Here is a 114,321-nt window from a genome sequence, read left to right as displayed (position 1 = left end):
CTATTACTTCATCAAATTTTAATTGGTTGCGGGGGCCGGATTTGAACCGACGACCTTCGGGTTATGAGCCCGACGAGCTACCAGGCTGCTCCACCCCGCGTCCGTGGATGCGCACTATACTCCGCTCGCGTTTTCATGCAACCTTTTTTTTACTCTGATCACGGATTTGGCATGATTTTGAACAAAAACAAAGCATTGAAGTCTATTTTTTGTACAAAATTTGCATCAGGGAATACTACGGATTTCATTAAAGGCGACGGTTTGTTATCTTCATTAACGCCTTATTTTTTAACCTGAAGAAGAGAACAATGAAAGGACGTTGGGTAAAGTACCTTCTTATGGGCGCGGTTGCGACGATACTGGCCGCCTGCTCCTCCAAACCAACCGATCGCGGACAACAATATAAAGACGGGAAATTTACCCAGCCTTTCTCTCTGGTGAACCAACCAGATGCTGTTGGCGCGCCGATTAACGCCGGTGATTTTGCCGAACAAATTAACCATATCCGCAACGCGTCGCCGCGTCTGTATGGCAACCAGAGTAGCGTTTATAACGCCGTGCAGGAGTGGCTGCGTGCAGGCGGTGATACCCGCAATATGCGCCAGTTCGGCATTGACGCCTGGCAGATGGAAGGTACGGATAATTACGGTAACGTACAGTTTACGGGCTATTACACGCCGGTGATTCAGGCGCGCCATACTCGTCAGGGCGAGTTCCAGTATCCTATTTATCGAATGCCGCCAAAACGTGGGCGTTTGCCGTCTCGCGCGGAGATCTACGCGGGAGCATTGAGCGATAAATACATCCTCGCTTACAGCAACTCTCTGATGGATAACTTCATTATGGATGTGCAGGGTAGTGGGTATATCGACTTTGGTGATGGCAGTCCGCTTAACTTCTTCAGCTATGCCGGAAAGAATGGTCATGCCTATCGCAGTATTGGCAAGGTGTTGATCGATCGTGGCGAAGTGAAAAAAGAAGATATGTCGATGCAGGCGATTCGTCACTGGGGTGAAACACACAGTGAAGCCGAAGTTCGCGAGCTGCTGGAACAGAACCCGTCTTTCGTCTTCTTTAAACCGCAGTCTTTTGCACCGGTGAAAGGGGCAAGTGCGGTGCCGCTGGTTGGTCGCGCTTCAGTTGCCTCCGATCGTTCCATTATCCCGCCAGGTACAACCTTGCTGGCAGAAGTGCCGCTGCTGGATAATAACGGCAAATTTAACGGTCAGTACGAACTGCGTTTGATGGTGGCGTTAGATGTCGGTGGTGCAATCAAAGGCCAACACTTCGATATCTACCAGGGGATTGGACCGGAAGCCGGACATCGCGCAGGTTGGTACAACCACTATGGACGTGTCTGGGTGCTGAAAACCGCCCCGGGCGCAGGTAACGTCTTTAGCGGCTGATGTGATATTCTGTATGCCGTTTTTACGGATAAGGCAGGGTGAGGGATAATCTCACCTCCTGATTGTTGACTAAGTGCGCGTTGTTCATGCCGGATGCGGCGTGAACGCCTTATCCGGCCTACAAATCATGCAAATTCAATATATTGCAGGAGTTATGTAGGCCTGATAAGCGTAGCGCATCAGGCATTTATGCGTTTAGGGTGAGGGATAACCTCGCCCTTTTTAATTCTGAGGTGCTATGTCTGTTGTAATTAGAGATGCATGGCGTCAGCGTTTTGGTGGCACAGCGCGTCTGTATGGTGAAAAAGCGTTGCAACTGTTCGCTGATGCGCATATTTGTGTGGTGGGTATCGGTGGTGTCGGTTCCTGGGCTGCGGAAGCGCTGGCGCGCACGGGGATTGGCGCAATCACGCTTATTGATATGGATGATGTGTGCGTCACCAATACCAATCGGCAAATTCATGCGCTGCGCGATAACGTCGGGCTGGCAAAAGCGGAAGTGATGGCGGAGCGCATTCGCCAGATTAACCCTGAGTGCCGTGTAACAGTAGTAGATGACTTCGTGACGCCGGATAACGTAGCGCAATACATGAGTGCAGGTTATTCGTATGTAATTGATGCCATTGATAGCGTGCGACCCAAAGCGGCGCTGATTGCTTATTGTCGGCGCAATAAAATTCCGCTAGTCACGACCGGTGGCGCTGGTGGGCAGATTGATCCGACGCAGATTCAGGTTACCGATCTGGCGAAGACGATTCAGGATCCGCTGGCGGCGAAGCTGCGCGAGCGCCTGAAAAGCGATTTCGGCGTGGTGAAAAACAGTAAAGGTAAGCTCGGCGTGGATTGCGTGTTCTCTACCGAAGCACTGGTGTACCCGCAGTCAGACGGCACGGTCTGTGCAATGAAAGCCACGGCGGAAGGGCCAAAGCGGATGGATTGCGCATCTGGATTTGGCGCCGCGACGATGGTAACCGCCACCTTTGGGTTTGTTGCGGTTTCTCATGCGCTAAAGAAGATGATGGCGAAAGCGGCGCGTCAGGGGTAAACATTAGGTCGGATGCGACGTCTGGTGTGTCTTATCCGACCAGAAACTGTGTAGCATCAAGCTTGCTTTGCCGCAGCGAGAATTGCCTCGCTTAACGCATTCAACCCCTGACTGCGAGAGGCGCTAAGTTGCGCACGTAATCCCAGCTCATCAAACAATGCCAGCGGCGACAGTGCTTGTAACTCGGCGGCAGTTTTGCCCTCAACGGCAGTCAGCAATACGGCCAGCAGACCGCGCACAATGCGCCCTTCGCTATCACCAAAGAAATGCATCCTGCCGTTTTCTGCGACGTTAAATCCAAGCCAGACGCGGTTTTCACATCCGGCAATTTCTTTGGCCTGTGCTTTTAATTCGTCTGGCAACGCAGGAAGCTGTTTCCCCAACATAATCAGCTGGCGATATTTGTCTTCCCATTGCGTCAATGGCGCGAAAGTATCGCGTAACGTCTCTACGGTAACGGTTGTGCCGAACGGATGTCCGGCGAGTTGCGGGTTCGTCATTAATCCACCAATAATTCCAGCGCGCGGTCAACGGCATTCACCAGCGCATCCACATCACTCTTTGTATTATATGGCGCAAAAGAGGCGCGCAGAGTGCCGGTTACGCCTAATTCTGCCAACAGCGGTTGAGCACAGTGCTGCCCGGCGCGCAGGGCAATACCATATTCCGCCAGTAGCGTCACCATATCGCTGTGATGAACACCCGCGAAATCAAAGGCCAGCAGGCTGGAGTCCTGACAGCGGAATGAACGAAAGCCTGGACGTTTTGCCAGAGCGTCTTCTGCAAGCGTCGCCAGGCTACGGCTCCAGCTTTCTGCCTGGTCGATATCATAATCGGCCAGCCATTCCAGCGCCGCGCTTAATCCTATGACACCAGCGACATTTGGCGTTCCGGCTTCCAGTTTCCACGGCGCGGATTGAGTAGTGAAGCCGTCAAAACTCACTTCGTGAATCATTTTGCCGCCGCCCAGCCAGGGTGCCATCGCTTCCAGCAGTTCTGGTTTGCCGTAAAGCACGCCGATACCCGTCGGGCCATACAGTTTGTGACCAGAGAAAGCATAGAAATCGATATCCAGTTGCTGAACATCGGCAGGGAAATGCACTGCGCCCTGAGCACCATCAACCATCACCACCATCCCGGCTGAATGAGCAAAGGTAATCGCTCGCGCCAGATCCGGGCAACCGCCAGTGACGTTCGACATCTGGCCCAACGCCAGAATTCGACTACGGGGAGTAATTAACTCCGGCAATAAATCGACATCCGGCGACCGCTGCGCATTAAGCGGCAGTTTCACTACTTTGGCTCCGGTTTGTTGGGCAACCATTAGCCAGGGAACGAGGTTAGCGTGATGCTCTGCCACGCTGACAATAATCTCATCGCCCGGTTGCAGACGCGGACGGGCATAGCATTGTGCCACCATGTTGATGGATTCGGTGGTGCCGCGCGTCCAGACGATAGTTTTATCATCCGGTGCATTTAGCAATTGCGCTACTTTTTCCCGTGCAGCTTCATAACGTGCGGTCAGGCGTTGGGCTTCGGCAAACTGGCTGCGATGGACGTTTCCGGCGCTCAGGCTATAGAACTGCCGGGTTGCTTCAACCACAGCTTCGGGTTTGAGTGCGGTCGCTGCACTATCGAGATAAACGCCCGCATCCTGTAGCGCGGGAAACTGGGCGCGAAATTGCGCGGGATTAAAAACGTTCATGAGACTCCTCGGCTTGATTCGCCGATCGTGACGCAAAATTCACTTTGAAACAAGGTGAGTGCTAACCATCGGAATCGTCTGGATATCCTGTCGAAGCCGCGTCAGTAACATATGCTGAATAGTGTTAGGCGTTAATTTTAGCCTGTTAATCAATATTATTAAGATTTAGTAATCGCTTTAAGGAGAAGAAGATGAAAAAGACTGCCGCCATTATCTCTGCCTGTATGCTGACTTTTGCCCTTAGCGCCTGCTCCGGTTCGAACTATGTGATGCACACCAACGACGGACGTACCATTGTATCTGATGGTAAACCGATGACGGATGATGAAACCGGTATGATTTCTTATAAAGACGCTAATGGCAACAAACAGCAGATCAACCGTACCGACGTGAAAGAGATGGTCGAACTGGATCAGTAATTCGCGATCGCAAGGTAAAAAAAAGCACCGCAATTAGGCGGTGCTACATTAATCACTATGGACAGACAGGGTAAATGTACAGGAAGTGAAAAAAGGTAGCTTTGCTACCATGGTCTGAATCGCAGACCAATTGCAAACACAACAACACAACATCACAACCGTAAGCCAAAAGTTCACCAGAACACGCATTCCGATAAAACTTTTCGTTCCGGCTCAGGAAGTGCCGCCACTATAGGTATTTGCTGGTAGAAGCTCAACGGACAATTTATAATGGCTCAGATTAAAAAAACTAATAGGTTACACAGTGTGATCTAATTGTTAAATTCATTTAACATCAAAGTTTAAAAGCCATGTCTAAACGATTACCACCGCTAAATGCCTTACGAGTTTTTGATGCCGCAGCCCGCCATTTAAGCTTCACGCGTGCAGCAGAAGAGCTTTTTGTGACCCAGGCCGCAGTAAGTCATCAAATCAAGTCCCTTGAGGATTTTTTGGGGCTAAAACTGTTCCGCCGCCGTAATCGTTCACTTCTATTGACCGAGGAAGGGCAAAGCTATTTTCTCGATATCAAAGAGATATTTTCGCAATTAACCGAAGCGACGCGTAAACTCCAAGCCCGTAGCGCCAAAGGGGCATTGACGGTCAGCTTACTCCCCAGTTTTGCCATCCACTGGCTGGTACCGCGACTTTCCAGCTTTAATTCAGCTTATCCGGGAATCGACGTTCGAATCCAGGCGGTCGACCGACAGGAAGATAAACTGGCGGATGATGTCGATGTGGCGATATTTTATGGCCGAGGCAACTGGCCGGGGCTGCGGGTGGAAAAGCTTTACGCCGAATACCTGTTGCCAGTGTGTTCGCCTTTACTATTAACCGGTGAGAAATCCTTGAAGACGCCGGAAGATCTGGCTAAACATACGTTATTACACGATGCATCCCGGCGAGACTGGCAGACATATACCCGCCAGTTGGGGCTGACCCATATTAACGTTCAGCAAGGGCCTATCTTCAGCCATAGCGCCATGGTGCTACAAGCAGCTATTCACGGGCAGGGTGTGGCGCTGGCAAATAACGTGATGGCGCAATCTGAAATCGAGGCCGGACGCCTTGTTTGCCCGTTTAATGACGTATTGGTCAGTAAAAATGCTTTTTATCTGGTATGTCATGACAGCCAGGCAGAACTGGGTAAAATAGCCGCCTTTCGCCAATGGATCCTGGCGAAAGCCGCTGCTGAACAAGAAAAATTCCGCTTTCGTTATGAACAATAATTTATGTAGGGTACGACCATGACCAGCCGTTTTATGCTGATTTTCGCCGCCATTAGCGGCTTCATTTTTGTCGCTCTGGGGGCTTTTGGTGCGCATGTTTTAAGTAAAACCATGGGTGCCGTTGAAATGGGCTGGATCCAGACCGGCCTCGAATACCAGGCATTTCATACGCTGGCAATTTTAGGTCTGGCGGTGGCAATGCAACGTCGCATCAGTATCTGGTTTTACTGGAGTAGCGTCTTTCTGGCGCTAGGTACGGTGCTGTTCAGCGGCAGCCTTTATTGCCTGGCGCTGTCTCATCTGCGTTTGTGGGCGTTTGTCACTCCGGTCGGCGGTGTGAGTTTTCTCGCGGGCTGGGCGTTAATGTTAGTTGGTGCTATCCGTTTAAAGCGCAAGGGCGTAAGTCATGAATAAAGTTGTATTGTTGTGCCGTCCGGGCTTTGAAAAAGAGTGCGCCGCAGAAATTACCGATAAAGCCGGGCAGCGGGAAATATTCGGTTTTGCCCGTGTAAAAGAGAATGCGGGTTATGTGATTTATGAATGTTATCAAGCGGAAGATGGCGATAAGTTAATCCGTGAACTGCCATTTAGTTCATTAATTTTTGCCCGCCAGTGGTTTGTGGTGGGAGAACTGCTCCAGCATTTGCCGCAGGAAGACCGCATTACGCCAATAGTTGGCATGTTGCAGGGTGTGGTAGAGAAGGGCGGCGAACTTCGCGTTGAAGTCGCGGACACCAACGAAAGTAAAGAGTTACTGAAATTCTGCCGCAAATTTACTGTGCCGTTACGGGCTGCCTTGCGTGATGCGGGCGTCCTGGCGAGCTATGAAACGCCGAAGCGTCCGGTTGTGCATGTGTTCTTTATCGCACCAGGCTGCTGTTATACCGGCTACTCCTACAGCAATAATAACTCGCCGTTCTATATGGGCATTCCGCGCCTGAAGTTTCCGGCAGATGCGCCAAGTCGTTCCACGCTCAAGCTGGAAGAGGCATTTCATGTGTTTATTCCTGCGGATGAATGGGATGAACGCCTGGCGAACGGGATGTGGGCGGTGGATTTGGGCGCTTGCCCGGGCGGCTGGACCTACCAACTGGTGAAGCGCAACATGTGGGTTTATTCCGTCGACAACGGCCCGATGGCGCAAAGTCTGATGGATACCGGACAAGTAACGTGGCTGCGGGAAGATGGTTTTAAATTCCGCCCGACACGTAGCAATATCTCGTGGATGGTGTGTGACATGGTGGAAAAACCGGCGAAGGTCGCGGCTTTGATGGCGCAGTGGCTGGTTAATGGCTGGTGTCGTGAAACTATCTTCAACCTTAAATTGCCGATGAAAAAACGCTACGAAGAAGTATCACACAATCTGGCGTACATTCAGGCACAGCTTGATGAACATGGCATTAACGCCCAGATTCAGGCGCGTCAGTTGTATCACGATCGCGAAGAAGTGACGGTGCATGTCCGTCGCATCTGGGCTGCGGTAGGTGGTCGTCGCGACGAGCGATAACAGGCAAGGCCGGGGCGTCGTCTCCGGCCTGCTACCCTTTCCGTCAGGCTGTTACCAAAGAAGTTGCAACCTGGCGCTCATCAGAAATAATGTGCGTTACCTCATCCAGATGCCCGATGCGGGCTTCCCCTGAACGATTAAATTTACTTTTATCAATCAATAACAACGATTGCGCGGCACGTTTTAATAGCATCGATTTGTAATCAGCGTTGATGGCATTGGAGTCCCACAGTGCGCCGCTGCTATCGATCCCTTCACAAGAAAAAATAAACAGATCGATTTCCAGCGATTTAAGTTGGGAAATCAGCGAGGGATTGACGTAACAGCCATATTTGCGCTCAAGTGTGCCGCCGGAACTGATCAGTTGAATGCGTTCGCGTTTACCGAGTTCATGGCAAATCGGATGGCTATTGGTGAAGACCTGGATGTTGATGTCAGGCAACTGGCGTGCCAGATACCAGCAAGTTGAACTGGCGTCTAAGGCTATCACCATCCCTTCTTCAATCCACGTGAGCGCCTCGCGCGCGATATCTGCTTTATGCGCATAATGGCTTTTCAGCCGGATGTGAAAGGGATCGCCACTGTCTTGATTTTGACGGTGGATATATTTAGCGCGTCCATGATTGCGCAGAATTTTACCCTGCGTCTGTAATTCATTGAGATCGCGACGAATGGTTTCTTTACTGACCTTTAGCTGTTCAGAGAGAGCTTCCGTGGTCAGGCTGGTATGGTTCAGCAGCAGGTTGACTATCGCTTGCTGGCGTGCCGCTTTCATATTTTTCACCCCATCATTCGATAACCGCCCGCGTCATGCGGGCGTACCGGTATGAGATTACGGTGTTACCCCTTTTTTTAAAAGAATATTCCCGTACTTCGCTCGTTCGCCTGTGATAACGATCGCAAAGGCTTTTTGCGCCCGTTCATAAAACGCAAAACGATTGATGCGGATGATGTCAGGACACGGGGCTTGTAGTGAAAGCGCATTACGGTAACGTCGTTCTACTTCAGGATCGAGAGTGTCACCTTCTACCGCCGCCATCATCACCAGCGGCGGTGCATAACTGTCCAGTTCAAATAACGGGATAATCGCCTGGAGCAAGTCGCTCACCAACAGGCCATCAGCGCGGATCACCTGCGGTCCCATCGAATGGGCGGGAAAGTGAGCATCGGAAAAAATAATTTCATCTCCATGTCCCATCTCTGCCAGCACTTTCAATAGTTCGGGAGAAATTAACGGCGAAATTGTTTTCAGCATTTCACACTTCCTCTATAAATTCAGGTTCAGTTTGCGGGTAGAAATAACGGTACTGATAATGAATCTGCGCGCGGGCTTCTTCCGGGCTGTTAAATTCCCCTACGCCATACCAACCGAACAGCGCAGCTCCTGCGACGGTCGTTTCGGCGTCGTCGAGAACTTTTACCGGAATATCAAGCATATTGGCTTTAATCTGATTCCACAATGTGTTGCGACTTCCTCCGCCGACTAACAATAATTCAGAGGCTTTAAAGTGCCCGATTTTTTCCAGCATCTGTAGATTGCGCTGTAATTGCGCGGTTAACCCTTCCAGCGCCGCGCGATAGAAATGCCCCCGCGTGGTATTAAGCGTCACTCCTTGCCAGCCAGCGTTCTGACACGACAATAAATCACACTGCATTTTCACACCATCCGCGCCAGGCGCGATCAGACGAGCCTCTTCAATCAACATTTGCCAGGGAGTTTCAGCCGTCCAGAACAGTTCTCTCACCCATTCCAGCACGCCGGATGCCAGCCATTGCATACCTGGGTTATACAACCCTACCTGGCTATCCGGTTCGCAGGTGGAACCGACGTACTGACTTAACAGCGAAGTATCAACCTGGGCGCTGCGGACCATCAAAATTTCCCATGTACCGGAAGAGAGCACGGGTTCATTTTGTTCGGCACCAGCGCCAAAAAGGGCGAACTGGGTATCGTGACCTGCGGAAATCACCGGTATGCCAATGGGTAAGCCGAGCATTGCTGCTACGCCGTTCTGTAGCGTACCAATCTGTTCACCCGCTTCCACCAGACGAGGGAAGAGTCGGCGTGGAATACCGGTGGCTTGTAAAATTTGCGGACTGAAACCGCGTTGCTGGATATCCAGCATCTGGCTGGTTCCGGCCATCGTGATATCAGTAGTGAATTCGCCGGTTAAACGGTGGTTAATCAGCGACGAAATAAAGAGCCAGGCGTGCGCGCGTTCCAGCAGTTGTGGATGATTTTCTTTCAACCACACCAACTTATATAACGTATTGAAACTAAAGGCTCCGACGCCAGAAATAGCCTGCAACCGCTGTGCGGAGATCAACCGTTCAATATTGTCCATTACCGCTGCTGTTCGCGGACATTTCCAGCTAATGATCGGATAGAGCAGATTGCCTTGTTTATCTACCAGAGCGCCATCCACACCAAAGGTGGTGACGGCGATACCGCGGATGTGGCATTCAGTTAGTTCACTATTGATTTGCCTACAGCAATCAGCAAAGCGTTGCAAAATGGCGTCTAAAGACCACTGGTGCCAGGTGTTGTTTTCCATCGCGATATCGCTGGCATTAGGCGTTGAGGCGCGGGCAATAATTTTTCCCTGCCGATTAACCGCGATGGCCCTGACATTGGTCGCGCCACAGTCGAGTACCAGGATAACTTCTTGTTTCATAATCGCTCCTGCAATATAGCCGGATAACATTGCTTATCCGGCTAACCACTCTTGCTTGTTCAGGCCCGGTAGCCGGAGTGACCGGGCATAACATCAGGGAGTAATGTATTAACGCTTATACAACGGGCCGTAGTTCTGGCATGCACGGTAATCCTGGCCTTCAATATCCATACCGTGCGCGGCCCAGGTAGAAGGACGATACACTTTGCTCTCTTCAACGTTGTGCATACACACCGGGATACGCAGCATGGAGGCGAGAGTGATAAAGTCTGCGCCAACGTGGCCGATGGTCAGAACCCCGTGGTTAGCGCCCCAGTTCGCCATTACCGAATACACATCCGTAAACGGCCCTTTACCAGTGAGGCGCGGTGCAAACCAGGTGGTTGGCCAGGTTGAGTTGGTGCGTTTGTTGAGGATGTCATGCACATCCTTCGGTAATTCCACGCTCCAGCCTTCCGCGATTTGCAGTACCGGTCCCAGGCCTTTGATGATGTTGACACGAGTCATGGTGAACGGGACGCCGCCTTCGGTAAGGAAGCGGGAAGAGTAACCGCCGCCACGGAAGTATTCGTGGATCGCCGGGCACCATTCGGTAGCGGCGAGGCAAGCGTCAGCCTCTTGCTGAGAGATTTCCCAGTGTGGCTTCATCGTCGGGTTACCTTCGCTGTCGCGTTGTTTACAGGAACCGTCCAGCGCAGCAGAGCCGGAGTTGATCAAATGGATGATGCCGTGTTCTGCCAGTCCGTCCAGTTTATGCCCTGTTACACGCTCAATTGCATCTGGTGACCAGTAGGTACGCACATCGGCAAATACCTGAGCGGTGCCGGTGAGCTGGTGGCCCATTAACATTGCCACGCCGTTAAGACTGTCGTTTTCAGTCGCCACGACAAAGGGTTCGCGTACGCCATTCCAGTCAAATGAACTGTTGAGGATCGCTTCGGCGGTGTCACCATTGGGATATTGATCGGTCCAGTGGCGTTGCCCCTGGAAGCCCGCAGCGATGGCGTTGTAGCCAAGTGATTCTTCCACGCGACCGATATCGGCCAGTTTGCTATTGCCTTGCATCATGTCGCGGATACACATCGCCATCAGTAAACTTTCGCGCAGAACAGCGCGGCTTTGCTCGGCATTACGTTGATACTGTTTGTTATTTTCATCTTCGCCATAGCGGAAGTTTTTATCAGCCCAGGCCAGCGCCATTTCCAGTTCGGCTTCGTCGTAAATCTTCTGATCGATACGGCGGCGCAGTTCGGTCATATCCACCGCCTGGACTTTCATTCCCAGCCAGGATTCAAAGAAGTTGTGGTCAACGATGGAACCGGCGATGCCCATCGAAACACCGCCCAGTGACAGATAGCTTTTACCTTTCATGCTGGCGACTGCCAAACCGGCGCGGGCAAAGCGCAGCAGTTTTTCTTCAACGTCGGCAGGGATCGATGTGTCATCGGCATCCTGAACGTCATGACCGTAAATGGAGAATGCCGGAATGCCTTTCTGACTGTGAGCAGCTAAAGCTGCTGCGAGGTAAACAGCTCCGGGGCGTTCAGTGCCGTTAAAGCCCCAAATGGCTTTCGGGCGGGTTGGGTCCATGTCGATGGTTTCACTGCCATAGCACCAGCAAGGCGTTACCGTAATGGTGAGGCCTACATTCTGACTGCTGAATTTTTCTTCGCAAGCAGCGGCTTCAGCCATACCCGCGATACAGGTATCGGAAATGACACACTCGACAGCAGCTCCGCAGGCATGGCGCAGTTTATCGGTCAGCAGTGCGGCCGTGGCGTTCGCCATATTCATTGTTTGTTCTTCAAGCGACTCACGAACACCCATGCGACGACCGTCGATAACCGGGCGGATGCCAACTTTCGGTAAGCTGATTTTTTTCATTACAGATTCCTCACTTTATTCGGAAAATATGTTCAGTTAGTTGCCGTTTGAGAACGGAAACGGGCAAAGATAAAGATGACCGCGAAGCAGAGTGCGGGGATCAGTTCAGCAGTGGGGATGTTGCCCGCCGCGTCACTGACAAAACCCATGACCGGAGTGACAATACCGCCGCCAATAATGGTCATAACGATGAAGGATGAACCGTATTTGGTGTCCTGGCCGAGATTCTTAATGCCCAGCGAGAAGATTGTTGGGTACTGAATCGACATAAAGGCGCTGCATAAAGTCAGGGCTATTAAGCCCACATGACCGCCAGCGAAGGCTGAGATCAGGCACAGTGCCATAGCGATTAATGCGTAGGCTGCCAGGACTTTGTGTGGTGCGAAGCGACTGATGAGCCAGGTACCGGTGAAACGACCAATAAAGAAGCACACCATGGTTCCGGTTAAATAGTTAGCGGCAAAGCCTGCAGTCATACCTGGAATTTCTTCTACAGCGTAGCGAATCAAATAGCTCCAGCAGGCCGTTTGTGCGCCGACATAGCAGAATTGCGCTAATACCGCCCAGCGCCAGTGACGAATACGCGCCAGACGAGAAAGCGATGCGGAGAACGATCCTTGTTTAGCGTCACTGTGATTATCACTCTGCAATGCCGGGAATTTCGTCAGCATGATCAGCAGGGCGACCAGTAACACGATAGCCACGATGATCATATAAGGTGTCTGTACCGATAATACCAAGCTGTGTTTATACGCACTCAATTGCTCTGGAGACATTTTATCGAGAACGTCTTGCGATTGATGTGGCACGTTAGACAAAATAAGACTTTGCCCAAAGACAACCGCGATAATTGCGCCAAATGAGTTAAATGTTTGCGCAAGATTTAAGCGGAAGTGACCACTGCTTTCCGGCCCTAATACCGTAACAAAAGGGTTTGCGGCAGTTTCCAGACAACCTAATCCGGCTGCAATAATAAATAGGCCAACTAAAAATAAGGTGTAGTTCATTATTTCTGCCGCGGGCCAGAATAATGCAGCGCCCAAGGCATATAAAAATAATCCGGTAATAATCCCTGCTTTATAACTGAGTTTTTTCATCAATATCCCAGCAGGGATTGGGATAATGAAATAACCAAAGTAAAAGGCCGATTGGATCAGGCCAGCCTGGAAATTTGTCAGCGTAAAAGCCTGCTGGAATTGAGGTAATAAAATGTCGTTAAGGTTATTGGCTACCGCCCAAAGAAAAAACAGTGAGCACAGCAGCGCGAATGGAATAATGTAACTTCTGCTTTGCCCTGCATCTTTATCTACCGCACGGTAACTCTGCGTTTGTATTGATGTGTTTCCCATAGCATCCTCTTAGGTTCAGAAGCTTAAGCACGTAATCGGTTATGTTTTCAAAAGTGCAAAACTAGCGAGTTCGGGCTTCATATCAGTGAATATTTGCCTGTCTGAAATGAACTCATGGATTCATTTTCAAATAAAAAACGCTCTGTAATATGACGGCGGTCACACTTATTAGCTGGAAAGTGACTTTATGTGACTACCATCACTTTAATAATCGAAATTTCATGCCCGTTTCAGAAAATAAATCATAAAAAACACAAACCAGATGACCGTATTAATTGTTTGTGCAGAAAACGGGCATTCCTGGCTGGGAGGAGCAGAAAAATGACCGTTTTGATAAATATTTTTAAGAGCGGTCATTTTTAATGGGGTTATAAAAAGAGAACTTGCAGTTATTTACTGTGATTAGTTGAACCAGGTCACAAAATATAAGCTTGTGAATTTCTTTCTGGTTAATCAGGAAGAAGATGGTGGGTAATTAAATGGCTAATTCAATAGTGTGAAAGGAACAACATTATTGCCCTGTTTTGAATCAGAGAGAGGTAGCTAATGGAACGAAATAAACTTGCTCGTCAGATTATTGACACTTGCCTGGAAATGACCCGCCTGGGACTGAACCAGGGGACAGCGGGTAACGTCAGTGTACGTTATCAGGATGGGATGCTGATTACGCCTACAGGTATTCCATATGAAAAACTGACGGAGTCGCATATTGTCTTTATTGATGGCAACGGTAAACATGAGGAAGGAAAGCTCCCCTCAAGCGAATGGCGTTTCCATATGGCGGCCTATCAAAGCAGACCGGATGCCAACGCGGTTGTTCACAATCATGCCATTCATTGCACGGCAGTTTCCATTCTTAACCGACCGATCCCCGCTATTCACTACATGATTGCGGCGGCTGGCGGTAATTCTATTCCTTGCGCGCCTTATGCGACCTTTGGAACACGCGAACTTTCTGAACATGTTGCGCTGGCTCTCAAAAATCGTAAGGCAACTTTGTTACAACATCATGGGCTTATCGCTTGTGAGGTGAATCTGGAAAAAGCGTTATGGCTGGCGCATGAAGTTGAAGTGCTGGCGCAACTTTACCTGACGACCCTGGCGATTACGGACCCGGTGCCAGTGCTGAGCGATGAAGAGATTGCCGTAGTGCTGGAGAAATTCAAAACCTATGGGTTACGGATTGAAGAGTAATTTCGCAAAGCAACAAGGAGAAGTACGATGGCTAACAGAATGATTCTGAACGAAACGGCATGGTTTGGGCGCGGTGCGATTGGTGCTCTTACTGATGAGGTAAAACGCCGTGGTTACAACAAGGCGCTGATCGTGACTGATAAAACGCTGGTGCAATGCGGCGTGGTCGCGAAAGTGACCGATAAGATGGACGCCGCAGGGCTGGCGTGGGCGATTTACGACGGTGTCGTTCCGAATCCGACAATCAGCGTAGTAAAAGAAGGGCTTGGCGTATTTGAGAACAGTGGTGCGGATTATCTAATCGCCATCGGCGGTGGTTCCCCGCAGGATACCTGTAAAGCAATTGGTATCATCAGCAATAACCCTGAGTTTGCCGATGTGCGCAGCCTGGAAGGGCTTTCACCGACCAACAAACCCAGCGTGCCGATTCTGGCGATCCCCACCACGGCAGGCACTGCGGCGGAAGTGACTATTAACTACGTAATCACCGACGAAGAAAAACGTCGTAAGTTTGTTTGCGTTGATCCGCATGATATCCCGCAGGTGGCGTTTATTGATGCTGACATGATGGATGGCATGCCTCCGGCGCTGAAAGCCGCGACGGGTGTCGATGCGCTGACTCATGCCATCGAGGGGTATATTACGCGTGGTGCATGGGCGCTGACCGATGCGCTGCACATTAAAGCCATTGAAATTATCGCCGGTGCGCTGCGAGGATCGGTTGCTGGTGATAAGGATGCCGGAGAAGAAATGGCGCTCGGGCAGTATGTTGCGGGTATGGGCTTCTCGAATGTGGGGTTAGGGTTGGTGCATGGTATGGCGCATCCACTGGGCGCGTTTTATAACACTCCACACGGTGTTGCGAACGCCATCCTGTTACCGCATGTCATGCGCTATAACGCTGACTTTACCGGTGAGAAGTACCGCGATATCGCGCGCGTTATGGGCGTGAAAGTGGAAGGTATGAGCCTGGAAGAGGCGCGTAATGCCGCTGTTGAAGCGGTGTTTGCTCTCAACCGTGATGTCGGTATTCCGCCACATTTGCGTGATGTTGGTGTACGCAAGGAAGACATTCCGGCACTGGCTCAGGCGGCACTGGATGATGTTTGTACCGGTGGCAACCCGCGTGAAGCAACGCTTGAGGATATTGTAGAGCTTTACCATACTGCCTGGTAAATGCGCTGATGTGATAATGCCGGATACGACGTTTGCGGCGTATCCGGCTCGCCGTTACCGTACCAATCGCAATTGCTGTAAATTGCCGTCGATATGCAAATCAGTCTGTAAGCGGGCGATATCACGGCACAGGAACGCCATCTCTTTATGGGCTTCTAATTTCTTGCGCCACTTTTCGGCAACCACTTCCAGATTCTCATAGATCCCTTCCAGACTCTGAAACTCGACCAGCAACTGCGTGGCGCTTTTGGGCCCAATTCCCGCAACGCCTGGCACCTTTGAACTACTGATCCCCGCCAGCCCCCAGTAATCGGGCAATTGCTGCGGTTGAACGCCAAATTCTTTATCGATAAACGGTGCATCCAGCCAGCGTTTCTGGAAGTAATCGCGAATACGTAATGTAGGTGAAAGTAGCTGACAGTAGCCTTTATCTGTCGAAACGATGGTTGCCTGATGCCCCGCCTGGGTCACTTTGACCGCCAGCGTGGCGGCTAAGTCGTCGGCTTCGTTGCCGCTGGCTGACCAGCACGGGACACCGCGTTGCTCAAAGGCTGCACGTAACGCGGGCATCTCGTTGTGCAACTCTTCCGGCATTGGCGGGCGACCCGCTTTATAATCAGGCAGGCGCTGATGACGCCAGCCGCTACTGCGGTTTTCATCATCAAAAACGGCGACGGCGTGGGTCGGCTGGCTGTGCATAATAAGTTGATCAAGGGCGTGCTGACAGGTTTCCACGCAGGGTGAACCCTGCACGGCATGAATGCGACGAATAAGATTCAGTGCATCGACAATAAGCAAATGAACAGCCACGATAACCCCCTTAAAGATCAGGCGATAAGGGTAACATTCGATGCCGGAACAGGCTATGGCTGGATGAGAAAACAGGAAGAGGGCTCGCAAAACGAGATCTGATATTGATGACAACGCCAAATTGCCTGATGCGCTGCGCTTATCATGCCTACAAAAGAATCGCAATCTATTGAATTTGCGCTGTTTTATAGGTCTGATAAGGTGTTTGCGCCGCATCCGACATAAACAACAGGTACATTCTCAACAATGTGAGGCCTCGCAAAACGAGGCCTCTGGAGAGCGATTAATCGCAGGCAACGATCTTCATTGCCAGGCCGCCGCGAGAGGTTTCGCGGTACTTGGCGTTCATGTCTTTACCTGTTTCGTACATGGTTTCGATAACTTTATCGAGGCAGACGCGCGGTTCGCTGGTACGGCGCAGTGCCATACGCGCGGCGTTCACCGCTTTCACTGCCGCAATGGCGTTACGCTCAATGCACGGTACCTGAACCTGTCCAGCAACCGGGTCACACGTCAGGCCGAGGTTATGCTCCATAGCGATTTCCGCCGCGATGCACACCTGCGCCGGGCTTGCGCCTAACAGTTCTGCCAGACCCGCCGCCGCCATTGAGCACGCCACGCCAACTTCACCCTGGCAACCCACTTCGGCACCAGAAATCGACGCGTTCATCTTATAAAGAGAACCAATGGCGCTGGCTACCAGCAGGTAACGAGCCAGTGAGTTAGCGTTCACTTCACGGATAAACTTGTCGTAGTACGCCAGCACTGCCGGGATAATCCCGCATGCACCGTTAGTCGGCGCAGTCACCACACGACCGCCCGCAGCGTTCTCTTCGTTCACTGCCAGTGCGAACATGTTGATCCAGTCAACAACCGCCATCGGGTCAGTGGTGGTTTTATCCTGGCTGACCAGCATCCGGCGCAGTGCCGCGGCACGGCGTGGAACGCGCAGTTTGCCAGGCAGCACGCCTTCGGTGGTGATACCGCGTTCAATACCGCCACGCATCACTTCCCAGACGTTCGCCAGGTGCTGTTCCAGCTCTTCTTTGCTGTGCAGCGCCAGCTCGTTTTTCATCATCAGACCAGAGAGTGACAGCCCGGTTTCCTGGCAATGTTTTTGCAGGTCGGCTGCTGAACTGTAAGGATACGGAACTTCAACCGGTGCGCTATCCTGCTGGCCAAAATGCTCTTCATCAACGATAAAGCCACCGCCGATGGAGTAATACGTCTGGCTGTAAACAACTTTATCGCCCGCCAGCGCGGTAATGCGCATGCCGTTCTCATGCAGAGAAAGGTTATCGGCATGGAAGTTCATGCATTCATCAACCGGAAACTCGACTTCGTGCTGACCGTTTGCCAGCATCAGGCGACCGTGAGTATTCACATCCTGAATAAAACCAGGGATAGAATCGATATCCACGGTATCCGGCAGGTTACCTGCCAGGCCCATAATAATGGCGATATCAGTGTGGTGCCCTTTGCCGGTCAGAGAGAGCGAACCATAGACGTCAACCACCACGCGGGTCACGTCTTTAAGCAGGTTACGGGCAATCAGATCGTCGGTAAATTGTTTACCCGCTTTCATTGGTCCAACGGTATGAGAACTGGAAGGGCCAATGCCGATTTTGAAAATATCGAATACGCTAATCATAGGAAATACATCGCGTTAAAACGGAGGAAGCGCCGCCCGAAAGCGGCGCGAAAGGACTTAGCTGAACAGAGAGTAGAAGATTGCGGAGATTGCAATCAGACCCATCACGACAACGAATACGTTGCTGATGTGACCGCTGTATTTACGCATTGCCGGTACTTTCTGAATGGCGTACATCGGCATCAGGAACAGGATCATCGCGATGATTGGGCCGCCCAGGGTTTCAATCATACCCAGGATGCTCGGGTTCAGGGTGGCAACAATCCAGGTCGTTACCAGCATGAACAGCGCAGTGATACGGTTCAGCTTGTTGATTTCGATAGACTTACCTTTACCACGCAGTGATTTGATCACCATACCGTTGAAGCCTTCACGTGCGCCCAGGTAGTGGCCCAGGAAGGATTTGGTGATAGCGATAATCGCGATAATCGGAGCCATCCACGCGATGATCGGCGCGTTAAAGTGGTTAGCCAGGTAAGACAGAATCGAGATGTTCTGCTCTTTAGCCGCAGCCAGGTCTGCCGGAGTCAGGCTCAGTACACAGCTGAATACGAAGAACATTACGGTCAGCACCATCATGATGTGAGCGAATGCCAGGATCTTCGAGCATTTCTGTTCTGCCATATCGCCGTACTCTTCACGCTTCGCAACGGCGAAAGAAGAGATGATCGGAGAGTGGTTGAACGAGAACACCATTACCGGAATTGCCAGCCACAGGGTCATCCACAGACCGTTTCCGGTTGCCGATGCAGTGTCCAGAGACAGAGTTTCCAGTGCTGCGCCGTTCCACTGCGGGATCAGGTACAGAGCCAGCAGCATCAGTACGCCAACAAACGGGAATACCAGAATACTCATCGCCTTAACGATCATTTGCTCACCGAAGCGAACGATGGTCATCATACCCACGATCAGGATCAGTGACAGAATCGCACGCGGCGGCGGCGTCATACCCAGCTGGTGAGACATGAAGCTTTCAACCGTGTTGGTGATTGCCACGCTGTAAACCAGCAGAATCGGGTAGATAGCGAAGAAGTAGAGCAGGGTAATCAGTTTACCTGCGCCAATACCAAAGTGTTCTTCTACTACCTCGGTGATGTCTTCGCCTGGGTTTTTACCAGACAGCACGAAGCGAGTCAGGCCACGATGCGCAAAGTACGTCATCGGGAACGCAAGGATAGCCATGATGATCAGCGGGATCATACCGCCAACACCGGCGTTGATTGGCAGGAACAGCACGCCCGCGCCGATCGCCGTGCCGTAAAGGCCCAGCATCCACATGGTATCTGTCTTGCGCCAGGCACTGCGAGAGTCTTTCGACGCAATCGTGCTGGTTTGAGTCGTTTCCATCTATTTCTCCTGGAGGAATGCAAATAATTCAGCTTTTAGCCAGTTCAGCCCGGGAAGGTGCCTGGCCGTAAAAATGAAATCTGTCTATCGGCGATGGCTTAATCATTTTCCGCCGTAATAATTTGAGGGCGGAAAGATACACACAAGTTATGTATCTATCAGTGATCTTGATCTCAAATACAATAATCTACTTGGAAGATAGATAATCCCAATGCTTTACTCTGTAAATCAAAAGTAAAAGAGAATTTAAGGGCAATATTTGGCAGATTAACGACATCTGACCTCTTCCGGGGCGCGCAATATATGTAGGTTGAACTGCAAAAATCAATACTTTTAGTTAATGATTGCAAGATTTTCTTTTTTGCGGAGATAAAATGCGGTCTTCAAATGAAGGGAAACGTTTGCGCTACAACGTAAATTGTATGACATATTACAGTTGGTGATATTAATGACATGATGACGTGCTGAAACATTCATATAACAAATGAAATAGATTGATTAGTGAGCGACCAAAAAAGAGAAAAACCCGGCAACAAACGTTACCGGGGAAGGGAGGATTAGGTGCAGATTTCGTAGCAAGGGATGTAGGCAGAGCCTGGTAACTTCATACGATGTTGGGCAACAAACCCCTGAAGCAGGTCGTCCATACGGCGCATGATCTCTTTATCACCGTTGATTTTGTATGGCCCAAACTCTTCAATGGCGCGAATGCCGACTTCTTTTACGTTCCCCGCCACAATGCCAGAAAACGCACGACGCAGGTCGGCAGCCAGCACTTCAACTGGCTGGTCCGGGTAAAGCTTCAGATTAGCCATATTCTCGTGAGACGGCTCAAACGGCATTTGCAAATCTGGCGTAATACGCATTGACCAGTTAAAGCTGTAGGCATCGCCCGTATCGCGACGGTTTTCTTTCACCTGCGCCATCGCTTTTTTCATCTGACGGGCTACTTCTGCAGCGTCATCAATGATGATGCGATAATGGCGGCGCGCGTTTTCTCCCAACGTATGCACGACAAACTCGTCCAGTACGCGGAAGTAATCAGCACTCTCTTTCGGGCCGGTGAGGATCAATGGCAAGACCTGATCTTTGTTGGCCGGATTCATTAAAATTCCCAGCAAATACAGTAGCTCTTCCGCTGTACCCACACCGCCAGGGAAGATAATGATGCCGTGGGCGATACGGACAAACGCTTCCAGACGTTTTTCGATATCCGGCATGATGATCAGTTCGTTAACCAGCGGGTTAGGCGGTTCAGCGGCGATAATTGATGGTTCAGTCATACCAATAAAACGGCTGTCTTTGTAACGCTGTTGGGCGTGTCCAACCGCTGCGCCTTTCATCGGCGCTTCCATCGCGCCTGGACCACAGCCAGTGCAAATATTTAACTCACGCAGCCCCAACTGATTACCAACGCGACGGGCATACAAATACTCGTTTTCGTTGATGGAGTGACCGCCCCAGCACACCACCATATTGGGCGCTTCGCCCACGTGCAGCGCGCGAGCATTGCGCAAGATAGAAAAGACCAGGTTGGTAATATGAACAGAGTTGTCGAGATTCAGATTTGGAAAACGAACGGTGTTATGGATTTGCCCATAGACGAAGAGAATGTCGCGCAGAACGGCAAACAAGTTGGCCTGCAAGGAGCGAATGATACGCCCATCGACAAAAGCTTCTTCCGGGGGATTGATCAGTTCTAACTTAACGCCGCGTTCACGGCGTAGCACGTTAATGTCGAAATTCTCAAAACGGGACAGCAATTCTTTGCTGTTATCGGTGAGGCTACCGGAGTTCAGAACAGCGAGTGAACAGTTGCGAAATAATTGATAGAGGTCGCTGCTGGCGGTGCGTTTAAGCATGTCCACTTCCAACTGCGACAACATATCCATGGAGCCAAGAGGGCTAATATGTGTAATCAAGAAAAACTCCTTATGGGACGATTATCGTCATTCCCTTTGATTACAATAGCCCTGCCTGATGACCTTTCACAACCTTATGCGTGAATCCAGCCCGCAAAATTGAGAAAAATTTTATTGCCGTGCCAGACGGGTTGTCGATGGGACAAAATTACAGTTACTGCGCCATGGGTTAATGTCCAGACCGCCACGACGGGTATAACGTGCGTAAACGCTTAATTTCTCTGGCTGGCAGAAGCGTAACAGGTCATTAAAAATGCGCTCTACGCACTGTTCATGGAACTCGTTATGATGACGGAAAGAAACCAGATAACGCAGCAGTTTTTCCCTGTCAATCTTGCGTCCACGATACTGAATCTGGATAGATCCCCAGTCTGGTTGATGAGTAATCAGGCAGTTTGATTTCAGCAGGTGGCTAACGAGTGTTTCTTCCACCACTTTCTCGCCGCTGATGGCATTCTCAAGATAGTCAGTGGTGAATTCATAGTTATCGATAGCGATATCCTGGTCATCAATGCAGGTGCCATTGAAATGCCCCACCGGCTGACCTTCCAGTTCATCAAGACGATATAACGCCACGCTAACGTTACCCTGGGCGCAAGTGCTTAAGTCGCGCTCCAGCGTCTGGCGCACTTCATCCCAATTGTTAAAGCGTGTCTGGTTAAAGCTGTTGAGATAGAGCTTAAAACTCTTCGACTCAATGAGATTTACGCTGGTGTAATCAAGTTCAACATGACCCACGGCAACCTGCGGCAAACCTTTCGCATTCAGCCAGGAAAGTTCATATAGCGTCCAGATATCCGTACCGTGAAAAGGCAGATTATCTGCTTTCAGGCCCAGCGGATCGCGATTCAAACTACGTGGAACGCCTTGTAGCAGGCTGGCGTCATAGGTATCCCGGTAATCGGTTGATTTTCCAAGAGTCAGGCCCGCAAGTGCCTGATGGTTTGCATAAGAAGACATGTTTCACCGTCATAAACCAGATAAACTAAACGACAAGTGTATCTGGTTTAAGTGAAGAGAGAAATTAGTGGACGAATTGACCGCACAAGCCTTGAGAGATTTTACCACGCGTTACTGTGATGCATGGCACGAACAGCACAATAGTTGGCCGTTAAGCGAGGAGCTGTATGGCGTTCCTTCACCGTGCATTATTTCAACCACTAATGATGCTGTGTTCTGGCAACCGCAGCCGTTTAGCGGTGAGCAAAATGTAAACGCGGTTGAGCGTGCGTTTGATATTGTGATACAACCCGCAATTCATACCTTCTATACGACCCAGTTTGCCGGGGATATGCATGCGCAGTTTGGCGATATCAAACTGACATTACTGCAAACCTGGAGCGAAGATGACTTCCGCCGGGTGCAGGAAAACCTGATTGGACATCTGGTTACCCAGAAACGTCTGAAACTGCCCCCCACGTTATTTATCGCCACACTGGAAGAGGAGCTGGAAGTGATTTCGGTATGTAATCTCTCTGGCGAAGTATGCAAAGAGACGCTGGGGACGCGGAATCGTATGCATTTAGCCTCAAATCTTGCGGAATTCCTTATGCAGCTTAAGCCTCTTCTGTAATCCAAATACCCCGTCTGGTTGTGAGAGATCTCTTACAGACCCTGTAGGAGATCGCCAGGAAGTAAGTGAATACTTAAAAAGATAAGAATCGATATTTCTATTTTAAATCAATGTATTGAAGAAAGATCCTTAACTTTCATATGAAATTTTCCTTAAGGCATTGTCTGTAAGCGCCTTGTAAGACTCAGCGAAAAAGACGATTCTATCTTCGTCGACAGGGAGTCAGACAACGAAGTGAACATCAGGATGATGACACTTCTAAAGGACACGCCAGGATGGTGCTTCAGGGAAAGGCTTCTGGATGAAGCGAAGAGGAAAACGCTGGATGCGTTAAAGGACACCTCCAGGACGGAGAATGAGAACCGGTCAGGATGATTCGGTGGGTCAGGATGGCCAGGGACACTTCAGGATGAAGTATCACATCGGGGTGGTGTGAGCAGGAAGCATTAGTTCAGGATGAACGATTGGTCGCAAGACCACAGGAAAAGTTGTCAAGGATGAGCAGGGAGCAACAAAAGTAGCTGGAATGCTGCGAAACGAACCGGGAGCACTGTTAATACAGTGCTCCCTTTTTTTATTCCTGCTATCCTTCGCGGCAGTTTTTTCTTCTTGAGGTTGTTTTATGACCACTCATGACCGCGTTCGTCTTCAGTTGCAGGCGCTTGAAACATTACTGCGTGAACATCAGCACTGGCGGAGCGATGAACCGCAGCCGCATCAATTCAACAGTACCCAACCTTTCTTTATGGATACGATGGAGCCACTGGAATGGTTGCAATGGGTACTGATCCCGCGAATGCACGATCTCTTAGATAATAATCAGCCATTGCCAGGGGCTTTCGCCGTGGCGCCGTATTATGAAATGGCGCTGGCGACGGACCACCCCCAGCGCGCGCTTATTCTGGCGGAGCTGGAAAAACTGGATGCGCTTTTTGCGGATGATACAAACTGATGCTGGAAATACTCTACCAGGATGAATGGCTGGTTGCGGTTAACAAACCGTCTGGCTGGCTGGTTCACCGCAGCTGGCTGGATCGTGACGAAAAAGTGGTGGTCATGCAAACCGTACGTGACCAGATTGGTCAGCACGTGTTTACCGCGCATCGGCTGGACCGACCGACTTCCGGCGTATTGCTGATGGGATTATCCAGCGAGGCCGGACGGCTGTTAGCGCAACAGTTTGAACAGCACCAAATCCAGAAACGTTACCATGCGATTGTGCGTGGCTGGCTGATGGAAGAAGCGGTGCTGGATTATCCGCTGGTGGAAGAACTGGATAAAATCGCCGATAAGTATGCCCGCGAAGATAAAGGCCCGCAGCCAGCAGTGACGCATTATCGCGGTCTGGCGACGGTTGAAATGCCAGTCGCGACCGGGCGTTACCCGACGACACGCTACGGTCTGGTGGAATTGGAGCCGAAAACCGGACGCAAACATCAGCTTCGTCGCCATCTCGCCCATTTGCGCCATCCGATTATTGGCGACAGCAAACATGGCGATTTGCGCCAGAATCGCAGCGCGGCTGAACATTTTGGCCTCCAGCGGTTAATGTTGCACGCCAGTAAGTTGTCATTGACGCATCCTTTTACTGGCGAGCCGCTGACTATCCACGCCGGTCTGGACGACACCTGGATGCAGGCATTATCACAATTTGGCTGGCGCGGTCTGCTTCCTGAAAATGAAAGGGTTGAGTTCAGCGCGCCATCGGGTCAGGATGATGAGATAAGTTCCTAACCCAGGGAGAAAACGGTATGGCGGAAATTGGTATTTTTGTAGGCACCATGTACGGGAATTCACTGCTAGTGGCCGAAGAAGCGGAAGCGATTCTGACCGCACAGGGCCACAAAGCAACGGTGTTTGAAGACCCAGAATTAAGCGACTGGTTACCCTATCAGGACAAGTATGTTCTGGTAGTTACGTCCACCACCGGGCAGGGCGACCTTCCTGACAGCATTGTGCCGCTCTTTCTGGGCATAAAGGATAACCTCGGTTTCCAGCCGAACCTGCGTTACGGCGTGATTGCGCTCGGCGACAGTAGTTATGTGAATTTCTGCAACGGTGGCAAACAGTTTGATGCTTTGTTACAGGAACAGAGCGCGCAGCGGGTAGGGGAAATGCTGCTGATCGATGCCAGTGAAACCCCGGAACCAGAAACGGAATCCAATCCGTGGGTTGAGCAGTGGGGGACGCTGTTGCCCTGATTTGTTCAGCGATCGGCAAAATACCGTTTTAGCGGTGCTGAATCGAGTCTTTTCAGGCAAATGCCTGTAAAAACTGCTTCTTAGCGCGGATTTTTACTGGCGTTTGCCTGGAGTCAAGCGATCCATTTCATACTCTTCTTTATTTCTCCGATTTAACCCTTCCTTTCTTGTTCTTGTTTTCATTTCCGTGAAGTGGATTCCACCGTCCAGGGCTAATGCCAAAATCGAGCCTCATTGAACGCATTAATGTTGTGTTGTTGCACGGTGAGCCGCTATGGCGCGCTTTTTATACTGCTATTGCCAGATATAAAACACGCGCCGCATTCGGCGAACGACCTATAAAAACGGCAAAAACACCCTACGTCACCTCTGATTTCCTGGCGATGTCGCAGTCCAGAGTGAGCGTGGCTAACGCGAATTTTCAGGAGTGCAACAATGAGTTCTTTAAGTCAGGCTGCGAGCAGTGTGGAAAAACGCACGAATGCTCGTTACTGGATAGTGGTGATGCTGTTTATCGTCACATCTTTCAACTACGGCGATCGCGCTACGCTCTCGATCGCCGGTTCGGAAATGGCCAAAGATATCGGTCTTGATCCAGTGGGTATGGGCTATGTGTTCTCTGCTTTCTCATGGGCTTATGTTATTGGGCAGATCCCTGGCGGCTGGTTGCTGGATCGCTTTGGTTCAAAACGCGTCTACTTCTGGTCAATCTTTATCTGGTCGATGTTTACCTTGCTGCAAGGTTTCGTCGATATCTTTAGTGGATTCGGCATTATCGTTGCCTTGTTTACTCTCCGCTTCCTGGTAGGGCTTGCCGAAGCACCTTCTTTTCCCGGCAACAGCCGAATCGTGGCAGCCTGGTTCCCGGCGCAGGAAAGGGGAACGGCGGTGTCGATTTTTAACTCCGCCCAATACTTCGCAACGGTGATCTTCGCGCCGATTATGGGCTGGCTGACTCATGAAGTGGGTTGGTCACACGTCTTCTTCTTTATGGGCGGTCTGGGCATTGTCATCAGCTTTTTCTGGCTGAAAGTCATCCACGAGCCAAATCAACATCCGGGCGTAAATCAGAAAGAGCTGGAGTACATCGCCGCTGGCGGCGCGCTGATCAATATGGATCAGCAAAACACCAAAGTTAAAGTGCCGTTCAGCGTGAAGTGGGGGCAGATCAAACAGCTGCTCGGTTCGCGGATGATGATCGGTGTTTATATCGGTCAGTATTGTATCAACGCCCTGACTTACTTCTTTATTACCTGGTTCCCGGTTTATCTGGTGCAGGCGCGCGGGATGTCGATTCTGAAAGCGGGCTTTGTGGCTTCCGTTCCTGCTGTTTGCGGTTTTATCGGCGGCGTGCTGGGGGGGATTATTTCCGACTGGCTGATGCGCCGCACGGGTTCACTGAACATTGCGCGTAAAACACCGATCGTGATGGGTATGTTGCTGTCGATGGTGATGGTGTTCTGTAACTACGTCGATGTTGAGTGGATGATCATCGGTTTCATGGCGTTGGCCTTCTTCGGTAAAGGCATCGGGGCGCTGGGTTGGGCGGTAATGGCAGATACTGCGCCGAAAGAGATTAGCGGTCTTTCCGGCGGCCTGTTCAATATGTTCGGTAACATTTCCGGTATCGTCACGCCAATCGCAATTGGTTATATCGTTGGCACGACTGGCTCCTTTAATGGGGCGCTGATTTATGTCGGGGTTCATGCCTTAATCGCGGTGCTGAGCTACCTGGTGCTGGTGGGCGATATTAAGCGTATCGAGCTGAAACCTGTCGCGGGGCAATAAGATGACGACACAATCCAGTCCAGTCATTACTGATATGAAAGTCATTCCGGTCGCCGGACATGACAGCATGTTGCTCAATATTGGTGGTGCACATAACGCATATTTCACCCGCAACATTGTGGTACTCACCGATAATGCCGGACATACCGGCATTGGTGAAGCACCGGGCGGAGAGGTGATTTATCAAACACTTGTCGATGCTATTCCGATAGTTCTGGGCCAGGAAGTCGCGCGACTGAATAAAGTGGTCCAGCAGGTGCATAAAGGTAATCAGGTCGCCGATTTTGATACCTTCGGCAAAGGTGCCTGGACCTTTGAATTGCGCGTTAACGCCGTGGCGGCGCTGGAAGCCGCTTTGCTGGACCTGTTAGGTAAGGCGCTGAATGTTCCGGTCTGTGAACTGCTTGGCCCAGGTAAGCAACGCGATGCTATTACCGTCCTCGGTTATCTGTTTTATATCGGTGATCGGACTAAAACCGATCTTCCTTATCTGGACAGTACACCAGGTAACCATGAGTGGTATCAGTTGCGTCACCAGAAAGCGATGAACAGCGAAGCCGTTGTGCGTCTGGCGGAAGCCTCACAGGATCGCTATGGCTTTAAAGATTTCAAACTCAAAGGCGGCGTATTACCCGGCGAGCAAGAAATCGACACCGTTCGTGCATTGAAGAAACGCTTCCCGGATGCGCGGATTACCGTTGATCCCAACGGTGCCTGGCTACTTGATGAAGCCATTTCTCTATGCAAAGGGCTGAATGATGTTCTTACCTATGCTGAAGATCCATGCGGCGCAGAACAAGGCTTCTCCGGCCGTGAAGTGATGGCGGAGTTTCGGCGGGCGACCGGCTTGCCCGTCGCGACCAACATGATCGCCACCAACTGGCGTGAAATGGGTCATGCGGTGATGCTCAATGCGGTAGATATTCCACTTGCCGATCCGCACTTCTGGACGCTTTCCGGTGCAGTCCGCGTGGCACAGCTTTGCGACGACTGGGGGCTGACCTGGGGCTGTCATTCCAACAACCACTTCGATATCTCTCTGGCGATGTTTACCCATGTGGGCGCGGCGGCACCGGGTAATCCCACCGCTATCGATACCCACTGGATTTGGCAGGAGGGCGATTGTCGCCTGACCAAAAATCCGCTGGAGATTAAAAACGGAAAAATTGCCGTTCCTGATGCGCCCGGCCTGGGCGTGGAACTGGACTGGGAACAGGTACAAAAGGCGCACGAAGCCTATAAACGTCTGCCTGGCGGCGCGCGTAACGACGCGGGTCCGATGCAGTACCTGATCCCCGGCTGGACCTTTGACCGTAAACGTCCCGTTTTCGGCCGTCATTGATTTTGAATAAGGATATAAATATGAATTCTCAATTTACGACGCCTGTTGTTACTGAAATGCAGGTCATCCCGGTGGCGGGTCATGACAGTATGCTGATGAATCTGAGTGGCGCACACGCACCGTTCTTCACGCGTAATATTGTGATCATCAAAGATAATTCTGGTCACACCGGCGTAGGGGAAATTCCCGGCGGCGAGAAAATCCGTAAGACGCTGGAAGATGCGATTCCGCTGGTGGTAGGTAAAACGCTGGGTGAATACAAAAACGTTCTGACGCTGGTGCGTAATACTTTTGCCGATCGTGATTCTGGCGGGCGCGGTTTACAGACTTTTGACCTGCGTACCACTATCCATGTAGTTACCGGGATAGAAGCGGCAATGCTGGATCTGCTTGGGCAACACCTTGGAGTTAACGTGGCATCCTTGCTGGGCGATGGTCAACAGCGTAGCGAAGTCGAAATGCTGGGTTATCTGTTCTTTGTCGGCAATCGCAAAGCCACACCGTTACCGTATCAAAGCCAGCCGGATGACAAATGCGACTGGTATCGTCTTCGTCACGAAGAAGCGATGACGCCGGATGCGGTGGTGCGCCTGGCGGAAGCGGCGTATGAAAAATATGGCTTCAACGATTTCAAACTGAAGGGCGGTGTACTGGCCGGGGAAGATGAAGCCGAATCTATTGTGGCACTGACGCAACGCTTCCCGCAGGCACGTATTACGCTCGATCCTAACGGTGCCTGGTCGCTGAACGAAGCGATTAAAATTGGTAAATACCTGAAAGGTTCGCTGGCTTATGCAGAAGATCCGTGTGGTGCGGAGCAAGGTTTCTCCGGGCGTGAGGTGATGGCAGAGTTCCGTCGCGCGACTGGTCTGCCGACTGCAACCAATATGATCGCCACCGATTGGCGGCAGATGGGCCATACGCTCTCCCTGCAATCTGTTGATATCCCGCTGGCGGACCCGCATTTCTGGACGATGCAGGGTTCGGTACGTGTGGCGCAAATGTGCCATGAATTTGGCCTGACCTGGGGTTCACACTCTAACAACCACTTCGATATTTCCCTGGCGATGTTTACCCATGTTGCCGCAGCTGCACCGGGTAAAATCACCGCGATTGATACGCACTGGATCTGGCAGGAAGGTAATCAGCGCCTGACTAAAGAGCCTTTTGAGATCAAAGGCGGTTTGGTACAAGTGCCGGAAAAACCGGGTCTGGGTGTAGAAATCGATATGGATCAGGTGATGAAAGCCCACGAGCTGTATCAGAAATACGGGCTTGGCGCGCGTGATGATGCGATGGGGATGCAGTACCTGATTCTTGGCTGGACGTTCGATAACAAGCGTCCGTGCATGGTGCGTTAAGACAGAAAACAAAAACCGGCTCTGTCAGGAGCCGGTTTGAGACTGATGCCAAACACAAAATTGCCTGATGCGCTACGCTTATCAGGCACACATGCTTTTTTAATTCATTGAATTTGAATGGTTTCGTAGGCCGGGTAAGGCGTTTTCGCCGCATCCGGCATAAACACAGGCACCTTGTCACCAGTCTGAAATCGGCTTCATAAGAAGCCGATTTTTACTCGATAAAATATTTATTACCCAAGAATTTTACTGGCTTCGCGTGCCACATTATCCATCTCGTCCAACAATTCCAGTAGCTCCGGCTCCAAATCTTCTTCTTTAGTACCGCTTCGTAGCTGTTGTTCGATAAGTTGACAGAGATTCTTCATACGCGGCACACCGCTATAGCCGCAACTGCCATGCAGTTTATGAATCAAATCAACCAGGCCTTCCGGGTTTTCCCCAACCAGTTGTTCCTCAACTTTGTTACGAACTTCTGGCAGGAAATCGAGCAACATTTGCAGCATATCGCGCGCCAGATCGGTTTTGCCAGCGGCCTGGCGTAGCGCCAGTTGCCAGTCCAGAGTCGCATTCTGGTTCACCACAATTTCGTTCACTTCTGGCGTCACAACGCGGGAAGAAATGCCGCTGCCGGGTTTGTAGCGCAGCAGCAAATTATGCAATCGCTCTTCTTCTATCGGTTTCGCCAGATAATCGCTCATCCCCGCGCCAAGTAATTTCTCTTTTTGCCCAGCCATCGCATGTGCAGTCACCGCGATGACTGGCGTTTGTTGCTGGTGCGGAAGCTGGTGGATAAGTTCGCATGCACGAATGCCGTCCATGTCCGGCATTTGAATATCCATTAAGATTAAATCGAACGGCATCTGTTTTGCTCGTTCAACCGCCTGATGTCCGCTATCGCACAACTCCACATGCTGAACCATGTCCTCCAGCAATGCGCCGATAAGTTTCAGGTTGGCGGGATTATCATCAACAGCCATAACCGTCATTACCAGCTTACTTTCGTCGGTGACAGGCAACAGCGTATTTTGTGTTTGATGGCAAAACTCGGTCAGTACAGGTAACAGACGTGTAGGCGTCAGGGGTTTCAGCAGACACGCGCCGATACCATCTTGCTTGAGTTTTTCGGCATTGACCTGTGCATGGCACGGAAGGGCGAGCATCAGAAAATCGGTCATCGACACCGCTTTCGCTAACCGCTCATGTTGCATCGTTAGCGGTTCGCGGAAAGTCACCGCAATCCCTAACAACATCATGTCGTAATGCGCGGGAGGGAGTGCCGAGAAGCTTGGGCTGTAGACCACCTCAAGCGGTGTTTCGCTTAAAATATCCAGCGTGCACTGCGCGGCTGCCGAGTTCGGTTCGACATAAGCCAGGCGTTTGCCTGTGAGGCATTGGGTGGATGGTCCTTCAATAATAATATTCGGGTTCAGATCGAGATTAATATGGAACCAGAAGGTTGAGCCACGATTCGGCTGGCTATGGAACGAGATATCTCCGCCCATCTCATTAACCAGTTTTTGCGTAATTACCAGCCCCAGCCCGGTGCCGCCATGACGGCGTGAAATACTGGCATCTGCCTGCCTGAAAGCCTGGAACAGGCGCGATTGATCGCGTTCAGGAATACCAATACCGGTATCGCGGATCTGCACTTCAATCTGAACTTTGGTATTACTCAGCGCTCGTTTTTCCACCAGAATATCGATGTTGCCATTCTCGGTGAATTTAATCGCATTCCCTACCAGGTTAGTGATGATTTGCTGTAAACGCAGTGGATCGCCTATCACGTTATCTGGGACGTCGCTCTTAATATTGAGCGTCAATTCCAGCCCTTTATCGTGAGAAGAATGCGCCAGAAGAGTAACCACTTCATCCAGCGTGCTGCGCAGCGGGAACGGAATACTTTCCAGAATCAGCTTGCCCGCTTCCAGTTTCGAGAAGTCGAGAACATCATTAATAATTGCCAGCAAATTATTTGCCGAGCGTTCAATCGTGTTCAGGTGATCGCGCTGCGTTGGCGTTAATTCTGTTTTCAGCGTCAGGCGGGTAAAGCCAATAACTCCATTCAGCGGTGTACGCAGCTCATGTGACATGTTCGCCAGAAACTCGGACTTAATACGCGCAGCTTCCTGGGCGCGCTTTTTCGCCAGGTCCAACTCAACGTTCTGAATTTCCATCTGCTCCAGCGTTTCACGCAGATCTGATGTCGCCTGGTCGATATTGTGCTGCATCTCTTCGTGATAAGCCGCCAGAGACATTGCCATCGAGTTAATGCCGTTTTTCAGCATATCCAACTCGCCGAGCATAAATCCTTCCACCCGGCTGTCGAGTTGTCCTCGGCGGATGCGGTCGACAGTATTCACCATGTTGCGAATCGGGCCGGTTACATCGCGCATGAGTCGCCAGCCAAAAATAAGCGCAATACCAATACAGAACAGCATCATCACGCTGGAAATAAAAATCTCTTTATATTGCTGTAAGCGCACCGATTTAAGGTCCAGCTCAAGGGCAATATACCCCAGCATATTCTGACTATTTTTGGCATCGCTAATGGGCGATTCGTCGGGAGAATAACTCTCGGAGATAATCGGCGTACGCAAAATCATAATATCGCCATCACGTGTGACAGTGAGCTGGCGCGGAAATGGCACGTTACTACCGAGCTGCATTGCTGAAGGGTCGAGATGAAAATTGGAGGTGACAAAGAGTCGGTTATTTTCATCGTAAACTGAAATGGCGCGAACAATATCAGAATGGCGACGATGCAAAACGCTTATCAACTGACCGATAGATTCGCGATTTTGCAGGCTCATGCCATATTCAGTAGAAACTGCAAGCGGCTCAATAATGCTGGCACCGGCATCTTCCAGTTGACGCTGCAAGTCGTTATAGCGATGCACGACGAAAAAGATACTGAGCAATAAACCAATAAGGACGGTCGGCGCCAGGATCAGAATCATCATGCGTGCGCGCAGGCTGTAGTTGGTCATGGAGTTCCGTTATGGGACAATTAAGGTCACACTGTTAAATTGAGAAAGTCTCGCCAATGGCGCAATTCTACTCTGCAAAACGACGCGTGACGACGCGTCAGATCATAACCGTTTCAGTCAACGACCTCGACTCTTTTGGTCAGGGCGTGGCACGACATAACGGAAAAGCGTTATTTATCCCCGGGCTATTGCCGCAGGAAGACGCGGAAGTTACTGTTACTGAAGATAAAAAACAGTATTCCCGCGCTAAAGTCGTGCGCAGGCTAAGCGACAGCCCGGAACGCGAAACGCCACGCTGCCCTCATTTTGGCGTATGCGGCGGCTGTCAGCAACAACACGCCAGCATCGAACTACAGCAGCGAAGCAAAAGTGCGGCGCTCGCCCGGTTAATGAAGCACGACGTCTCTGAAGTGATCGCCGATGTTCCCTGGGGGTACCGTCGCCGCGCGCGCTTAAGCCTGAACTATCAGCCGAAAACACAACAATTACAGATGGGATTTCGCAAAGCGGGTTCCAGTGACATTGTCGATGTTAAGCAATGCCCCATTTTAGCGCCCCAACTTGAAGCATTGCTGCCCAAAGTCAGGGCATGCCTGACCAGCTTACAAGCCATGCGCCATCTTGGTCACGTTGAACTGGTGCAGGCAACCAGCGGCACGCTGATGACTTTACGCCATACCGCACCGCTAAGTTCGGCTGATCGTGAAAAACTGGAACGCTTTTCGCATTCTGAAGGCCTGGATCTGTTTCTCGCTCCCGATAGTGAGATACTCGAAACCGTCTCTGGCGAGATGCCCTGGTATGACTCAAATGGGTTGCGTTTAACTTTTAGCCCGCGTGATTTTATTCAGGTCAACGCGGGTGTGAACCAGAAAATGGTGGCTCGCGCGCTGGAGTGGTTGGATGTGCAGGCTGAAGACAGCGTGCTTGATCTGTTCTGCGGTATGGGCAATTTCACACTGCCATTAGCGACACGAGCGGCTAGCGTGGTAGGGGTAGAAGGTGTTGCGGCGCTGGTGGAGAAAGGTCAGGAAAATTCGCGACTTAATGGTTTACAAAATGTGACGTTTTATCATGAAAATCTTGAAGATGATGTCACAAAGCAACCGTGGGCTAAAAACGGCTTTGACAAAGTGTTGCTGGACCCGGCGCGAGCAGGTGCTGCTGGCGTCATGCAGCAAATTATAAAACTGGAACCCATTCGTATAGTTTATGTATCCTGTAACCCTGCGACGCTGGCTCGGGATAGCGAGGCGTTATTAAAAGCAGGATATACCATTGCGCGACTGGCGATGCTGGATATGTTCCCACACACGGGGCATCTGGAATCGATGGTGCTTTTTTCGCGCGTTAAATAGTTACGATTTGCTGATTTCGGCAGGTCAGGTCCCTAAAGGAGAGGACAATGGTTGCGGTAAGAAGTGCACATATCAATAAGGCTGGTGAATTTGATCCGGACAAATGGATCGCAAGTCTGGGGATTGCCAGCCAGAAGTCGTGTGAGTGCTTAGCCGAAACCTGGGCGTATTGTCTGCAGCAGACGCAGGGGCATCCGGATGCCAGTTTGCTGTTGTGGCGTGGTGTCGAGATGGTGGAGATCCTCTCGACATTAAGTATGGACATTGACACGCTGCGGGCGGCGCTACTGTTCCCTCTGGCCGATGCCAACGTAGTCAGCGAAGACGTACTGCGCGAGAGCGTCGGTAAGTCGGTCGTTAATCTTATTCACGGTGTGCGCGATATGGCGGCAATCCGCCAGCTGAAAGCGACGCACACTGATTCTGTTTCCTCCGAACAGGTCGATAACGTTCGCCGGATGTTATTGGCGATGGTCGATGATTTCCGCTGCGTGGTCATCAAACTGGCGGAGCGTATTGCTCATCTGCGCGAAGTAAAAGATGCGCCAGAAGATGAACGCGTACTTGCAGCAAAAGAGTGCACCAATATCTACGCGCCGCTGGCGAACCGTCTCGGGATCGGGCAACTGAAATGGGAACTGGAAGATTACTGCTTCCGTTATCTCCACCCGACTGAATACAAGCGCATCGCCAAATTGCTGCATGAACGCCGTCTCGACCGCGAACACTATATCGAAGAGTTTGTCGGTCATCTGCGCGCTGAGATGAAAGCTGAAGGCGTTAAAGCTGAGGTGTATGGTCGTCCGAAACACATCTACAGCATCTGGCGCAAAATGCAGAAAAAGAACCTCGCCTTCGATGAGCTGTTTGATGTCCGTGCAGTACGTATTGTTGCCGAGCGTTTACAAGACTGCTACGCCGCGCTGGGGATAGTGCACACTCACTATCGCCACTTGCCGGATGAATTTGATGATTACGTCGCAAATCCGAAACCAAACGGCTATCAGTCTATTCATACTGTGGTACTGGGGCCGGGTGGCAAAACCGTTGAGATCCAAATCCGCACTAAACAGATGCATGAAGATGCAGAACTGGGCGTTGCTGCGCACTGGAAATACAAAGAAGGCGCGGCAGCTGGCGGGGCGCGTTCAGGACATGAAGACCGGATTGCCTGGCTGCGTAAACTGATTGCGTGGCAGGAAGAGATGGCCGACTCCGGTGAAATGCTCGACGAAGTACGCAGCCAGGTCTTTGACGACCGGGTATACGTCTTTACGCCGAAAGGTGATGTCGTTGATTTGCCTGCGGGATCAACGCCGCTGGACTTCGCTTACCACATCCACAGTGATGTCGGACACCGCTGCATCGGGGCAAAAATTGGCGGGCGCATTGTGCCGTTCACCTACCAGCTGCAAATGGGCGACCAGATTGAAATTATCACCCAGAAACAGCCCAATCCCAGCCGTGACTGGTTAAACCCAAACCTGGGCTATGTCACAACCAGCCGTGGGCGTTCGAAAATTCATGCCTGGTTCCGTAAACAGGATCGTGACAAAAATATTCTGGCTGGACGACAAATCCTTGATGACGAGCTGGAACATCTGGGGATCAGCCTGAAAGAAGCAGAAAAATACCTGCTGCCGCGTTACAACTTCAATGATGTCGACGAGTTGTTGGCGGCGATTGGGGGCGGGGATATCCGGCTCAATCAGATGGTGAATTTCCTGCAATCGCAATTTAATAAGCCGAGTGCCGAAGAGCAGGACGCCGCCGCGCTGAAGCAGCTTCAGCAAAAAAGCCATGCCCCGCAAAACCGCAGTAAAGATAACGGGCGCGTGGTAGTAGAAGGTGTCGGCAATCTGATGCACCACATCGCGCGCTGCTGTCAGCCGATTCCTGGTGATGAAATTGTTGGTTTCATTACTCAGGGTCGCGGTATTTCTGTGCACCGCGCCGATTGTGAACAACTGGTGGAGCTACGCTCCCATGCGCCAGAACGCATTGTTGATGCAGTATGGGGCGAGAGCTACTCCGCCGGATATTCGCTGGTGGTCCGTGTGCTGGCTAATGATCGTAGTGGGTTGTTGCGTGATATCACGACCATTCTCGCCAACGAGAAGGTGAACGTGCTTGGCGTTGCCAGCCGTAGCGATACCAAACAGCAATTGGCAACCATCGATATGACCATTGAGATTTATAACCTGCAGGTGCTGGGCCGCGTGCTGGGTAAACTCAATCAGGTGCCGGATGTTATCGACGCGCGTCGACTGCACGGGAGTTAGGCCGAAATTTGCTCGTATCTACAATGTAGATTGATATATACTGTATCTACATATGATAGCGGTTTGAGGAAAGGGTTATGATCCACAGTAGCGTAAAGCGTTGGGGAAATTCTCCTGCAGTGCGGATCCCGGCTACGTTAATGCAGGCGCTCAATCTGAATATTGATGATGAAGTGAAGATTGACCTGGTGGATGGCAAATTAATTATTGAGCCAGTGCGTAAAGAGCCCGTATTTACGCTTGCTGAACTGGTCAACGACATCACGCCGGAAAACCTCCACGAGAATATCGACTGGGGGGAGCCGAAAGATAAGGAAGTCTGGTAATGGTAAGCCGATACGTACCCGATATGGGCGATCTGATTTGGGTTGATTTTGACCCGACAAAAGGTAGCGAGCAAGCCGGACATCGTCCGGCTGTTGTCCTGAGTCCGTTCATGTATAACAACAAAACAGGTATGTGTCTGTGTGTTCCTTGTACAACACAATCAAAAGGATATCCGTTCGAAGTTGTTTTATCCGGTCAGGAACGTGATGGCGTAGCGTTAGCTGATCAGGTAAAAAGTATCGCCTGGCGGGCAAGAGGAGCAACGAAGAAAGGAACGGTTACCCCAGAGGAATTACAACTCATTAAAGCCAAAATTAACGTGCTGATTGGGTAAGTGTTACTAACTCACTTCTATTCTGGTCACAGGCTTCCACCTGACAGACCCGCAATTTTCAGGACATTCCAATGAATCAAATCGACCGTTTACTCACTATCATGCAGCGCCTGCGCGATCCGGAAAACGGCTGCCCGTGGGATAAGGAGCAGACATTTGCGTCTATTGCGCCTTATACCCTTGAAGAAACCTACGAAGTGCTGGATGCCATCGCTCGCGAAGACTTTGACGATCTGCGCGGTGAGCTCGGCGATCTGTTGTTCCAGGTGGTGTTTTACGCGCAAATGGCCCAGGAAGAAGGGCGCTTTGACTTTAATGATATTTGTGCTGCGATCAGCGATAAATTAGAGCGTCGCCATCCGCATGTTTTTGCTGACAGTTCTGCCGAAAACAGTAGTGAAGTACTCGCCCGTTGGGAGCAAATCAAAACTGAAGAGCGCGCGCAGAAAGCACAGCATTCGGCGCTGGACGATATTCCTCGCAGTTTGCCGGCTTTAATGCGCGCACAAAAAATCCAGAAACGTTGTGCCAACGTTGGCTTCGACTGGACGACGCTTGGCCCGGTGGTTGATAAAGTCTACGAAGAGATCGACGAGGTGATGTACGAGGCGCGGCAGGCTGTTGTCGACCAGGCTAAACTGGAGGAGGAAATGGGCGACCTGCTGTTTGCCACGGTTAATCTGGCTCGCCATTTAGGGACGAAAGCAGAAATCGCATTGCAAAAAGCGAACGAAAAATTCGAGCGTCGTTTTCGCGAAGTGGAGCGTATTGTTGCCGCGCGTGGACTGGAAATGACAGGTGTTGACCTCGAAACAATGGAAGAAGTCTGGCAACAGGTAAAACGGCAGGAAATTGATCTCTAAGGGAATTACGCGGTCAAGCGCCATTTGTGTCATTTTTTAAATGACAAGCGCTTGATTTGCGTCAAAAACATTTACCCCAAAGGGGCTATTTTCTCACTCCTGATTTCAATGGTGCGCTGGCGAAGAGGAGGGATAATGAAAGTTTGTGGCACAGGTCATGTTCGGGTATACTGCTTTCCCGTCCTGGTTATTCCATCGTCTTTTCAACCTAACTTCTCAGGTTCAGCATGACAACGAACTATATTTTTGTGACCGGCGGGGTCGTATCCTCTCTGGGTAAAGGCATTGCCGCAGCCTCCCTCGCAGCCATTCTTGAAGCCCGTGGCCTCAATGTGACTATCATGAAACTGGATCCGTACATCAACGTCGATCCAGGTACTATGAGCCCAATCCAACACGGGGAAGTGTTCGTTACTGAAGACGGCGCTGAAACCGACCTGGACCTGGGTCACTACGAGCGTTTCATTCGTACCAAAATGAGCCGCCGCAACAACTTCACCACGGGTCGTATCTACTCAGACGTTCTGCGTAAAGAACGCCGCGGTGACTACCTCGGCGCAACCGTACAGGTTATTCCACACATCACTAACGCTATCAAAGAACGCGTTCTTGCAGGTGGCGAAGGCCACGACGTGGTTCTGGTCGAAATCGGCGGTACCGTAGGTGACATCGAATCCCTGCCGTTCCTCGAAGCGATTCGCCAGTTGGCTGTTGAAATTGGCCGTGAGCACACTCTGTTTATGCACCTGACGCTGGTGCCGTACATGGCTGCGTCTGGTGAAGTCAAAACCAAACCGACCCAGCACTCTGTAAAAGAGCTGCTCTCCATCGGTATCCAGCCTGACATCCTGATTTGTCGTTCAGATCGCGCCGTTCCGGCGAACGAACGTGCGAAGATTGCATTGTTCTGTAATGTTCCGGAAAAAGCGGTTATTTCTCTGAAAGACGTCGATTCCATCTATAAAATTCCGGGCCTGTTGAAATCTCAGGGGCTGGACGATTATATTTGTAAACGATTCAGCTTAAACTGCCCGGAAGCGAATCTGTCCGAATGGGAACAGGTTATCTTCGAAGAAGCGAATCCGGTGAGTGAAGTCACCATCGGTATGGTCGGTAAGTACATTGAACTGCCGGACGCTTACAAATCAGTGATTGAAGCACTGAAACACGGCGGGCTGAAAAATCGTGTCAGCGTCAACATCAAACTGATCGATTCACAAGATGTTGAAACGCGCGGTGTTGAAATCCTTAAAGGTCTGGACGCGATCCTCGTACCTGGCGGTTTCGGCTATCGTGGCGTAGAAGGCATGATTACTACCGCGCGCTTTGCGCGTGAGAACAATATTCCTTATCTGGGCATTTGCCTGGGTATGCAGGTGGCGTTAATTGATTACGCTCGCCATGTTGCCAACATGGAGAACGCCAACTCTACGGAATTTGTGCCAGACTGTAAGTACCCGGTTGTGGCGCTGATTACCGAGTGGCGCGATGAAAACGGCAACGTTGAAGTTCGTAGCGAGAAGAGCGATCTCGGTGGCACCATGCGTCTTGGCGCACAGCAGTGCCAGCTGGTTGACAATAGCCTGGTTCGCCAGCTGTACAATGCGCCGACAATTGTTGAGCGTCATCGTCACCGCTACGAAGTCAACAACATGCTGCTGAAACAGATTGAAGATGCAGGTCTGCGCGTTGCGGGCCGTTCCGGGGATGATCAGTTGGTCGAGATCATCGAAGTTCCGAATCACCCGTGGTTCGTGGCTTGTCAGTTCCATCCGGAGTTTACTTCTACTCCACGTGATGGCCACCCGCTGTTTGCTGGCTTTGTAAAAGCCGCCAGCGAGTTCCAGAAACGTCAGGCGAAGTAAGTAAAAAAGTTAGAACGGCAACGCGTACCCTGGGTACGCGTTGTTTGTCTGGAGTTTCAGTTTAACTAGTGACTTGAGGAAAACCTAATGTCCAAAATCGTAAAAATCATCGGTCGTGAAATCATCGACTCCCGTGGTAACCCGACTGTTGAAGCCGAAGTACATCTGGAGGGTGGTTTCGTCGGTATGGCAGCTGCTCCATCAGGTGCTTCTACTGGTTCCCGTGAAGCTCTGGAACTGCGCGATGGCGACAAATCCCGTTTCCTGGGCAAAGGCGTAACCAAAGCTGTTGCTGCGGTTAACGGCCCGATCGCTCAGGCGCTGATTGGCAAAGATGCCAAAGATCAGGCTGGCATTGACAAGATCATGATCGACCTGGACGGCACCGAAAACAAATCTAACTTCGGCGCAAACGCAATCCTGGCTGTGTCTCTGGCTAACGCCAAAGCTGCTGCAGCTGCTAAAGGTATGCCGCTGTACGAGCACATCGCTGAACTGAACGGTACTCCGGGCAAATACTCCATGCCGGTTCCGATGATGAACATCATCAACGGTGGTGAGCACGCTGACAACAACGTTGATATCCAGGAATTCATGATTCAGCCGGTTGGCGCGAAAACTGTGAAAGAAGCCATCCGCATGGGTTCTGAAGTTTTCCATCACCTGGCAAAAGTTCTGAAAGCGAAAGGCATGAACACTGCAGTTGGTGACGAAGGTGGCTATGCGCCGAACCTGGGTTCCAACGCTGAAGCTCTGGCTGTTATCGCTGAAGCTGTTAAAGCTGCTGGCTATGAACTGGGCAAAGACATCACTCTGGCGATGGACTGCGCAGCTTCTGAATTCTACAAAGACGGTAAATACGTTCTGGCTGGCGAAGGCAACAAAGCTTTCACCTCTGAAGAATTCACTCACTTCCTGGAAGAACTGACCAAACAGTACCCGATCGTTTCTATCGAAGACGGTCTGGACGAATCTGACTGGGACGGTTTCGCATACCAGACCAAAGTTCTGGGCGACAAAATCCAGCTGGTTGGTGACGACCTGTTCGTAACCAACACCAAGATCCTGAAAGAAGGTATCGAAAAAGGCATCGCTAACTCCATCCTGATCAAATTCAACCAGATCGGTTCTCTGACCGAAACTCTGGCTGCAATCAAGATGGCGAAAGACGCTGGCTACACTGCAGTAATCTCTCACCGTTCTGGCGAAACTGAAGACGCTACCATCGCTGACCTGGCTGTTGGTACTGCTGCAGGCCAGATCAAAACTGGTTCTATGAGCCGTTCTGACCGTGTTGCTAAATACAACCAGCTGATTCGTATCGAAGAAGCTCTGGGCGAAAAAGCACCGTACAACGGTCGTAAAGAGATCAAAGGCCAGGCATAAGTCTGACTTTATCTGATTTAAAAATGCCAGCCTTCGGGCTGGCATTTTTTATGGTCGAGTTACCAGCGGCCTGAGGAACCACCGCCTCCAGATGAACCACCGCCACCGCTAAATCCGCCACCGCCGCTAAACCCGCCACCACTTGAGCCTCCACCGGAAGAGGATGAAGAAGAACCTTTTCTTGAAGCTCTTTCTTTACCGAGTTTCTTATATTTGGCGCGTAGTTTTTTACTAACGATAAGCCAAAAGATAAGCAGCACTACGATCGCAAAAGGCGTTAACATACCGCAGGCAACGATTAAATTCGTCCATGGTCCTGGCTCTGCAACATAGAGGAATACCATCCCGTAAATTGCGCCAGTGAGTGCTATCCAGGGGAGATTTGACGGATCGGTAAAAACAATAAAATATGAAAGCACCGCCAGTAATATAATTACAGCAAGCGATAATGGAATAGGGGGATTGATACTGTAGTAATTCCCCCTGTTTTCCGGTAATTCACCATTCAGCAGAAGTGCGCCAATATTTTCGCTTGCCAGTGTTAACCCACCCATAAGGTCATCACTTTTGAAAGCAGGGATTAATATATCACGGATAATCTTCGCCGCTTGCAGGTCGGTAACCACCCCTTCCAGCCCGTAGCCCACTTCAATGCGAACTTTACGATCTTCCCAGACGACCAGGATCAGAATACCATCGTCACGCCGCTCATCCCCCAGTTTCCAGCTATCAAAAACGCGAGTTGCATATTGTTCAATGGTATCGTCCCCGGTGGATGGCACAATTAATACGGCGACCTGGGCTCGTGTTTTTTGTGTAATATCCTGCAGCTGCTGTGTCAGTGATTGTTGTTCAGACGAGCTTAACGTACCAGTAATATCGGTCACCTGGTGGCGCAGCTCCGGCACAGCAATTTGCTGGGCAAGCACCGGAAGGCACCACAAAGCGAGTAAAATAAAGATTAAGCGCATTACGATCACCAGCGCCCGGAAGCGCCACCGCCACCAGACGAACCGCCGCCACCGCTGAAATTGTCATTGTCGAAAGACGATGAAGAGGAAGATGACGACGATGATGAAGAATGCCAGGAGGCCGAGTTGCTTCTTTCGTAACGTGACGGTCGGTTGGCACTACGCATTGAATCACGCACCTTTCTGCCGAAAGGTGTGAAAGTGATAGCTACGGTCAGGAATGGTGTGGCGAAACATAATAATGTGGCAAGAACTCCCCAGCTCCCGCTATATCCAGCGATGGGAAGTACAAAAGCCAGTACTATGGCAGCAAAGCAAATCACTCCCAGCGTTTTGACATATCCTCTGGCGGAAATAAAGGTCAGTACTATCGCCCAGACTATCAAAGCCCACCAACCGCTAAAGGGCAAAGGGTGATCGGGCGATGTGTTATTGACTAAATCATTTCCTGATAGTCGGGTTTCAATATCACTGATACCCTGTTGCAAGCCGCCAGTAAGGTCGCCTTTTTTAAACGCTGGAATAATACTGTTGCGAATAATTTGCCCGGACTGTGCATCAGTAAGAATACCCTCAAGCCCGTAACCGATTTCAATATGAACTGTATGATCTTGCCAGGCAACTACCAGTAAAATACCGTCATCACGACCTTTATGGCCGGGCTGCCAACTCTCGAACACACGTGTTGCATATTGCTCGATGGTTTCTTCGCCTGTGGTTTCAACCACCAATACCACAAGCTGCGTCTGTTCTTTTTGCGTCAGGGCTTTAATCTGGCTGGTCAGCGTACTTACTTCCCCTCTGGTTAATGTCCCTGTTAAATCATTCATATATTTAGGTAATTCAGGTACTGGAACTTGCACTGCAAACGCAGATGAACAGACCAGAACAAGAAGTAAGATAAAATTTTTCATATAATTAACTCGCCTAATGAGCATTAGCATTCTGGCTAAAATCTATTGTTGGGGCTTTGCTTACTGCGGCGACATCATCCGGCAAATAATTTTTCTTTGGTGTGTAATCCATGACCTTTGCGGTTAACACTGCGGGAAATTTGCGGATAGTGACATTATATTGTTCAATGGCTTTAATATATCTTCCTCGCGCGACAGCAATTCGATTTTCGCTTCCTTCGAGTTGTACCATTAAATTTTGATAGAGTTCCTGAGCCTTTAATTCTGGATAACGTTCACTAATAATCGTTAACTGCCCGAGAGTGCGAGTTACCTGCGCCTGAGCTTGTTGCCAGGCTTGTAATTTTTGCTCATCTCCCGGAGCTTGCTGAAGATCGCTGCTGGCACGATTAGCTTGACTACGAGCTAACGTAACGGCCTCCAGTACCTCTTTTTCATGGCTGGAATAACCTTTAATGCTGGCGACAAGATTAGGAATAAGATCTGCACGGCGTTGATACTGATTCAATACTTCTGACCAGGAGGCATTGACCTGTTCATCATAGGTTTGAATATCGTTATAACCGCAACCTGATAAATTGAAAATAAATATAAATACGATGAATATTCTAAACATGTTTAAATCCCTTTTATTTAATTCCTTAAAACATAATACGCCGCTTCATTTTATTCTTAATGATCTGATTCACTTTTTACCTTAAACCCGCCTGTAACAGAATGTTAATAAGACATGATTGTTGCGGCAGGATCTGCAATAATTAACAATTATCCACTTCTCAGAGAATGCTATGCAGTACCCGATTAACGAGATGTTCCAGACCCTGCAAGGTGAGGGTTACTTTACCGGCGTCCCCGCCATTTTTATTCGTTTACAGGGATGCCCGGTCGGCTGTGCCTGGTGCGACACCAAACACACATGGGAAAAGCTTGAGGATCGGGAAGTTTCCCTTTTCAGCATTCTGGGGAAAACGAAAGAGAGTGATAAGTGGGGAGCAGCAAGCAGTGAAGACTTGCTCGCAGTCATCGGTCGTCAGGGATACACCGCGCGTCACGTGGTGATTACCGGTGGTGAGCCTTGCATTCATGACTTGCTGCCGCTTACTGACCTGCTCGAAAAGAACGGTTTTAGCTGCCAGATTGAAACCAGCGGCACTCATGAAGTGCGTTGTACGCCGAATACCTGGGTCACCGTGTCGCCAAAACTGAATATGCGTGGCGGTTATGAAGTATTGTCGCAAGCCCTGGAGCGAGCCAACGAAATCAAACACCCAGTTGGACGCGTACGGGATATCGAAGCACTGGATGAATTGCTGGCGACGCTGACCGATGATAAACCGCGAATCATTGCACTTCAGCCAATTAGCCAGAAGGAAGATGCTACGCGTTTGTGCATTGAAACTTGCATTGCGCGTAACTGGCGTTTGTCGATGCAAACACATAAATATTTAAATATTGCCTGATTAAACATTTATAAGCGTTGTAAATGGGTGGGGTTTGTAAAGACTCCCACTCATTTATATTTTTTGTCGCCTCTGAACACTCATCCATTTTGCCCATTCCGGGCTAATCATTGTCATTCTCTACAAATTCTGTGGCGTTAATTTTTCACTGGAGTGAAAATTATTACGTCGGAGTTTGGTAGATTTTAGTTTGTATAGAGTTATTTTATATATTTATCTTTTCAATCAATGGATTAAGTGCTCTTTAACATAATGGATATGTTGTTTGTGTGATCCTGTAAAGTTGGTAGATTGTGACTGGCTTAAAAAATCATTAATTAATAATAGGTTATGTTTAGAGAGTTCCCCGCGCCAGCGGGGATAAACCGGTGTGCTGTGGCGTTCTGTTGCAATGATTCTTGAGTTCCCCGCGCCAGCGGGGATAAACCGAATATCAAGGAAGTCATGAAGACTTCGACTATGAGCTCCCCGCGTCAGCCGGGGATAACCATTCAGGTATGTTCAGGCCGGGCAGTTTCCCGCCCGGTCTCCCTCATTTACGCATTCGACCAGCTCTGGATTGAATCCGCATTCCCCAGCTCACCATGCATCACTTCATACGATTTTTTCAGGATCACATCAGTATGTTTGGTTAAATCTTTGAAAATACCTTTATTCATCGCATCGTAGCGTTTGGCATTGCTCTCAATCGGCATAAAGACATCTTTCACGCGAACCATTTTGTCGACAGCCGTTGCGTAATCTGGATACAGACCAAGCCCTACAGCCGTGTTGATCGCCGCCCCCAGGCTTGCACAACCGTTAATGGCATTACGGCGCGCCGGAAGATTGAATACATCGGCAAAAATCTGCATAAACAGATCGCTGTTCGAACCACCGCCAGTAATGATCACATGCTTCGCAAAGTGATTCATTTCATTACACATATTGTCGTAATTGTTCTTCAGCGTTAGCGCCACGCTTTCCAGTATCGAGCGATATATCCATGCGTAATCCATGCTGGAATCAAAGCCGATCATAATCCCACGCTTGTAGGGTTCCCACGGATTGGTCAGCCAGTCCAACACTGTCATCAGACCATTACAGCCAGGTGGCACACAAGAAGCTTTTTTGTTGAGCAAATCTTCCGGTGAAAGATCTTGTGCTTTGGCATCCTGAATTAACGACTCGCCTAACATGTCGCGCAGCCAGCTCACCGTCCACATGCCTTTTCGGATACCGTAACCTTCATAAAGCAACGTTTGCGGAATAGAAGACATAATCGGCCAGTACGCCAGCGGATCTTTCGGCAGTGCTTTACCGTTCATCATCAATGCGATGTAAGTGCCAAGAGAAATTACTGCCGTTTCATCATCCAGTAACCCGGCTCCCAGAGCTTCTACCGGTTTATCACTGGTGGTACAAACAACCGGCAGTCCTGCCGGGAAATGCGTCGCCAGCGCGGCTTGCGGTGTGATATGCCCAAGAACAGTGCCTGGCATTTGCACATCAAAAAGCATCTGGCGGGGGATATTAAACTTCTCCATTACCGCAGCATCTTCACTCCATGCCCAGCTCTTATAATCCACCGGCCACTGACCAAAATAGTTGGCGATATTATCTTTTAATTCCCCCGTTAAACGGTGCGTCAGATAACCCGAAAAAGAGGTGACATACGCCACGTCAGGATTCGTATGTTCGTAAGGGCGTGTAACGCGTGCATCCTGCCAGCTAATCAACGGAGCAGCAGGCGTGCCATCGGCTTTTAGTAACGCACGGCAGCAACGGATTGATCCCAGGCCGATGCCAACAATATCTTCTTTATTCCCGGCAAACTGGCTCATTAAATCGTGACCGGCAAAACATAATGATGCCCATAAATCGTCGTCAGGATGTTCTGCGGTATCGGCATCCGGCGTGTGCATCGGCTGTAATAAGCCTTTACCTTCGCAAACTACATTACCTTCCAGATCGTACATCACTACTTTTGTGCTCTGACTTCCGCCATCAATCCCTATGATGTATTTCTTCGACATGATTTTTCTCCTGTAATTTTTCTGGCTTACTTGCTGTTAGCCGTTGCGGGGGCGATATCAGCAGTACGAATTTTTTGGAACAGCAAAAAGGTAAAGACGATCACCATGCCGAGGGCCGCCATGCCCATCAGCCACATGTTGCGGTAGGCTTCTGCAGCGGGCAGGGTGTCCTGCCAGTGACCGATAATCGGGTAAACGAAGACTTCCGGCAGGAATCCAATCACCGAACAAATGCCTACCGTGGTACCCATAATGTAAGACGGTGTTCTCGCTTCGCCGGGGCAGGCCCAGTACAGCCCGCGTGAGGCGTAACAGGTGAATCCCAGTAGTAAAATCAGGCCAATCCCCATCGCGACCGATTGCGGGTTAGAGTTGGTAACGAGTAGGGCAGTCAGTGCCAGCAGGCCGATGATGGAAAGGATTTGGATCACGCGGGTAGGGGATTTCACTTTGCTGTAGGTGGTGATGATGCCGCCAAGTGGACCACACAGTGCGCGGAAGATTTTGTTGATCACAATCCCCATGTAGCTCGCCGCCACCAGCGACATGCCGTACATCTCGGTCAGATAGTTGGTGGAGTAACTCAGAATGGCGTAGATGGTGAAGACGCCAAAAATCACCATGCTGCAATACCAGGTGGTGCTGATGCGCAAAACGGCCAGGATGTCGCTAAGCTGGAATGACTGTTTTTCTTCGTTATTGGCACTGCGCAGGTTGTTGTTATCGCTAACAAAAAACCAGCACAGAATCCCCAATAAGATGTAAACCACACTGTAGATAATAATGACCGTTTTCAGGCTGGCGCTGTCATCCGGTGCAAAGCGAGAAAAGACCCACATGGTAAACACCGCCAGCGACATTACACCGACGCCGCGCAGCCCCTCCATCCAGCCCATGATCTTCCCTTGCTCGCTATGATCGCCAAGTAATGAGGCGGCTTTAATCGACACTGACCACAGCATTAAAATAGTGGTTATCGCAAAGGCGACCTGAATACAGAGCATTACCCAGAGTGGTGGATAGGTTGCCATTATCAGGCCCAGCAACCCGGTAATGGTCATCGCGGAAGTAATCATTTTGCGGTGTGAAAATTTATCGGCAATAACGCCGCTGGGGGCATAAAGAATAATGGCCGCAATACCAAATGTACTCATTATTAAACCTATCTCGGTATTGCTGAATCCCATAAATTTCGCCATGGGAATTTGATAAATATAACGTAAATAAGCCAGATCAAAACTTACGCCGCCGCTAAAACTAATTATCGCGAGGGTTATCCAACGGCGATATGAGTTGTGTTGCATATCGTATTCCCATTTGTAATAGACAAAAAAAAGAGAAAAGTAAGCCGCCCTTTCAGGTGGATTACTTTTCTCAGGTCTCTAGTAATTGCGATAAGAAATAACATGGAAAGCAGAGGTGTTGTGTGAGAGTAATCACGCTTCTGCTTTTTAAAACTATTTGATAATACGAACAGCACACTGTGATTACGATCACATTAGCAGTTATGCCCTTATGCTAAAAATTATCTCCAGTTACCAGAGATAATGAGAAAGGTAACTTCCCTCTCGCGGGGGAAGTTACCTTTCTTTTTTTTTGCCTTACGGAAATTGGAGCTAACTATGTCAATCGAATCTCTCAATGCGTTCTCAATGGATTTTTTCTCCCTGAAAGGTAAAACAGCAATTGTTACCGGCGGGAATAGCGGTTTAGGTCAGGCATTTGCAATGGCGTTGGCCAAAGCTGGCGCAAATATTTTTATTCCAAGTTTTGTCAAAGATAACGGTGAAACAAAGGAAATGATTGAAAAACAGGGTGTTGAAGTGGACTTCATGCAGGTGGATATCACCGCAGAAGGCGCACCGCAGAAGATTATCGCTGCCTGCTGTGAGCGCTTCGGTACCGTTGATATTCTGGTTAACAATGCCGGTATTTGTAAGCTGAATAAAGTGCTGGACTTCGGTCGTGCCGACTGGGATCCAATGATTGATGTGAACCTGACCGCCGCATTCGAGTTAAGTTATGAAGCCGCAAAAATTATGATCCCGCAGAAAAGCGGTAAAATCATTAATATCTGTTCATTGTTCTCTTACTTAGGTGGACAATGGTCACCTGCTTATTCTGCCACTAAACATGCTCTTGCCGGATTCACCAAAGCCTATTGCGATGAATTAGGTCAATATAATATTCAGGTGAATGGTATTGCTCCGGGATATTACGCTACCGATATCACTCTGGCGACCCGTAGTAATCCAGAAACTAACCAGCGCGTTCTTGATCATATTCCGGCAAACCGTTGGGGCGATACTCAGGATTTAATGGGCGCAGCCGTATTCCTCGCAAGTCCGGCTTCAAATTATGTCAACGGACATTTATTAGTGGTTGATGGCGGTTATTTAGTGCGCTAATCCATAACGGTGGTTTCTGTTTTCTCTTATTAATGATTATTCCATTTTTATTATCAGGAAGGAATTACTATGTCTTTATCTCGCGCAGCGATTGTCGACCAGCTAAAGGAAATTGTTGGTGCAGATCGCGTAATTACCGATGAAACAGTATTAAAGAAGAACAGTATTGACCGTTTTCGTAAATTTCCGGATATTCATGGCATTTATACTTTGCCGATTCCGGCAGCGGTCGTAAAACTCGGTTCCACAGAACAAGTCTCCCGTGTGTTGAATTTTATGAATGCGCACAAAATTAATGGTGTGCCGCGTACCGGCGCTTCCGCCACCGAGGGGGGACTGGAAACCGTTGTGGAAAACTCGGTGGTGCTCGACGGCTCCGCCATGAATCAAATCATTAATATTGATATTGAGAATATGCAGGCCACGGCGCAATGTGGCGTTCCGCTGGAGGTGCTGGAAAACGCGTTGCGTGAAAAAGGTTACACCACAGGGCATTCTCCGCAATCAAAACCGCTGGCGCAGATGGGCGGCCTGGTAGCAACCCGCAGTATCGGGCAGTTCTCCACACTCTACGGCGCAATCGAAGATATGGTCGTTGGTCTGGAAGCAGTATTGGCTGATGGCACCGTGACACGCATTAAAAACGTGCCACGCCGCGCGGCTGGCCCGGACATTCGTCACATCATCATCGGCAACGAAGGTGCATTGTGCTATATCACTGAAGTAACAGTGAAAATCTTTAAATTCACCCCAGAAAACAACCTCTTCTACGGCTATATCCTGGAAGACATGAAAACCGGCTTCAACATCCTGCGTGAAATCATGGTGGAAGGTTATCGTCCGTCGATCGCTCGTTTGTATGACGCCGAAGATGGCACCCAACACTTCACCCATTTTGCCGACGGAAAATGTGTGCTGATCTTTATGGCTGAAGGTAACCCTCGCATTGCGAAGGCGACGGGCGAAGGGATTGCGGAAATCGTTGCCCGCTCCCCGCAATGCCAGCGTGTAGACAGCAAACTGATTGAAACCTGGTTTAATCACCTGAACTGGGGACCAGATAAAGTGGCTGCCGAACGTGTACAGATCCTCAAAACCGGCAACATGGGCTTTACCACTGAAGTCTCCGGCTGCTGGAGCTGCATCCACGAAATCTACGAAAGCGTTATTAACCGTATTCGTACCGAGTTCCCGCACGCCGACGACATCACCATGCTGGGCGGTCACTCCTCTCATAGCTACCAGAACGGCACCAACATGTACTTCGTCTACGACTACAACGTCGTTGACTGTAAGCCGGAAGAGGAAATCGACAAGTACCACAATCCGCTCAACAAAATCATCTGTGAAGAAACCATTCGCCTCGGCGGTTCGATGGTGCACCACCACGGTATCGGTAAACATCGCGTTCACTGGAGCAAACTGGAACACGGCAGCGCGTGGGCGTTGCTGGAAGGGCTGAAAAAGCAGTTCGATCCTAACGGCATTATGAATACGGGTACTATCTATCCGATTGAAAAATAATGTGTCAGGCAGCGTCCCGTGATGTCGGGGCGTTGCCTTTTCGGCTTCTCAACCGGGAAGCCGTTCTTATTACCGGACAATGAAGGGGTAAAGATGAACACTTCACCGGTGCGAATGGATGATTTACCACTTAACCGTTTTCACTGCCGCATTGCTGCGCTCACTTTCGGTGCGCACCTGACCGACGGTTATGTCCTCGGCGTCATTGGTTACGCCATTATTCAGCTTACTCCAGCCATGCAACTGACGCCGTTTATGGCGGGTATGATTGGCGGCTCGGCGTTACTTGGCCTGTTTATCGGCAGCCTGGTTTTGGGGTGGATCTCCGACCATATTGGGCGACAAAAAATCTTCACCTTCAGTTTTTTGCTGATTACGCTTGCTTCGTTTTTACAATTTTTTGCCACCACGCCAGAGCATCTTATTGGACTGCGCATTTTGATTGGCATTGGTCTGGGAGGCGATTACTCAGTCGGTCACACCTTGCTGGCTGAATTTTCCCCGCGCCGCCATCGCGGTATTTTGCTGGGCGCGTTCAGCGTGGTGTGGACCGTAGGCTATGTGTTGGCAAGTATTGCCGGACATCACTTTATTTCAGAAAGCCCTGAAGCCTGGCGCTGGTTGCTGGCATCGGCAGCTCTGCCCGCGTTGTTGATTACGTTATTACGCTGGGGAACGCCAGAATCGCCACGCTGGCTACTGCGCCAGGGGCGTTTTGCAGAAGCTCACGCTATCGTGCATCGCTATTTTGGTCCCCATGTTTTACTGGGCGATGAAGTGGCAGCGGCGACCCATAAACACATCAAAACTTTGTTCTCTTCGCGCTACTGGCGGCGCACGGCGTTTAACAGCGTCTTCTTTGTCTGCCTCGTAATCCCATGGTTTGTGATTTATACCTGGCTGCCGACCATTGCCCAAACTATTGGTCTGGAAGATGCGCTGACCGCCAGCCTGATGCTTAATGCGTTGTTAATTGTGGGCGCGCTGCTGGGATTAGTTCTGACGCACCTGCTGGCACATCGCAAATTTTTGCTGGGAAGTTTTTTGCTGCTGGCGGCAACGCTGGTAGTAATGGCCTGTTTGCCTTCCGGCAGTTCATTAACGCTGCTGCTTTTTGTTCTCTTCAGCACCACCATTTCGGCGGTCAGTAATCTGGTGGGCATTTTGCCTGCGGAAAGTTTTCCTACTGACATTCGCTCGCTGGGCGTCGGTTTTGCCACTGCCATGAGTCGACTTGGCGCGGCGGTAAGTACGGGTCTGCTGCCGTGGATTCTGGCGCAGTGGGGGATGCAAGTTACCTTATTGATCCTGGCGGCAGTGTTGTTAGTTGGTTTTGTCGTGACCTGGCTATGGGCACCAGAAACTAAAGCCCTCCCGCTGGTGGCGGCGGGAAATGTATGAGGTGCGAATGAACATACTGTTAGCGTTTAAAGCCGAACCGGATGCCGGGATGCTGGCGGAAAAAGAGTGGCTGGCGGCGGCTCAGGGTAATAGCGGACCGGATGTTTCGCTACTGCGAAGTTTACTCGGTGCTGATGAACAGGCCGCTGCCGCGCTGCTGTTGGCGCAGAGAAAAAATGGCACGCCGATGACTTTAACCGCGTTGAGCATGGGGGATGAACGGGCGTTGCACTGGCTGCGCTATCTCATGGCTCTTGGGTTTGAGGAAGCTGTATTGCTGGAGACGGCGGCAGATCTGCGCTTTGCGCCGGAATTTGTCGCTCGCCATATTGCCGAATGGCAGCGTCAGAATCCGCTGGATCTGATAATTACCGGCTGCCAAAGCAGCGAAGGGCAGAATGGGCAAACGCCATTTTTGCTGGCGGAAATGCTGGGCTGGCCCTGTTTCACCCAGGTGGAGCGTTTCACACTCGACGCGCCGTTTATCACCCTCGAACAGCGTACTGAAAATGGGGTGCGCTGTTGTCGTGTCCGCTTGCCTGTGGTGATTGCCGTGCGCCAGTGCGGTGAAGTGGCCTTGCCAGTACCGGGAATGCGCCAGCGTATGGCGGCGGGGAAAGCGGAAATTATCCGCAAAACTGTTGCTGCTGAATCGCCAGCGATGCAGTGTCTGCAACTGGCAAGGCCAGAGCAACGACGCAGAGCGACGCTGATTGATGGGCAAACGGTAGCAGAAAAAGCGCAAAAGCTATGGCAGGACTATTTACGCCAAAGGATGCAGCCATGAATATCGCAATTGTGACAATCAATCAGGAACATGCCGCAATGGCGGGCTGGCTGGCGGTGCAGGATTTCAGCGGCAGCACACTAACGCACTGGCAAATCGAGCCGCAGCCGATGGTCGCGGAACAGGTGCTGGATGCGCTGGTAGAACAGTGGCAGCGAACGCCTGTGGACGTTGTTCTCTTTCCGCCGGGAACGTTTGGTGATGAACTGTCGACCCGGCTGGCCTGGCGTTTACATGGTGCAAGCATCTGCCAGGTGACTTCGTTAGATATTCCAACCGTAAGCGTGCGCAAATCCCACTGGGGAAATGCGCTAACGGCGACGTTGCAAACAGAAAAACGCCCGCTATGCCTTTCGCTGGCACGTCAGGTGGGAGCAGCGAAAAACGCCACGTTGCCCTCTGGTATGCAGCAACTGAACATTGTTCCCGGGGCGCTTCCCGACTGGCTGGTTAGCACAGAGGATCTTAAAAATGTTACCCGCGATCCATTAGCTGAGGCCAGACGGGTGCTGGTAGTGGGGCAGGGCGGCGAGGCAGATAGCCATGACATCGCTACGCTGGCTGAAAAGCTGGGAGCAGAAGTGGGCTACAGTCGGGCGCGAGTGATGAACGGTGGCTTTGAAGCCGAAAAGGTCATTGGCATTTCCGGGCATTTGTTGGCGCCAGATGTTTGCATTGTGGCGGGCGCATCCGGTGCGGCAGCGTTAATGGCGGGCGTACGTAATAGTAAGTTTGTGGTGGCGATTAATCATGACGCCAGCGCGGCGGTATTTTCGCAGGCAGATGTTGGTGTGGTAGATGACTGGAAAGCCGTGCTGGAGGCACTGGTGACAAACATTCACGCAGATTGCCAATAACGTACAGCCGGATGCGGCGTGGACGGGGGCCAGGCTCGGGACTTGTAGGCCTGATAAGACGCGTCAAGCGTCGCATCAGGCGCTGAATGCCGGATTTGGCATACAGCCTACAAATCACACAAATTCAATTCGTTACGATTATCCCGTCAAAGCAATTTTTTCGCTAACGTCCAGACCCCGGTATTCGTGGTGGAAAGCGCCACCACACCCGCGTTAATCGCATTACGCGCATCTTCTTCATCGCACACCAACCCACCAGCAATCAGCGGTTGGCGGATTTTCTCCGTCACCCAGCCCAGCACTTTGGGCATACAGCCTGGCAGGATCTCAATACAATCTGGGTTCGATTGCGCAACCTGCTTATCAATGTTGTGAAACGAAATCGAATCGACAATAAACAGGCGATGAATACAGAAAAAACCTTCCGCTCTTGCCGCTTTCAGCATCGATGCTTTCGTGCTGATAATGCCGTCCGCTTCGGTCACCAGTTTCAGAAACTGAATCACCACTTCTTTGTTCGATGCACCTTCCAGCAAATCGACATGAATAAAGGCATATTTCCCGGCGTTCTTAATCTTTTTAACGATATGGCTGATGGTGCAGATATTGCCGTACAACACGGAAATAAACTGGCATTCAGAATCGATTGCCAGTTGCAGGCTGGCATTATCTTTAACGGCAGCAATCACCGGATTCTGGCGGAGCAGGTGTAAGAGGGACATACATTATCCTTATTATTTATCCAAAGCGGTAGGTGATGCCGAATCCGGAAGGCGGATAGCGCCACTGTTGTAGTGTTTTTTCGTCGCACAGCAAACGGCAGGTTCCGCACTCAAGGCAACCGCGATAATCAACACGCAAGTCCCCTTCCGGCGTGAGCGAAAAAAGACCTGCCGGACAGGCGTTAATCAATCGTTCTGCCGTCTGACGCTCAACGGAGTCAGACGGAACAATGTGCGGCGCATCAGCAACGCGCCAGAGATTACGGGCTACAGACATCGCAGACTCCTGATAACATCGCCCGCCAGATGCCACAGGCCATGACGACGTATATGACGCCAGAGTAACTGGCGCAGCGGCGGAACAGGTTTATCCCCCTGATCCCATAAATCACGGGAAATATCCTGCATTAACGCAGGCCACGCACGGTACCATCCCGGGCGTTGCAAAAGCGCCGGAACATGCTGATAACGTTGTAGAACATCCCACAGCTGACTGCGTTCTATGTTTTGATGATAAAGCGGAAACAGATTTTGCGGCTCGCGGTGCTGGCAGGCGCTTATCAGCGTTTGTGCCGCCGCCTGTGCGCCAGTCAGCGCCATATCCATGCCGCGTACGGAAATTCCGGTATTGACGCAACTGCGTAACGCATCGCCCACCAGTAGCCAGCCGTTACCGGCGTATTGCACCGGCATACTGTGCAGGCCACCTTCTGGCACCAGATGCGCGCCATACTCCAGCGATTCCGTGTTTTTGATAAGCGGGCGCACTGCTGGATGCGTTTTAAAGCGGGCCAGCAGCTCGCTTGCCGGAACACGACTTTGCGTAAGGGAAGAGAGCGGGCAAACAATCCCTAACGAGAGCGTTTGTTGATTAGTATAAAGAAATGCGCCGCCGGGCAAGTCATCACAGATTTCGCCGCTGAACAGCAACGCTGCGCCTTCGTTATTCTCCAGATGAAAACGTTCTTCAATAGCGGATGTTTCCAGCGCCAGCACTTCTTTGATTCCTAACGCCATTGATTCGCCAGCAGGGCGGGTAACTAATCCGTGGCGTTCCGCCAGGAGGCTATTGGCACCTTCTGCCAGGACGACATAACGGGTGCGGAGAATATCGTCACCACAGATAACGCCACACACTCTGCCGTTTTCTTCATACAGCGCATCTACCGTCGCACCAGGGATACACTCGACACCTTCTTTTTCGGCTTCGGCAACCAGCCACGGATCGAATCGCGGGCGTAACACGCTCCATGACTCGCCGTTGGGCAGTAAGCTGGAAAATGTTGTGGCGTCATCTGGTGTTAATAAAGAAAGGCTTTCGTGGGTGATGCGACGCTCAAGGGGCGCGGTCAGATGAAATTGCGGGAGGAGTTCAGCGAGCGCATGGGTATATAAACGCCCGCCGGAAAGGTTTTTACTGCCGGGAATTTCAGCGCGTTCCAGTAACAGAACGGACAAACCTGCCCGCGCGCAACGTAAAGCACAAGCGGTGCCTGCTATACCCGCACCGATGATAATAATGTCGCAGTCATCTTCCATGGTGTGCTCCAGATATCCTGAGCGCAACACCCTAACATAGCGTTACTTAAGGGAAATTGACCGCCGACACACTCTTATCATTCGCCGCGATAGATACAGCCCGCAGTGCAGGTTTCTTTCACCATCACCGCACTTAATAGCGGCACAACGGGTTTAACTTGATCCCAAATCCATTTTGCTAAAACTTCGCTGGTTGGGTTTTCCAGACCGGGTATATCATTGAGGTAATAGTGGTCGAGGCGATCGTAGGTTGGTTTAAACGCCGCTTTCAGTTCAGCGAAATCGATAATCCAGCCCGTATGTGGATCGACTTCCCCTGTGATTTCCAGGCGCACCATAAAAGAATGCCCGTGTAAGCGCCCGCACTTATGTCCCTGTGGGACGTGCGGCAGACGGTGAGCGGCTTCGAAGGTGAAATCTTTAAATAACGTGGTGGACATCATAATTTCTCTACAGGACGATAAAACCGCCGTAGAGTACCGGAAAGCCTGTTTTTTCGCATTACTAAAAACGGGTTTGTTGCGCAAAATGACCGATTTAACTTAATTGCGGTCGATATTTATTTATTTTTCATTGAGTTAATAAATCTATTTTGTTGTTAAAGACTATTGCTAAAACAGGTTAGTCGATTTGGTTATTAGTTATCGCTATCCCGTCTTTAATCCACCCCCTTCGCGCCGTTAACCTTACCTTCTCTTCTGTTTTATGGGCGCTGACAGGGCCGATAAACAGCTTTGCTTACTGGAACATAACGACGCATGACGACACAGGTCCCACCTTCCGCTTTGCTTCCGCTGAACCCGGAGCAACTGGCACGCCTCCAGGCGGCCACGACCGATTTAACGCCCACCCAGCTTGCCTGGGTTTCTGGCTATTTCTGGGGCGTGCTTAACCAGCAGCCTGCTACGCTTGCAGCGACGCCAGCGCCCGCTGCAGAAATGCCGGGTATTACTATTATCTCCGCTTCGCAAACCGGCAATGCGCGTCGGGTCGCCGAAGCGTTACGCGATGATTTATTAGCGGTAAAACTGAACGTTAAGCTGGTGAACGCGGGCGACTATAAATTCAAACAAATCGCCAGCGAAAAACTGCTTATCGTGGTGACGTCAACACAAGGGGAAGGAGAACCGCCGGAAGAAGCCGTCGCGCTGCATAAGTTTCTGTTCTCCAAAAAAGCGCCGAAGCTGGAAAACACCGCGTTTGCCGTGTTTAGCCTTGGCGATAGCTCTTATGAATTTTTCTGCCAGTCCGGGAAAGATTTCGACAGCAAGCTGGCGGAACTGGGCGGTGAACGCCTGCTCGATCGCGTTGATGCGGATGTGGAATACCAGGCCGCTGCCAGCGAGTGGCGCGCCCGCGTGGTTGATGCGCTTAAATCGCGCGCGCCTGTCGCAGCACCTTCACAATCCGTCGCTACTGGCGCGCTAAATGAAATCCACACCAGCCCGTACAGCAAAGACGCGCCGCTGGTGGCTAGCCTTTCGGTTAACCAGAAAATTACCGGGCGTAACTCTGAAAAAGACGTTCGTCATATCGAAATTGACTTAGGCGACTCTGGCCTGCGTTATCAGCCGGGTGACGCGCTGGGTGTCTGGTATCAGAACGATCCGGCACTGGTGAAAGAACTTGTCGAACTGCTGTGGCTGAAAGGCGATGAACCTGTCACCGTTGAGGGCAAAACCCTGCCGTTGAATGAGGCGCTACAGTGGCACTTCGAACTGACCGTCAACACCGCCAATATCGTTGAGAACTACGCTACCTTAACGCGCAGCGAAACGCTGCTGCCGCTGGTGGGCGATAAAGCGAAGTTGCAGCATTACGCCGCGACCACGCCGATTGTCGACATGGTGCGTTTCTCTCCGGCACAACTGGGTGCCGAAGCGCTGATTAATCTGCTGCGCCCGCTGACCCCGCGCCTCTATTCCATCGCCTCCTCGCAGGCGGAAGTCGAGAACGAAGTACACGTCACCGTTGGCGTGGTGCGTTACGACGTGGAAGGCCGCGCCCGTGCCGGTGGTGCTTCTAGTTTCCTCGCGGATCGTGTGGAAGAAGAGGGCGAAGTTCGCGTCTTTATCGAACATAACGACAACTTCCGCCTACCCGCTAACCCGGAAACCCCGGTGATTATGATTGGCCCAGGTACCGGTATTGCGCCGTTCCGCGCCTTTATGCAGCAACGTGCCGCCGACGAAGCGCCGGGTAAAAACTGGCTGTTCTTTGGCAACCCGCACTTTACGGAAGATTTCCTCTACCAGGTGGAATGGCAGCGTTACGTGAAAGAAGGCGTGCTGACGCGCATCGATCTCGCCTGGTCGCGCGATCAAAAAGAAAAAATTTACGTACAAGACAAACTGCGCGAACAGGGCGCGGAGCTGTGGCGCTGGATCAATGACGGTGCCCACATTTATGTCTGCGGCGACGCTAATCGCATGGCGAAAGACGTTGAACAGGCACTTCTGGAAGTGATTGCCGAATTTGGTGGCATGGACACCGAAGCGGCAGATGAATTTTTAAGTGAGCTGCGCGTAGAGCGCCGTTATCAGCGAGATGTCTACTAATGAGCGAAAAACATCCAGGGCCTTTAGTGGTCGAAGGTAAACTGGCAGACGCCGAGCGCATGAAGCTTGAAAGCAACTATCTGCGCGGCACGATTGCTGAAGATTTAAATGACGGCCTGACCGGTGGGTTTAAGGGCGATAACTTCCTGCTGATCCGTTTCCACGGTATGTATCAGCAGGATGACCGTGACATCCGCGCTGAACGTGCTGAGCAGAAGCTGGAACCGCGCCACGCCATGATGCTGCGCTGCCGTTTGCCTGGCGGTGTTATCACCACCAAACAGTGGCAGGCGATCGATAAATTTGCGGTGGAAAACACTGTTTACGGTAGCATCCGCCTGACCAACCGTCAGACGTTCCAGTTCCACGGTATTCTGAAAAAGAACGTCAAACCTGCACACCAGATGCTGCACTCGGTTGGTCTGGATGCGTTAGCCACCGCCAACGACATGAACCGTAACGTGCTGTGCACCTCGAACCCGTTCGAGTCGCAGCTGCATGCGGAAGCCTATGAATGGGCGAAGAAAATCTCTGAACATCTGCTGCCGCGTACTCGCGCTTACGCGGAGATCTGGCTCGATCAGGAAAAAGTCGCCACTACTGATGAAGAGCCGATCCTTGGTCAGACCTACCTGCCGCGTAAGTTTAAAACCACGGTAGTGATCCCGCCGCAGAACGATATCGATCTGCATGCCAACGACATGAACTTCGTGGCGATCGCGGAAAACGGCAAGCTGGTGGGCTTTAACCTGTTGGTGGGCGGTGGGCTTTCCATGGAGCACGGTAACAAGAAAACCTACGCCCGCACGGCGAGCGAGTTTGGCTATCTGCCGCTGGAGCATACGCTGGCGGTGGCGGAAGCCGTCGTGACAACTCAGCGTGACTGGGGTAACCGAACCGATCGTAAAAATGCCAAAACCAAATACACGCTGGAGCGCGTGGGTGTTGAGACGTTTAAAGCGGAAGTGGAACGTCGCGCGGGGATCAAATTTGAACCGATCCGTCCGTATGAGTTTACCGGACGCGGTGATCGTATTGGCTGGGTTAAGGGCATTGATGATAACTGGCATCTGACGCTGTTTATCGAAAATGGTCGCATCCTTGATTATCCTGGGCGTCCGCTGAAAACCGGCTTGCTGGAGATCGCGAAGATCCACAAAGGCGATTTCCGCATTACGGCGAACCAGAATCTGATCATCGCCGGTGTACCGGAAAGTGAGAAAGCGAAGATCGAGAAGATCGCCAAAGAGAGCGGGTTGATGAATGCCGTAACGCCGCAGCGTGAAAACTCAATGGCTTGCGTGTCATTCCCGACTTGCCCGCTGGCGATGGCGGAAGCGGAGCGTTTCCTGCCGTCGTTTATCGATAACATCGATAATTTAATGGCGAAACATGGCATTAGCGATGAGCATATCGTGATGCGTGTAACAGGCTGCCCGAATGGTTGTGGTCGCGCGATGCTGGCGGAAGTGGGTCTGGTGGGTAAAGCGCCGGGTCGCTACAACCTGCATCTTGGCGGCAACCGCATGGGGACACGTATCCCACGGATGTATAAAGAAAACATCTCCGAGCCGGAAATCCTGGCGTCGCTTGATGAACTGATAGGGCGCTGGGCGAAAGAGCGTGAAGCGGGTGAAGGCTTCGGCGACTTTACGGTGCGTGCGGGCATCATTCGCCCGGTGCTCGACCCGGCGCGCGATTTGTGGGATTAACCATCAGCCCGGTCTTGTAGGCCTGATAAGACGCGCCAGCGTCGCATCAGGCAAGTTGGCACCTTTTGCCGGATGCGGCGTAAACGCCTTATCCAGCCTACGGTTGAGCCCGGTTTTGTAGGCCTGATAAGACGCGACAGCGTCGCATAAGGCAAGTTGGCACCTTTGCCGGATGCGGCGTAAACGCCTTATCCGACCTACGGTTGAGCCCGGTCTTGTAGGCCTGATAAGACGCGTCAGCGTCGCATCAGGCAAGGCAAACAGTGAGGAACTTATGTCCAAACTCGATCTAAACACCCTGAACGAACTGCCAAAGGTAGACCGGATTCTGGCGCTGGCCCAAACTAACGCCGAACTGGAAAAACTGGACGCTGAAGGCCGCGTTGCATGGGCGCTGGATAATCTGCCCGGTGAATATGTGCTTTCTTCCAGCTTCGGCATTCAGGCGGCGGTGAGCCTGCATCTGGTGAATCAGATTCACCCGGACATTCCGGTGATCCTCACCGATACCGGTTATCTGTTCCCGGAAACTTACCGCTTTATTGACGAGTTAACGGACAAACTCAAGCTCAACCTGAAAGTGTACCGTGCTACCGAAAGCGCCGCCTGGCAGGAAGCGCGCTACGGTAAACTGTGGGAGCAGGGCGTTGAAGGCATTGAAAAATACAATGATATCAACAAAGTTGAACCGATGAACCGGGCGCTGAAAGAACTGAATGCGCAAACGTGGTTTGCTGGCCTGCGCCGCGAACAATCCGGCAGCCGCGCTAATTTACCGGTGCTGGCAATTCAGCGTGGCGTATTTAAGGTGCTGCCGATTATCGACTGGGATAACCGGATGATATATCAGTACCTGCAAAAACATGGCCTGAAATATCACCCATTATGGGATGAAGGATATTTATCGGTGGGAGATACCCATACAACCCGTAAATGGGAACCTGGCATGGCGGAAGAAGAAACGCGTTTCTTTGGATTAAAAAGGGAATGTGGATTGCACGAAGGGTAAATATCTTCTGAATAAAATAAACGCCTCAGTCAGAAATGACAGGGGCGTTTTTATTTTGCGAGCAGCATTCCTGATTTTAAACGTGAATATAGCAGGAGGAATCAACAGATATAGAATGGCATCGGGTGCTTGAGGCTGTCTGGCGTTAAGCATTCGCGAGGTTCCAGATGGACAAAAGCCCCAGGCGATATTTCTATCAACCTGAGGCCTACGTTCGAACCTAAGCAATTCGGATGTTAGTCTCTTCTTTGCAGGGAGGCAAGACATGCTGACAAAATATGCCCTTGTGGCAATCATCGTACTGTGTTGTACAGTACTGGGATTCACGCTGATGGTAGGCGACTCGTTGTGTGAGTTGAGTATCAGAGAACGTGGTATGGAGTTTAAGGCAGTTCTCGCTTACGAATCGAAGAAGTAGCCACCACGCGGGGGTAAAACCCCGCGTATTGAATTGTTAAAGTTTGGCCTCCTGCACCCCTTTTTTATTCTCTGTTCCAGGTGGCATTGATTTCCTGCAGGCACGGGAGTAATCATTTCAACCCCATCAAGACGCCTTCGCCAGCTCCTTCACCAACGGTAACATTATCCGCATAACATCACGGCAGCGGCGTTCTATTCTTCCAGGAAGTGCCTTATCTATATGCTGTTGATTATCCAGTCTTACGTCATGCCAGCTATTTCCCGCAGGGAATGCGGCTGTTTTTGCTCGTTGTTGATAACCATCCTTATTCCCAAGATTCCAGTTTGTCGCTTCCACCGAAAGTACAGCAATGCCCGCTTTGTCGAATATTTCTGCGTCATTACAACACCCAGTGCCTTTCGGATAGTTTTTATTCAAACCTGGATTTGTGGTGGCGGCAATTCCATGACTGCGGGCAATTGCCAGCGCCCGGTCGCGCGTTAATTTCCTTACTGCTTCAGGTGTTTTTACGCCACTGTTGAAATACAGCTTATCGCCAACAATCAGATTATCGAGGTTAATCACCAATAAAGTATTTTTCTTTTCGGTATCACTCATGCGCTTGAGTAAATTCTCAGCACCTAATTTCCCTTCCTCTTCACCACTGGTGGCAATAAAACGAATCCCATACTCAGTCGGAATATCTTTCAGGCGTTCAGCTAGCTCCAGCATGACACCTAAACCTGCGGCATTATCATCCATTCCTTGTAACGTCAGCCCGCCGAGATTGGCATCTGCATCTGCGTCGCTCTGCGGGGCATAGGTATCCAGATGCGCCATAATGATGATCTGCTGCGGCGCTTTGCCTTCATGAGCGGCAATCACCGTACTTCCCGTCACGTTGTGCCAGTTTTTGCGGTTATCGCGTGCGGTATAAATATATCGGCTATTAAATGTTCGAATATCACTGCGGTAACCCATTTGCTGAAACTGTTGCCGAATATAATCGGCAGATAACATTTCTGCGGGTGTTCCGGTCATTCGTCCCGGAAAGAAAGTGGCAATATGTCGCGCCTGTGTATTGGCAAAATCACCAGGTTTAGGTGATGAGGCGTAAACGGGGAGAATAAAGCATACGCCGAGCGCCAGGGCAGCGGTACGGTGGCGCAATGCGGAAAACATAGTGAGTCCTTAAATACCATGCAAAATTTTTACCGCCATAGTATGAAACTGCCGCTGCGCTAAAACAATTTCAAATCTTCCTAAACGCCCGAAATTCGGTAGCTTAAGCACTTTTTGATATTTGCTTTGCCAAAGCGTTATTCCGTTAAGGAACTACTCATTCCAATTGGTAATTTCATTCGTTCTCCTGCGCTCCCTATAGTCGAAACATCTGATGGCAAGAAAATAGCGGTATTGCAAAGGAACGGTTATGGATCAAAAACGACTTACCCACCTACGACAGCTGGAGGCGGAAAGCATCCACATCATTCGCGAGGTGGCGGCAGAATTCTCAAATCCGGTGATGCTTTACTCCATCGGCAAAGATTCCAGCGTCATGCTGCATCTGGCGCGCAAGGCGTTTTATCCTGGTACGCTGCCGTTCCCACTGCTGCATGTCGATACCGGCTGGAAATTCCGCGAGATGTATGAGTTCCGCGATCGTACGGCGAAAGCTTACGGCTGCGAGTTGCTGGTACATAAAAACCCGGAAGGCGTGGCGATGGGGATTAACCCGTTCGTGCACGGCAGCGCCAAACATACCGACATTATGAAAACCGAAGGTTTGAAACAGGCTCTGAACAAATACGGTTTTGATGCCGCCTTCGGTGGCGCACGTCGCGATGAAGAGAAGTCCCGCGCCAAAGAACGAATCTACTCTTTCCGTGACCGATTTCATCGCTGGGATCCGAAAAACCAGCGTCCGGAGTTGTGGCACAACTATAACGGGCAGATCAACAAAGGCGAAAGCATCCGCGTCTTCCCGCTCTCTAACTGGACCGAGCAGGATATCTGGCAATACATCTGGCTGGAAAATATCGACATTGTTCCGCTGTATCTCGCCGCCGAACGTCCGGTTCTGGAACGCGACGGTATGTTGATGATGATTGATGACAACCGTATCGACCTGCAACCGGGTGAAGTGATTAAAAAACGGATGGTTCGCTTTCGCACGCTGGGCTGCTGGCCGCTGACCGGTGCGGTGGAGTCAAATGCACAAACGCTGCCAGAGATCATCGAAGAGATGCTGGTTTCCACCACCAGTGAACGTCAGGGGCGCGTGATTGACCGCGACCAGGCAGGCTCTATGGAGCTGAAAAAACGTCAGGGGTATTTTTAAGATGAACACCGCACTTGCACAACAAATCGCCAATGAAGGCGGCGTCGAAGCCTGGATGATTGCGCAACAACATAAAAGCCTGCTGCGTTTTCTGACCTGTGGTAGCGTCGATGACGGCAAAAGTACCCTGATTGGTCGCCTGCTGCACGATACCCGCCAAATCTACGAAGATCAGCTCTCATCGCTGCATAACGACAGTAAACGTCACGGCACCCAGGGCGAAAAACTGGATCTGGCGCTGCTGGTGGACGGCCTGCAAGCGGAACGCGAACAGGGCATCACAATCGATGTGGCTTATCGCTATTTCTCCACCGAGAAGCGTAAATTTATTATCGCCGATACCCCTGGGCACGAGCAGTACACCCGCAATATGGCGACTGGCGCGTCAACGTGTGAGCTGGCGATCTTATTGATCGACGCCCGTAAAGGCGTGCTCGATCAAACCCGTCGTCACAGTTTTATCTCCACGCTGTTGGGGATCAAACATCTGGTCGTAGCGATCAACAAAATGGATCTGGTGGATTACAGTGAAGAGACATTCACCCGCATTCGTGAAGACTACCTGACTTTTGCCGAACAATTGCCGGGCAATCTGGATATTCGCTTTGTGCCGCTCTCTGCGCTGGAAGGCGACAATGTAGCTTCGCAAAGTGAAAGAATGCCGTGGTACAGCGGCCCAACATTACTTGAAGTGCTGGAAACCGTGGAGATTCAGCGAGTGGTTGATGCCCAGCCGATGCGCTTCCCGGTTCAGTACGTTAACCGCCCTAATCTCGATTTTCGTGGCTACGCCGGAACGCTGGCTTCCGGCAGCGTGCAAGTCGGGCAACGTGTCAAAGTGCTGCCCTCTGGTGTGGAGTCAAGCATCGCGCGGATCGTCACTTTTGATGGCGATCGCGGAGAAGCTTTTGCTGGAGAAGCGATCACCCTGGTGCTGACGGACGAGATCGATATCAGCCGTGGCGATCTGCTGCTGACAGCAGATGAAGCGTTACTGGCAGTGCAGAGTGCGTCAGTTGATGTGGTATGGATGGCGGAGCAACCGCTTTCCCCTGGGCAGAGTTACGACATCAAAATCGCCGGTAAGAAGACGCGCGCCCGTGTTGATGGTATTCGCTATCAGGTTGATATTAATAACCTTACCCAACGCGAAGTTGAAAACCTGCCACTGAATGGGATCGGCCTCGTGGATCTCACCTTTGACGAGCCGTTGGTGTTAGATCGTTATCAACAAAATCCGGTGACGGGTGGGCTGATTTTTATCGATCGCCTGAGCAACGTGACTGTTGGTGCCGGTATGGTGCATGAGCCGAAAAACGAGGCCGCCGTTGCGCCGTCGGAATTTAGCGCATTCGAGCTGGAGCTGAATGCGTTAGTACGCCGCCACTTCCCGCACTGGGGAGCGCGCGATTTACTGGGAGGTAAATGATGGCGCTGCATGACGAAAACGTCGTCTGGCATAGCCATCCGGTTACTGCACAACAACGCGAGCACCACCACGGTCATCGAGGTGTTGTGCTGTGGTTTACCGGCCTCTCTGGTTCCGGTAAATCAACGGTCGCGGGGGCGCTGGAGGAGGCGTTACATAAACTTGGCGTCAGTACATATTTACTGGATGGCGACAATGTCCGCCACGGTTTATGCAGCGATCTCGGTTTTAGCGATGCCGATCGCAAAGAAAATATCCGTCGGGTCGGTGAGGTGGCGAATTTAATGGTCGAAGCCGGACTTGTGGTGCTGACGGCGTTTATCTCACCACACCGCGCCGAACGGCAGATGGTTCGCGAACGTGTAGGAGAAGGGCGGTTTATCGAAGTGTTTGTCGATACGCCGCTGGCGATTTGTGAGTCTCGCGATCCAAAAGGCTTATATAAAAAAGCACGCGCTGGTGAACTGCGTAACTTTACCGGAATAGATTCCGTTTACGAAGCGCCTGAATCGGCAGAAATTCATCTCAATGGTGAACAATTAGTAACAAATTTGGTTCAGCAATTATTAGATCTACTGAGACAGAACGATATTATCAGATCCTGAGACACCACCGGGTTTTCATGCCCGGTTCGTCAAAGTAACAGGATCTGATATGCGTAATAGCCATAACATTACACTAACAAATAGTGATAGCCTTACCGAGGATGAAGAAACCACATGGTCGCTACCAGGGGCCGTGGTCGGTTTTGTGTCCTGGCTGTGTGCACTGGCGATTCCGATGTTGATTTATGGCTCTAACACGCTGTTTTTCTTTATCTACACCTGGCCTTTCTTTCTGGCGCTGATGCCTGTTGCGGTGGTGGTAGGTATTGCGCTGCATTCCTTGATGGACGGGAAATTACGCTACAGTATTGTTTTCACTTTTATCACCGTTGGCATTATGTTTGGTGCACTGTTTATGTGGTTGTTGGGCTAATCTGTTCTTTCCTGTTCATTCTGTCCATAATTCAAACCGTAACCAATAATGAGATTATGTTCTGCGCGCCCTGGGTATACGTAACAGTGGACAAATGTGGTACATTTGCCCGCGTTGTCGCGGTATCCCCAACAGAGGATGCAGAGTCGTCTTCGGATGCATGGGATGAGGATGCCGTTTTTCAGGGGGCAGGATGGGTAAACTAACGCTGCTGTTGCTGGCTATTCTGGTCTGGCTACAGTATTCGCTGTGGTTCGGTAAGAACGGTATACATGACTATACCCGCGTCAATGATGATGTGGCGGCACAGCAAGCTACAAACGCGAAACTTAAAGCGCGAAACGATCAGCTTTTTGCCGAAATTGACGATCTCAATGGCGGCCAGGAGGCGCTCGAAGAGCGTGCGCGTAATGAACTCAGCATGACCAGGCCGGGCGAAACTTTTTATCGTCTGGTGCCTGACGCGTCGAAGCGCGCGCAGTCTGCGGGGCAAAACAATCGATAAATCAGCCCAGGAATTAACATGGCAACCACTCATTTGGATGTTTGCGCCGTGGTTCCGGCGGCCGGATTTGGCCGCCGAATGCAAACGGAATGTCCTAAGCAATATCTCTCAATCGGTAATAAAACCATTCTTGAACACTCGGTGCATGCGCTGCTGGCGCATCCCCGGGTGACGCGTGTCGTCATTGCAATAAGCCCTGGCGATAACCGCTTTGCTCAACTTCCTCTGGCGAATCATCCGCAAATCACCGTTGTTGCTGGTGGTGAAGAGCGTGCTAATTCCGTGCTGGCTGGTCTGAATGCCGCTGGCGATGCGCAGTGGGTGTTAGTGCATGACGCCGCTCGCCCTTGTCTGCATCAGGATGACCTCGCGCGCCTGTTGGCGTTGAGCGAAACCAGCCGCACGGGAGGGATCCTCGCCGCGCCGGTGCGCGATACGATGAAACGCGCCGAGCCAGGCAAAAATGCTATTGCTCACACCGTTGATCGCAACGGCTTATGGCACGCGCTTACGCCGCAATTTTTCCCTCGTGAGCTGTTACATGACTGCCTGACACGCGCTTTAAATGAAGGCGCTACCATTACTGACGAAGCCTCAGCGCTGGAATACTGCGGTTTTCATCCACAGCTTGTCGAAGGCCGAGCGGATAACATTAAAGTCACGCGCCCGGAAGATTTGGCGCTTGCCGAATTTTACCTCACCCGAACCATCCATCAGGAGAATACATAATGCGAATTGGACACGGTTTTGATGTTCACGCCTTTGGCGGCGAAGGCCCAATTATCATTGGTGGCGTGCGCATCCCTTATGAAAAAGGGCTGCTGGCACATTCTGATGGCGACGTGGCGCTGCACGCGCTGACCGATGCATTACTTGGTGCAGCGGCGCTGGGGGATATCGGCAAGCTATTCCCGGATACCGATCCGGCATTTAAAGGCGCTGACAGCCGCGAGCTGCTACGCGAAGCCTGGCGACGCATTCAGGCGAAGGGCTATACCCTCGGCAACGTCGATGTCACTATCATCGCTCAGGCACCGAAGATGCTGCCGCACATTCCACAAATGCGCGTGTTTATTGCCGAAGATCTCGGCTGCCATATGGATGATGTTAACGTGAAAGCCACTACTACGGAAAAACTCGGATTTACCGGACGTGGGGAAGGGATTGCCTGTGAAGCGGTGGCGCTACTCATTAAGGCAACAAAATGATTGAATTTGATAATCTCACTTACCTCCACGGCAAACCGCAAGGAACCGGGCTGCTGAAAGCTAACCCGGAAGATTTTGTAGTGGTGGAAGATTTAGGCTTTGAGCCTGATGGTGAAGGTGAGCATATCCTGGTGCGGATCCTCAAAAACGGCTGCAATACCCGTTTTGTGGCCGACGCACTGGCGAAATTCCTGAAAATTCATGCTCGCGAAGTCAGTTTCGCCGGGCAGAAAGACAAACACGCCGTTACGGAACAGTGGTTATGCGCTCGGGTACCGGGCAAAGAGATGCCTGATCTAAGTGCGTTTCAACTGGAAGGCTGCCAGGTGCTGGAGTATGCACGCCACAAGCGCAAACTGCGTTTAGGTGCGCTGAAAGGCAACGCTTTTACCCTGGTGCTGCGAGAAGTGAGCAATCGTGATGACGTTGAACAGCGACTGATCGATATTTGCGTGAAAGGTGTACCGAATTACTTTGGCGCGCAACGTTTTGGTATTGGCGGTAGTAACTTGCAGGGTGCGTTGCGCTGGGCGCAAACCAATACTCCGGTGCGCGATCGCAATAAGCGTAGTTTTTGGTTGTCGGCAGCTCGTAGTGCGTTGTTTAATCAGATTGTTGCTGAGCGTCTCAAAAAAGCAGAAGTTAATCAGGTTGTTGACGGTGATGCGCTACAATTAGCCGGGCGCGGCAGCTGGTTTGTTGCCACGAATGAAGAACTGGCGGAATTACAGCGTCGCGTGAACGATAAAGAGCTGTTAATTACCGCTGCAATGCCGGGTAGCGGTGAATGGGGAACCCAGCGTGAGGCGCTGGCATTCGAACAAGCAGCTGTCGCCGAAGAAACGGAATTACAAGCCTTACTGCTGCGCGAAAAAGTTGAGGCGGCGCGCAGAGCGATGCTGTTATATCCGCAACAATTAAGCTGGAACTGGTGGGATGACGTCACCGTCGAAATCCGTTTCTGGCTTCCGGCAGGAAGCTTTGCAACCAGCGTTGTCAGGGAACTTATCAACACAACAGGTGATTATGCGCATATTGCTGAGTAATGATGACGGGGTACATGCACCCGGTATACAAACGCTGGCGAAAGCTCTGCGTGAGTTTGCTGACGTTCAGGTGGTCGCCCCCGATCGTAATCGCAGCGGCGCTTCAAATTCTCTAACGCTGGAATCCTCCCTGCGCACGTTTACCTTTGAAAATGGTGATATCGCCGTGCAAATGGGAACCCCGACCGATTGTGTCTATCTTGGCGTGAATGCTCTGATGCGTCCGCGCCCGGATATTGTGGTTTCGGGTATTAACGCCGGGCCGAATCTGGGTGATGATGTTATTTATTCCGGCACGGTAGCCGCCGCGATGGAAGGCCGTCATTTAGGCTTTCCGGCACTGGCCGTTTCACTTGACGGGCATAAACATTACGACACTGCTGCAGCGGTCACCTGTTCCATTTTGCGTGCACTGTGTAAAGAGCCGCTGCGTACCGGACGTATTCTCAATATCAACGTACCTGATTTACCGCTGGATCAGATTAAAGGTATCCGCGTGACTCGCTGCGGTACACGACATCCGGCAGATCAAGTGATTCCGCAGCAGGATCCGCGCGGTAATACGCTGTACTGGATTGGCCCGCCGGGCGGTAAGTGTGATGCCGGTCCGGGGACCGATTTTGCTGCGGTAGATGAAGGCTACGTCTCCATCACGCCGCTGCATGTGGATTTAACCGCGCACAACGCGCAAGATGTGGTTTCAGACTGGTTAAACAGCGTGGGAGTTGGCACGCAATGGTAAGCAGACGCGTACAAGCACTTCTGGATCAATTACGTGCGCAAGGTATTCAGGATGAGCAGGTGCTTAATGCACTTGCTGCCGTGCCGCGTGAAAAATTCATCGATGAAGCGTTTGAACAAAAAGCCTGGGACAATATCGCATTGCCGATAGGTCAGGGGCAGACAATTTCGCAGCCGTATATGGTGGCGCGAATGACTGAATTACTTGAACTGACGCCGCAGTCGCGAGTGCTGGAGATCGGCACTGGTTCAGGATATCAAACAGCAATTCTGGCACATCTTGTCCAGCATGTATGCTCGGTCGAGCGGATTAAAGGGTTGCAGTGGCAGGCGCGCAGACGTCTGAAAAATCTTGATTTACACAATGTTTCAACCCGTCACGGTGATGGATGGCAAGGTTGGCAAGCACGTGCGCCGTTTGACGCTATCATTGTAACGGCTGCACCGCCCGAAATTCCGACAGCGTTAATGACGCAACTGGACGAAGGCGGCATTCTCGTCTTACCCGTAGGGGAAGAGCACCAGTATTTAAAGCGGGTGCGTCGTCGGGGAGGCGAATTTATTATCGACACCGTGGAGGCTGTGCGCTTTGTTCCCTTAGTAAAGGGGGAGCTGGCTTAGCGCGTGAGGAAAATACCTGGAATTTTCCTGGTTATTTTGCAGCAGGTCAGCGTATCGTGAACATCTTTTCCAGTGTTCAGTAGAGTGCCTTGCACGGTAATTATGTCACTGGTTATTAACCAATTTTTTTCCTGGGGGATAAATGAGCGCGGGAAGCCCAAAATTCACCGTTCGCCGTATTGCGGCTTTGTCACTGGTTTCGCTATGGTTGGCTGGCTGTTCTGACACTTCAAATCCACCGGCACCTGTCAGCTCCGTCAATGGCAATGCACCTGCAAATACCAATTCTGGTATGTTGATTACGCCGCCACCGAAGATGGGGACGACGTCTACAACGCAGCAACCGCAAATTCAGCCGGTACAACAGCCACAAATTCAATCGGCTCAACAGCCGCAAATCCAACCGGTACAGCCTGTTGCCCAGCAACCGGTGCAAATGGAAAACGGACGCATCGTCTATAACCGTCAGTACGGAAATATTCCGAAAGGCAGTTATAGCGGCAGTACTTACACCGTGAAAAAAGGCGACACGCTTTTCTATATCGCCTGGATTACCGGTAACGACTTCCGTGACCTTGCCCAACGCAACAATATTCAGGCGCCTTACGCTCTGAACGTAGGTCAGACCTTACAGGTGGGGAATGCTTCCGGTACGCCAATCACTGGCGGAAATGCCATTACCCAGGCCGACGCAGCAGAGCAAGGAGTTGTGATCAAGCCTGCACAAAATTCCACCGTTGCTGTTGCGTCGCAACCGACAATTACGTATTCTGAATCTTCGGGTGAACAGAGTGCTAACAAAATGTTGCCGAACAACAAGCCAACTGCGACCACGGTCACAGCGCCTGTAACGGTACCAACAGCAAGCACAACCGAGCCAACTGTCAGCAGTACAACAACCAGTACGCCGATCTCCACCTGGCGCTGGCCGACTGAGGGCAAAGTGATTGAAACCTTTGGCGCTTCTGAGGGAGGCAACAAGGGGATTGATATCGCAGGTAGCAAAGGACAGGCAATTATCGCGACCGCAGATGGCCGCGTTGTTTATGCCGGTAATGCGCTGCGCGGCTACGGTAATCTGATTATCATCAAACATAATGATGATTACCTGAGTGCCTACGCCCATAACGACACAATGCTGGTCCGGGAACAACAAGAAGTTAAGGCGGGGCAAAAAATAGCGACCATGGGTAGCACCGGAACCAGTTCAACACGCTTGCATTTTGAAATTCGTTACAAGGGGAAATCCGTAAACCCGCTGCGTTATTTGCCGCAGCGATAAATCGGCGGAACCAGGCTTTTGCTTGAATGTTCCGTCAAGGGATCACGGGTAGGAGCCACCTTATGAGTCAGAATACGCTGAAAGTTCATGATTTAAATGAAGACGCGGAATTTGATGAGAATGGAGTTGAGGTTTTTGACGAAAAGGCCTTAGTTGAAGAGGAACCCAGTGATAACGATTTGGCCGAAGAGGAGCTGTTATCGCAGGGCGCAACACAGCGTGTGCTGGACGCGACTCAGCTTTATCTTGGTGAGATTGGTTATTCGCCACTGTTAACGGCCGAAGAAGAAGTTTATTTTGCGCGTCGCGCACTGCGTGGTGATGTCGCCTCTCGCCGCCGGATGATCGAGAGTAACTTGCGTCTGGTGGTAAAAATTGCCCGCCGTTATGGCAATCGTGGTCTGGCGCTGCTGGACCTTATCGAAGAGGGCAACCTGGGGCTGATCCGCGCGGTTGAGAAGTTTGACCCGGAACGTGGTTTCCGCTTCTCAACTTACGCAACCTGGTGGATTCGCCAGACGATCGAACGGGCCATCATGAACCAAACCCGTACTATTCGTTTGCCGATTCACATCGTAAAGGAGCTGAACGTTTACCTGCGAACCGCACGTGAGTTGTCCCATAAGCTGGACCACGAACCGAGTGCGGAAGAGATCGCAGAGCAACTGGATAAGCCAGTTGATGACGTCAGCCGTATGCTTCGTCTTAACGAGCGCATTACCTCGGTAGACACCCCATTGGGTGGTGATTCCGAAAAAGCGTTGCTGGATATCCTGGCCGATGAAAAAGAGAACGGTCCGGAAGACACCACGCAAGATGACGATATGAAACAAAGTATCGTCAAATGGCTGTTCGAACTGAACGCCAAGCAGCGTGAAGTGCTGGCACGTCGATTCGGTTTGCTGGGGTACGAAGCGGCAACACTGGAAGATGTAGGTCGTGAAATTGGCCTCACCCGTGAACGTGTTCGCCAGATTCAGGTTGAAGGCCTGCGCCGTCTGCGTGAGATTTTGCAGACTCAGGGGCTGAATATCGAAGCGCTGTTCCGCGAATAAGCAAGCATCTGTCAGAAAGGCCAGTCTCATATGAGGCTGGCCTTTTTCTTTTGTATAGGGAGTTGGTGTGTTTTGTCGCCTGGATAAGATGCGACAGCGTTATGTGTTCATCATTTTTCGCACCAGCTGCATAAACAGCTCCTGCTCTTCTCCACTCAAACGCCCCAAAAATTCTTCATCCACGCCGTCACCAATGGGGATCGCCGCTGCAAGTACCTTTTCTCCTTCCGCAGTCAGCCAGACAAAGCGCCGTCGCTTATCGACGGTGTCATGCTCTCGTCTGACCAGGCCACGATTTTCCATTCTTGCCAACATTTCCGCCAGCGTTGCCTTCGTGCTGACAGCTGCTTCTATCAGCGCAACCTGCTCTATACCGGGGTGTTCAGCAATAGCGCGCATCACCGCATACTGCGGTTTGGTCAGATCAGGTAACTCATGCTGCCAGCGAGACGTGTGCTGCTGAAAAAGCTGTCGTAACTGATGGAACGCTTTATTTCGTAACGCCATGTAAACTCCGGGCTAATTCTCTGCCGTTATCATAGCGGTTTTTTAGTGACGAAGAAGATGTTGTTACTTTTCCGCACTTGCCGCTACGTGAATAGAAGGGTATGTTAATAATAACGTTCGTGTACGAACAATTAAGGGAGTAAAAAATGAGACTGATCGTCGGGATGACTGGGGCTACAGGTGCGCCTCTTGGTGTGGCATTACTGCAAGCACTAAAGAAGATGCCCGGTGTTGAAACACATCTTGTGATGTCGAAGTGGGCGAAAACCACCATTGAACTGGAAACGCCCTACAGCGTCCACGATGTCGCGGCCCTGGCAGACTATTGCCATAACCCGGCGGATCAGGCGGCGACTATCTCCTCAGGTTCCTTTCGTACCGATGGCATGATCGTTATTCCGTGCAGCATGAAGACGCTGGCTGGTATTCGTGCTGGCTATGCCGATGGGCTGGTGGGGCGCGCAGCTGATGTTGTTCTCAAAGAAGGGCGCAAGCTGGTGCTGGTGCCGCGTGAAATGCCGCTCAGTACTATCCACCTTGAAAATATGCTCGCGCTTTCCCGTATGGGCGTGGCGATGATACCGCCCATGCCTGCCTTCTATAACCATCCCGAAACGGTAGATGACATTGTCCACCACGTGGTTGCCCGCGTGATGGATCAGTTTGGCCTCGAACATCCTCAAGCCAGGCGCTGGCAAGGATTGCCGCAGTCCGGGAGTTTTTCTCTGGAGAATGAATAATGGCTTTTGATGATTTACGCAGCTTTTTACAGGCACTTGACGACCAGGGGCAATTGCTGAAAATCAGTGAAGAGGTTAACGCTGAGCCAGATCTGGCCGCTGCTGCCAACGCCACCGGGCGTATCGGCGACGGCGCACCCGCGCTGTGGTTTGATAATATTCGTGGTTTTACCGATGCGCGTGTGGCGATGAACACCATCGGGTCCTGGCAGAACCACGCGATTTCCCTCGGCCTACCGCCAAATACGCCGGTCAAAAAGCAGATTGATGAGTTTATCCGCCGCTGGGATAACTTCCCGATTGCCCCGGAGCGCCGCGCCAATCCAGCTTGGGCGCAGAATACCGTTGATGGCGACGAGATCAACCTGTTCGATATCCTGCCGCTGTTTCGTTTAAACGATGGCGATGGCGGTTTCTATCTCGACAAAGCGTGCGTGGTTTCCCGCGATCCGCTCGACCCGGATAACTTCGGCAAGCAGAACGTCGGCATCTACCGCATGGAAGTGAAGGGCAAGCGAAAGCTCGGCCTGCAACCGGTGCCGATGCACGATATCGCCCTGCATCTACATAAAGCAGAAGAGCGCGGTGAAGATCTGCCGATAGCCATCACGCTCGGTAACGATCCGATCATCACGCTGATGGGGGCCACGCCGCTGAAATACGATCAGTCTGAGTATGAAATGGCAGGCGCGCTGCGTGAAAGCCCGTACCCGATCGCCACCGCCCCGCTGACCGGTTTTGATGTGCCGTGGGGTTCAGAAGTGATCCTCGAAGGGGTCATCGAAAGCCGTAAACGCGAAATCGAAGGGCCGTTCGGTGAGTTTACCGGACACTACTCCGGCGGGCGTAACATGACCGTGGTGCGCATCGATAAAGTCTCTTACCGCACCAGGCCGATTTTCGAATCGCTGTACCTCGGCATGCCGTGGACCGAAATCGACTACCTGATGGGGCCAGCCACCTGCGTACCGCTGTATCAACAACTGAAAGCCGAGTTCCCGGAAGTGCAGGCGGTGAACGCCATGTACACCCACGGCCTGCTGGCGATAATCTCCACCAAAAAACGCTACGGCGGCTTTGCCCGCGCGGTGGGCCTGCGTGCGATGACCACGCCGCACGGTCTGGGCTATGTGAAGATGGTGATTATGGTCGATGAAGACGTTGATCCGTTCAATCTGCCGCAGGTGATGTGGGCGCTCTCGTCGAAAGTGAACCCGGCGGGCGACCTGGTGCAGTTGCCAAATATGTCAGTGCTGGAACTCGACCCAGGCTCAAGTCCGGCGGGGATCACCGACAAGCTGATTATCGACGCCACCACGCCTGTCGCCCCGGACAACCGTGGTCACTACAGCCAGCCGGTGGTGGATTTACCGGAAACTAAAGCCTGGGCTGAAAAACTGACCGCTATGCTGGCCGCACGTAAATAAGGAGAAGAAGATGATTTGTCCACGTTGTGCCGATGAACAGATTGAAGTGATGGCGAAATCGCCGGTGAAAGATGTCTGGACGGTCTACCAGTGCCAGCATTGCCTTTATACCTGGCGCGATACCGAACCGCTTCGCCGCACCAGCCGTGAACATTATCCGGAGGCGTTCCGTATGACGCAAAAAGATATTGATGACGCGCCGATGGTACCGAGCATTCCGCCGCTGCTGGCGACAGATAAGCGTTAATAAAAAATGCCGGGTAGAGGATTTACTTTACCCGGCTACGTTATTTAATTTTATAAAACGACAGGCGTCCGCTTTTCGGCGATCCGGTATCAATGTAAATCTGGTTAGCGAACGTCTGAATGTTATCAAACATCATATGTCCAAATATAAAATAGTCAGCGCCGTTGATTTCTTCTAACTCGCCATTAAGCGATTTCTGCACACGATCAACAGGCCAGAGTAATTCGCTTTCCGCTATTTCTTTGCCAAAGAGATATTCATTTCCCGGATAATCTGCATGTGCGATGACATATTTTATTATGTCGTTAGTGATTTCAATAATATGCGGGAGCTGATGGAATTTCAGTAACAGATTTATTGCCTCTTGTTGTTCCGTATCATTTAAATCGAAAAACCAGTCACCGCCGCTGGCTAACCACATATTACCATCACCTGTAGCGAACGCATCAAGCGCCATCGCTTCGTGGTTGCCTTTTACGGTGTTAAACCAGGGCTGGTTTAACAGGCGCAACACATTAAGACTCTCCGGCCCACGATCAATGTTATCGCCGACGGAAATAAGTAAGTCTGTTTCAGTGCAAAATGATAATTGATGTAAACGGGATTGTAATAATTGATAATCCCCATGAATATCACCAACGGCCCATATATGGCGATAGTGATGGGCATTGATTTTTTGATAGCGTGTAGATGGCATGGTTTTACCCTGTAAAATAATATCTACTATTATACAGGGTATTTTTATTTGATTTGTCAGTTGTCGTTAATATTCCCGATAGCAAAAGACTATCGGGAATTATTTTTACACCAAACTTTTCAACCGATAAATCCACTCTAACGCCTGACGCGGGGTGAGTGAATCTGGATCAAGATTTTCCAGAGCTTCGACCGCAGGCGAAGTTTCTTCTGGTACTGATAGCAAAGACATTTGCGTACCATCCACCTGCGTAGCGGCGGCATTCGGTGAAATGCTTTCCAGCTCGCGCAGTTTTTGCCGCGCGCGTTTGATCACCTCTTTCGGCACGCCTGCCAGCGCAGCAACCGCCAGGCCGTAGCTTTTGCTCGCCGCGCCGTCCTGCACGCTGTGCATAAAGGCGATGGTGTCGCCGTGCTCCAGCGCATCGAGGTGCACGTTAGCGACGCCTTCCATTTTCTCCGGTAGTTGAGTCAGCTCGAAGTAGTGGGTGGCAAACAGCGTCAATGCCTTAATCTTATTCGCCAGATTTTCCGCGCACGCCCATGCCAGTGACAGACCATCGTAAGTGGACGTCCCGCGTCCAATCTCATCCATCAACACCAGACTGTACTCGGTGGCGTTATGCAGAATATTAGCGGTTTCGGTCATCTCCACCATAAAGGTTGAACGCCCGGATGCCAGATCGTCCGCCGCGCCCACACGGGTAAAGATACGGTCAATCGGGCCAATCTCGACTTTTTGTGCCGGTACATAGCTGCCGATATAGGCCATCAGCGCAATCAGTGCGGTCTGGCGCATATAGGTACTTTTACCGCCCATGTTCGGACCGGTAATAATCAACATCCGACGCTGTGGCGACAGATTTAGCGGGTTAGCGATAAACGGCTCATTCAGTACCTGTTCAACCACCGGATGGCGGCCTTCGGTAATGCGAATGCCAGGTTTATCAATAAAGGTCGGGCAGGTGTAGTTCAGGGTATAGGCCCGCTCTGCCAGGTTCACCAGCACGTCGAGTTCTGCCAGCGCGCTCGCGCTCTGTTGCAGCGCTTCCAGATGCGGCAACAGCAGGTCGAACAACTCTTCATAAAGCTGTTTTTCCAGTGCTAGTGCTTTGCCTTTTGAAGTGAGGACTTTGTCTTCGTACTCTTTCAGCTCTGGAATAATGTAACGTTCAGCGTTTTTCAGCGTCTGGCGGCGCATATAGTTGATTGGCGCCAGATGGCTTTGCCCACGGCTGATCTGAATGTAATAACCATGAACCGCGTTAAAGCCGACTTTCAGCGTGTCCAGGCCGGTACGTTCACGCTCGCGGATTTCCAGACGCTCCAGATAATCGGTCGCGCCGTCAGCCAGCGCCCGCCACTCATCCAGTTCTTCGTTATAGCCTGGTGCGATAACACCACCGTCGCGTACCAAGACCGGCGGCGTGTCGATGATTGCGCGCTCCAGCAGATCGCGCAGCTCGGCAAACTCGCCCATCTTCTCACGTAGCGCCTGTACCGGTGCACTATCGACAGTTTCTAACTGCGCGCGCAGTTCCGGCAGTTGCTGGAAGGCGTGGCGCATACGAGCCAGATCGCGCGGGCGAGCAGTACGCAACGCCAGGCGTGCCAGAATACGTTCCAGGTCGCCCACCTGACGCAGCACAGGCTGTAACTCAGCGGTGAAATCCTGCAATGCGCCAATAGTTTGCTGGCGCTCAAGCAATACACGGGTGTCGCGCACAGGCATATGAAGCCAGCGTTTCAGCATACGGCTACCCATCGGCGTGACGGTGCAATCAAGCACAGAAGCCAGAGTATTTTCCGCACCGCCCGCCAGGTTCTGGGTAATTTCCAGATTACGGCGCGTCGCGGCATCCATAATGATGCTGTCCTGCTCACGTTCCATGGTGATAGAACGAATATGCGGCAGAGTCGTACGTTGGGTATCTTTCGCATACTGCAACAGGCAACCGGCAGCACAAAGCCCGCGTGGCGCGTTCTCGACGCCGAAACCAATCAGATCACGAGTGCCAAATTGCAGGTTCAACTGCTGGCGCGCGGTGTCGATTTCAAACTCCCACAGCGGGCGACGACGCAGGCCGCGACGACCTTCAATCAGCGACATCTCGGCGAAATCTTCTGCATACAGCAGCTCTGCCGGATTGGTGCGTTGCAGCTCTGCCGCCATCGTTTCGCGGTCAGCCGGTTCGCTCAGACGAAAACGCCCGGAGCTGATATCCAGCGTCGCATAGCCAAAACCTTTGCTGTCCTGCCAGATAGCCGCCAGCAGGTTATCCTGGCGCTCTTGCAACAGGGCTTCATCACTGATAGTCCCCGGCGTGACGATACGGACAACCTTGCGCTCAACCGGCCCTTTGCTGGTTGCAGGATCGCCAATCTGTTCGCATATAGCGACGGACTCGCCCTGATTCACCAGTTTGGCGAGATAGTTTTCCACTGCATGGTAGGGGATACCCGCCATCGGGATCGGCTCGCCCGCAGACGCGCCGCGTTTGGTCAGCGAAATATCCAGCAGCTGCGACGCCCGTTTTGCGTCGTCATAAAATAGCTCGTAAAAGTCACCCATCCGGTAGAACAGCAGGATCTCAGGATGCTGGGCTTTCAGCTTGAGATACTGCTGCATCATAGGCGTATGGGCGTCGAAATTTTCTATTACACTCATGGAATTAGATCCGGTTCCCTGATGTTAAATGTAGTGTGATGGTTTTTATTTTCGTTGTAATCACATAAGGCGCACATGATACCGGAGTTAATCATTTCAGGGGAAGACGCGAAAGGTCAGTTCTTGATGCCGGTTCCGCGAAAAATGCTGCTTTGCAGCTTTTGCGTGATGACTATGAAACAAGATCGCAAAATTACATCGGTTGAAGAAACCTCCTCCTTCAGAGCCATAGTCCCCTTTAAAATTAAGTTGTAATATAAATGCACCTTAAGAGTATGGAGGCAGCATGTCCGGCAAGCGTATCTCTCGTGAAAAACTGACGATTAAAAAAATGATCGATCTTTATCAAGCGAAATGCCCGCAGGCGTCAGCGGAGCCGGAGCATTACGATGCGCTGTTTGCTTACGCGCAAAAACGGCTGGATAAATGTGTGTTTGGCGAAGAGAAACCGGCCTGTAAACAGTGTCCGGTGCACTGTTACCAGCCTGCGAAGCGTGAAGAGATGAAGCAGATTATGCGGTGGGCGGGGCCGAGAATGCTGTGGCGTCATCCGATCTTAACCGTGCGTCATCTGATTGATGATAAACGTCCAGTGCCAGAACTGCCGGAAAAATATCGCCGGAAGAAATAAATTTGCCGGAGGAATTTATTCTCTCCGGCAAATACGGCGCTTACGCTTTGGTCGCAATCAGGATTGCTGATGCCTTGATCAATGCAATAACGCGCGATCCTGTGGTGAGTTTCATTTCATCCTGGCTTTCATTGGTTACCACTGCCACAACTTCAAAACCCGCATCTGTTTTGATATGGACAGTGGCATTCACTGCGCCTTCGGTGATTTTCGAAACGCTGCCAGCAAACTGGTTGCGAGCAGAGAATTTCAGTCCACAGTCTTCCGTTGCCAGCGTTACCCACGGGGCTTTAATCAGGGCAATCGCTTCTTTCCCTTTTGCCAGCCCCAGGGCTTGCTGGCTACTGTGGGTAACAACCGCTACCAGCTTTGCGCCACCTGCCAGCGTCAGTTCTACTTCATCATTCACCGCGCCCATTGCGACTGCGCTAACTGTTCCGGTTAATTGATTTCTTGCTGAAACTGCCATACTGCCTCCTTTCATTGAATGTTGATCGAGTATAACCACATCTGTTAAACCAATGCCGCTTTATCTATCCCCAGCCGCTTCATCCGTGACAGCAGAGTGGTGCGTTTTAACCCCAGACGTTGTGCAGCGCCTTTTGGCCCGGCAACCACGCCATTAGTCTCTTTTAATACGCGGACAATCAGTTGATATTCATCCTCGCCTTCCTGGGCGACGACCGTCGCGGCCGGTGGTGTTTCAGGTTCTGACAGAGGGATATCGGGTAAAGAGAGTTGTAGAACGTTACCTCGTGTCAGCAACACCGCGCGCTCAATGACGTTTTCCAGTTCGCGCACGTTACCTGGCCATTCCATATTGCTCAATGCGCGTAGAGTCTCGGCAGGAATGCTGTCAATATTACGACCCAGGCGGCGGGCAATTTTAAATGTAAAGGCTTTAGCCAGCAGCGGAATATCTTCCGGGCGCTCGCGCAGCGGCGGCAGATGAATCGGGAAGACGTTCAGGCGGTAGTAGAGATCGCTACGGAACTCGCGGTCGGCGACCATTTTTTTCAGATCGCGGTTAGTCGCGGCGATTAAACGCACGTCCGTCTGAATGATTTTATTGCTCCCGAGGCGTTCAAACTCCTGTTCCTGCAATACGCGCAGCAACTTCGGCTGTAACTCCAGCGGCATATCGCCCACTTCATCGAGGAACAGCGAGCTTTTATCCGCCAGTTCAAAACGACCAATGCGCTGAGCGCTGGCACCAGTAAAGGCACCACGCTCATGACCAAACAGGTCACTTTCCAGTAATCCCGCAGGCATGGCGGCGCAGTTCATCTTCACCATTCGCCGACCATTGCGGTTGCTAAGATTGTGGATCGCGCGGGCAATCAGTTCCTTACCCGTCCCCGTTTCACCGAGAATGAGTACGGTACTGTCGCTTTGCGCTACCATCTCAACCTGCTTGAGCACGCTATACATGGCTTCGCTGCGACCAATAATCTCGCCAAATTCGCTATCCACATTATTGAGCTGTTCGGTCAGAGCAAGGTTTTCGTCAACCAGGCGCTCTTTCAGACGGTGGATTTCCTGATAGGCGAGGGCGTTATCCACGGCAATCGCCACACGTTCCGCAATCTGGCGCAGCAAACTCAGGTTAGTGGTGGTAAAGGTTTTCTCTTCGCACTGCGCCAGTTTCAGCACGCCCAGCATGGTGTTGCCAGACATCAACGGTAGCAGGCACAGCGTCTGGATCTGGTTGCCCCAGGTGTCGAACAACATGCGTTCGTAGGGGGCTAAATCGTCTCGCTCGTGGAGATTAAGCAGCAGCATCTCTTTGCTTTTAAATACGCGCTCGGTGAGGGTTCCGGCCTCATCAACTTCACTTTGTTCGTGAGTGGGATGCTGTTTATCGAGATAGTGAGTGGAGTAAACGTTGAGTTTGTTTTTGCGGTGGCTGCGTAAAACGATACTGATATCGTCGATATCGAAGTAGTAGTGGATTTCTTTAGCCACTTCGCTGACCAGCTCGTCCATGTCCAGGCGAGAAAGTACCGCGTTGGTGATGGCAACCAGGATGCGGAAGTTATCCCGTTCCCGGCATAGCAGTTCGTAGTCGACATTGTTGATGACGCGGCTCTGAATTTGCTCGCTGACAACAGAAACAATCTGCGTAAATGTTTGCAGTCGATTGAACTCTTTTTCGCTCCACGGGCGATCGTCATAACGAATAAATTCACAACCGCCAAAAATATGTCCTTCCGCGGCCTGCGGCATCAGGCAATAGTGACCAAATTTGGGGTATAGCCCACTCGTAGCCAGTTGCGGCCAGGTGTCACAAAATTCTTCGTAGCTGCAGTGCAGTGTGTCAGGGCGCGATAAAATGCTGCGCACCGGACCATGTGCCAGAATGGTTTCGTCTTCGTATTTAATGGGATTGTCTTTGTCACGCGACGCGTAATAAGTCGCACGTTGAGTCTGCGCTTGCCACAACACAATAGCTGCGTTGTCGGCGAGCGCAGAACGCTTTACCAGTTGCGAAAGAGCCTCACACAGCGAGGCCAGATCGGGCTGCTGCAATAGTGTCCGAGTGATGTCGAACAACCCTTGTTGCCCGAGATCACTCATCGGTGTATACGACATGTTGTTCTTCCAGGAAAGCACCGCTAAGCGGTGCAAAAGGTAAATGACAAATTCCAGGGGCTAGATTTTTATTAGCATATACGAGGTAGCGGTTCGGCGTGTGGTAGGTCGAGAGTTCGTTTCACGCCATAAAGTCCAGCGAGACGAACACCTTTACGCTCAACCACTTCGCCAATTAATGCTGCATCTTGTCCCAGTGGGTGGGAACGCAGCGCCGCCAGCACTTGCTCTGCCGCGTTACGCTCTACAGCAATCACCAGCTTACCTTCGTTGGCAAAGTTAAGGGCATCAAGACCCAGCAGCTCGCAAACGCCACGCACGGCAGGTTTAACCGGCAGCGCTGCTTCTGAAAGTTCAATACCGCAACCGCAGGCTGCCGCGAACTCATGAACTACCGCGTTCACTCCACCACGGGTAGCATCGCGCAGCGCTTTCACGCCGGGAATGTCGCGCAGCGTCTGAATCAGTGGCGTCAGTACCGCGCAGTCGCTGACCAGTTCGCCGTCCAGCCCCAGCTGCTCGCGCAGGTTAAGGATAGTCGCCCCGTGGTCGCCGAGCGTACCGCTAACCAGCAACACATCGCCTGCGGTTAGCGTCTGTGCTCCCCAGTGAATATTCGCCGGAATTGCGCCCATGCCTGCGGTGTTGATAAACAGTTTATCTGCCGCCCCACGCTGTACCACTTTAGTATCGCCAGTGACGATGGCGATGCCTGCCGCGCGGGCGGTTTCTGCCATGCTGGTAACCACGGCTTTCAGCGTCTCCATCGGCAATCCTTCTTCGAGGATAAATCCACAGGAGAGATAGCGCGGAATAGCGCCGCTGACCGCAACGTCATTGGCCGTGCCGCAAATCGCCAGCTTGCCGATATTACCGCCAGGGAAGAACAGCGGGTCGATGACGTAGCTGTCAGTGGAGAAGGCAAGACGATCGCCTTCTGCCATTAATTGCGCCAGGTCAAGACGTGCCTGATCTTCCTGTTCTGCCAGCCACGGATTGGCAAAGGCTTCCATAAACAGGCTGTTGATTAATTGCTGCATCGCCTGGCCGCCGCTGCCGTGGGCGAGTTGGATATTGTTCACACTTCACTCTCCTGCTGACGATACTGATACCATGCGGCACATGCTCCTTCGGAGGAAACCATAAGTGCGCCGAACGCGGTTTGAGGATTACAGGTGTTACCAAACAGCGGGCATTGATGCGGCTTACATTTGCCGGTCAATACTTCACCACAACGTGCGCGCGGGTCATCGCAAACCTGCTGCGGTGCTGGGCGGAAATGTGCTTCGGCATCGAATCGTTGATAATCCGGCGTCAGGTGCACACCAGACGATTCAATCACGCCTAAGCCGCGCCATTCGCTGTCGCCATTGACGCAGAAGACGTCAGCAATCGCCTGTTGTGCCAGCAAATTACCCGCATCTGGCACCACTCGCCGGTACTGATTCTCTACCTTGCTGTGGGCCGCTATTTTCTGCTCTACCAGCATCACCACGCCTTGCAGTAGATCAAGAGGTTCGAAACCAGCGACCACCAGAGGACGATGAAAATCGCTGGCGATAAAATTATAGGCGTCGGTGCCAATTACCATACTGACGTGGCCCGGCGCGAGGAACGCGTCGATGCCATTGTCCGGCTGTTCCAGCAAACTGCGCAGCGTGGGGATCAGCGTAATGTGCTGGCAGAAGAAGTAAAAATTCTGCACATCGCGGGCTTTTGCCTGTTGCAGAGTGATGGCAGTGGTCGGCATGGTGGTTTCAAACCCTAAGCCGAAGAACACCACTTTACGAGTTGGGTTCTCCTGCGCCAGTTTCAACGCATCCATTGGCGAGTAGACGATGCGCACATCAGCACCGCGTGCTTTTGCCTGCAACAACGACCCCTGTTTCCCCGGTACGCGCATGGCGTCGCCAAAGGTACAGAAGATGACTTCCGGATGGCTGGCAATCTCCACGCAGGTGTCGATTCTGCCCATCGGCAGAACGCACACCGGGCAACCAGGTCCGTGGATAAACTCAACGTTTTCCGGCAGTAACTGGTCGAGGCCGAATTTAAAGATGGCGTGGGTATGACCGCCGCACACTTCCATAATCCGCAGAGGGCGTTCGGCGGTGTATGAAAGATGTGAAGCACGTTCGCGCAGATGCTCAATTAACTGCATCACCTGTTCCGGCGCGCGATATTCATCAACAAAACGCATTATTTTTCCTCGCCATACAACAGCGCACCGACATCCGGCTCAACATCAAACATATTTTGTAAGGCGTCGAGAGTGTCACGCGCTTCGGCTTCATTAATTACGCTCATGGCAAAGCCAACGTGAACCAGTACCCACTGGCCCACGCGTGGCTGACCGTTTTCATCGCAGCTGCCGACTAGCGTTAAATCAACATCGCGCTGAATGCCGCAGACGTCGACTTTCGCCAGGTTGCCGTCAATGGTGCGAATCTGGCCAGGAACGCCTATGCACATCGCTGTGCCTCCAGCCAGTTCAGCCACTGGTCCATCCCTTCGCCGCTGGTGGCGGAAATAAGGATGATTTCAATTTCTGGATTCACTTCGCGGGCGCAGGCGATGCACTTCTCAACGTCAAAGTTGAGATACGGCAGCAAGTCAACTTTGTTGAGCAGCATCAGTGAGGCGGCGGCAAACATATGTGGATATTTCAGCGGTTTGTCTTCACCTTCGGTAACGGAAAGCACCGCCACTTTGTGTTTTTCACCGAGATCGAAGCTGGCCGGGCATACCAGGTTGCCAACGTTTTCGATAAACAGAATACCGTTATCGTCCAGTGGCAGGCGCGGTGCGGCATCAGCGATCATCTGTGCATCGAGATGGCAGCCTTTACCGGTATTCACCTGAATAGCTGGTGTGCCGGTAGCGCGAATGCGGGCTGCATCGTTCACGGTTTGCTGGTCGCCTTCAATCACCGCACACGGAACGCTATCTTTCAGGCGTATTAAAGTTTCCGTCAGCAGGGTGGTTTTACCGGAACCAGGGCTGGAAACCAGGTTGAGTACCAACTGATTGCGGGCAGCAAAGCGCGCGCGGTTGCGTTCAGCCAGACGGTTGTTTTTGTCCAGCACGTCAATTTCGACTTCCAGCATCCGACGCTGGCTCATACCCGGTGCATGAGTGCCAGCTTCGCCGTGACCATAATGCAGGTCGCCTTCTTCGGTCTGGCTCGGGGTAAATTCAGGCGCTTTAATGCCGGTGATTTTCATCTTCGGCCGTGCCGCCGGGGCAAATGGCGCGCTACGAAACGCGGAATGAGGGTTATGTTCATCACCCTCGATATACAGGTTGCCTTCACCGCAACCGCATGTTGTACACATCGCTCACTCCTGGTCTATTTCTATCCGCCGAATCTGTAAACCGTCGTCTGCCACAATGCGCAGCATGTCGCCATGACACTGTGGACAGCGGCGGACGCGCTGGGTCAGTAGCGTTACATACTGCTGGCATGTTTCACACCAGCACTCGGCCTCTTGTTCTTCGAGGTGCAGTTTACAACCTTCTGCCACGCTGCCGCGGCAAACCAGATCAAAACAAAAGGCAAGAGAGCTGGTTTCGACACAAGAAAATGCGCCAATTTTGAGCCAGACCGCAGTTACGCGTTTTGCGCCGTGCTGTATGGCCTGCTGTTCGATCAATTCCAGTGCCCGCTGGCAGAGGGTTATTTCGTGCATATCGCCTCCCATTAACTGTTGCCCGTGACAAGCAATAATTATGCCAGTGTTGATTATCCCTGATGTGAACAATGTCGATGATGTCGAAATGACACGTCGTCATGGCGTCGAAAGTCGGCTGTATTATGAAAAGTATATAAATAACAATGAATTAAAAATTGGCACAAAAAATGCTTAAGGCTGGCATCTCTGTTAAACGGGTAACCTGACAATGACTATTTGGGAAATAAGCGAGAAAGCCGATTACATCGCACAGCGGCATCGTCGCCTACAGGACCAGTGGCATATCTACTGCAATTCGCTGGTTCAGGGGATCACGTTATCAAAAGCGCGTCTGCACCACGCCATGAGTTGCGCGCCAGATAAAGAACTCTGTTTCGTACTTTTTGAACATTTTCGCATTTACGTCACCCTGGCGGATGGTTTTAACAGCCACACCATCGAGTACTACGTCGAAACGAAAGACGGCGAAGACAAGCAGCTGATTGCACAGGCTCAGTTAAGCATTGACGGCATGATTGATGGCAAGGTCAACATCCGCAATCGCGAACAGGTTCTGGAACACTATCTCGAAAAAATCGCTGGTGTTTACGACAACTTATACACCGCCATTGAGAACAATACGCCGGTGAATTTAAGCCAACTGGTAAAGGGACAAAGCTCAGCAGCATGAGCTGAGGCTTTGTCCGGTTTGCAGGCATCATGCCTGTTTGGGGATGGGCGTGTCGATGAGTGTCGAAAATGACATTTCATCGGCATGTTTTCGTCAAAAATGACAATCACCTGAGGAATGCCCGGTGAATCGTTTTGTAATTGCTGACTCCACGCTCTGTATCGGCTGCCACACCTGTGAGGCCGCCTGTTCAGAGACGCATCGCCAGCACGGCCTGCAATCAATGCCGCGCCTGAGAGTGATGCTAAATGAAAAAGAATCTGCGCCGCAGCTCTGTCACCACTGTGAAGATGCGCCCTGTGCGGTGGTCTGCCCGGTTAATGCTATCACTCGTGTTGATGGGGCCGTGCAGCTGAATGAAAGCCTGTGCGTAAGCTGCAAACTGTGCGGCATTGCCTGTCCGTTCGGCGCAATCGAATTTTCCGGCAGCCGTCCGCTGGATATTCCTGCAAATGCCAATACCCCGAAAGCGCCACCGGCACCGCCTGCTCCGGCGCGTGTCAGCACGCTGCTTGACTGGGTGCCAGGTATTCGCGCGATCGCCGTCAAATGTGACCTTTGTAGCTTTGATGAACAAGGTCCGGCCTGCGTGCGGATGTGCCCGACCAAAGCCCTGCACCTGGTGGATAACACCGATATCGCCCGCGTTAGCAAACGTAAGCGTGAGCTGACCTTTAACACGGACTTTGGCGATCTCACCTTGTTTCAGCAGGCTCAAAGTGGAGAGGCTAAATGAGCGCAATTTCCCTGATCAATAGCGGCGTGGCGTGGTTTGCCGCCGCCGCTGTTCTGGCATTTCTCTTTTCTTTTCATAAGGCACTAAGCGGCTGGATTGCCGGAATTGGCGGCGCGGTTGGTAGCCTGTACACCGCAGCGGCAGGTTTCACCGTGCTGACTGGCGCGGTTGGCGTGAGCGGTGCGCTGTCACTGATAAGCTACGATGTGCAAATCTCTCCGCTTAACGCGATTTGGCTGATTACGCTCGGCCTGTGCGGTCTGTTTGTCAACCTCTACAACATTGACTGGCATCGCCACGCGCAGGTGAAGTGCAACGGCTTGCAGATCAATATGTTGATGGCTGCGGCCGTCTGTGCCGTCATCGCCAGCAACCTGGGCATGTTAGTCGTGATGGCAGAAATCATGGCCCTGTGCGCGGTGTTCCTCACCAGCAACAGTAAAGAGGGCAAACTGTGGTTTGCGCTGGGGCGTCTTGGTACTTTGCTGCTGGCGATTGCCTGCTGGCTGGTCTGGCAGCGTTACGGCACGCTGGATCTGCGCCTGCTGGATATGCGTGTGCAGCAACTGCCGCTCGGTTCCGATATCTGGCTGCTCGGTGTGATTGGCTTTGGCCTGTTGGCCGGGATTATTCCTCTGCACGGCTGGGTGCCGCAGGCACATGCTAACGCCTCTGCGCCAGCTGCCGCGCTGTTTTCTACGGTGGTGATGAAAATTGGCCTGCTGGGCATTTTAACCCTGTCGCTGCTGGGTGGTAACGCGCCGCTGTGGTGGGGGATCGCGCTGCTGGTGCTCGGCATGATCACCGCGTTCGTCGGCGGTCTGTATGCGTTGATGGAGCACAACATCCAGCGTCTGCTGGCTTACCACACCCTGGAAAATATCGGCATTATCCTGCTGGGGCTGGGCGCTGGCGTAACGGGTATCGCGCTTGAACAACCGGCGCTGATTGCCCTTGGTCTGGTCGGTGGTCTGTACCATCTGCTTAACCATAGCCTGTTCAAAAGCGTACTGTTCCTCGGGGCCGGGAGCGTCTGGTTCCGTACCGGTCATCGCGATATCGAAAAACTCGGTGGTATTGGCAAGAAAATGCCGGTTATCTCCATCGCTATGTTAGTCGGACTGATGGCAATGGCTGCGCTGCCGCCGCTGAACGGTTTTGCCGGGGAATGGGTTATCTATCAATCCTTCTTCAAACTGAGCAATAGTGGCGCGTTTGTTGCCCGTCTGCTGGGGCCGCTGCTCGCTGTGGGTCTGGCAATTACCGGTGCGCTGGCGGTGATGTGTATGGCGAAAGTCTATGGCGTCACGTTCCTTGGTGCGCCGCGTACCAAAGAAGCCGAAAACGCCACCTGTGCGCCGCTCCTGATGAGCGTCAGCGTGGTGGCACTGGCGATTTGCTGCGTAATTGGCGGTGTTGCTGCGCCGTGGCTGCTGCCGATGCTGTCGGCTGCTGTACCTCTGCCGCTGGAACCCGCCAACACCACCGTTTCTCAACCGATGATCACACTGCTGCTGATTGCCTGCCCGCTGCTGCCATTCATCATCATGGCGATTTGCAAAGGCGACCGTCTGCCGTCACGTTCCCGTGGCGCGGCCTGGGTGTGCGGCTACGACCACGAAAAATCAATGGTGATTACCGCTCACGGTTTTGCCATGCCGGTTAAACAGGCGTTTGCGCCAGTGCTGAAACTGCGCAAATGGCTGAATCCGGTGTCGCTGGTGCCGGGCTGGCAGTGCGAAGGTAGTGCGTTGCTGTTCCGCCGGATGGCGCTGGTTGAACTGGCGGTACTGGTGGTGATTATTGTTTCACGAGGAGCCTGAGAATGAGTGTTTTATATCCGTTAATTCAGGCGCTGGTGTTATTTGCCGTTGCGCCGCTGCTCTCCGGTATAACCCGCGTGGCGCGCGCCCGTCTGCATAACCGTCGCGGGCCGGGCGTGTTGCAGGAGTATCGCGACATTATCAAACTGCTGGGCCGCCAGAGCGTTGGCCCGGATGCCTCCGGCTGGGTGTTCCGCCTGACGCCGTATGTGATGGTGGGTGTCATGCTGACTATCGCTACTGCGCTGCCGGTAGTAACCGTTGGTTCTCCGCTGCCGCAACTGGCTGATTTGATCACCTTACTGTATCTCTTCGCCATCGCGCGTTTCTTCTTTGCCATTTCCGGTCTGGATACCGGTAGCCCGTTTACCGCTATCGGCGCGAGCCGTGAAGCGATGCTTGGCGTGCTGGTCGAACCGATGCTGCTGCTTGGTCTGTGGGTCGCCGCGCAGGTTGCTGGTTCCACCAATATCAGCAACATCACCGACACCGTTTATCACTGGCCGCTGAGCCAGAGCATCCCGCTGGTGCTGGCGCTTTGTGCCTGTGCATTCGCCACTTTTATCGAAATGGGCAAACTGCCGTTCGACCTGGCGGAAGCCGAGCAGGAGTTGCAGGAAGGCCCGCTCTCTGAATACAGCGGTAGCGGTTTTGGCGTAATGAAATGGGGTATCAGCCTGAAACAGCTGGTGGTGTTGCAGATGTTCGTCGGGGTGTTTATTCCGTGGGGACAAATGGAAACCTTCACCGCTGGTGGGCTGCTGCTGGCGCTGGTGATTGCCATCGTCAAACTGGTGGTCGGCGTACTGGTTATCGCGCTATTCGAAAACAGCATGGCCCGTCTGCGTCTTGATATTACTCCGCGCATTACCTGGGCTGGTTTTGGTTTTGCATTTTTAGCGTTCGTCTCCTTGCTGGCGGCGTGATTAAAGAGAGTTTGAGCATGTCTGAAGAAAAATTAGGTCAACATTATCTCGCCGCGCTGAATGAGGCATTTCCGGGCGTCGTGCTGGACCACGCCTGGCAGACCAAAGATCAGCTGACTGTCACCGTGAAGGTGAACTATCTGCCGGAAGTGGTGGAGTTCCTCTACTACAAACAGGGCGGCTGGCTGTCGGTGCTGTTTGGTAACGACGAACGCAAACTGAACGGTCATTACGCCGTTTACTACGTGCTGTCGATGGAGAAAGGCACCAAGTGTTGGGTAACCGTGCGCGTTGAAGTTGACGCCAACAAACCGGAGTATCCGTCCGTGACGCCACGCGTTCCGGCGGCGGTGTGGGGCGAGCGCGAAGTGCGCGATATGTACGGTTTGATTCCGGTTGGTTTGCCGGATGAACGTCGTCTGGTGCTGCCGGATGACTGGCCGGATGAACTCTACCCGCTGCGTAAAGACAGCATGGATTATCGTCAACGTCCGGCACCGACCACCGATGCTGAAACCTACGAGTTCATCAACGAACTGGGCGACAAGAAAAACAATGTCGTGCCGATTGGTCCGCTGCACGTCACTTCTGACGAACCGGGTCACTTCCGTCTGTTCGTCGATGGCGAAAACATTATCGACGCCGACTACCGCCTGTTCTATGTCCATCGCGGCATGGAAAAACTGGCGGAAACCCGCATGGGTTACAACGAAGTGACCTTCCTCTCTGACCGTGTGTGCGGGATCTGCGGCTTCGCCCACAGCACCGCCTACACCACGTCAGTGGAAAACGCGATGGGTATTCAGGTGCCAGAACGCGCGCAGATGATCCGCGCCATTCTGCTGGAGGTGGAACGCCTGCACTCGCACCTGCTGAACCTCGGCCTGGCCTGCCACTTCACTGGCTTTGACTCCGGTTTTATGCAGTTCTTCCGCGTGCGTGAAACCTCAATGAAAATGGCGGAGATCCTTACCGGTGCGCGTAAAACTTACGGCCTGAACCTGATCGGCGGGATTCGTCGCGATCTGCTGAAAGATGACATGATCCAGACCCGTCAACTGGCACAGCAGATGCGTCGTGAAGTGCAGGAGCTGGTGGATGTGCTGCTGAGCACTCCGAACATGGAACAGCGCACCGTTGGCATTGGTCGTCTGGACCCGGAAATTGCCCGCGATTTCAGTAACGTTGGCCCGATGGTCCGCGCCAGCGGTCACGCCCGCGATACCCGTGCCGATCACCCGTTTGTTGGTTATGGCCTGCTGCCAATGGAAGTCCACAGCGAGCAGGGCTGCGACGTTATTTCCCGTCTGAAGGTGCGTATCAACGAAGTCTATACCGCGCTGAACATGATCGACTACGGTCTGGATAACCTACCGGGCGGCCCGCTGATGGTGGAAGGCTTTACCTACATTCCGCACCGTTTCGCGCTGGGCTTTGCCGAAGCGCCGCGCGGCGATGATATCCACTGGAGCATGACCGGTGACAACCAGAAGCTGTACCGCTGGCGCTGCCGTGCCGCGACCTACGCGAACTGGCCGACCCTGCGCTACATGCTGCGTGGCAACACTGTTTCCGATGCGCCGCTGATTATCGGTAGCCTGGACCCTTGCTACTCCTGTACCGACCGCATGACCGTGGTCGATGTGCGTAAGAAGAAGAGCAAAGTGGTGCCGTATAAAGAACTCGAGCGCTACAGCATTGAGCGTAAAAACTCGCCGCTGAAATAAGGAATCGCCATGTTTACCTTTATCAAAAAAGTTATCAAAACCGGCACGGCGACCTCGTCTTATCCGCTGGAGCCGATTGCGGTTGATAAAAACTTCCGTGGTAAGCCAGAGCAGAACCCGCAGCAGTGCATCGGCTGCGCGGCCTGCGTCAATGCCTGCCCGTCAAACGCCTTAACGGTTGAAACTGACCTCGCCACCGGTGAGCTGGCCTGGGAGTTCAATCTTGGCCGCTGCATCTTCTGTGGACGCTGCGAAGAAGTCTGCCCGACGGCGGCGATCAAACTGTCGCAAGAGTACGAACTGGCGGTGTGGAAGAAAGAAGATTTCCTGCAACAGTCCCGCTTCGCGCTGTGCAACTGCCGCGTCTGCAATCGTCCTTTCGCCGTTCAGAAAGAGATCGACTACGCCATTGCGCTGCTTAAGCACAACGGCGACAGCCGCGCGGAAAACCACCGCGAAAGCTTTGAGACTTGCCCGGAATGTAAGCGCCAGAAATGCCTGGTGCCGTCCGACCGTATTGAACTGACTCGCCATATGAAAGAGGCCATCTGATGAGCAATTTATTAGGCCCCCGTGACGCCAACGGCATTCCGGTCCCGATGACGGTGGATGAGTCCATCGCCAGCATGAAGGCGTCGTTACTGAAAAAAATCAAACGTTCTGCCTACGTTTACCGCGTGGACTGCGGCGGCTGCAACGGCTGCGAAATCGAAATTTTCGCCACGCTTTCGCCACTTTTCGATGCAGAACGCTTCGGCATTAAAGTCGTTCCGTCACCGCGTCATGCGGATATTTTACTGTTTACCGGCGCGGTCACCCGTGCAATGCGATCCCCTGCGCTACGTGCGTGGCAGTCCGCGCCGGACCCGAAAATCTGTATCTCCTACGGTGCCTGCGGCAACAGCGGCGGCATTTTCCACGATCTTTACTGCGTGTGGGGCGGTACGGATAAAATCGTCCCGGTGGATGTTTATATCCCTGGCTGCCCGCCAACACCAGCCGCCACGCTGTACGGCTTTGCAATGGCACTCGGCCTGCTGGAGCAGAAAATTCACGCCCGTGGCCCGGGTGAGCAGGATGAACAACCGGCGGAGATCCTGCATGGCGATATGGTGCAGCCGCTGCGTGTGAAAGTGGATCGCGAAGCACGCCGCCTGGCAGGTTACCGTTACGGTCGCCAGATTGCCGATGATTTCCTGACACAGTTAGGGCAGGGTGAAGAGCAGGTTGCACGCTGGCTGGAAGCGGAAAACGATCCGCGTCTGAACGAGATTGTCAGCCATCTGAATCATGTTGTTGAAGAGGCGCGTATCCGATGAGTGAAAAGGTGGTGTTCAGTCAACTGAGCCGTAAATTTATTGATGAGAACGATGCCACGCCCGCAGAGGCGCAGCAGGTGGTCTATTACAGCCTGGCGATTGGTCACCACCTTGGGGTTATCGATTGCCTGGAAGCGGCGCTCACCTGCCCGTGGGATGAATATCTGGCATGGATTGCTACTCTGGAAGCGGGCAGCGAAGCCCGCCGCAAAATGGAAGGCGTGCCGAAATATGGTGAGATCGTCATCGACATTAACCATGTGCCGATGCTGGCCAACGCATTCGATAAAGCCCGGGCAGCGCAAACTTCGCAGCAGAAGGAATGGAGTACAATGCTGTTAAGTATGCTGCACGATATTCATCAGGAAAACGCCATCTATTTGATGGTGAGGAGATTGCGTGACTGACGTTTTACTCTGTGTTGGCAATAGCATGATGGGCGATGATGGCGCAGGTCCGCTGCTGGCGGAAAAGTGCGCCGCCGTGCCGAAAGGTAACTGGGTGGTGATTGACGGCGGTAGCGCACCGGAAAACGACATTGTCGCCATCCGCGAACTGCGCCCGACACGACTGCTGATTGTCGACGCCACTGATATGGGACTAAACCCCGGCGAGATCCGCATCATCGACCCAGATGACATCGCCGAGATGTTTATGATGACTACCCATAACATGCCGCTGAACTATCTTATCGACCAGTTGAAAGAAGACATTGGCGAAGTGATTTTCCTCGGCATCCAGCCGGATATCGTCGGCTTTTACTACCCGATGACCCAACCGATTAAAGATGCGGTTGAAACCGTTTATCAACGACTGGAAGGCTGGGAAGGGAACGGCGGATTTACGCAGTTAGCGGTGGAAGAAGAGTAGTTTTTCAGTAAGGAATCAGGACAGGGATGTTCTTGATGAGGGAATCAGAACTGATAGCAAACGCCAGATTGCCCGATGCGCTGTGCTTATCGGGCCTTCCTGGTTCGTGCGACACGTAGGCCGGATAAGGCGTTCACGCCGCATCCGGCACTGTTACTTACTCTAAATCTTCACCGTTACTGGCAATCACTTTTTTATACCACCAGAACGATTTCTTACGCGTGCGCGCCAGCGTACCGTTGCCTGCGTCGTCACGGTCTACGTAGACAAAACCGTAGCGTTTGCTCATTTCACCCGTTGAGGCGGAAACCAAATCAATACAGCCCCAGGTGGTGTAGCCCATCAGCGGAATGCCGTCTGCAATCGCTTCGCCCATTGCGCGGATATGTTCGCGTAAATAGCTGATGCGATAGTCATCGTTAATCTCACCATTGGCAGCAAATTCATCTTTTGCGCCGAGGCCGTTTTCCACCAGAAACAGCGGCTTCTGATAACGGTCGTACATCATATTCATGGTGATACGCAGACCGAGTGGATCAATACCCCAGCCCCAGTCGCTTACCTGTAGATACGGGTTACGCAGCGATTTCACCACGTTCGCCGCACTGCTGTTGTTGGCGTTCATTTCCGCCGAGGCGCAGCGCGAGGCGTAATAGCTGAAGGAGACAAAATCGACGGTGTTTTTCAGGATCTCATCATCGCCCGGTGCTTTGTCGATGGTTACCCCTTTTTCGCGGAATACGCGGGCAGAGTAAGCCGGATACGCGCCCCGCGCCTGCACATCAATAAAAAACAGGTTTTCCCGGTCTTTCTCCAGCGCCGCCCAGACATCTTCCGGCTTGCAGCTGTAAGGGTAAAAGTTGCCGCCCGCCAGCATACAGCCCACCTGATTTTGCGGGTTAACCTCATGGGCGATTTTGGTGGCTAACGCACTGGCAACCAGCTGGTGGTGCGCGGCCTGATATTTCACCTGATCCTGATTTTCACCTTCTTCAAACACCAGACCCGCGCCGGAAAACGGGCTATGCAACATAATGTTGATTTCATTGAAGGTGAGCCAGTATTTCACCAGGCCATCAAAGGCTTCAAAGCAGGTTCTGGCGTAGCGGCTGAAAAACTCCACCAGCTTGCGGTTACGCCAGGAGCCATATTCGGTGACCAGATGCATCGGCACATCGAAGTGGCACAACGTGACCAGCGGTTCGATGCCGTACTTTTTACACTCTTCAAAGACCGAACGATAAAAAGCAATGCCCTGCTGGTTGGGCGTCAGTTCATCGCCCTGCGGAAAGAGGCGGCTCCAGGCAATCGAAGTACGGAAAACCTTGAATCCCATCTCTGCCATCAGAGCGATATCTTCTTTATAACGATGATAAAAATCCGTCGCCTCATGGCTGGGATAAAACTCGTCATTGCGTAACTGAAAACGTTTTTCCAGCCCCAGTTTTACCGCCATTCGATGCTCGCCGTGTGGGATCATATCGACCGTGGTCAGCCCTTTGCCACCTTTACGGTACGCACCTTCAGACTGGTTGGCGGCAAGCGCGCCGCCCCATAAAAAACCTTCTGGAAATACTGACATTTTCATCCTCAATTAAGACTTACTTCTTTGGCGACGGTTGGTTGTGCGCCCTGATGCTTTCGCGCCTCGGCAGCCGCTTCCTCAACAGGAATATCCTCAAAGCCGAGCAACAGTGTGAGGATAAACGACAGCACAACCGCCAGCGCCATGACGGCGAACACCCAGACGATGCTCATTGGATTCGCCGGATCGAAGAACTGCACGCTGGTAAATAACCCCGGCGCTGCCATTGAGTGGCTGGCAAGCCCCGCCATACCGGCAACCGCCCCGCAAATAAAACCGCTGATAAGACTGGCGATAAGCGGACGTTTCAGGCGGATCGCCACGCCGTATAACGCCGGTTCGGAAATCCCCGCCATAATGGCTGATGCCGCTGCAGCCAGCGCCGTCTGGCGCAGTTCCGGGTTTTTCGTTTTCCACGCCACCGCCAGCGATGAACCGCCCAGCGACAGGTTAGCGCCGATCTCGGACGGCATGACCATCCCTTCTTTGCCGGTTTCGGCAATGGTCTGAATGATGGTTGGCGTAAAGACGCGGTGCATCCCGGTCATTACCAGCAGAGGCCACAGCGCGCCCATAATGGCGACTGAAAGCCAGCCCAGATAACCATGAATGGTGTAAACCAGCGCCGAAATGGCGCTACCGATCCAGATACCAATCGGGCCAATTAGCAGGATTGCCAGCGGTGCGGCAATCAACACAATCAGCATCGGCTTGAGGAAGTTTTTGGTCACCGCCGGTGTAATGCTGTCCACCCAGCGTTCGATATATGACAGGCACCAGGTCATCACCAGCGCCGGGATCACCGTGTAGGTATATTTCACCGCGGTGACCGGAATCAGGGCAAATTCGACATGTTCACCCTGGGCCGCTTTCGCCATCAGTTCAATAAAACTCGGATGTACCAGCACACCCGCGATGGCAATCGCCAGCGACATATTGGTTTTAAATTTGATGGCGGCCGAAGCCGCGACCATCAGCGGCAGGAAGAAGAAAGCACCGTCACCAATCACATTCAGAATGGTTAAGATCGGCGATCCTTTTGTCAGCACGCCGCTCATCTCGAGGATCATCGCCAGCAGTTTGACCATCGATCCGCCGATAATCGCCGGGATCAGCGGTGACATGGTGCCGATCAGCGCATCAAGGATCCCCGCACCAATGCGACGTAGCGTGAGTTTAGGTTTACCCACGGGCTGTGCGGGCTGCATATCTCCCGGCAGCAGACTGACGACTTCCTGAAAGGCTTGCGAAACGGTATTGCCGATAATTACCTGACACTGGTTGTCACTACGTACCACGCCGAGTACGCCGGGGATGGTTTTTAACGTCGGGCTGTCGATAAGCTGGTCATCTTTGATAACAAAGCGCAAACGCGTCATACAGTGCGTGACTGCCGAGATGTTATCAACGCCGCCCAGTGCCGCTATCACCGAGCGTGCCAGCGCCGCATAATTTTTGGCCATCGGATTTTATCCTGTTATCAGTAGGGTAGATGTAGTTGTTATCAGTCGACGGGACGGAAAAATGCCGATGCTGAAACGGAATTAAGAAACCGGTTTCACAAAATCATGAATAGTTGTCAAAAAATAAGCAAGAGAGTTAATTGTTCATTTTTTATATTTGTGAAACCGGTCACCTGAATATTTTTCCCGCCGATTGCGCAAGGACAATCGGCAAACGGTGCAGTACACTGCGTTGATTGCGTGTAAAGGGATGAAAATGATGACGACGATGCTGGAAGTGGCGAAGCGCGCCGGGGTTTCAAAAGCGACCGTTTCCCGCGTGCTTTCAGGTAATGGCTACGTCAGCCAGGAGACTAAAGATCGTGTGTTTCAGGCGGTAGAAGAGAGCGGTTACCGTCCAAACTTGCTGGCGCGCAATCTGTCGGCGAAGAGTACTCAGACGCTGGGGCTGGTAGTGACCAACACGCTTTACCACGGCATTTATTTTAGTGAATTACTGTTTCATGCCGCGCGAATGGCGGAAGAGAAAGGGCGACAGTTGCTATTGGCAGATGGCAAACATAGCGCCGAAGAAGAGCGCCAGGCGATTCAGTATCTGCTGGATCTGCGCTGCGATGCCATCATGATTTACCCGCGTTTTTTAAGCGTGGATGAGATCGATGACATCATTGACGCGCACAGTCAGCCGATAATGGTGCTTAATCGCCGCCTGCGCAAAAACAGCAGCCATAGCGTCTGGTGCGATCATAAACAGACCAGCTTTAACGCCGTGGCAGAGTTGATAAACGCCGGACATCAGGAGATTGCTTTTCTTACCGGCTCGATGGATTCCCCCACCAGCGTTGAACGTCTTGCCGGGTATAAAGACGCGCTGTCGCAGCATGGTATTGCGCTCAATGAAAAACTTATCGCTAACGGTAAATGGACGCCTGCCAGCGGGGCCGAAGGGGTAGAAACGTTGCTCGAACGTGGGGCTAAATTTAGCGCATTAGTTGCCAGTAACGACGATATGGCGATAGGTGCGATGAAAGCGTTACACGAGCGCGGCGTAGCGGTGCCAGAGCAGGTGTCTGTTATCGGATTCGATGATATCGCAATTGCCCCCTACACCGTTCCGGCGCTCTCCAGCGTAAAAATTCCGGTAACAGAGATGATTCAGGAAATTATTGGACGGCTGATTTTTATGCTCGATGGGGGCGCTTACACACCGCCGAAAACCTTCAGCGGAAAACTGATCCGCCGCGACTCACTCATTGCTCTTTCGCGATAAACATTGTCATCACATGTCATCGTCACTAGTGTCGATGACATCGTTTTTCCTGCATTACAGAATTTAATTTCCTTAAATAACAGTAAATTAAAAACTGGCATGATTTGTGAATGTATCGGCGCATTAACTGTCATTGCTGGAGAATTTGATGAACCGTTTCATCATTGCTGACGCGAGTAAATGTATTGGTTGCCGTACTTGTGAAGTGGCGTGCGTGGTTTCTCATCAAGAGAATCAGGACTGTGCATCGCTGACCCCGGAAACTTTTTTACCGCGAATCCATGTCATTAAAGGTGTGAACATTTCCACGGCAACAGTCTGCCGTCAGTGTGAAGATGCACCGTGCGCTAACGTCTGCCCGAATGGTGCTATCAGCCGTGATAAAGGGTTTGTTCATGTGATGCAGGAACGTTGCATTGGTTGCAAAACCTGCGTTGTGGCTTGCCCGTATGGCGCGATGGAAGTGGTGGTACGTCCGGTGATTCGCAACAGCGGTGCGGGGCTGAATGTACGTGCTGACAAAGCCGAAGCCAATAAATGCGACCTGTGCAACCATCGTGAAGACGGCCCGGCGTGTATGGCGGCTTGCCCGACTCATGCGCTGATTTGTGTCGATCGTAATAAACTTGAACAACTGAGCGCAGAAAAACGTCGCCGTACGGCGCTGATGTTCTAAAAATCTTACAGAACTGTTCTGGCATCAAAGGAATTCCCGGAAATATTCGTAGAATACGGAGCGGGCGGTATCGCCGACCTGTGACTGCCGGATGCGACGCTGTCGTGTCCGGCTGGGCGGGTTACGCAATTCATGATGGCGGGAATAACTCAATGGCAAAAAACACATCTTGCGGTGTCCAACTGCGTATTCGTGGCAAAGTGCAGGGCGTCGGTTTTCGTCCGTTTGTCTGGCAGCTGGCACAGCAATTAAATCTTCACGGCGATGTCTGTAATGACGGCGATGGCGTAGAAGTCCGGCTGCTGGAAGACCCGGAAACGTTTCTTGTTCAATTGCATCAGCACTGTCCGCCGCTGGCGCGTATTGATAGCGTCGAGCGTGAGCCGTTTATCTGGTCACAACTGCCCACTGAGTTCACCATCCGCCAGAGCGCGGGCGGCGTCATGAATACGCAAATTGTTCCCGATGCTGCTACTTGCCCTGCCTGTCTTGCCGAAATGAATACCCCATGCGAACGGCGTTATCGTTATCCGTTTATCAACTGTACCCACTGCGGCCCGCGTTTCACCATTATTCGCGCCATGCCTTACGACCGCCCGTTTACTGTGATGGCGGCGTTTCCGCTGTGTCCGGCCTGTGACAAAGAGTACCGTGACCCGCTCGATCGTCGCTTCCACGCCCAGCCGGTGGCCTGCCCGGAGTGTGGCCCGCATCTTGAATGGGTAAGTCATGGTGAACATGAGGAACAAGAGGCGGCATTACAGGCAGCTATCGCACAGTTAAAAATGGGCAACATTGTCGCCATCAAAGGGATTGGCGGATTTCATCTCGCCTGCGATGCACGTAACAGTAACGCGGTGGCGACACTTCGGGCGCGCAAACATCGCCCAGCGAAACCGCTGGCGGTTATGTTGCCAGCGGCAGACGGTTTACCAGACGCTGCCCGCCAGTTGCTCACCACGCCCGCCGCGCCGATTGTGCTGGTGGATAAAAAATACGTTCCTGAGCTTTGTGATGATATCGCCCCTGGCCTTAACGAAGTCGGGGTGATGTTGCCTGCGAATCCGCTCCAGCATTTGCTGTTACAGGAACTGCAATGCCCGCTGGTGATGACCTCCGGCAACCTGAGCGGTAAACCACCGGCTATCAGCAACGAACAGGCGCTGGAGGATTTGCAGGGCATTGCCGACGGATTCTTGATACATAACCGCGACATCGTGCAGCGGATGGATGATTCAGTGGTGCGCGAAAGCGGCGAAATGCTGCGCCGTTCGCGGGGGTATGTGCCGGATGCGCTGGCTTTGCCTCCGGGCTTTAAAAATGTTCCGCCTGTGCTGTGTCTCGGCGCGGATCTGAAAAATACCTTCTGCCTGGTGCGCGGTGAACAAGCGGTGTTGAGTCAGCATCTGGGCGATTTAAGTGACGATGGCATCCAGATGCAGTGGCGCGAAGCGTTACGCCTGATGCAAAACATCTACGATTTTACCCCGCAATACGTTGTGCATGACGCACATCCGGGCTATGTCTCCAGCCAGTGGGCGAGCGAAATGAATCTGTCGACGCAAACGGTGCTGCATCATCATGCCCACGCGGCGGCGTGTCTGGCAGAACATCACTGGCCGCTGGAGGGCGGGGATGTCATTGCTTTGACGCTCGACGGTATCGGTATGGGGGAGAACGGCGCTTTGTGGGGCGGCGAGTGTCTGCGGGTGAACTATCGCGAATGCCAGCACTTGGGCGGCTTGCCTGCAGTGGCGCTTCCGGGGGGCGATTTGGCTGCAAAGCAGCCGTGGCGAAACCTGTTGGCGCAGTGCCTGCGCTTTGTGCCGGAGTGGCAGAATTATCCTGAAACGGCAAGTGTGCAACAGCAAAACTGGAGCGTGCTGGCGCGGGCCATTGAGCGTGGAATTAACGCGCCGCTGGCGTCATCGTGTGGGCGGTTGTTCGATGCCGTAGCGGCGGCACTGGGCTGTGCGCCAGCGACGTTAAGTTATGAAGGTGAAGCGGCTTGTGCTCTGGAGGCTCTCGCAGCTTCGTGCCACGGAGTGACGCATCCGGTGACGATGCCGCTAGTGGATAATCAACTGGATCTCGCCACTTTCTGGCAGCAGTGGCTGAACTGGCAGGCACCGGTTAATCAACGCGCGTGGGCGTTTCATGATGCGCTGGCGCAGGGTTTTGCCGCGTTGATGCGTGAGCAGGCCACGATGCGTGGTATCACTACGCTGGTATTTAGCGGTGGGGTTATTCATAACCGTTTGCTGCGTGCACGTCTGGCGCATTATCTCGCTGATTTCACATTGCTCTTTCCGCAGAGTTTACCGGCGGGTGATGGCGGATTGTCTCTGGGGCAGGGGGTTATTGCTGCGGCTCGTTGGTTAGCGGGTGAAGTCCAGAACGGATAAAACGTGTTGCATTTGGCCACCATTGCCGGATGCGGCGTAAACGCCTTATCCGGCCTACACATGCGTCCCCGTAGGTCGGATAAGACGCGCCAGCGTCGCATCCGACATTTTGGGCACAGTAGCCCGCCTACATCGGCAACGTTTTCAACAATCCAAATGCCTCTTTCATCCGATCCTCACTGACCACAAAGGCGCGAAGCTGGTCTGCATCGTCAACGCCGCGCGCCACCATTCCCTGGCGTTCGGTATTAATCTGCCAGCGTAAATCCTGACGCTGGGTTTCGCCTGCCAGATGCAGCGGTAATTCCGGCGTTTTGATTTTCACCAGCATCGCCGGTAGTTTCAGCGGCGTGTTATTGCCGAGAAGATTTTTTGCCAGCACCATCGCGCTAAGTTGAATCGGCTGGAGGAACGGCAATACCTGACCGTTAATTTCCGCGCAATCGCCCAGCGCATAAATATCGGCATTACTGGTTTGCAGATAACTGTCGACGCAAACGCCGCGATTAATCGTCAGCCCGGCGCGTCGTGCCAGGGCTGTTTCCGGGCGCAGTCCGGTGGCGGCAATTACCGCATCCACTTCGATGCAGCGCTGGCGGTCCAGCGTTGCCAGAATGCCAGAATCCGTTTTTTCCAGCCCCTGCAACTGAGATTTTAACAGCAGATGAACGCCCATCTCCGTCAACCGATGCTGCAAGCGGCTGCTTACTTCCGGCGGCATTAACGACGCCAGAATGCTGGCGGCGTTATCAATCAGCGTGACCGCTTTGCTTGCCCGACAAAAATCCATCGCCAGTTCGCTACCAATCAAACCACCGCCGACAATCAACACGCGTTGGGCATCCTGCAGTTGTGTTTCACAGGCGCGATACTCTTGCTGACTATTTAACGTCAGCATTAACTCACGCCCAGGCACTGGCGGGACAAAGGCGCTGGCACCGGTTGCCAGCACTAACTTGTCGTATTGCCACTGATTATTCTGACTTTTCACCACATGGGCTTCGGCATCGATATCCGTCACCCAGGTGTGCGGAAACAGGCGCAGATTAAACTGCTCGGCAAATTCACCTGCCGTCTGGCGGGTAAGGTCGTCGGCACGTTGCCCCTGGCTGATAACATGGCTGAGGTCAGGTTTGTTGTACTCATCCATGCTGTCGGCGGCAATCAGGGTTAATGGAATAGTAGCGTCCTGTTTGCGGATATTTTTCACCAGTTGGCGGGCGGCGAAGCCCGAACCAATGATCACAATGCCGTAACTCATTTTGCCTCCGATGCCAGTTCGTCGAAGACATCTTTGCCGAGGGAACATTCCGGGCAGAGGAAGTTGTCCGGAACTTCACTCCACGGCGTTCCCGGCGCGACGTCCTGCATTGGCTCGCCTTTTGCCGGATCGTAAATCCACTGGCAGACGCTGCACTGCATCCGTGGGCCGAGGTCAGCCGTCGTGGTGGCAGAGGTTTCTTCTTTAACTACCGTATTCACCGTGATTTGTGGCAGCGGCGCGAGCGCCCACTGACGGGCGATTTCGCGACCGTGTTCACGGCATAATTCCAGTGCATCCTGGTCCGGTCGCCATTTGGCTTTCAGGCTAAGTGACATTTCGAAACCTGCATCCTGCAAGCGCGTGGAAAGACGATCCACCGCACCGCCGCTCCAACCATGAGAGCCGAAAGCACTGGCGCGTTTGTTACGGAAGCGTAATCCGGTCATCTCCTCCACCAGCCCGGCGATTTTCGGCATCATCACGTTATTCATCGTCGAAGTCCCAACCAGTACGCCTTTTGAGCGGAAGACATTGGTCAGGATTTCGTTTTTATCGCTTCGGGCGACGTTGAAAATTTTCACCGCTACGCGCGGGTCGGTTTCCGCAATCCCCTGGGCGATAGCGTCAGCCATCATGCGGGTATTATTCGACATGGTGTCGTAGAAAATGGTGATTCTGTCCTCCTGATAATCCGCCGCCCATTTCAGGTACAGCTCGACAATTTGCGTCGGGTTATCGCGCCATACCACGCCGTGAGAGGTCGCTATCATATCGACTGGTAAGTTAAAGCCCAGGATCTCGGTAATTTTCGGCGTTACCAGGCGGCTGAACGGCGTCAGGATATTGGCGTAGTAACGCTGGCACTGCTCAAAAAGCTCCGACTGATCCACTTCATCGTTGAACAGATGCTCGTCGCAGTAGTGCTGACCGAAAGCATCGTTACTGAACAGCACCGCGTCGCCTGTCAGGTAAGTCATCATACTGTCCGGCCAGTGCAACATTGGCGTTTCGACAAAAATGAGCTGTTTGCCGTTGCCGATGTCCAGCGTGTCGCCTGTTTTCACCACATTAAAATTCCACTCCGGATGATGGTGATGACCATTTATCGAGTCGATAGCGTTGGCAGTACAGTAGATCGGCGTATCGGGAATTTGTGCCATCAGTTCGGTCAGCGCCCCGGCGTGGTCCTCTTCAGCATGGTTAATTACGATGTAATCGATATCCGCCAGATCGATTTCATTACGCAGGTTCTGCACAAATTCGCGGCTGAATTTATGGTCGACGGTGTCGATCAGCACGTTTTTTTCTTCGCGGATGAGGTAGCTGTTGTAGCTGCTGCCGCGCAGCGTTTTATATTCTGTACCGTGAAAATCACGCACTTCCCAGTCACGTTGACCAACCCAATGAATGTTATTTTTCACCACAATAGACATAGCAACCTCAATTTATTCAGCGTGTTCTAAAAAGATGTCTTGTTAATTGCAGATTGCGTGCCAGTTTTTTATCTGATTGTTTTTAATGTATAAATTAATTTATGCTCATTAGTGAGTAGTCAAAATGACTATCAATAAAATGGTCAATATGACAATATCAATAGTCAAATTGACAGTGAGGCAAAGATGAGTTTTTCCGTTGATGTGCTGGCGAATATCGCCATCGAATTGCAGCGTGGGATTGGTCATCAGGATCGTTTTCAGCGCCTGATCACCACGCTGCGTCAGGTGCTAGAGTGCGATGCGTCTGCGTTGCTACGTTACGACTCGCGGCAGTTTATTCCGCTTGCCATCGACGGGCTGGCGAAGGATGTACTCGGTAGACGCTTTGCGCTGGAAGGGCATCCGCGGCTGGAAGCGATTGCCCGCGCTGGGGACGTGGTGCGATTTCCCGCAGACAGCGAATTGCCCGATCCCTATGACGGTTTGATTCCCGGGCAGGAGAGACTGAAGGTTCACGCCTGCGTTGGTCTGCCGTTGTTTGCCGGACAAAACCTGATCGGCGCACTGACGCTTGACGGGATGCAGCCCGATCAGTTCGATGTTTTCAGCGACGAAGAGTTACGGCTGATTGCTGCGCTGGCGGCGGGAGCGTTAAGCAATGCGTTGCTGATTGAACAACTGGAAAGCCAGAATATGCTGCCAGGCGATGCCGCGCCGTTTGAAGCGGTGAAACAGACGCAGATGATCGGTCTGTCGCCAGGTATGACGCAATTGAAAAAAGAGATTGAGATTGTGGCGGCGTCTGATCTCAACGTCCTGATCAGCGGTGAGACGGGAACCGGTAAGGAGCTGGTGGCGAAAGCGATTCATGAAGCCTCGCCAAGGGCGGTGAATCCGCTGGTCTATCTCAACTGTGCCGCACTGCCGGAAAGTGTGGCGGAAAGTGAGTTGTTCGGGCATGTGAAAGGAGCGTTTACTGGCGCTATCAGTAACCGCAGCGGGAAGTTTGAAATGGCGGATAACGGCACGCTGTTTCTGGATGAGATCGGCGAGTTGTCGTTGGCATTGCAGGCCAAGCTGCTGAGGGTGTTGCAGTATGGCGATATTCAGCGCGTTGGCGATGACCGCAGTTTGCGGGTCGATGTGCGCGTGCTGGCTGCGACTAACCGCGACTTACGCGAAGAGGTGCTGGCAGGGCGATTTCGCGCCGACTTGTTTCATCGCCTGAGCGTGTTTCCACTTTCGGTGCCGCCGCTGCGTGAGCGGGGCGATGACGTCATTCTGCTGGCAGGGTATTTCTGTGAGCAGTGTCGTTTGCGGCTGGGGCTTTCCCGCGTGGTATTAAGTGCCGGAGCGCGAAAATTACTGCAACACTATAATTTTCCGGGAAATGTGCGCGAACTGGAACATGCTATTCATCGGGCGGTAGTGCTGGCGAGAGCCACTCGCAGCGGCGATGAAGTGATTCTTGAGGCGCAACATTTTGCTTTTCCTGAGGAGGCGTTGCCGCCGCCAGAAGCGATGACAATGCCCGTTGTTAAGCAAAATCTGCGTGAAGCGACAGAAGCGTTCCAGCGTGAAACCATTCGCCAGGCACTGGCACAAAATCATAACAACTGGGCTGCCTGCGCGCGGATGCTGGAAACCGACGTCGCCAACCTGCATCGGCTGGCGAAACGTCTGGGATTGAAGGATTAAATAATCCCGGCCTGATAGAAATCCTGCAGGTTAATCGCACCGGTGAGTTTGCCGTTTTCATCCACCACCGGTGCGGCGGTGATTTTGCGCTTCATCAGAACTTCTTTGACGTCGATGGCGCGACTTTGTGCCTGTAATGTCGTGCCGCCTGTCGTCATCGCTTCATTAACTGGCGTGGTGAGTGCGCCGCCGCCAACCAGCCAGCGACGTAAATCACCGTCGGTAAAGACGCCTTGTACCTGTTGTTGAGCGTCACATACCGCCACCAGCCCCAGACCGGTGCGGCTGAGTTCCAGCATCGCGTCCATGACACTGGCATTTACCGCCACCTGCGGGATGGCGTCATCACGGCGCATCAGATGATGCACTTTATTCAGCAAGCGAGCGCCCAGTGCCCCAGCTGGGTGGGAGCGGGCAAAATCTTCTTCATTAAATCCGCGTGCCTGCATGACCGCCATCGCCAGCGCATCACCCATCATCAGGGTATTGACGGTGCTGGAGGTCGGAGCAAGGTGCATCGGACAGGCTTCGCGTTCTACGGAGATATCCAGCACCGCTTTCGCCGCGAGTCCCAGCGGTGACGTCGGTTTGCCCGTCATCGCCAGCAGCGCGATAGATTTGTCTTCCAGACGCGGAATAATCAGATCCAGTTCCTTCGCTCCACCGGAGTAAGAGATAAACAGCATCACATCGCGGCTTTCAATCATCCCCAGATCGCCGTGCAGTGCTTCTGCCGGATGGACAAAAAAAGCCGGTGTGCCGGTGCTGGCAAGTGTTGCGGCGATTTTCTTACCAATGTGGCCCGATTTGCCAATTCCCGAAACTACCACTTTGCCTTCGCAGTGCAGGATGATATTGGCGGCGCGAACAAAATCATCGCCCAGACGTTCCGGTAAACGGCTTGCTTCCTGCAACTCCAGCATTAACGTCTGACGTCCCGCGTTCAGTAGTGCTTCACTCATTGCTCTCTCCGGTTAAGGTCCATTTATTTATTCCAGCCAGGGATTGATGGCCGGAATGAGCGCTCATTATCCAGCGCTATGGGAAGGGAAACAACATATGTGAATTTAGTTACAACATGCTTTAAGAAAAAATATGAACTGAAAGAAGAGACTAAAGAGAAATGGAGTGCCGAAAACAGACTACCGCTTCCTTGTGCTGGGCGGGATGCTTTACCATACTTGCCCCTGGTTGAATTTGTTAAATGGACCCCTCATGTTCAAGCATCGTTATGTAACATTGCTTCCCCTTTTTGTGTTACTTGCCGCCTGTAGCAGCAAGCCAAAACCGACTGAGACTGAAACAACCACCGGAACGCCGTCCGGCGGCTTCCTGCTTGAGCCGCAGCACAATGTGATGCAGATGGGCGGAGATTTCGCCAATAACCCCAATGCGCAGCAGTTCATCGAAAAAATGGTGAACAAACATGGTTTCGATCGTCAGCAATTGCAGGAAATTCTCTCTCAGGCGAAACGTCTGGATTCGGTACTGCGGCTGATGGATAACCAGGCACCAACCACATCGGTGAAACCGCCATCTGGTCCGAACGGCGCATGGCTGCGTTATCGCAAAAAATTTATTACGCCGGATAACGTGCAGAACGGCGTGGTTTTCTGGAATCAGTATGAAGATGCGCTGAATCGCGCGTGGCAGGTGTATGGCGTACCGCCGGAAATTATCGTCGGGATTATCGGCGTCGAAACCCGCTGGGGGCGCGTGATGGGGAAAACCCGCATCCTCGATGCGCTGGCAACGCTGTCATTTAACTACCCACGCCGCGCGGAGTATTTCTCTGGCGAGCTGGAAACCTTCCTGCTGATGGCGCGCGATGAGCAGGACGATCCGCTCAATCTGAAAGGTTCCTTTGCCGGGGCGATGGGCTACGGACAGTTTATGCCGTCGTCTTACAAACAATATGCGGTAGATTTCAGCGGCGACGGGCATATCAACCTTTGGGATCCGGTTGATGCGATCGGTAGCGTGGCGAACTATTTCAAAGCGCACGGCTGGGTAAAAGGCGATCAGGTCGCGGTAATGGCAAATGGTCAGGCTCCAGGCTTGCCAAATGGCTTCAAAACCAAGTACAGCATTTCGCAGCTTGCCGCGGCAGGTTTAACGCCACAGCAGTCGCTGGGCAACCATCAACAGGCCAGCCTGCTGCGTTTGGATGTTGGAACAGGTTATCAGTACTGGTACGGTCTGCCGAACTTCTACACCATTACCCGTTATAACCACAGCACACATTACGCAATGGCGGTCTGGCAGTTAGGACAAGCCGTGGCGTTGGCGCGCGTACAGTAACTATCTGCAAGAGGGAGGTTAAACTTCCCTCTGCTTTCTTACTGTTTATTCGAATGACGTAATTGCCTGATTTTTTTTGACAGCGATATCGCATATCCCAGACAGACAACGCCTAACGCGGCCTGACCGAAGTCGAAAGGTTCAAGATAGCCAGAAGATAAAATCTTACATATCACTGAAACCAGTGCGCTGATGCCACCAATGATGACCCACATACGCATTTGCGTGGTCTGTTTAAGCACGTTTTGGGGGGGTTATCCGTTTTCTTTGTTGTCATTATTTTTCTCTCCTTGTGAATACCTGGCAATATGAACGCTGCATGGTAGCGTTTTTCTTTACCGGTTGGCCGCAACAGTCTTATTTCGGAATGCGACTCGTAAAATGAATCGCTGGTCCCCATCTTCTGCGGGAAAGTGCTATCTTGTCCGGCATAAATTTTTGACTGACAGAGGTTGTGATGACTGACAGTGAACTGATGCAGTTAAGCGAGCAGGTAGGGCTGGCGCTGAAATCCCGTGGCGCAACCGTAACAACCGCTGAATCCTGTACTGGCGGTTGGGTAGCGAAAGTGATTACCGATATTGCCGGCAGTTCCGCCTGGTTTGAACGCGGATTTGTCACCTACAGTAACGAAGCCAAAGCGCAGATGATCGGCGTACGCGAAGAGACGCTGGCGCAGCATGGCGCGGTGAGTGAACCTGTTGTGGTGGAAATGGCGATAGGCGCACTGAAAGCGGCTCGTGCTGATTATGCGGTTGCTATCAGTGGCATCGCCGGACCGGATGGCGGCAGCGAAGAGAAGCCTGTCGGCACCGTCTGGTTTGCTTTTGCCACAGCCCGCGGCGAAGGCATTACCCGCCGGGAATGCTTTAGCGGCGACCGCGATGCCGTGCGTCGTAAGGCGACGGCTTATGCCTTAAATACGCTGCGGCAACAATTTCTACAAAATACTTGATACTGTATGACTATACAGTATAATTGCTTCAACAGAACATATTGACTATCCGGTATTACCCGGCATGACAGGAGTAAAAATGGCTATCGACGAAAACAAACAGAAAGCGTTGGCGGCAGCACTGGGCCAGATTGAGAAACAATTTGGTAAAGGCTCCATCATGCGCCTGGGTGAAGACCGTTCCATGGATGTGGAAACCATCTCTACCGGTTCGCTTTCACTGGATATCGCGCTTGGGGCAGGTGGTCTGCCGATGGGCCGTATCGTCGAAATCTACGGACCGGAATCTTCCGGTAAAACCACGCTGACGCTGCAGGTGATCGCCGCAGCGCAGCGTGAAGGTAAAACCTGTGCGTTTATCGATGCTGAACACGCGCTGGACCCAGTCTATGCACGTAAATTGGGTGTCGATATCGACAACCTGCTGTGCTCCCAGCCGGACACCGGCGAGCAGGCACTGGAAATCTGTGACGCTCTGGCGCGTTCTGGCGCAGTAGACGTTATCGTCGTTGACTCCGTGGCGGCACTGACGCCGAAAGCGGAAATCGAAGGCGAAATCGGCGACTCTCACATGGGCCTTGCAGCACGTATGATGAGCCAGGCGATGCGTAAGCTGGCGGGTAACCTGAAGCAGTCCAACACGCTGCTGATCTTCATCAACCAGATCCGTATGAAAATTGGTGTGATGTTCGGTAACCCGGAAACCACTACCGGTGGTAACGCGCTGAAATTCTACGCCTCTGTTCGTCTCGACATCCGTCGTATCGGTGCGGTGAAAGAGGGCGAAAACGTAGTGGGTAGCGAAACCCGCGTGAAAGTGGTGAAGAACAAAATTGCAGCGCCGTTTAAACAGGCCGAATTCCAGATCCTCTACGGTGAAGGCATCAACTTCTACGGCGAGTTGGTTGACCTGGGCGTGAAAGAGAAGCTGATCGAGAAAGCAGGCGCGTGGTACAGCTACAAAGGTGAGAAGATCGGTCAGGGTAAAGCGAATGCGACTGCCTGGCTGAAAGATAACCCGGAAACCGCGAAAGAGATCGAGAAGAAAGTACGTGAGCTGCTGCTGAGCAACCCGAACTCAACGCCGGATTTCTCTGTAGATGACAGCGAAGGCGTAGCAGAAACTAACGAAGATTTTTAATCGTCTTGTTTGATACTCAAGGGGCGCATCTGCGACTCTGAGACGGATGACAAACGCAAAATTGCCTGATGCGCTACGCTTATCAGGCCTACATGTTCTCTGCAATGTATTGAAGTTGCACGGTTTGTAGGACGGATAAGGCGCTCACGCCGCATCCGGCATGAACAACGCCACTTTGTCAGCAAAACCTGGGTCGCATCTGCGGCCCTTTTGCTTTTTAAGTTTTAAGGATATGCCATGACAGACTCAACATCCCGTCGCCCGGCATATGCTCGTCTGTTGGATCGAGCGGTACGCATTCTGGCGGTGCGCGATCACAGTGAGCAAGAACTGCGACGTAAACTCGCGGCACCGATTATGGGTAAAAATGGCCCGGAAGAGATTGATGCCACGGCAGAAGATTACGCGCGCGTTATTGCCTGGTGCCATGAACATGGCTATCTCGATGACAGCCGATTTGTTGCGCGCTTTATTGCCAGCCGTAGCCGCAAAGGTTATGGACCTGCGCGTATTCGTCAGGAACTGAATCAGAAAGGTATTTCCCGCGAAGCGACAGAAAAAGCGATGCGTGAATGTGACATTGACTGGTGCGCACTGGCACGCGATCAGGCGACGCGAAAATATGGCGAACCTTTGCCAACTGTCTTTTCAGAAAAAGTTAAGATCCAGCGTTTTCTGCTCTATCGTGGCTATCTGATGGAAGATATCCAGGAGATTTGGCGAAATTTTGCCGACTGAACGCATACGGTATTTTACTTCCCAGTCAAGAAAACTTATCTTATTCCCACTTTTCAGTTACCAGCCCGGCGGTTAAGACACGCTGTAGCTGGTGGCGATATTTCGTTAGCTTGATTTCAGGATAATTATGAGCAAGAGCACCGCTGAGATCCGTCAGGCGTTTCTCGACTTTTTCCATAGTAAGGGACATCAGGTAGTTGCCAGCAGCTCCCTGGTACCCCATAACGACCCAACTTTGTTGTTTACCAACGCCGGGATGAACCAGTTCAAGGATGTCTTCCTTGGGCTCGACAAGCGTAATTATTCCCGCGCTACCACTTCCCAACGCTGCGTGCGTGCGGGTGGTAAACACAACGACCTGGAAAACGTCGGTTACACCGCGCGTCACCATACCTTCTTCGAAATGCTGGGCAACTTCAGCTTCGGCGACTATTTCAAACACGATGCCATTCAGTTTGCATGGGAACTGCTGACCAGCGAAAAATGGTTTGCCCTGCCGAAAGAGCGTCTGTGGGTTACCGTCTATGAAAGCGACGACGAAGCCTACGAAATCTGGGAAAAAGAAGTAGGGATCCCGCGCGAACGTATTATTCGCATCGGCGATAACAAAGGTGCGCCATACGCATCTGATAACTTCTGGCAGATGGGTGACACTGGTCCGTGCGGCCCGTGCACCGAAATTTTCTACGATCACGGCGACCACATTTGGGGTGGCCCTCCGGGAAGCCCGGAAGAAGACGGTGACCGCTACATTGAGATCTGGAACATCGTCTTCATGCAGTTCAACCGCCAGGCAGATGGCACGATGGAACCGCTGCCGAAGCCGTCTGTAGATACCGGTATGGGGCTGGAGCGTATTGCCGCCGTGCTGCAACACGTAAACTCCAACTATGATATCGACCTGTTCCGTACGCTGATTCAGGCGGTGGCTAAGGTGACTGGCGCGACCGATCTGAGCAATAAATCGCTGCGCGTTATCGCTGACCACATTCGTTCTTGTGCGTTCCTGATTGCGGATGGCGTAATGCCGTCCAACGAAAACCGTGGTTATGTGCTGCGTCGTATCATTCGTCGCGCAGTGCGTCACGGCAATATGCTGGGCGCGAAAGAAACCTTCTTCTACAAACTGGTTGGTCCGCTGATCGACGTTATGGGCTCTGCGGGTGAAGACCTGAAACGCCAGCAGGCGCAGGTTGAGCAGGTGCTGAAGACTGAAGAAGAGCAGTTTGCCCGTACTCTGGAGCGCGGTCTGGCACTGCTGGATGAAGAGCTGGCAAAACTTTCTGGTGATACGCTGGATGGTGAAACAGCTTTCCGCCTGTACGACACCTACGGCTTCCCGGTTGACCTGACGGCTGACGTTTGCCGTGAGCGCAACATCAAAGTTGACGAAGCTGGTTTTGAAGCAGCAATGGAAGAGCAGCGTCGTCGTGCGCGCGAAGCCAGCGGCTTTGGTGCCGATTACAACGCAATGATCCGTGTTGATAGTGCATCTGAATTTAAAGGCTATGACCATCTGGAACTGAACGGCAAAGTGACCGCGCTGTTTGTTGATGGTAAAGCGGTTGATGCCATCAATGCAGGCCAGGAAGCTGTGGTCGTGCTGGATCAAACGCCATTCTATGCAGAATCCGGCGGTCAGGTTGGCGATAAAGGCGAACTGAAAGGCGCTAACTTCTCCTTTGAGGTGGAAGATACGCAGAAATATGGCCAGGCGATTGGTCACATCGGTAAACTTGCTGCGGGTTCTCTGAAAGTGGGCGACGCGGTACAGGCAGATGTAGATGAAGCTCGTCGCGCTCGTATTCGTCTGAATCACTCCGCAACGCACCTGATGCACGCTGCGCTGCGTCAGGTTCTGGGTACTCATGTCTCCCAGAAAGGTTCGCTGGTTAATGACAAGGTGCTGCGTTTTGACTTCTCGCATAACGAAGCGATGAAACCAGAAGAGATTCGTGCTGTCGAAGATCTGGTGAACGCGCAGATTCGTCGTAACTTGCCTATCGAAACCAACATCATGGATCTCGAAGCGGCGAAAGCGAAAGGTGCGATGGCGCTGTTCGGCGAGAAGTATGATGAACGTGTACGTGTGCTGAGCATGGGCGATTTCTCCACCGAGCTGTGTGGTGGTACTCACGCCAGCCGCACCGGTGATATTGGTCTGTTCCGTATCATTTCTGAATCGGGTACTGCTGCAGGCGTTCGTCGTATCGAAGCGGTAACCGGAGAAGGTGCTATCGCCACCGTTCATGCAGACAGCGATCGCTTAAGCGAAGTCGCGCATCTGCTGAAAGGCGATAGCAATAATCTGGCTGATAAAGTGCGCTCAGTACTGGAACGTACGCGTCAGCTGGAAAAAGAGTTACAACAGCTTAAAGAACAGGCTGCCGCACAGGAGAGCGCAAATCTTTCCAGTAAGGCAATTGATGTTAATGGTGTTAAGCTGTTGGTTAGTGAGCTTAGCGGTGTTGAGCCGAAAATGTTGCGCACCATGGTTGACGATTTAAAAAATCAGCTGGGGTCGACAATTATCGTGCTGGCAACGGTAGCCGAAGGTAAGGTTTCTCTGATTGCAGGCGTATCTAAGGACGTCACAGATCGCGTGAAAGCAGGGGAACTGATTGGTATGGTCGCTCAGCAGGTGGGCGGCAAGGGTGGTGGACGTCCTGACATGGCGCAAGCCGGTGGTACGGATGCTGCGGCCTTACCTGCAGCGTTAGCCAGTGTGAAAGGCTGGGTCAGCGCGAAATTGCAATAATATAAGTGTCAGGCAATGCCGTGGACTTGCTTCACGGCATTCGCATCGACGCTATCGACAATGATAAAGTCAGGTTGAAGTTGTGTATATCGGCTAAACTTAGGTTTAACAGAATGTAATGCCATGACTGCTTAGATGTAATGTGTTTGTCATTGCTTACTTTTTGGCGTTATATGATGGATAATGCCGGGATACAGAGAGACCCGACTCTTTTAATCTTTCAAGGAGCAAAGAATGCTGATTCTGACTCGTCGAGTTGGTGAGACCCTCATGATTGGGGATGAGGTCACCGTGACAGTTTTAGGGGTAAAGGGCAACCAAGTACGTATTGGCGTAAACGCCCCGAAGGAAGTTTCTGTTCACCGTGAAGAGATCTACCAGCGTATCCAGGCTGAAAAATCCCAGCAGTCCAGTTACTAATCTTTCCGCGTCTCATCTTTAACGGTGAGACGCACCCTCAAAATTTCTCTTTCACTTCATTTTTTTTCGCGTTACTCCCGTTCATTTAACTTTTGCCTTCATTTTTCTCTATCACTGCTACCTGTCAGAGGCCTGTTTTTCTGTTGATAAAACACTCTTTTTGACGTTTTTACAGACTAATTGAGCGCGAAGTGTGCAAACGATAAAAGTGTGGGAAAAATTGTTTGACTTATAAGTCTCAGAAAGTAATATGTGCGCCACGCAGCGACGATGAGCGATAAACAAGTTCTTCGAAGCACTCGTAAGAGGCGTGTGGTGAGGTGGCCGAGAGGCTGAAGGCGCTCCCCTGCTAAGGGAGTATGCGGTCAAAAGCTGCATCCGGGGTTCGAATCCCCGCCTCACCGCCATTTGCATCCGTAGCTCAGCTGG

104 protein-coding genes, 2 tRNA genes and 2 pseudogenes are annotated in these 114,321 nt (G+C 52.0%); 68 read left to right on the top strand and 40 right to left on the bottom strand.

Annotated elements, in window-relative coordinates:
* Positions 1 to 23: 23 nt before the first annotated feature.
* Positions 24 to 100, bottom strand: a tRNA-Met gene (locus tag FEK43_RS16595).
* Positions 101 to 308: 208 nt separating this feature from the next.
* Here FEK43_RS16595 and mltA point away from each other — a divergent pair.
* Positions 309 to 1,406, top strand: a complete 1,098-nt coding sequence (gene mltA, locus FEK43_RS16590; RefSeq protein ID WP_135407713.1) for a murein transglycosylase A — start codon at positions 309 to 311, stop codon at positions 1,404 to 1,406.
* Between the two features lie 238 nt (positions 1,407 to 1,644).
* Positions 1,645 to 2,451: a tRNA cyclic N6-threonylcarbamoyladenosine(37) synthase TcdA gene (tcdA, locus tag FEK43_RS16585; protein WP_135407711.1), complete on the top strand. Its 807-nt coding sequence runs from the start codon at positions 1,645 to 1,647 to the stop codon at positions 2,449 to 2,451.
* A gap of 56 nt (positions 2,452 to 2,507) precedes the next feature.
* On the opposite strand, the gene csdE is transcribed toward tcdA, so the two are convergent.
* Together csdE and csdA are read right to left on the bottom strand one after the other, a co-directional pair.
* A complete protein-coding gene (csdE, locus tag FEK43_RS16580; RefSeq protein ID WP_135407709.1) occupies positions 2,508 to 2,951 on the bottom strand; it encodes a cysteine desulfurase sulfur acceptor subunit CsdE in 444 nt (147 codons plus the stop codon).
* Positions 2,951 to 4,156, bottom strand: a complete 1,206-nt coding sequence (gene csdA / locus FEK43_RS16575) for a cysteine desulfurase CsdA (RefSeq protein WP_135407706.1) — start codon at positions 4,154 to 4,156, stop codon at positions 2,951 to 2,953. Before csdA ends, csdE begins: the two co-directional genes overlap by 1 nt.
* A 191-nt stretch (positions 4,157 to 4,347) precedes the next feature.
* Between csdA and FEK43_RS16570 the strand changes: the two genes are divergently transcribed.
* The 4 genes from FEK43_RS16570 (at position 4,348) to rlmM (ending at position 7,350) form a co-directional block, all read left to right on the top strand.
* Complete coding sequence (locus FEK43_RS16570) at positions 4,348 to 4,575, top strand: YgdI/YgdR family lipoprotein (protein ID WP_130207708.1); 228 nt, start codon at positions 4,348 to 4,350, stop codon at positions 4,573 to 4,575.
* A gap of 350 nt (positions 4,576 to 4,925) precedes the next feature.
* On the top strand, positions 4,926 to 5,843 hold the full coding sequence (gene gcvA, locus FEK43_RS16565; protein ID WP_130207706.1) for a glycine cleavage system transcriptional regulator GcvA: 918 nt from the start codon (positions 4,926 to 4,928) through the stop codon (positions 5,841 to 5,843).
* Positions 5,844 to 5,861: 18 nt separating this feature from the next.
* A complete protein-coding gene (locus FEK43_RS16560) occupies positions 5,862 to 6,257 on the top strand; it encodes a DUF423 domain-containing protein (RefSeq protein ID WP_000203905.1) in 396 nt (131 codons plus the stop codon).
* Complete coding sequence (gene rlmM, locus FEK43_RS16555; RefSeq protein WP_130214557.1) at positions 6,250 to 7,350, top strand: 23S rRNA (cytidine(2498)-2'-O)-methyltransferase RlmM; 1,101 nt, start codon at positions 6,250 to 6,252, stop codon at positions 7,348 to 7,350. Before FEK43_RS16560 ends, rlmM begins: the two co-directional genes overlap by 8 nt.
* Before the next feature lie 43 nt (positions 7,351 to 7,393).
* Here the strand turns inward: rlmM and fucR are convergent, their stop codons facing one another.
* The 5 genes from fucR to fucP all read right to left on the bottom strand — a co-directional run bounded on the left by fucR (position 7,394) and on the right by fucP (position 13,258).
* Entirely contained in the window at positions 7,394 to 8,125 is a 732-nt protein-coding gene (gene fucR, locus FEK43_RS16550; RefSeq protein ID WP_130259359.1) for an L-fucose operon activator, read from the bottom strand.
* A 57-nt stretch (positions 8,126 to 8,182) separates the two neighbouring features.
* Positions 8,183 to 8,605 (bottom strand): L-fucose mutarotase, encoded by a 423-nt coding sequence (fucU, locus tag FEK43_RS16545; protein ID WP_000920840.1) that lies wholly within the window; start codon positions 8,603 to 8,605, stop codon positions 8,183 to 8,185.
* A 1-nt stretch (position 8,606) separates the two neighbouring features.
* Complete coding sequence (gene fucK, locus FEK43_RS16540) at positions 8,607 to 10,025, bottom strand: L-fuculokinase (protein ID WP_135407704.1); 1,419 nt, start codon at positions 10,023 to 10,025, stop codon at positions 8,607 to 8,609.
* Positions 10,026 to 10,133: 108 nt separating this feature from the next.
* Positions 10,134 to 11,909, bottom strand: a complete 1,776-nt coding sequence (fucI, locus tag FEK43_RS16535; protein ID WP_135407701.1) for an L-fucose isomerase — start codon at positions 11,907 to 11,909, stop codon at positions 10,134 to 10,136.
* Positions 11,910 to 11,941: 32 nt separating this feature from the next.
* Complete coding sequence (gene fucP / locus FEK43_RS16530; protein WP_000528603.1) at positions 11,942 to 13,258, bottom strand: L-fucose:H+ symporter permease; 1,317 nt, start codon at positions 13,256 to 13,258, stop codon at positions 11,942 to 11,944.
* A gap of 546 nt (positions 13,259 to 13,804) precedes the next feature.
* Between fucP and fucA the strand changes: the two genes are divergently transcribed.
* Positions 13,805 to 14,452, top strand: coding sequence for an L-fuculose-phosphate aldolase (fucA, locus tag FEK43_RS16525; protein ID WP_130259356.1), 648 nt, complete (start codon positions 13,805 to 13,807; stop codon positions 14,450 to 14,452).
* Positions 14,453 to 14,479: 27 nt separating this feature from the next.
* Complete coding sequence (gene fucO, locus FEK43_RS16520; RefSeq protein ID WP_135407699.1) at positions 14,480 to 15,628, top strand: lactaldehyde reductase; 1,149 nt, start codon at positions 14,480 to 14,482, stop codon at positions 15,626 to 15,628.
* Positions 15,629 to 15,682: 54 nt separating this feature from the next.
* Here fucO and xni read toward each other — a convergent pair whose 3' ends face one another.
* From xni to queF, 5 genes are all read right to left on the bottom strand, one after another.
* Positions 15,683 to 16,438: a flap endonuclease Xni gene (gene xni, locus FEK43_RS16515; RefSeq protein ID WP_135407697.1), complete on the bottom strand. Its 756-nt coding sequence runs from the start codon at positions 16,436 to 16,438 to the stop codon at positions 15,683 to 15,685.
* A 283-nt stretch (positions 16,439 to 16,721) separates the two neighbouring features.
* The gene (gene sdaB / locus FEK43_RS16510) at positions 16,722 to 18,089 is read right to left on the bottom strand and encodes an L-serine ammonia-lyase II (protein WP_135407695.1); all 1,368 of its coding nucleotides are present in this window, start codon (positions 18,087 to 18,089) and stop codon (positions 16,722 to 16,724) included.
* Between the two features lie 57 nt (positions 18,090 to 18,146).
* A complete protein-coding gene (sdaC, locus tag FEK43_RS16505) occupies positions 18,147 to 19,436 on the bottom strand; it encodes an HAAAP family serine/threonine permease SdaC (protein WP_064528228.1) in 1,290 nt (429 codons plus the stop codon).
* 557 nt (positions 19,437 to 19,993) lie between these two features.
* Positions 19,994 to 21,358: a nucleotide 5'-monophosphate nucleosidase PpnN gene (gene ppnN / locus FEK43_RS16500; protein WP_130207698.1), complete on the bottom strand. Its 1,365-nt coding sequence runs from the start codon at positions 21,356 to 21,358 to the stop codon at positions 19,994 to 19,996.
* Positions 21,359 to 21,469: 111 nt separating this feature from the next.
* A complete protein-coding gene (gene queF / locus FEK43_RS16495) occupies positions 21,470 to 22,318 on the bottom strand; it encodes an NADPH-dependent 7-cyano-7-deazaguanine reductase QueF (RefSeq protein WP_130207696.1) in 849 nt (282 codons plus the stop codon).
* 67 nt (positions 22,319 to 22,385) lie between these two features.
* Between queF and syd the strand changes: the two genes are divergently transcribed.
* From syd to gudD, 7 genes are all read left to right on the top strand, one after another.
* Entirely contained in the window at positions 22,386 to 22,931 is a 546-nt protein-coding gene (syd, locus tag FEK43_RS16490) for a SecY-interacting protein (protein WP_130207694.1), read from the top strand.
* Between the two features lie 622 nt (positions 22,932 to 23,553).
* Positions 23,554 to 23,883: a YqcC family protein gene (locus FEK43_RS16485; RefSeq protein WP_130207692.1), complete on the top strand. Its 330-nt coding sequence runs from the start codon at positions 23,554 to 23,556 to the stop codon at positions 23,881 to 23,883.
* Positions 23,883 to 24,665 carry a tRNA pseudouridine(65) synthase TruC gene (gene truC / locus FEK43_RS16480; protein ID WP_130214547.1) on the top strand — a complete coding sequence of 261 codons (783 nt, stop codon included), beginning with the start codon at positions 23,883 to 23,885 and terminating at the stop codon, positions 24,663 to 24,665. Before FEK43_RS16485 ends, truC begins: the two co-directional genes overlap by 1 nt.
* 17 nt (positions 24,666 to 24,682) lie before the next feature.
* Entirely contained in the window at positions 24,683 to 25,132 is a 450-nt protein-coding gene (locus FEK43_RS16475) for a flavodoxin (protein WP_130207688.1), read from the top strand.
* A 435-nt stretch (positions 25,133 to 25,567) separates the two neighbouring features.
* Positions 25,568 to 26,920 (top strand): galactarate/glucarate/glycerate transporter GudP, encoded by a 1,353-nt coding sequence (gudP, locus tag FEK43_RS16470; RefSeq protein WP_135407692.1) that lies wholly within the window; start codon positions 25,568 to 25,570, stop codon positions 26,918 to 26,920.
* Position 26,921: 1 nt separating this feature from the next.
* Positions 26,922 to 28,262 carry an enolase C-terminal domain-like protein gene (locus tag FEK43_RS16465; RefSeq protein ID WP_135407690.1) on the top strand — a complete coding sequence of 447 codons (1,341 nt, stop codon included), beginning with the start codon at positions 26,922 to 26,924 and terminating at the stop codon, positions 28,260 to 28,262.
* Between the two features lie 20 nt (positions 28,263 to 28,282).
* The gene (gene gudD / locus FEK43_RS16460; protein ID WP_135407688.1) at positions 28,283 to 29,623 is read left to right on the top strand and encodes a glucarate dehydratase; all 1,341 of its coding nucleotides are present in this window, start codon (positions 28,283 to 28,285) and stop codon (positions 29,621 to 29,623) included.
* A gap of 233 nt (positions 29,624 to 29,856) precedes the next feature.
* Here gudD and barA read toward each other — a convergent pair whose 3' ends face one another.
* The gene (gene barA, locus FEK43_RS16455; protein WP_130207684.1) at positions 29,857 to 32,613 is read right to left on the bottom strand and encodes a two-component sensor histidine kinase BarA; all 2,757 of its coding nucleotides are present in this window, start codon (positions 32,611 to 32,613) and stop codon (positions 29,857 to 29,859) included.
* Positions 32,614 to 32,669: 56 nt separating this feature from the next.
* On the opposite strand from barA, the gene rlmD reads away from it, so the two are divergent.
* From rlmD to eno, 7 genes are all read left to right on the top strand, one after another.
* The gene (rlmD, locus tag FEK43_RS16450) at positions 32,670 to 33,971 is read left to right on the top strand and encodes a 23S rRNA (uracil(1939)-C(5))-methyltransferase RlmD (RefSeq protein WP_135407686.1); all 1,302 of its coding nucleotides are present in this window, start codon (positions 32,670 to 32,672) and stop codon (positions 33,969 to 33,971) included.
* Between the two features lie 47 nt (positions 33,972 to 34,018).
* Positions 34,019 to 36,253: a GTP diphosphokinase gene (gene relA / locus FEK43_RS16445; RefSeq protein ID WP_135407684.1), complete on the top strand. Its 2,235-nt coding sequence runs from the start codon at positions 34,019 to 34,021 to the stop codon at positions 36,251 to 36,253.
* Between the two features lie 77 nt (positions 36,254 to 36,330).
* Positions 36,331 to 36,579 (top strand): type II toxin-antitoxin system antitoxin MazE, encoded by a 249-nt coding sequence (gene mazE, locus FEK43_RS16440; RefSeq protein WP_000581937.1) that lies wholly within the window; start codon positions 36,331 to 36,333, stop codon positions 36,577 to 36,579.
* Complete coding sequence (mazF, locus tag FEK43_RS16435) at positions 36,579 to 36,914, top strand: endoribonuclease MazF (protein WP_131162394.1); 336 nt, start codon at positions 36,579 to 36,581, stop codon at positions 36,912 to 36,914. The genes mazE and mazF overlap by 1 nt, the downstream gene beginning before the upstream one ends.
* Before the next feature lie 71 nt (positions 36,915 to 36,985).
* Positions 36,986 to 37,777, top strand: coding sequence for a nucleoside triphosphate pyrophosphohydrolase (gene mazG / locus FEK43_RS16430; RefSeq protein ID WP_112912024.1), 792 nt, complete (start codon positions 36,986 to 36,988; stop codon positions 37,775 to 37,777).
* Between the two features lie 227 nt (positions 37,778 to 38,004).
* The gene (pyrG, locus tag FEK43_RS16425) at positions 38,005 to 39,642 is read left to right on the top strand and encodes a CTP synthase (glutamine hydrolyzing) (RefSeq protein ID WP_130207680.1); all 1,638 of its coding nucleotides are present in this window, start codon (positions 38,005 to 38,007) and stop codon (positions 39,640 to 39,642) included.
* Positions 39,643 to 39,729: 87 nt separating this feature from the next.
* A complete protein-coding gene (eno, locus tag FEK43_RS16420; RefSeq protein ID WP_064528183.1) occupies positions 39,730 to 41,028 on the top strand; it encodes a phosphopyruvate hydratase in 1,299 nt (432 codons plus the stop codon).
* A 59-nt stretch (positions 41,029 to 41,087) separates the two neighbouring features.
* On the opposite strand, the gene FEK43_RS16415 is transcribed toward eno, so the two are convergent.
* The 3 genes and pseudogenes from FEK43_RS16415 to FEK43_RS16405 form a co-directional block, all read right to left on the bottom strand.
* Positions 41,088 to 42,008 carry a YgcG family protein gene (locus FEK43_RS16415; RefSeq protein WP_130207679.1) on the bottom strand — a complete coding sequence of 307 codons (921 nt, stop codon included), beginning with the start codon at positions 42,006 to 42,008 and terminating at the stop codon, positions 41,088 to 41,090.
* Between the two features lie 233 nt (positions 42,009 to 42,241).
* Positions 42,242 to 42,913, bottom strand: a pseudogene (locus tag FEK43_RS16410) (YgcG family protein); the annotation flags it as partial.
* Positions 42,914 to 42,926: 13 nt separating this feature from the next.
* The gene (locus FEK43_RS16405) at positions 42,927 to 43,529 is read right to left on the bottom strand and encodes a LemA family protein (RefSeq protein ID WP_130207677.1); all 603 of its coding nucleotides are present in this window, start codon (positions 43,527 to 43,529) and stop codon (positions 42,927 to 42,929) included.
* 172 nt (positions 43,530 to 43,701) lie between these two features.
* Between FEK43_RS16405 and queE the strand changes: the two genes are divergently transcribed.
* The gene (gene queE, locus FEK43_RS16400; RefSeq protein ID WP_135407680.1) at positions 43,702 to 44,373 is read left to right on the top strand and encodes a 7-carboxy-7-deazaguanine synthase QueE; all 672 of its coding nucleotides are present in this window, start codon (positions 43,702 to 43,704) and stop codon (positions 44,371 to 44,373) included.
* Between the two features lie 536 nt (positions 44,374 to 44,909).
* On the opposite strand, the gene FEK43_RS16395 is transcribed toward queE, so the two are convergent.
* Both FEK43_RS16395 and FEK43_RS16390 read right to left on the bottom strand, forming a co-directional pair.
* A complete protein-coding gene (locus FEK43_RS16395) occupies positions 44,910 to 46,388 on the bottom strand; it encodes an FGGY-family carbohydrate kinase (RefSeq protein WP_130207675.1) in 1,479 nt (492 codons plus the stop codon).
* Between the two features lie 26 nt (positions 46,389 to 46,414).
* On the bottom strand, positions 46,415 to 47,692 hold the full coding sequence (locus tag FEK43_RS16390) for an MFS transporter (protein WP_135407677.1): 1,278 nt from the start codon (positions 47,690 to 47,692) through the stop codon (positions 46,415 to 46,417).
* A gap of 318 nt (positions 47,693 to 48,010) precedes the next feature.
* Between FEK43_RS16390 and FEK43_RS16385 the strand changes: the two genes are divergently transcribed.
* The 5 genes from FEK43_RS16385 to FEK43_RS16365 all read left to right on the top strand — a co-directional run bounded on the left by FEK43_RS16385 (position 48,011) and on the right by FEK43_RS16365 (position 53,365).
* Positions 48,011 to 48,796 carry an SDR family oxidoreductase gene (locus FEK43_RS16385; RefSeq protein ID WP_000021321.1) on the top strand — a complete coding sequence of 262 codons (786 nt, stop codon included), beginning with the start codon at positions 48,011 to 48,013 and terminating at the stop codon, positions 48,794 to 48,796.
* 69 nt (positions 48,797 to 48,865) lie between these two features.
* Positions 48,866 to 50,320 (top strand): FAD-binding oxidoreductase, encoded by a 1,455-nt coding sequence (locus FEK43_RS16380; RefSeq protein ID WP_138158635.1) that lies wholly within the window; start codon positions 48,866 to 48,868, stop codon positions 50,318 to 50,320.
* Between the two features lie 21 nt (positions 50,321 to 50,341).
* On the top strand, positions 50,342 to 51,721 hold the full coding sequence (locus FEK43_RS16375) for an MFS transporter (RefSeq protein ID WP_167850488.1): 1,380 nt from the start codon (positions 50,342 to 50,344) through the stop codon (positions 51,719 to 51,721).
* Between the two features lie 7 nt (positions 51,722 to 51,728).
* Entirely contained in the window at positions 51,729 to 52,508 is a 780-nt protein-coding gene (locus tag FEK43_RS16370; protein WP_135407671.1) for an electron transfer flavoprotein subunit beta/FixA family protein, read from the top strand.
* The gene (locus FEK43_RS16365; protein WP_135407668.1) at positions 52,505 to 53,365 is read left to right on the top strand and encodes an electron transfer flavoprotein subunit alpha/FixB family protein; all 861 of its coding nucleotides are present in this window, start codon (positions 52,505 to 52,507) and stop codon (positions 53,363 to 53,365) included. Before FEK43_RS16370 ends, FEK43_RS16365 begins: the two co-directional genes overlap by 4 nt.
* Positions 53,366 to 53,511: 146 nt before the next feature.
* Here the strand turns inward: FEK43_RS16365 and FEK43_RS16360 are convergent, their stop codons facing one another.
* From FEK43_RS16360 to queD, 4 genes are all read right to left on the bottom strand, one after another.
* A complete protein-coding gene (locus tag FEK43_RS16360; protein WP_130207669.1) occupies positions 53,512 to 54,087 on the bottom strand; it encodes a glycerol-3-phosphate responsive antiterminator in 576 nt (191 codons plus the stop codon).
* A 16-nt stretch (positions 54,088 to 54,103) separates the two neighbouring features.
* Complete coding sequence (locus tag FEK43_RS16355; RefSeq protein ID WP_138158633.1) at positions 54,104 to 54,364, bottom strand: ferredoxin family protein; 261 nt, start codon at positions 54,362 to 54,364, stop codon at positions 54,104 to 54,106.
* Positions 54,355 to 55,626 carry an FAD-dependent oxidoreductase gene (locus FEK43_RS16350; protein ID WP_135407666.1) on the bottom strand — a complete coding sequence of 424 codons (1,272 nt, stop codon included), beginning with the start codon at positions 55,624 to 55,626 and terminating at the stop codon, positions 54,355 to 54,357. The genes FEK43_RS16355 and FEK43_RS16350 overlap by 10 nt, the downstream gene beginning before the upstream one ends.
* Positions 55,627 to 55,703: 77 nt before the next feature.
* On the bottom strand, positions 55,704 to 56,069 hold the full coding sequence (queD, locus tag FEK43_RS16345; RefSeq protein ID WP_016159619.1) for a 6-carboxytetrahydropterin synthase QueD: 366 nt from the start codon (positions 56,067 to 56,069) through the stop codon (positions 55,704 to 55,706).
* A 315-nt stretch (positions 56,070 to 56,384) separates the two neighbouring features.
* On the opposite strand from queD, the gene cysJ reads away from it, so the two are divergent.
* From cysJ to FEK43_RS16315, 4 genes are all read left to right on the top strand, one after another.
* On the top strand, positions 56,385 to 58,184 hold the full coding sequence (gene cysJ / locus FEK43_RS16340; RefSeq protein WP_135407664.1) for an NADPH-dependent assimilatory sulfite reductase flavoprotein subunit: 1,800 nt from the start codon (positions 56,385 to 56,387) through the stop codon (positions 58,182 to 58,184).
* Entirely contained in the window at positions 58,184 to 59,896 is a 1,713-nt protein-coding gene (cysI, locus tag FEK43_RS16335; RefSeq protein ID WP_135407661.1) for an assimilatory sulfite reductase (NADPH) hemoprotein subunit, read from the top strand. Before cysJ ends, cysI begins: the two co-directional genes overlap by 1 nt.
* Before the next feature lie 274 nt (positions 59,897 to 60,170).
* Positions 60,171 to 60,905, top strand: coding sequence for a phosphoadenosine phosphosulfate reductase (gene cysH / locus FEK43_RS16325; protein WP_135407655.1), 735 nt, complete (start codon positions 60,171 to 60,173; stop codon positions 60,903 to 60,905).
* Positions 60,906 to 61,170: 265 nt separating this feature from the next.
* A complete protein-coding gene (locus FEK43_RS16315) occupies positions 61,171 to 61,323 on the top strand; it encodes a Hok/Gef family protein (protein WP_000956458.1) in 153 nt (50 codons plus the stop codon).
* A 126-nt stretch (positions 61,324 to 61,449) separates the two neighbouring features.
* Here the strand turns inward: FEK43_RS16315 and iap are convergent, their stop codons facing one another.
* Positions 61,450 to 62,487 (bottom strand): alkaline phosphatase isozyme conversion aminopeptidase, encoded by a 1,038-nt coding sequence (iap, locus tag FEK43_RS16310; protein WP_131162384.1) that lies wholly within the window; start codon positions 62,485 to 62,487, stop codon positions 61,450 to 61,452.
* A 250-nt stretch (positions 62,488 to 62,737) separates the two neighbouring features.
* Here iap and cysD point away from each other — a divergent pair, with 250 nt between their 5' ends.
* The 12 genes from cysD (at position 62,738) to rpoS (ending at position 72,511) form a co-directional block, all read left to right on the top strand.
* A complete protein-coding gene (gene cysD, locus FEK43_RS16305) occupies positions 62,738 to 63,646 on the top strand; it encodes a sulfate adenylyltransferase subunit CysD (RefSeq protein WP_000372392.1) in 909 nt (302 codons plus the stop codon).
* A 1-nt stretch (position 63,647) separates the two neighbouring features.
* Positions 63,648 to 65,075 carry a sulfate adenylyltransferase subunit CysN gene (gene cysN / locus FEK43_RS16300; RefSeq protein WP_135407653.1) on the top strand — a complete coding sequence of 476 codons (1,428 nt, stop codon included), beginning with the start codon at positions 63,648 to 63,650 and terminating at the stop codon, positions 65,073 to 65,075.
* Positions 65,075 to 65,680 (top strand): adenylyl-sulfate kinase, encoded by a 606-nt coding sequence (cysC, locus tag FEK43_RS16295; RefSeq protein WP_130208047.1) that lies wholly within the window; start codon positions 65,075 to 65,077, stop codon positions 65,678 to 65,680. The genes cysN and cysC overlap by 1 nt, the downstream gene beginning before the upstream one ends.
* 49 nt (positions 65,681 to 65,729) lie before the next feature.
* Complete coding sequence (locus tag FEK43_RS16290) at positions 65,730 to 66,053, top strand: DUF3561 family protein (protein ID WP_064528120.1); 324 nt, start codon at positions 65,730 to 65,732, stop codon at positions 66,051 to 66,053.
* Between the two features lie 193 nt (positions 66,054 to 66,246).
* Entirely contained in the window at positions 66,247 to 66,558 is a 312-nt protein-coding gene (gene ftsB / locus FEK43_RS16285) for a cell division protein FtsB (RefSeq protein WP_000517476.1), read from the top strand.
* Between the two features lie 18 nt (positions 66,559 to 66,576).
* On the top strand, positions 66,577 to 67,287 hold the full coding sequence (gene ispD / locus FEK43_RS16280) for a 2-C-methyl-D-erythritol 4-phosphate cytidylyltransferase (RefSeq protein WP_130207661.1): 711 nt from the start codon (positions 66,577 to 66,579) through the stop codon (positions 67,285 to 67,287).
* Positions 67,287 to 67,766: a 2-C-methyl-D-erythritol 2,4-cyclodiphosphate synthase gene (gene ispF / locus FEK43_RS16275; protein ID WP_001219242.1), complete on the top strand. Its 480-nt coding sequence runs from the start codon at positions 67,287 to 67,289 to the stop codon at positions 67,764 to 67,766. Before ispD ends, ispF begins: the two co-directional genes overlap by 1 nt.
* Positions 67,763 to 68,812 (top strand): tRNA pseudouridine(13) synthase TruD, encoded by a 1,050-nt coding sequence (truD, locus tag FEK43_RS16270; protein ID WP_130259329.1) that lies wholly within the window; start codon positions 67,763 to 67,765, stop codon positions 68,810 to 68,812. Before ispF ends, truD begins: the two co-directional genes overlap by 4 nt.
* On the top strand, positions 68,793 to 69,554 hold the full coding sequence (gene surE / locus FEK43_RS16265) for a 5'/3'-nucleotidase SurE (protein ID WP_001516955.1): 762 nt from the start codon (positions 68,793 to 68,795) through the stop codon (positions 69,552 to 69,554). Before truD ends, surE begins: the two co-directional genes overlap by 20 nt.
* Positions 69,548 to 70,174 (top strand): protein-L-isoaspartate O-methyltransferase, encoded by a 627-nt coding sequence (gene pcm / locus FEK43_RS16260; protein ID WP_000254703.1) that lies wholly within the window; start codon positions 69,548 to 69,550, stop codon positions 70,172 to 70,174. The genes surE and pcm overlap by 7 nt, the downstream gene beginning before the upstream one ends.
* A 193-nt stretch (positions 70,175 to 70,367) precedes the next feature.
* Positions 70,368 to 71,456, top strand: a complete 1,089-nt coding sequence (nlpD, locus tag FEK43_RS16255) for a murein hydrolase activator NlpD (protein ID WP_240725533.1) — start codon at positions 70,368 to 70,370, stop codon at positions 71,454 to 71,456.
* Positions 71,457 to 71,518: 62 nt separating this feature from the next.
* Positions 71,519 to 72,511: an RNA polymerase sigma factor RpoS gene (gene rpoS, locus FEK43_RS16250; RefSeq protein ID WP_000081550.1), complete on the top strand. Its 993-nt coding sequence runs from the start codon at positions 71,519 to 71,521 to the stop codon at positions 72,509 to 72,511.
* Positions 72,512 to 72,610: 99 nt separating this feature from the next.
* Here rpoS and FEK43_RS16245 read toward each other — a convergent pair whose 3' ends face one another.
* Positions 72,611 to 73,018 carry a MarR family transcriptional regulator gene (locus FEK43_RS16245; protein WP_130258109.1) on the bottom strand — a complete coding sequence of 136 codons (408 nt, stop codon included), beginning with the start codon at positions 73,016 to 73,018 and terminating at the stop codon, positions 72,611 to 72,613.
* Between the two features lie 146 nt (positions 73,019 to 73,164).
* Between FEK43_RS16245 and FEK43_RS16240 the strand changes: the two genes are divergently transcribed.
* From FEK43_RS16240 to FEK43_RS16230, 3 genes are read left to right on the top strand one after another with little or no spacing between them, the layout of a single operon-like run.
* Entirely contained in the window at positions 73,165 to 73,758 is a 594-nt protein-coding gene (locus FEK43_RS16240) for a non-oxidative hydroxyarylic acid decarboxylases subunit B (protein ID WP_130221533.1), read from the top strand.
* On the top strand, positions 73,758 to 75,185 hold the full coding sequence (locus tag FEK43_RS16235; RefSeq protein WP_135407651.1) for a non-oxidative hydroxyarylic acid decarboxylases subunit C: 1,428 nt from the start codon (positions 73,758 to 73,760) through the stop codon (positions 75,183 to 75,185). Before FEK43_RS16240 ends, FEK43_RS16235 begins: the two co-directional genes overlap by 1 nt.
* A 10-nt stretch (positions 75,186 to 75,195) precedes the next feature.
* On the top strand, positions 75,196 to 75,432 hold the full coding sequence (locus FEK43_RS16230; protein ID WP_130207652.1) for a non-oxidative hydroxyarylic acid decarboxylases subunit D: 237 nt from the start codon (positions 75,196 to 75,198) through the stop codon (positions 75,430 to 75,432).
* 40 nt (positions 75,433 to 75,472) lie between these two features.
* Here the strand turns inward: FEK43_RS16230 and pphB are convergent, their stop codons facing one another.
* Together pphB and mutS are read right to left on the bottom strand one after the other, a co-directional pair.
* The gene (gene pphB, locus FEK43_RS16225; protein WP_130207650.1) at positions 75,473 to 76,129 is read right to left on the bottom strand and encodes a protein-serine/threonine phosphatase; all 657 of its coding nucleotides are present in this window, start codon (positions 76,127 to 76,129) and stop codon (positions 75,473 to 75,475) included.
* A gap of 105 nt (positions 76,130 to 76,234) precedes the next feature.
* The gene (gene mutS, locus FEK43_RS16220; RefSeq protein ID WP_130207648.1) at positions 76,235 to 78,796 is read right to left on the bottom strand and encodes a DNA mismatch repair protein MutS; all 2,562 of its coding nucleotides are present in this window, start codon (positions 78,794 to 78,796) and stop codon (positions 76,235 to 76,237) included.
* 286 nt (positions 78,797 to 79,082) lie between these two features.
* Between mutS and FEK43_RS16210 the strand changes: the two genes are divergently transcribed.
* Entirely contained in the window at positions 79,083 to 79,427 is a 345-nt protein-coding gene (locus FEK43_RS16210; protein WP_130207644.1) for a nitrous oxide-stimulated promoter family protein, read from the top strand.
* 40 nt (positions 79,428 to 79,467) lie between these two features.
* Here FEK43_RS16210 and FEK43_RS16205 read toward each other — a convergent pair whose 3' ends face one another.
* The 7 genes from FEK43_RS16205 to hypA form a co-directional block, all read right to left on the bottom strand.
* Positions 79,468 to 79,896, bottom strand: a complete 429-nt coding sequence (locus FEK43_RS16205) for a TOBE domain-containing protein (protein WP_131162378.1) — start codon at positions 79,894 to 79,896, stop codon at positions 79,468 to 79,470.
* 44 nt (positions 79,897 to 79,940) lie between these two features.
* Positions 79,941 to 82,019, bottom strand: a complete 2,079-nt coding sequence (gene flhA, locus FEK43_RS16200) for a formate hydrogenlyase transcriptional activator FlhA (protein WP_135407649.1) — start codon at positions 82,017 to 82,019, stop codon at positions 79,941 to 79,943.
* Positions 82,020 to 82,090: 71 nt separating this feature from the next.
* Positions 82,091 to 83,101: a hydrogenase maturation carbamoyl dehydratase HypE gene (gene hypE, locus FEK43_RS16195; RefSeq protein WP_130207638.1), complete on the bottom strand. Its 1,011-nt coding sequence runs from the start codon at positions 83,099 to 83,101 to the stop codon at positions 82,091 to 82,093.
* Positions 83,098 to 84,219, bottom strand: a complete 1,122-nt coding sequence (gene hypD, locus FEK43_RS16190) for a hydrogenase formation protein HypD (RefSeq protein ID WP_130207636.1) — start codon at positions 84,217 to 84,219, stop codon at positions 83,098 to 83,100. Before hypD ends, hypE begins: the two co-directional genes overlap by 4 nt.
* A complete protein-coding gene (gene hypC, locus FEK43_RS16185; protein ID WP_000334874.1) occupies positions 84,219 to 84,491 on the bottom strand; it encodes a hydrogenase 3 maturation protein HypC in 273 nt (90 codons plus the stop codon). Before hypC ends, hypD begins: the two co-directional genes overlap by 1 nt.
* On the bottom strand, positions 84,482 to 85,354 hold the full coding sequence (hypB, locus tag FEK43_RS16180; RefSeq protein WP_135407647.1) for a hydrogenase nickel incorporation protein HypB: 873 nt from the start codon (positions 85,352 to 85,354) through the stop codon (positions 84,482 to 84,484). Before hypB ends, hypC begins: the two co-directional genes overlap by 10 nt.
* Before the next feature lie 3 nt (positions 85,355 to 85,357).
* Complete coding sequence (gene hypA, locus FEK43_RS16175; RefSeq protein WP_130207634.1) at positions 85,358 to 85,708, bottom strand: hydrogenase maturation nickel metallochaperone HypA; 351 nt, start codon at positions 85,706 to 85,708, stop codon at positions 85,358 to 85,360.
* 211 nt (positions 85,709 to 85,919) lie between these two features.
* Between hypA and hycA the strand changes: the two genes are divergently transcribed.
* The 9 genes from hycA (at position 85,920) to hycI (ending at position 93,782) form a co-directional block, all read left to right on the top strand.
* Positions 85,920 to 86,381 (top strand): formate hydrogenlyase regulator HycA, encoded by a 462-nt coding sequence (gene hycA / locus FEK43_RS16170; RefSeq protein ID WP_130207632.1) that lies wholly within the window; start codon positions 85,920 to 85,922, stop codon positions 86,379 to 86,381.
* A 124-nt stretch (positions 86,382 to 86,505) separates the two neighbouring features.
* The gene (gene hycB / locus FEK43_RS16165; protein ID WP_001079186.1) at positions 86,506 to 87,117 is read left to right on the top strand and encodes a formate hydrogenlyase subunit HycB; all 612 of its coding nucleotides are present in this window, start codon (positions 86,506 to 86,508) and stop codon (positions 87,115 to 87,117) included.
* Positions 87,114 to 88,940 (top strand): formate hydrogenlyase subunit 3, encoded by a 1,827-nt coding sequence (hycC, locus tag FEK43_RS16160; RefSeq protein WP_135407645.1) that lies wholly within the window; start codon positions 87,114 to 87,116, stop codon positions 88,938 to 88,940. The genes hycB and hycC overlap by 4 nt, the downstream gene beginning before the upstream one ends.
* Positions 88,941 to 88,942: 2 nt before the next feature.
* Positions 88,943 to 89,866, top strand: a complete 924-nt coding sequence (gene hycD, locus FEK43_RS16155) for a formate hydrogenlyase subunit HycD (protein ID WP_130207628.1) — start codon at positions 88,943 to 88,945, stop codon at positions 89,864 to 89,866.
* Positions 89,867 to 89,883: 17 nt separating this feature from the next.
* The gene (gene hycE / locus FEK43_RS16150) at positions 89,884 to 91,593 is read left to right on the top strand and encodes a formate hydrogenlyase subunit HycE (protein WP_001288134.1); all 1,710 of its coding nucleotides are present in this window, start codon (positions 89,884 to 89,886) and stop codon (positions 91,591 to 91,593) included.
* 9 nt (positions 91,594 to 91,602) lie between these two features.
* Entirely contained in the window at positions 91,603 to 92,145 is a 543-nt protein-coding gene (gene hycF / locus FEK43_RS16145) for a formate hydrogenlyase subunit HycF (RefSeq protein ID WP_000493785.1), read from the top strand.
* Entirely contained in the window at positions 92,145 to 92,912 is a 768-nt protein-coding gene (gene hycG / locus FEK43_RS16140; RefSeq protein WP_000067399.1) for a formate hydrogenlyase subunit HycG, read from the top strand. Before hycF ends, hycG begins: the two co-directional genes overlap by 1 nt.
* Complete coding sequence (gene hycH, locus FEK43_RS16135) at positions 92,909 to 93,319, top strand: formate hydrogenlyase assembly protein HycH (RefSeq protein WP_001291918.1); 411 nt, start codon at positions 92,909 to 92,911, stop codon at positions 93,317 to 93,319. The genes hycG and hycH overlap by 4 nt, the downstream gene beginning before the upstream one ends.
* Positions 93,312 to 93,782, top strand: a complete 471-nt coding sequence (gene hycI, locus FEK43_RS16130; protein ID WP_135407643.1) for a hydrogenase maturation peptidase HycI — start codon at positions 93,312 to 93,314, stop codon at positions 93,780 to 93,782. Before hycH ends, hycI begins: the two co-directional genes overlap by 8 nt.
* Positions 93,783 to 93,939: 157 nt before the next feature.
* On the opposite strand, the gene ascB is transcribed toward hycI, so the two are convergent.
* Together ascB and ascF are read right to left on the bottom strand one after the other, a co-directional pair.
* Positions 93,940 to 95,364 carry a 6-phospho-beta-glucosidase AscB gene (ascB, locus tag FEK43_RS16125; RefSeq protein ID WP_135407641.1) on the bottom strand — a complete coding sequence of 475 codons (1,425 nt, stop codon included), beginning with the start codon at positions 95,362 to 95,364 and terminating at the stop codon, positions 93,940 to 93,942.
* Between the two features lie 8 nt (positions 95,365 to 95,372).
* Entirely contained in the window at positions 95,373 to 96,830 is a 1,458-nt protein-coding gene (gene ascF / locus FEK43_RS16120; RefSeq protein ID WP_135407638.1) for a PTS cellobiose/arbutin/salicin transporter subunit IIBC, read from the bottom strand.
* 259 nt (positions 96,831 to 97,089) lie between these two features.
* Here ascF and ascG point away from each other — a divergent pair, with 259 nt between their 5' ends.
* The 3 genes from ascG (at position 97,090) to hypF (ending at position 101,181) form a co-directional block, all read left to right on the top strand.
* Positions 97,090 to 98,100, top strand: a complete 1,011-nt coding sequence (gene ascG, locus FEK43_RS16115) for a DNA-binding transcriptional regulator AscG (RefSeq protein ID WP_167850487.1) — start codon at positions 97,090 to 97,092, stop codon at positions 98,098 to 98,100.
* A 148-nt stretch (positions 98,101 to 98,248) separates the two neighbouring features.
* Entirely contained in the window at positions 98,249 to 98,776 is a 528-nt protein-coding gene (hydN, locus tag FEK43_RS16110) for an electron transport protein HydN (RefSeq protein ID WP_001078777.1), read from the top strand.
* Between the two features lie 152 nt (positions 98,777 to 98,928).
* Positions 98,929 to 101,181, top strand: coding sequence for a carbamoyltransferase HypF (hypF, locus tag FEK43_RS16105; RefSeq protein WP_135407633.1), 2,253 nt, complete (start codon positions 98,929 to 98,931; stop codon positions 101,179 to 101,181).
* Between the two features lie 127 nt (positions 101,182 to 101,308).
* Here hypF and norW read toward each other — a convergent pair whose 3' ends face one another.
* Both norW and norV read right to left on the bottom strand, forming a co-directional pair.
* Positions 101,309 to 102,442 carry an NADH:flavorubredoxin reductase NorW gene (gene norW, locus FEK43_RS16100; RefSeq protein ID WP_135407630.1) on the bottom strand — a complete coding sequence of 378 codons (1,134 nt, stop codon included), beginning with the start codon at positions 102,440 to 102,442 and terminating at the stop codon, positions 101,309 to 101,311.
* Complete coding sequence (gene norV / locus FEK43_RS16095; RefSeq protein WP_138158631.1) at positions 102,439 to 103,878, bottom strand: anaerobic nitric oxide reductase flavorubredoxin; 1,440 nt, start codon at positions 103,876 to 103,878, stop codon at positions 102,439 to 102,441. Before norV ends, norW begins: the two co-directional genes overlap by 4 nt.
* Before the next feature lie 186 nt (positions 103,879 to 104,064).
* Here norV and norR point away from each other — a divergent pair, with 186 nt between their 5' ends.
* Positions 104,065 to 105,579: a nitric oxide reductase transcriptional regulator NorR gene (gene norR, locus FEK43_RS16090; protein ID WP_135407628.1), complete on the top strand. Its 1,515-nt coding sequence runs from the start codon at positions 104,065 to 104,067 to the stop codon at positions 105,577 to 105,579.
* Here the strand turns inward: norR and gutQ are convergent.
* A complete protein-coding gene (gene gutQ, locus FEK43_RS16085; protein WP_135407626.1) occupies positions 105,576 to 106,541 on the bottom strand; it encodes an arabinose-5-phosphate isomerase GutQ in 966 nt (321 codons plus the stop codon). The two genes, norR and gutQ, sit on opposite strands and share 4 nt — an antisense overlap.
* 253 nt (positions 106,542 to 106,794) lie before the next feature.
* Between gutQ and mltB the strand changes: the two genes are divergently transcribed.
* Positions 106,795 to 107,880, top strand: coding sequence for a lytic murein transglycosylase B (gene mltB, locus FEK43_RS16080; protein ID WP_130207614.1), 1,086 nt, complete (start codon positions 106,795 to 106,797; stop codon positions 107,878 to 107,880).
* 38 nt (positions 107,881 to 107,918) lie between these two features.
* On the opposite strand, the pseudogene FEK43_RS23145 reads toward mltB, so the two are convergent.
* Positions 107,919 to 108,157 (bottom strand): annotated as a pseudogene (locus FEK43_RS23145) (hypothetical protein).
* Between the two features lie 180 nt (positions 108,158 to 108,337).
* Between FEK43_RS23145 and pncC the strand changes: the two are divergent.
* The 6 genes from pncC (at position 108,338) to FEK43_RS16045 (ending at position 114,299) form a co-directional block, all read left to right on the top strand.
* Positions 108,338 to 108,835, top strand: a complete 498-nt coding sequence (gene pncC, locus FEK43_RS16070) for a nicotinamide-nucleotide amidase (RefSeq protein WP_130214441.1) — start codon at positions 108,338 to 108,340, stop codon at positions 108,833 to 108,835.
* A 79-nt stretch (positions 108,836 to 108,914) separates the two neighbouring features.
* The gene (recA, locus tag FEK43_RS16065; protein ID WP_000963153.1) at positions 108,915 to 109,976 is read left to right on the top strand and encodes a recombinase RecA; all 1,062 of its coding nucleotides are present in this window, start codon (positions 108,915 to 108,917) and stop codon (positions 109,974 to 109,976) included.
* Positions 109,977 to 110,213: 237 nt separating this feature from the next.
* Positions 110,214 to 110,714 (top strand): recombination regulator RecX, encoded by a 501-nt coding sequence (recX, locus tag FEK43_RS16060; protein ID WP_130207608.1) that lies wholly within the window; start codon positions 110,214 to 110,216, stop codon positions 110,712 to 110,714.
* A gap of 127 nt (positions 110,715 to 110,841) precedes the next feature.
* Positions 110,842 to 113,472: an alanine--tRNA ligase gene (alaS, locus tag FEK43_RS16055; RefSeq protein WP_135407623.1), complete on the top strand. Its 2,631-nt coding sequence runs from the start codon at positions 110,842 to 110,844 to the stop codon at positions 113,470 to 113,472.
* 234 nt (positions 113,473 to 113,706) lie between these two features.
* Positions 113,707 to 113,892, top strand: coding sequence for a carbon storage regulator CsrA (csrA, locus tag FEK43_RS16050; RefSeq protein WP_000906486.1), 186 nt, complete (start codon positions 113,707 to 113,709; stop codon positions 113,890 to 113,892).
* A gap of 314 nt (positions 113,893 to 114,206) precedes the next feature.
* A tRNA-Ser gene (locus FEK43_RS16045) sits at positions 114,207 to 114,299 on the top strand.
* Positions 114,300 to 114,321: the final 22 nt, after the last annotated feature.

The sequence above is a fragment of the Escherichia sp. E2562 genome (assembly GCF_005781075.1).
Taxonomy (GTDB): Bacteria; Pseudomonadota; Gammaproteobacteria; order Enterobacterales; family Enterobacteriaceae; genus Escherichia.
Note: the sequence above shows the minus strand (reverse complement) of the source record. Positions and strands in the feature narration are given on the sequence as shown.

Excerpts from the sequence above, each read along its gene's own strand:
- mltA (WP_135407713.1), top strand. The coding sequence starts at position 309 with ATGAAAGGACGTTGGGTAAAGTACCTTCTTATGGGCGCGGTTGCGACG.
- tcdA (WP_135407711.1), top strand. The coding sequence starts at position 1,645 with ATGTCTGTTGTAATTAGAGATGCATGGCGTCAGCGTTTTGGTGGCACA.
- csdE (WP_135407709.1), bottom strand. The coding sequence starts at position 2,951 with ATGACGAACCCGCAACTCGCCGGACATCCGTTCGGCACAACCGTTACC.
- csdA (WP_135407706.1), bottom strand. The coding sequence starts at position 4,156 with ATGAACGTTTTTAATCCCGCGCAATTTCGCGCCCAGTTTCCCGCGCTA.
- FEK43_RS16570 (WP_130207708.1), top strand. The coding sequence starts at position 4,348 with ATGAAAAAGACTGCCGCCATTATCTCTGCCTGTATGCTGACTTTTGCC.
- gcvA (WP_130207706.1), top strand. The coding sequence starts at position 4,926 with ATGTCTAAACGATTACCACCGCTAAATGCCTTACGAGTTTTTGATGCC.
- FEK43_RS16560 (WP_000203905.1), top strand. The coding sequence starts at position 5,862 with ATGACCAGCCGTTTTATGCTGATTTTCGCCGCCATTAGCGGCTTCATT.
- rlmM (WP_130214557.1), top strand. The coding sequence starts at position 6,250 with ATGAATAAAGTTGTATTGTTGTGCCGTCCGGGCTTTGAAAAAGAGTGC.
- fucR (WP_130259359.1), bottom strand. The coding sequence starts at position 8,125 with ATGAAAGCGGCACGCCAGCAAGCGATAGTCAACCTGCTGCTGAACCAT.
- fucU (WP_000920840.1), bottom strand. The coding sequence starts at position 8,605 with ATGCTGAAAACAATTTCGCCGTTAATTTCTCCCGAACTATTGAAAGTG.
- fucK (WP_135407704.1), bottom strand. The coding sequence starts at position 10,025 with ATGAAACAAGAAGTTATCCTGGTACTCGACTGTGGCGCGACCAATGTC.
- fucI (WP_135407701.1), bottom strand. The coding sequence starts at position 11,909 with ATGAAAAAAATCAGCTTACCGAAAGTTGGCATCCGCCCGGTTATCGAC.
- fucP (WP_000528603.1), bottom strand. The coding sequence starts at position 13,258 with ATGGGAAACACATCAATACAAACGCAGAGTTACCGTGCGGTAGATAAA.
- fucA (WP_130259356.1), top strand. The coding sequence starts at position 13,805 with ATGGAACGAAATAAACTTGCTCGTCAGATTATTGACACTTGCCTGGAA.
- fucO (WP_135407699.1), top strand. The coding sequence starts at position 14,480 with ATGGCTAACAGAATGATTCTGAACGAAACGGCATGGTTTGGGCGCGGT.
- sdaB (WP_135407695.1), bottom strand. The coding sequence starts at position 18,089 with ATGATTAGCGTATTCGATATTTTCAAAATCGGCATTGGCCCTTCCAGT.
- sdaC (WP_064528228.1), bottom strand. The coding sequence starts at position 19,436 with ATGGAAACGACTCAAACCAGCACGATTGCGTCGAAAGACTCTCGCAGT.
- queF (WP_130207696.1), bottom strand. The coding sequence starts at position 22,318 with ATGTCTTCTTATGCAAACCATCAGGCACTTGCGGGCCTGACTCTTGGA.
- FEK43_RS16485 (WP_130207692.1), top strand. The coding sequence starts at position 23,554 with ATGACCACTCATGACCGCGTTCGTCTTCAGTTGCAGGCGCTTGAAACA.
- truC (WP_130214547.1), top strand. The coding sequence starts at position 23,883 with ATGCTGGAAATACTCTACCAGGATGAATGGCTGGTTGCGGTTAACAAA.
- FEK43_RS16475 (WP_130207688.1), top strand. The coding sequence starts at position 24,683 with ATGGCGGAAATTGGTATTTTTGTAGGCACCATGTACGGGAATTCACTG.
- gudP (WP_135407692.1), top strand. The coding sequence starts at position 25,568 with ATGAGTTCTTTAAGTCAGGCTGCGAGCAGTGTGGAAAAACGCACGAAT.
- FEK43_RS16465 (WP_135407690.1), top strand. The coding sequence starts at position 26,922 with ATGACGACACAATCCAGTCCAGTCATTACTGATATGAAAGTCATTCCG.
- gudD (WP_135407688.1), top strand. The coding sequence starts at position 28,283 with ATGAATTCTCAATTTACGACGCCTGTTGTTACTGAAATGCAGGTCATC.
- barA (WP_130207684.1), bottom strand. The coding sequence starts at position 32,613 with ATGACCAACTACAGCCTGCGCGCACGCATGATGATTCTGATCCTGGCG.
- rlmD (WP_135407686.1), top strand. The coding sequence starts at position 32,670 with ATGGCGCAATTCTACTCTGCAAAACGACGCGTGACGACGCGTCAGATC.
- relA (WP_135407684.1), top strand. The coding sequence starts at position 34,019 with ATGGTTGCGGTAAGAAGTGCACATATCAATAAGGCTGGTGAATTTGAT.
- mazE (WP_000581937.1), top strand. The coding sequence starts at position 36,331 with ATGATCCACAGTAGCGTAAAGCGTTGGGGAAATTCTCCTGCAGTGCGG.
- mazF (WP_131162394.1), top strand. The coding sequence starts at position 36,579 with ATGGTAAGCCGATACGTACCCGATATGGGCGATCTGATTTGGGTTGAT.
- mazG (WP_112912024.1), top strand. The coding sequence starts at position 36,986 with ATGAATCAAATCGACCGTTTACTCACTATCATGCAGCGCCTGCGCGAT.
- pyrG (WP_130207680.1), top strand. The coding sequence starts at position 38,005 with ATGACAACGAACTATATTTTTGTGACCGGCGGGGTCGTATCCTCTCTG.
- eno (WP_064528183.1), top strand. The coding sequence starts at position 39,730 with ATGTCCAAAATCGTAAAAATCATCGGTCGTGAAATCATCGACTCCCGT.
- FEK43_RS16405 (WP_130207677.1), bottom strand. The coding sequence starts at position 43,529 with ATGTTTAGAATATTCATCGTATTTATATTTATTTTCAATTTATCAGGT.
- queE (WP_135407680.1), top strand. The coding sequence starts at position 43,702 with ATGCAGTACCCGATTAACGAGATGTTCCAGACCCTGCAAGGTGAGGGT.
- FEK43_RS16395 (WP_130207675.1), bottom strand. The coding sequence starts at position 46,388 with ATGTCGAAGAAATACATCATAGGGATTGATGGCGGAAGTCAGAGCACA.
- FEK43_RS16390 (WP_135407677.1), bottom strand. The coding sequence starts at position 47,692 with ATGCAACACAACTCATATCGCCGTTGGATAACCCTCGCGATAATTAGT.
- FEK43_RS16385 (WP_000021321.1), top strand. The coding sequence starts at position 48,011 with ATGTCAATCGAATCTCTCAATGCGTTCTCAATGGATTTTTTCTCCCTG.
- FEK43_RS16380 (WP_138158635.1), top strand. The coding sequence starts at position 48,866 with ATGTCTTTATCTCGCGCAGCGATTGTCGACCAGCTAAAGGAAATTGTT.
- FEK43_RS16375 (WP_167850488.1), top strand. The coding sequence starts at position 50,342 with ATGTCGGGGCGTTGCCTTTTCGGCTTCTCAACCGGGAAGCCGTTCTTA.
- FEK43_RS16370 (WP_135407671.1), top strand. The coding sequence starts at position 51,729 with ATGAACATACTGTTAGCGTTTAAAGCCGAACCGGATGCCGGGATGCTG.
- FEK43_RS16365 (WP_135407668.1), top strand. The coding sequence starts at position 52,505 with ATGAATATCGCAATTGTGACAATCAATCAGGAACATGCCGCAATGGCG.
- FEK43_RS16360 (WP_130207669.1), bottom strand. The coding sequence starts at position 54,087 with ATGTCCCTCTTACACCTGCTCCGCCAGAATCCGGTGATTGCTGCCGTT.
- FEK43_RS16355 (WP_138158633.1), bottom strand. The coding sequence starts at position 54,364 with ATGTCTGTAGCCCGTAATCTCTGGCGCGTTGCTGATGCGCCGCACATT.
- FEK43_RS16350 (WP_135407666.1), bottom strand. The coding sequence starts at position 55,626 with ATGGAAGATGACTGCGACATTATTATCATCGGTGCGGGTATAGCAGGC.
- queD (WP_016159619.1), bottom strand. The coding sequence starts at position 56,069 with ATGATGTCCACCACGTTATTTAAAGATTTCACCTTCGAAGCCGCTCAC.
- cysJ (WP_135407664.1), top strand. The coding sequence starts at position 56,385 with ATGACGACACAGGTCCCACCTTCCGCTTTGCTTCCGCTGAACCCGGAG.
- cysI (WP_135407661.1), top strand. The coding sequence starts at position 58,184 with ATGAGCGAAAAACATCCAGGGCCTTTAGTGGTCGAAGGTAAACTGGCA.
- cysH (WP_135407655.1), top strand. The coding sequence starts at position 60,171 with ATGTCCAAACTCGATCTAAACACCCTGAACGAACTGCCAAAGGTAGAC.
- FEK43_RS16315 (WP_000956458.1), top strand. The coding sequence starts at position 61,171 with ATGCTGACAAAATATGCCCTTGTGGCAATCATCGTACTGTGTTGTACA.
- iap (WP_131162384.1), bottom strand. The coding sequence starts at position 62,487 with ATGTTTTCCGCATTGCGCCACCGTACCGCTGCCCTGGCGCTCGGCGTA.
- cysD (WP_000372392.1), top strand. The coding sequence starts at position 62,738 with ATGGATCAAAAACGACTTACCCACCTACGACAGCTGGAGGCGGAAAGC.
- cysN (WP_135407653.1), top strand. The coding sequence starts at position 63,648 with ATGAACACCGCACTTGCACAACAAATCGCCAATGAAGGCGGCGTCGAA.
- cysC (WP_130208047.1), top strand. The coding sequence starts at position 65,075 with ATGGCGCTGCATGACGAAAACGTCGTCTGGCATAGCCATCCGGTTACT.
- FEK43_RS16290 (WP_064528120.1), top strand. The coding sequence starts at position 65,730 with ATGCGTAATAGCCATAACATTACACTAACAAATAGTGATAGCCTTACC.
- ftsB (WP_000517476.1), top strand. The coding sequence starts at position 66,247 with ATGGGTAAACTAACGCTGCTGTTGCTGGCTATTCTGGTCTGGCTACAG.
- ispD (WP_130207661.1), top strand. The coding sequence starts at position 66,577 with ATGGCAACCACTCATTTGGATGTTTGCGCCGTGGTTCCGGCGGCCGGA.
- ispF (WP_001219242.1), top strand. The coding sequence starts at position 67,287 with ATGCGAATTGGACACGGTTTTGATGTTCACGCCTTTGGCGGCGAAGGC.
- truD (WP_130259329.1), top strand. The coding sequence starts at position 67,763 with ATGATTGAATTTGATAATCTCACTTACCTCCACGGCAAACCGCAAGGA.
- surE (WP_001516955.1), top strand. The coding sequence starts at position 68,793 with ATGCGCATATTGCTGAGTAATGATGACGGGGTACATGCACCCGGTATA.
- pcm (WP_000254703.1), top strand. The coding sequence starts at position 69,548 with ATGGTAAGCAGACGCGTACAAGCACTTCTGGATCAATTACGTGCGCAA.
- rpoS (WP_000081550.1), top strand. The coding sequence starts at position 71,519 with ATGAGTCAGAATACGCTGAAAGTTCATGATTTAAATGAAGACGCGGAA.
- FEK43_RS16245 (WP_130258109.1), bottom strand. The coding sequence starts at position 73,018 with ATGGCGTTACGAAATAAAGCGTTCCATCAGTTACGACAGCTTTTTCAG.
- FEK43_RS16240 (WP_130221533.1), top strand. The coding sequence starts at position 73,165 with ATGAGACTGATCGTCGGGATGACTGGGGCTACAGGTGCGCCTCTTGGT.
- FEK43_RS16235 (WP_135407651.1), top strand. The coding sequence starts at position 73,758 with ATGGCTTTTGATGATTTACGCAGCTTTTTACAGGCACTTGACGACCAG.
- FEK43_RS16230 (WP_130207652.1), top strand. The coding sequence starts at position 75,196 with ATGATTTGTCCACGTTGTGCCGATGAACAGATTGAAGTGATGGCGAAA.
- pphB (WP_130207650.1), bottom strand. The coding sequence starts at position 76,129 with ATGCCATCTACACGCTATCAAAAAATCAATGCCCATCACTATCGCCAT.
- mutS (WP_130207648.1), bottom strand. The coding sequence starts at position 78,796 with ATGAGTGTAATAGAAAATTTCGACGCCCATACGCCTATGATGCAGCAG.
- FEK43_RS16210 (WP_130207644.1), top strand. The coding sequence starts at position 79,083 with ATGTCCGGCAAGCGTATCTCTCGTGAAAAACTGACGATTAAAAAAATG.
- FEK43_RS16205 (WP_131162378.1), bottom strand. The coding sequence starts at position 79,896 with ATGGCAGTTTCAGCAAGAAATCAATTAACCGGAACAGTTAGCGCAGTC.
- flhA (WP_135407649.1), bottom strand. The coding sequence starts at position 82,019 with ATGTCGTATACACCGATGAGTGATCTCGGGCAACAAGGGTTGTTCGAC.
- hypD (WP_130207636.1), bottom strand. The coding sequence starts at position 84,219 with ATGCGTTTTGTTGATGAATATCGCGCGCCGGAACAGGTGATGCAGTTA.
- hypC (WP_000334874.1), bottom strand. The coding sequence starts at position 84,491 with ATGTGCATAGGCGTTCCTGGCCAGATTCGCACCATTGACGGCAACCTG.
- hypB (WP_135407647.1), bottom strand. The coding sequence starts at position 85,354 with ATGTGTACAACATGCGGTTGCGGTGAAGGCAACCTGTATATCGAGGGT.
- hypA (WP_130207634.1), bottom strand. The coding sequence starts at position 85,708 with ATGCACGAAATAACCCTCTGCCAGCGGGCACTGGAATTGATCGAACAG.
- hycA (WP_130207632.1), top strand. The coding sequence starts at position 85,920 with ATGACTATTTGGGAAATAAGCGAGAAAGCCGATTACATCGCACAGCGG.
- hycC (WP_135407645.1), top strand. The coding sequence starts at position 87,114 with ATGAGCGCAATTTCCCTGATCAATAGCGGCGTGGCGTGGTTTGCCGCC.
- hycD (WP_130207628.1), top strand. The coding sequence starts at position 88,943 with ATGAGTGTTTTATATCCGTTAATTCAGGCGCTGGTGTTATTTGCCGTT.
- hycE (WP_001288134.1), top strand. The coding sequence starts at position 89,884 with ATGTCTGAAGAAAAATTAGGTCAACATTATCTCGCCGCGCTGAATGAG.
- hycF (WP_000493785.1), top strand. The coding sequence starts at position 91,603 with ATGTTTACCTTTATCAAAAAAGTTATCAAAACCGGCACGGCGACCTCG.
- hycG (WP_000067399.1), top strand. The coding sequence starts at position 92,145 with ATGAGCAATTTATTAGGCCCCCGTGACGCCAACGGCATTCCGGTCCCG.
- hycH (WP_001291918.1), top strand. The coding sequence starts at position 92,909 with ATGAGTGAAAAGGTGGTGTTCAGTCAACTGAGCCGTAAATTTATTGAT.
- ascB (WP_135407641.1), bottom strand. The coding sequence starts at position 95,364 with ATGTCAGTATTTCCAGAAGGTTTTTTATGGGGCGGCGCGCTTGCCGCC.
- ascF (WP_135407638.1), bottom strand. The coding sequence starts at position 96,830 with ATGGCCAAAAATTATGCGGCGCTGGCACGCTCGGTGATAGCGGCACTG.
- ascG (WP_167850487.1), top strand. The coding sequence starts at position 97,090 with ATGACGACGATGCTGGAAGTGGCGAAGCGCGCCGGGGTTTCAAAAGCG.
- hydN (WP_001078777.1), top strand. The coding sequence starts at position 98,249 with ATGAACCGTTTCATCATTGCTGACGCGAGTAAATGTATTGGTTGCCGT.
- hypF (WP_135407633.1), top strand. The coding sequence starts at position 98,929 with ATGGCAAAAAACACATCTTGCGGTGTCCAACTGCGTATTCGTGGCAAA.
- norW (WP_135407630.1), bottom strand. The coding sequence starts at position 102,442 with ATGAGTTACGGCATTGTGATCATTGGTTCGGGCTTCGCCGCCCGCCAA.
- norV (WP_138158631.1), bottom strand. The coding sequence starts at position 103,878 with ATGTCTATTGTGGTGAAAAATAACATTCATTGGGTTGGTCAACGTGAC.
- norR (WP_135407628.1), top strand. The coding sequence starts at position 104,065 with ATGAGTTTTTCCGTTGATGTGCTGGCGAATATCGCCATCGAATTGCAG.
- gutQ (WP_135407626.1), bottom strand. The coding sequence starts at position 106,541 with ATGAGTGAAGCACTACTGAACGCGGGACGTCAGACGTTAATGCTGGAG.
- mltB (WP_130207614.1), top strand. The coding sequence starts at position 106,795 with ATGTTCAAGCATCGTTATGTAACATTGCTTCCCCTTTTTGTGTTACTT.
- pncC (WP_130214441.1), top strand. The coding sequence starts at position 108,338 with ATGACTGACAGTGAACTGATGCAGTTAAGCGAGCAGGTAGGGCTGGCG.
- recA (WP_000963153.1), top strand. The coding sequence starts at position 108,915 with ATGGCTATCGACGAAAACAAACAGAAAGCGTTGGCGGCAGCACTGGGC.
- recX (WP_130207608.1), top strand. The coding sequence starts at position 110,214 with ATGACAGACTCAACATCCCGTCGCCCGGCATATGCTCGTCTGTTGGAT.
- alaS (WP_135407623.1), top strand. The coding sequence starts at position 110,842 with ATGAGCAAGAGCACCGCTGAGATCCGTCAGGCGTTTCTCGACTTTTTC.
- csrA (WP_000906486.1), top strand. The coding sequence starts at position 113,707 with ATGCTGATTCTGACTCGTCGAGTTGGTGAGACCCTCATGATTGGGGAT.